101 protein-coding genes (2 of these 101 cut by a window edge) are annotated in these 115343 nt (G+C 62.9%); 26 read left to right on the forward strand and 75 right to left on the reverse strand.

The window, feature by feature from the left end; genetic code table 11:
* The 5 genes in view from ABSY17_RS03130 to ABSY17_RS03150 are tightly spaced (at most 43 nt apart) and all read left to right on the forward strand, a layout consistent with a single transcriptional unit that may run on beyond the window.
* Positions 1–545, forward strand: the final stretch of a protein-coding gene (locus ABSY17_RS03130) for a pyruvate kinase (protein WP_378942246.1). It extends 1636 nt beyond the left edge of the window; 545 of the gene's 2181 nt are visible here — the last part of the coding sequence; the start codon falls outside the window, past its left edge; its stop codon occupies positions 543–545.
* A 19-nt stretch (positions 546–564) separates the two neighbouring features.
* Complete coding sequence (locus tag ABSY17_RS03135; RefSeq protein ID WP_378942248.1) at positions 565–1158, forward strand: adenylyl-sulfate kinase; 594 nt, start codon at positions 565–567, stop codon at positions 1156–1158.
* A 43-nt stretch (positions 1159–1201) separates the two neighbouring features.
* Positions 1202–2527, forward strand: a complete 1326-nt coding sequence (locus ABSY17_RS03140; protein ID WP_378942250.1) for a cation:proton antiporter — start codon at positions 1202–1204, stop codon at positions 2525–2527.
* Entirely contained in the window at positions 2505–3659 is a 1155-nt protein-coding gene (locus ABSY17_RS03145) for a PqqD family peptide modification chaperone (protein WP_378942252.1), read from the forward strand. The genes ABSY17_RS03140 and ABSY17_RS03145 overlap by 23 nt, the downstream gene beginning before the upstream one ends.
* A complete protein-coding gene (locus ABSY17_RS03150; RefSeq protein ID WP_378942255.1) occupies positions 3656–4669 on the forward strand; it encodes a nucleotidyltransferase family protein in 1014 nt (337 codons plus the stop codon). Before ABSY17_RS03145 ends, ABSY17_RS03150 begins: the two co-directional genes overlap by 4 nt.
* Positions 4670–5549: 880 nt before the next feature.
* On the opposite strand, the gene ABSY17_RS03155 is transcribed toward ABSY17_RS03150, so the two are convergent.
* From ABSY17_RS03155 to ABSY17_RS03210, 12 genes are all read right to left on the reverse strand, one after another.
* Positions 5550–10205, reverse strand: coding sequence for a metallophosphoesterase (locus ABSY17_RS03155; RefSeq protein ID WP_378942257.1), 4656 nt, complete (start codon positions 10203–10205; stop codon positions 5550–5552).
* 230 nt (positions 10206–10435) lie between these two features.
* On the reverse strand, positions 10436–12961 hold the full coding sequence (locus ABSY17_RS03160) for an RTX toxin (protein ID WP_378942260.1): 2526 nt from the start codon (positions 12959–12961) through the stop codon (positions 10436–10438).
* A gap of 95 nt (positions 12962–13056) precedes the next feature.
* Positions 13057–14577, reverse strand: a complete 1521-nt coding sequence (locus ABSY17_RS03165; protein ID WP_378942262.1) for a lipopolysaccharide biosynthesis protein — start codon at positions 14575–14577, stop codon at positions 13057–13059.
* A 126-nt stretch (positions 14578–14703) separates the two neighbouring features.
* Positions 14704–15582: a sulfotransferase family protein gene (locus ABSY17_RS03170; RefSeq protein WP_378942265.1), complete on the reverse strand. Its 879-nt coding sequence runs from the start codon at positions 15580–15582 to the stop codon at positions 14704–14706.
* Positions 15583–15621: 39 nt separating this feature from the next.
* On the reverse strand, positions 15622–16944 hold the full coding sequence (locus ABSY17_RS03175) for an HlyD family type I secretion periplasmic adaptor subunit (protein ID WP_378942267.1): 1323 nt from the start codon (positions 16942–16944) through the stop codon (positions 15622–15624).
* Positions 16945–16962: 18 nt separating this feature from the next.
* A complete protein-coding gene (locus tag ABSY17_RS03180; RefSeq protein ID WP_378942524.1) occupies positions 16963–18750 on the reverse strand; it encodes a type I secretion system permease/ATPase in 1788 nt (595 codons plus the stop codon).
* Positions 18751–19487: 737 nt separating this feature from the next.
* Positions 19488–20384: a UTP--glucose-1-phosphate uridylyltransferase gene (locus tag ABSY17_RS03185; RefSeq protein ID WP_378942269.1), complete on the reverse strand. Its 897-nt coding sequence runs from the start codon at positions 20382–20384 to the stop codon at positions 19488–19490.
* A 90-nt stretch (positions 20385–20474) separates the two neighbouring features.
* Positions 20475–21860 (reverse strand): polysaccharide biosynthesis/export family protein, encoded by a 1386-nt coding sequence (locus ABSY17_RS03190; RefSeq protein ID WP_378942272.1) that lies wholly within the window; start codon positions 21858–21860, stop codon positions 20475–20477.
* Positions 21861–22002: 142 nt separating this feature from the next.
* Positions 22003–23202, reverse strand: a complete 1200-nt coding sequence (locus tag ABSY17_RS03195; RefSeq protein WP_378942274.1) for a glycosyltransferase — start codon at positions 23200–23202, stop codon at positions 22003–22005.
* A gap of 121 nt (positions 23203–23323) precedes the next feature.
* Entirely contained in the window at positions 23324–25135 is a 1812-nt protein-coding gene (locus ABSY17_RS03200) for a transposase (protein ID WP_378942276.1), read from the reverse strand.
* A 212-nt stretch (positions 25136–25347) separates the two neighbouring features.
* Positions 25348–25905, reverse strand: a complete 558-nt coding sequence (locus ABSY17_RS03205) for a transcription termination/antitermination protein NusG (protein WP_378942278.1) — start codon at positions 25903–25905, stop codon at positions 25348–25350.
* A gap of 37 nt (positions 25906–25942) precedes the next feature.
* Entirely contained in the window at positions 25943–28021 is a 2079-nt protein-coding gene (locus tag ABSY17_RS03210) for a GumC family protein (protein WP_378942281.1), read from the reverse strand.
* Between the two features lie 583 nt (positions 28022–28604).
* On the opposite strand from ABSY17_RS03210, the gene ABSY17_RS03215 reads away from it, so the two are divergent.
* A complete protein-coding gene (locus tag ABSY17_RS03215; RefSeq protein ID WP_378942283.1) occupies positions 28605–28961 on the forward strand; it encodes a hypothetical protein in 357 nt (118 codons plus the stop codon).
* 297 nt (positions 28962–29258) lie between these two features.
* Positions 29259–29489, forward strand: a complete 231-nt coding sequence (locus tag ABSY17_RS03220) for a hypothetical protein (RefSeq protein ID WP_378942286.1) — start codon at positions 29259–29261, stop codon at positions 29487–29489.
* Positions 29490–29505: 16 nt separating this feature from the next.
* On the opposite strand, the gene ABSY17_RS03225 is transcribed toward ABSY17_RS03220, so the two are convergent.
* Positions 29506–30045, reverse strand: a complete 540-nt coding sequence (locus ABSY17_RS03225) for a sugar transferase (protein WP_378942527.1) — start codon at positions 30043–30045, stop codon at positions 29506–29508.
* Here ABSY17_RS03225 and ABSY17_RS03230 point away from each other — a divergent pair.
* A complete protein-coding gene (locus tag ABSY17_RS03230; RefSeq protein ID WP_378942582.1) occupies positions 29984–30373 on the forward strand; it encodes a hypothetical protein in 390 nt (129 codons plus the stop codon). The genes ABSY17_RS03225 and ABSY17_RS03230 overlap by 62 nt on opposite strands.
* A 378-nt stretch (positions 30374–30751) precedes the next feature.
* Here the strand turns inward: ABSY17_RS03230 and ABSY17_RS03235 are convergent, their stop codons facing one another.
* The 9 genes from ABSY17_RS03235 to ABSY17_RS03275 all read right to left on the reverse strand — a co-directional run bounded on the left by ABSY17_RS03235 (position 30752) and on the right by ABSY17_RS03275 (position 39237).
* Positions 30752–31093, reverse strand: coding sequence for a hypothetical protein (locus ABSY17_RS03235; protein WP_195432395.1), 342 nt, complete (start codon positions 31091–31093; stop codon positions 30752–30754).
* Positions 31094–31365: 272 nt separating this feature from the next.
* Positions 31366–32802: an aldehyde dehydrogenase family protein gene (locus ABSY17_RS03240; protein WP_378942287.1), complete on the reverse strand. Its 1437-nt coding sequence runs from the start codon at positions 32800–32802 to the stop codon at positions 31366–31368.
* Positions 32799–33140 carry a ferredoxin gene (gene fdxA, locus ABSY17_RS03245; RefSeq protein ID WP_378942289.1) on the reverse strand — a complete coding sequence of 114 codons (342 nt, stop codon included), beginning with the start codon at positions 33138–33140 and terminating at the stop codon, positions 32799–32801. Before fdxA ends, ABSY17_RS03240 begins: the two co-directional genes overlap by 4 nt.
* Positions 33141–33145: 5 nt before the next feature.
* Positions 33146–33922, reverse strand: a complete 777-nt coding sequence (locus ABSY17_RS03250) for an enoyl-CoA hydratase-related protein (protein ID WP_378942291.1) — start codon at positions 33920–33922, stop codon at positions 33146–33148.
* Complete coding sequence (locus ABSY17_RS03255) at positions 33919–35133, reverse strand: CaiB/BaiF CoA transferase family protein (RefSeq protein ID WP_378942293.1); 1215 nt, start codon at positions 35131–35133, stop codon at positions 33919–33921. The genes ABSY17_RS03250 and ABSY17_RS03255 overlap by 4 nt, the downstream gene beginning before the upstream one ends.
* A gap of 14 nt (positions 35134–35147) precedes the next feature.
* On the reverse strand, positions 35148–36500 hold the full coding sequence (locus ABSY17_RS03260) for an FAD-dependent oxidoreductase (RefSeq protein WP_378942295.1): 1353 nt from the start codon (positions 36498–36500) through the stop codon (positions 35148–35150).
* A 32-nt stretch (positions 36501–36532) separates the two neighbouring features.
* Positions 36533–37366 carry an ABC transporter permease gene (locus ABSY17_RS03265; RefSeq protein WP_378942297.1) on the reverse strand — a complete coding sequence of 278 codons (834 nt, stop codon included), beginning with the start codon at positions 37364–37366 and terminating at the stop codon, positions 36533–36535.
* A 1-nt stretch (position 37367) separates the two neighbouring features.
* The gene (locus tag ABSY17_RS03270; RefSeq protein ID WP_378942299.1) at positions 37368–38189 is read right to left on the reverse strand and encodes an ABC transporter ATP-binding protein; all 822 of its coding nucleotides are present in this window, start codon (positions 38187–38189) and stop codon (positions 37368–37370) included.
* Between the two features lie 13 nt (positions 38190–38202).
* Positions 38203–39237 carry an ABC transporter substrate-binding protein gene (locus ABSY17_RS03275; RefSeq protein WP_378942301.1) on the reverse strand — a complete coding sequence of 345 codons (1035 nt, stop codon included), beginning with the start codon at positions 39235–39237 and terminating at the stop codon, positions 38203–38205.
* Between the two features lie 199 nt (positions 39238–39436).
* Between ABSY17_RS03275 and ABSY17_RS03280 the strand changes: the two genes are divergently transcribed.
* On the forward strand, positions 39437–40372 hold the full coding sequence (locus ABSY17_RS03280; RefSeq protein WP_378942304.1) for a LysR family transcriptional regulator: 936 nt from the start codon (positions 39437–39439) through the stop codon (positions 40370–40372).
* A gap of 194 nt (positions 40373–40566) precedes the next feature.
* On the opposite strand, the gene ABSY17_RS03285 is transcribed toward ABSY17_RS03280, so the two are convergent.
* From ABSY17_RS03285 to ABSY17_RS03315, 7 genes are read right to left on the reverse strand one after another with little or no spacing between them, the layout of a single operon-like run.
* Entirely contained in the window at positions 40567–42234 is a 1668-nt protein-coding gene (locus ABSY17_RS03285) for a N,N-dimethylformamidase beta subunit family domain-containing protein (RefSeq protein ID WP_378942306.1), read from the reverse strand.
* 9 nt (positions 42235–42243) lie between these two features.
* Complete coding sequence (locus ABSY17_RS03290; protein WP_378942308.1) at positions 42244–43089, reverse strand: SMP-30/gluconolactonase/LRE family protein; 846 nt, start codon at positions 43087–43089, stop codon at positions 42244–42246.
* A gap of 20 nt (positions 43090–43109) precedes the next feature.
* Positions 43110–44168, reverse strand: coding sequence for an ABC transporter ATP-binding protein (locus ABSY17_RS03295; RefSeq protein ID WP_378942311.1), 1059 nt, complete (start codon positions 44166–44168; stop codon positions 43110–43112).
* Positions 44129–45118 (reverse strand): ABC transporter ATP-binding protein, encoded by a 990-nt coding sequence (locus ABSY17_RS03300; protein WP_378942529.1) that lies wholly within the window; start codon positions 45116–45118, stop codon positions 44129–44131. Before ABSY17_RS03300 ends, ABSY17_RS03295 begins: the two co-directional genes overlap by 40 nt.
* Complete coding sequence (locus tag ABSY17_RS03305) at positions 45118–45954, reverse strand: ABC transporter permease (RefSeq protein WP_378942313.1); 837 nt, start codon at positions 45952–45954, stop codon at positions 45118–45120. The genes ABSY17_RS03300 and ABSY17_RS03305 overlap by 1 nt, the downstream gene beginning before the upstream one ends.
* A complete protein-coding gene (locus ABSY17_RS03310) occupies positions 45951–46964 on the reverse strand; it encodes an ABC transporter permease (RefSeq protein ID WP_378942316.1) in 1014 nt (337 codons plus the stop codon). Before ABSY17_RS03310 ends, ABSY17_RS03305 begins: the two co-directional genes overlap by 4 nt.
* A gap of 25 nt (positions 46965–46989) precedes the next feature.
* Positions 46990–48534, reverse strand: coding sequence for an ABC transporter substrate-binding protein (locus tag ABSY17_RS03315; RefSeq protein ID WP_378942318.1), 1545 nt, complete (start codon positions 48532–48534; stop codon positions 46990–46992).
* A 418-nt stretch (positions 48535–48952) separates the two neighbouring features.
* Between ABSY17_RS03315 and ABSY17_RS03320 the strand changes: the two genes are divergently transcribed.
* A complete protein-coding gene (locus tag ABSY17_RS03320; RefSeq protein WP_378942320.1) occupies positions 48953–49621 on the forward strand; it encodes a GntR family transcriptional regulator in 669 nt (222 codons plus the stop codon).
* Between the two features lie 116 nt (positions 49622–49737).
* Here the strand turns inward: ABSY17_RS03320 and ABSY17_RS03325 are convergent, their stop codons facing one another.
* The 10 genes from ABSY17_RS03325 to otnK all read right to left on the reverse strand — a co-directional run bounded on the left by ABSY17_RS03325 (position 49738) and on the right by otnK (position 59992).
* Positions 49738–52005 (reverse strand): N,N-dimethylformamidase beta subunit family domain-containing protein, encoded by a 2268-nt coding sequence (locus tag ABSY17_RS03325; RefSeq protein ID WP_378942322.1) that lies wholly within the window; start codon positions 52003–52005, stop codon positions 49738–49740.
* A complete protein-coding gene (locus ABSY17_RS03330; RefSeq protein WP_378942324.1) occupies positions 52002–52346 on the reverse strand; it encodes a hypothetical protein in 345 nt (114 codons plus the stop codon). The genes ABSY17_RS03325 and ABSY17_RS03330 overlap by 4 nt, the downstream gene beginning before the upstream one ends.
* Complete coding sequence (locus tag ABSY17_RS03335) at positions 52346–53077, reverse strand: GntR family transcriptional regulator (RefSeq protein ID WP_378942326.1); 732 nt, start codon at positions 53075–53077, stop codon at positions 52346–52348. The genes ABSY17_RS03330 and ABSY17_RS03335 overlap by 1 nt, the downstream gene beginning before the upstream one ends.
* Positions 53078–53153: 76 nt before the next feature.
* Complete coding sequence (locus ABSY17_RS03340) at positions 53154–54221, reverse strand: ABC transporter substrate-binding protein (RefSeq protein ID WP_378942328.1); 1068 nt, start codon at positions 54219–54221, stop codon at positions 53154–53156.
* 15 nt (positions 54222–54236) lie between these two features.
* Positions 54237–55052, reverse strand: a complete 816-nt coding sequence (locus tag ABSY17_RS03345; protein WP_378942331.1) for an ABC transporter permease — start codon at positions 55050–55052, stop codon at positions 54237–54239.
* Positions 55049–55867, reverse strand: a complete 819-nt coding sequence (locus ABSY17_RS03350) for an ABC transporter permease (RefSeq protein ID WP_378942532.1) — start codon at positions 55865–55867, stop codon at positions 55049–55051. Before ABSY17_RS03350 ends, ABSY17_RS03345 begins: the two co-directional genes overlap by 4 nt.
* Positions 55868–55923: 56 nt before the next feature.
* Positions 55924–57039, reverse strand: coding sequence for an ABC transporter ATP-binding protein (locus ABSY17_RS03355; protein WP_378942535.1), 1116 nt, complete (start codon positions 57037–57039; stop codon positions 55924–55926).
* 177 nt (positions 57040–57216) lie between these two features.
* Entirely contained in the window at positions 57217–57978 is a 762-nt protein-coding gene (locus ABSY17_RS03360) for a shikimate dehydrogenase family protein (protein ID WP_378942333.1), read from the reverse strand.
* Positions 57979–58052: 74 nt separating this feature from the next.
* Positions 58053–58703 (reverse strand): class II aldolase/adducin family protein, encoded by a 651-nt coding sequence (locus ABSY17_RS03365; RefSeq protein ID WP_378942335.1) that lies wholly within the window; start codon positions 58701–58703, stop codon positions 58053–58055.
* Between the two features lie 11 nt (positions 58704–58714).
* Complete coding sequence (gene otnK / locus ABSY17_RS03370) at positions 58715–59992, reverse strand: 3-oxo-tetronate kinase (RefSeq protein WP_378942337.1); 1278 nt, start codon at positions 59990–59992, stop codon at positions 58715–58717.
* 148 nt (positions 59993–60140) lie between these two features.
* Here otnK and ABSY17_RS03375 point away from each other — a divergent pair, with 148 nt between their 5' ends.
* On the forward strand, positions 60141–61367 hold the full coding sequence (locus ABSY17_RS03375) for an aminotransferase class III-fold pyridoxal phosphate-dependent enzyme (protein WP_378942339.1): 1227 nt from the start codon (positions 60141–60143) through the stop codon (positions 61365–61367).
* Between the two features lie 103 nt (positions 61368–61470).
* On the opposite strand, the gene ABSY17_RS03380 is transcribed toward ABSY17_RS03375, so the two are convergent.
* Complete coding sequence (locus ABSY17_RS03380) at positions 61471–62337, reverse strand: LysR family transcriptional regulator (RefSeq protein ID WP_378942341.1); 867 nt, start codon at positions 62335–62337, stop codon at positions 61471–61473.
* Positions 62338–62464: 127 nt separating this feature from the next.
* Between ABSY17_RS03380 and ABSY17_RS03385 the strand changes: the two genes are divergently transcribed.
* Complete coding sequence (locus ABSY17_RS03385; protein ID WP_378942343.1) at positions 62465–63679, forward strand: pyridoxal phosphate-dependent aminotransferase; 1215 nt, start codon at positions 62465–62467, stop codon at positions 63677–63679.
* The gene (locus ABSY17_RS03390; RefSeq protein ID WP_378942346.1) at positions 63676–64113 is read left to right on the forward strand and encodes a RidA family protein; all 438 of its coding nucleotides are present in this window, start codon (positions 63676–63678) and stop codon (positions 64111–64113) included. Before ABSY17_RS03385 ends, ABSY17_RS03390 begins: the two co-directional genes overlap by 4 nt.
* A gap of 15 nt (positions 64114–64128) precedes the next feature.
* On the opposite strand, the gene ABSY17_RS03395 is transcribed toward ABSY17_RS03390, so the two are convergent.
* Genes ABSY17_RS03395 through pxpB form a run of 8 tightly spaced genes read right to left on the reverse strand, consistent with a single transcriptional unit; the run spans position 64129 to position 71334 of the window.
* Complete coding sequence (locus tag ABSY17_RS03395) at positions 64129–64815, reverse strand: fumarylacetoacetate hydrolase family protein (RefSeq protein ID WP_378942348.1); 687 nt, start codon at positions 64813–64815, stop codon at positions 64129–64131.
* Positions 64816–64839: 24 nt separating this feature from the next.
* On the reverse strand, positions 64840–66042 hold the full coding sequence (locus ABSY17_RS03400; protein WP_378942350.1) for a M24 family metallopeptidase: 1203 nt from the start codon (positions 66040–66042) through the stop codon (positions 64840–64842).
* Positions 66043–66065: 23 nt separating this feature from the next.
* Positions 66066–66698, reverse strand: coding sequence for a GntR family transcriptional regulator (locus tag ABSY17_RS03405; protein ID WP_378942537.1), 633 nt, complete (start codon positions 66696–66698; stop codon positions 66066–66068).
* A complete protein-coding gene (locus ABSY17_RS03410) occupies positions 66698–67966 on the reverse strand; it encodes a hydantoinase/carbamoylase family amidase (RefSeq protein ID WP_378942353.1) in 1269 nt (422 codons plus the stop codon). The genes ABSY17_RS03405 and ABSY17_RS03410 overlap by 1 nt, the downstream gene beginning before the upstream one ends.
* A complete protein-coding gene (locus tag ABSY17_RS03415; protein ID WP_378942355.1) occupies positions 67963–68913 on the reverse strand; it encodes a hydroxyacid dehydrogenase in 951 nt (316 codons plus the stop codon). The genes ABSY17_RS03410 and ABSY17_RS03415 overlap by 4 nt, the downstream gene beginning before the upstream one ends.
* Positions 68910–69572 carry a GntR family transcriptional regulator gene (locus ABSY17_RS03420; RefSeq protein ID WP_378942356.1) on the reverse strand — a complete coding sequence of 221 codons (663 nt, stop codon included), beginning with the start codon at positions 69570–69572 and terminating at the stop codon, positions 68910–68912. The genes ABSY17_RS03415 and ABSY17_RS03420 overlap by 4 nt, the downstream gene beginning before the upstream one ends.
* Complete coding sequence (locus tag ABSY17_RS03425) at positions 69569–70618, reverse strand: biotin-dependent carboxyltransferase family protein (protein ID WP_378942359.1); 1050 nt, start codon at positions 70616–70618, stop codon at positions 69569–69571. The genes ABSY17_RS03420 and ABSY17_RS03425 overlap by 4 nt, the downstream gene beginning before the upstream one ends.
* On the reverse strand, positions 70615–71334 hold the full coding sequence (gene pxpB, locus ABSY17_RS03430) for a 5-oxoprolinase subunit PxpB (RefSeq protein WP_378942539.1): 720 nt from the start codon (positions 71332–71334) through the stop codon (positions 70615–70617). Before pxpB ends, ABSY17_RS03425 begins: the two co-directional genes overlap by 4 nt.
* A gap of 244 nt (positions 71335–71578) precedes the next feature.
* Between pxpB and ABSY17_RS03435 the strand changes: the two genes are divergently transcribed.
* From ABSY17_RS03435 to ABSY17_RS03470, 8 genes are all read left to right on the forward strand, one after another.
* Positions 71579–72349, forward strand: coding sequence for a LamB/YcsF family protein (locus tag ABSY17_RS03435; protein ID WP_378942361.1), 771 nt, complete (start codon positions 71579–71581; stop codon positions 72347–72349).
* 11 nt (positions 72350–72360) lie between these two features.
* Positions 72361–73218 carry a D-amino-acid transaminase gene (locus ABSY17_RS03440; protein WP_378942363.1) on the forward strand — a complete coding sequence of 286 codons (858 nt, stop codon included), beginning with the start codon at positions 72361–72363 and terminating at the stop codon, positions 73216–73218.
* Between the two features lie 264 nt (positions 73219–73482).
* Positions 73483–74088, forward strand: a complete 606-nt coding sequence (locus ABSY17_RS03445; RefSeq protein ID WP_378942542.1) for a DUF1989 domain-containing protein — start codon at positions 73483–73485, stop codon at positions 74086–74088.
* A gap of 16 nt (positions 74089–74104) precedes the next feature.
* Entirely contained in the window at positions 74105–74929 is an 825-nt protein-coding gene (locus ABSY17_RS03450; protein ID WP_378942365.1) for an amino acid ABC transporter ATP-binding protein, read from the forward strand.
* Complete coding sequence (locus ABSY17_RS03455) at positions 74926–75579, forward strand: amino acid ABC transporter permease (RefSeq protein WP_378942367.1); 654 nt, start codon at positions 74926–74928, stop codon at positions 75577–75579. The genes ABSY17_RS03450 and ABSY17_RS03455 overlap by 4 nt, the downstream gene beginning before the upstream one ends.
* Before the next feature lie 129 nt (positions 75580–75708).
* Complete coding sequence (locus ABSY17_RS03460; RefSeq protein WP_378942370.1) at positions 75709–76503, forward strand: transporter substrate-binding domain-containing protein; 795 nt, start codon at positions 75709–75711, stop codon at positions 76501–76503.
* A gap of 191 nt (positions 76504–76694) precedes the next feature.
* Positions 76695–77870 carry a M24 family metallopeptidase gene (locus ABSY17_RS03465; protein ID WP_378942372.1) on the forward strand — a complete coding sequence of 392 codons (1176 nt, stop codon included), beginning with the start codon at positions 76695–76697 and terminating at the stop codon, positions 77868–77870.
* 203 nt (positions 77871–78073) lie between these two features.
* Positions 78074–78931: an EamA family transporter gene (locus ABSY17_RS03470; RefSeq protein WP_378942375.1), complete on the forward strand. Its 858-nt coding sequence runs from the start codon at positions 78074–78076 to the stop codon at positions 78929–78931.
* Between the two features lie 13 nt (positions 78932–78944).
* Here the strand turns inward: ABSY17_RS03470 and ABSY17_RS03475 are convergent, their stop codons facing one another.
* The gene (locus ABSY17_RS03475; protein ID WP_378942377.1) at positions 78945–79883 is read right to left on the reverse strand and encodes a LysR substrate-binding domain-containing protein; all 939 of its coding nucleotides are present in this window, start codon (positions 79881–79883) and stop codon (positions 78945–78947) included.
* Between the two features lie 90 nt (positions 79884–79973).
* Here ABSY17_RS03475 and ABSY17_RS03480 point away from each other — a divergent pair, with 90 nt between their 5' ends.
* From ABSY17_RS03480 to ABSY17_RS03495, 4 genes are all read left to right on the forward strand, one after another.
* Positions 79974–80120: a hypothetical protein gene (locus ABSY17_RS03480; protein ID WP_378942380.1), complete on the forward strand. Its 147-nt coding sequence runs from the start codon at positions 79974–79976 to the stop codon at positions 80118–80120.
* Between the two features lie 62 nt (positions 80121–80182).
* Positions 80183–82375 carry a catalase/peroxidase HPI gene (gene katG / locus ABSY17_RS03485; protein ID WP_378942383.1) on the forward strand — a complete coding sequence of 731 codons (2193 nt, stop codon included), beginning with the start codon at positions 80183–80185 and terminating at the stop codon, positions 82373–82375.
* Positions 82376–82676: 301 nt separating this feature from the next.
* On the forward strand, positions 82677–83186 hold the full coding sequence (locus ABSY17_RS03490) for a biotin transporter BioY (protein ID WP_378942544.1): 510 nt from the start codon (positions 82677–82679) through the stop codon (positions 83184–83186).
* A 25-nt stretch (positions 83187–83211) separates the two neighbouring features.
* Positions 83212–83880: an energy-coupling factor ABC transporter ATP-binding protein gene (locus ABSY17_RS03495; RefSeq protein WP_378942385.1), complete on the forward strand. Its 669-nt coding sequence runs from the start codon at positions 83212–83214 to the stop codon at positions 83878–83880.
* A gap of 15 nt (positions 83881–83895) precedes the next feature.
* On the opposite strand, the gene ABSY17_RS03500 is transcribed toward ABSY17_RS03495, so the two are convergent.
* The 19 genes from ABSY17_RS03500 to ABSY17_RS03590 all read right to left on the reverse strand — a co-directional run bounded on the left by ABSY17_RS03500 (position 83896) and on the right by ABSY17_RS03590 (position 106629).
* Positions 83896–84495 (reverse strand): energy-coupling factor transporter transmembrane component T family protein, encoded by a 600-nt coding sequence (locus tag ABSY17_RS03500; protein WP_378942387.1) that lies wholly within the window; start codon positions 84493–84495, stop codon positions 83896–83898.
* A 141-nt stretch (positions 84496–84636) separates the two neighbouring features.
* The gene (locus tag ABSY17_RS03505; RefSeq protein ID WP_378942390.1) at positions 84637–86607 is read right to left on the reverse strand and encodes a 3-hydroxyacyl-CoA dehydrogenase NAD-binding domain-containing protein; all 1971 of its coding nucleotides are present in this window, start codon (positions 86605–86607) and stop codon (positions 84637–84639) included.
* A 1-nt stretch (position 86608) separates the two neighbouring features.
* Positions 86609–87814: a 3-oxoadipyl-CoA thiolase gene (gene pcaF, locus ABSY17_RS03510; RefSeq protein ID WP_378942393.1), complete on the reverse strand. Its 1206-nt coding sequence runs from the start codon at positions 87812–87814 to the stop codon at positions 86609–86611.
* A 145-nt stretch (positions 87815–87959) separates the two neighbouring features.
* On the reverse strand, positions 87960–88562 hold the full coding sequence (locus tag ABSY17_RS03515; RefSeq protein ID WP_378942395.1) for a TetR/AcrR family transcriptional regulator: 603 nt from the start codon (positions 88560–88562) through the stop codon (positions 87960–87962).
* A 115-nt stretch (positions 88563–88677) separates the two neighbouring features.
* Positions 88678–89853, reverse strand: coding sequence for an ABC transporter substrate-binding protein (locus ABSY17_RS03520; protein WP_378942398.1), 1176 nt, complete (start codon positions 89851–89853; stop codon positions 88678–88680).
* Positions 89854–89878: 25 nt separating this feature from the next.
* On the reverse strand, positions 89879–90925 hold the full coding sequence (locus ABSY17_RS03525; protein WP_378942400.1) for a branched-chain amino acid ABC transporter permease: 1047 nt from the start codon (positions 90923–90925) through the stop codon (positions 89879–89881).
* Positions 90925–91797: a branched-chain amino acid ABC transporter permease gene (locus ABSY17_RS03530; protein ID WP_378942403.1), complete on the reverse strand. Its 873-nt coding sequence runs from the start codon at positions 91795–91797 to the stop codon at positions 90925–90927. The genes ABSY17_RS03525 and ABSY17_RS03530 overlap by 1 nt, the downstream gene beginning before the upstream one ends.
* Positions 91794–93641, reverse strand: a complete 1848-nt coding sequence (locus tag ABSY17_RS03535) for an AMP-dependent synthetase/ligase (RefSeq protein ID WP_378942405.1) — start codon at positions 93639–93641, stop codon at positions 91794–91796. Before ABSY17_RS03535 ends, ABSY17_RS03530 begins: the two co-directional genes overlap by 4 nt.
* Positions 93638–94417 carry an ABC transporter ATP-binding protein gene (locus tag ABSY17_RS03540; protein WP_378942407.1) on the reverse strand — a complete coding sequence of 260 codons (780 nt, stop codon included), beginning with the start codon at positions 94415–94417 and terminating at the stop codon, positions 93638–93640. The genes ABSY17_RS03535 and ABSY17_RS03540 overlap by 4 nt, the downstream gene beginning before the upstream one ends.
* Positions 94414–95205 carry an ABC transporter ATP-binding protein gene (locus ABSY17_RS03545; protein WP_378942410.1) on the reverse strand — a complete coding sequence of 264 codons (792 nt, stop codon included), beginning with the start codon at positions 95203–95205 and terminating at the stop codon, positions 94414–94416. The genes ABSY17_RS03540 and ABSY17_RS03545 overlap by 4 nt, the downstream gene beginning before the upstream one ends.
* 281 nt (positions 95206–95486) lie before the next feature.
* Positions 95487–96269: a 2-ketocyclohexanecarboxyl-CoA hydrolase gene (gene badI, locus ABSY17_RS03550; protein WP_378942412.1), complete on the reverse strand. Its 783-nt coding sequence runs from the start codon at positions 96267–96269 to the stop codon at positions 95487–95489.
* 14 nt (positions 96270–96283) lie between these two features.
* Positions 96284–97240, reverse strand: coding sequence for a hydroxymethylglutaryl-CoA lyase (locus ABSY17_RS03555; protein WP_378942414.1), 957 nt, complete (start codon positions 97238–97240; stop codon positions 96284–96286).
* The gene (locus tag ABSY17_RS03560) at positions 97237–99243 is read right to left on the reverse strand and encodes a biotin carboxylase N-terminal domain-containing protein (protein WP_378942416.1); all 2007 of its coding nucleotides are present in this window, start codon (positions 99241–99243) and stop codon (positions 97237–97239) included. The genes ABSY17_RS03555 and ABSY17_RS03560 overlap by 4 nt, the downstream gene beginning before the upstream one ends.
* Positions 99244–99261: 18 nt before the next feature.
* Positions 99262–100887, reverse strand: a complete 1626-nt coding sequence (locus ABSY17_RS03565) for an acyl-CoA carboxylase subunit beta (RefSeq protein WP_378942419.1) — start codon at positions 100885–100887, stop codon at positions 99262–99264.
* Between the two features lies 1 nt (position 100888).
* The gene (locus ABSY17_RS03570; RefSeq protein ID WP_378942421.1) at positions 100889–102271 is read right to left on the reverse strand and encodes a phenylacetate--CoA ligase family protein; all 1383 of its coding nucleotides are present in this window, start codon (positions 102269–102271) and stop codon (positions 100889–100891) included.
* A 23-nt stretch (positions 102272–102294) separates the two neighbouring features.
* Positions 102295–103455, reverse strand: coding sequence for an acyl-CoA dehydrogenase family protein (locus ABSY17_RS03575; protein ID WP_378942423.1), 1161 nt, complete (start codon positions 103453–103455; stop codon positions 102295–102297).
* 129 nt (positions 103456–103584) lie between these two features.
* Positions 103585–104733, reverse strand: coding sequence for an acyl-CoA dehydrogenase family protein (locus tag ABSY17_RS03580; RefSeq protein ID WP_378942426.1), 1149 nt, complete (start codon positions 104731–104733; stop codon positions 103585–103587).
* 2 nt (positions 104734–104735) lie between these two features.
* A complete protein-coding gene (locus ABSY17_RS03585; RefSeq protein ID WP_378942428.1) occupies positions 104736–105773 on the reverse strand; it encodes an enoyl-CoA hydratase/isomerase family protein in 1038 nt (345 codons plus the stop codon).
* Positions 105774–105816: 43 nt separating this feature from the next.
* On the reverse strand, positions 105817–106629 hold the full coding sequence (locus ABSY17_RS03590; RefSeq protein WP_378942431.1) for an enoyl-CoA hydratase/isomerase family protein: 813 nt from the start codon (positions 106627–106629) through the stop codon (positions 105817–105819).
* A gap of 200 nt (positions 106630–106829) precedes the next feature.
* Here ABSY17_RS03590 and ABSY17_RS03595 point away from each other — a divergent pair, with 200 nt between their 5' ends.
* Positions 106830–107522, forward strand: coding sequence for an enoyl-CoA hydratase-related protein (locus ABSY17_RS03595; RefSeq protein ID WP_378942433.1), 693 nt, complete (start codon positions 106830–106832; stop codon positions 107520–107522).
* A gap of 143 nt (positions 107523–107665) precedes the next feature.
* Here ABSY17_RS03595 and ABSY17_RS03600 read toward each other — a convergent pair whose 3' ends face one another.
* From ABSY17_RS03600 to ABSY17_RS03630, 7 genes are all read right to left on the reverse strand, one after another.
* A complete protein-coding gene (locus ABSY17_RS03600) occupies positions 107666–108238 on the reverse strand; it encodes a PaaI family thioesterase (RefSeq protein WP_378942436.1) in 573 nt (190 codons plus the stop codon).
* A gap of 285 nt (positions 108239–108523) precedes the next feature.
* The gene (locus ABSY17_RS03605) at positions 108524–108793 is read right to left on the reverse strand and encodes a hypothetical protein (RefSeq protein ID WP_378942438.1); all 270 of its coding nucleotides are present in this window, start codon (positions 108791–108793) and stop codon (positions 108524–108526) included.
* A gap of 98 nt (positions 108794–108891) precedes the next feature.
* Positions 108892–109320 carry a TetR/AcrR family transcriptional regulator gene (locus ABSY17_RS03610; protein ID WP_378942441.1) on the reverse strand — a complete coding sequence of 143 codons (429 nt, stop codon included), beginning with the start codon at positions 109318–109320 and terminating at the stop codon, positions 108892–108894.
* Entirely contained in the window at positions 109317–112463 is a 3147-nt protein-coding gene (locus ABSY17_RS03615) for a multidrug efflux RND transporter permease subunit (protein WP_378942443.1), read from the reverse strand. Before ABSY17_RS03615 ends, ABSY17_RS03610 begins: the two co-directional genes overlap by 4 nt.
* Positions 112464–112474: 11 nt before the next feature.
* On the reverse strand, positions 112475–113692 hold the full coding sequence (locus tag ABSY17_RS03620; RefSeq protein ID WP_378942445.1) for an efflux RND transporter periplasmic adaptor subunit: 1218 nt from the start codon (positions 113690–113692) through the stop codon (positions 112475–112477).
* An 85-nt stretch (positions 113693–113777) separates the two neighbouring features.
* Positions 113778–114356, reverse strand: a complete 579-nt coding sequence (locus ABSY17_RS03625) for a helix-turn-helix domain-containing protein (protein ID WP_378942546.1) — start codon at positions 114354–114356, stop codon at positions 113778–113780.
* Positions 114357–114737: 381 nt separating this feature from the next.
* A protein-coding gene (locus ABSY17_RS03630) for an IS6 family transposase (protein ID WP_378942448.1) crosses the window boundary here: on the reverse strand, positions 114738–115343 show its 3' portion. 75 nt of this gene lie beyond the right edge of the window; the window shows 606 of its 681 coding nt (coding positions 76–681); the start codon falls outside the window, past its right edge — the gene reads right to left on this strand; it ends in the stop codon at positions 114738–114740.

Here is a 115343-nt window from a genome sequence, read left to right on the forward strand (position 1 = left end):
TCGCCGCCCTGGACCGCACCTATGCCGACGGCCTGCTGATCAACCCGGTGATTGGCAACGCCAAGAGCGGAGACTTCGCGCCCCATCTCATTCTCGACGGCTACCAGGCCATGCTGGACTACGGCATCTATCCACAAGGCAAGGTGGTGCTTGCTAGCTTCATCACCTACCCGCGATTTGCCGGTCCCCGCGAGGCGGTCTTCACTGCCCTGTGCCGCAAGAACATGGGCTGCAGCCATATCATCATCGGGCGGGACCACACCGGCGTCGGGGGATTCTATGGCGCCAACGCCAACAGGGAACTGTTCGATGAACTCGGCGACATCGGCATCGAGCCGATCTTCTTCGACGCCGTCGGCTACGACACCCAGTCGGAGCGCTATGTCGACGTCAATGCCTGCGAGACAGCCAGGTCGATCAGCGGCACGGAGATCCGGCGCGCCTTGAAGGCCGGAGAGGCGTTGCCGAACTGGATGATGCGCTCCGAGGTGCAGGACGTGGTGCGCGCCGAGTTGATGATGAAACACACCGTATTCCAGGAATAGGCGCCGGAGGGAATGAAAGATGGCGACTGAAGCGAAGCATTCCGGAAATGGAGGTCGACATGACCTCGGGCATCCGCAGGCGGGTTCGGTACTCTGGCTGCTCGGACCAACCTCGGCCGGAAAGACGACGCTGGCAACGCGCGTTGTTGCCGACCTGCGACGGGACGGGGTTGCGGCCATACTCTTTGACGGGGACGAGATCCGCGATTTCTTTGGAGCCGATTTCGGATTTGGTGCCGACAGCCGGTTGCGGGTGGTCTCGGTCCTGGTGCATCTCGCCAACAAGGCGGCCGACGCTGGCCTGCATGTCGTGGTCGCGGCCCTTACCGCCGGGCAGGATGCGCGCGAGCATGTTCGCGCCAACGTCAGGAACCTGACAATCGGCTACGTCGCCTGCTCCACGCAGACCTGTGCGCAACGGGACCCGAAGGGGCTCTATGGCAAGGCGATGCGCGGCGAGATCGACACCCTCATCGGCTACAACAGCGAATACCGGCCGCCTGATAATCCGGACCTCGTCCTCGACACCGAAACGCATTCCCTGGACGAACTGGCAGCGCGGATCGTCGCCTCGTATGGCCAGCATCTGCCGACAATGCCACACTCGGATTAACCACCCCGACCTTCAAAACGCGTCAGCATTTTGAGGCAGCGCCATGAACGATTCCGAACTCGCGCGCTTCTTCCTGTCCCTGGTTCTGCTGCTCGCCGGCGCATTGGCCGGGGGTCATGTGTTCGAACGATTGAAGATGCCCAGGGTGATCGGCGAGATCATGGGCGGGATCGCGCTCGGGCCATCGATGCTGGGCTTGATCTCGCCTGAAGCACACAAATGGCTGTTTGCCGGCTTTCCGGCGCAGGCAGCCTTGCTTTCAGCCTTCTACTGGTTCGGCCTCGTGCTGTTGATGTTCACCGCCGGCTTCAAGATGCAATCCGAAGGCGCGGAGGGATCTGGCCGCGTCGTGGCGGCGCAGGTGGTCGGCGGGCTGATGGTGCCCTTCACGCTCGGCTATTTCGGCGCGTCGCTGTTTGCGGACACGCGGCTCGGCGATCCCCTCGCGTTCCAGTTGGTGATGGGCATTGCAGTGGCCGTCACGTCGATCCCGGTCATCTCGCGCATTTTTCTCGACCTTGGCCTGATGAATACCCCTTTCGCGCGCAACGTCATTGGCGCCGCAACGATCCAGGATCTCATTCTCTGGACCGTGCTTGCCATCGCCACCGCCGTTCAGCACGGGGACGCCGCCGATGCGGCAGGCATTGGGCGCGTGATCGCCATCACGCTCACCTTCGTGCTCGCCTCGCTCTTTGTTGCGCCGGCCGTGCTGCGCGTTCTCCGTCGAAAATTCTTCGGGAAGTTCAGCGAAGCGTCCCTCACCGGATACACCATGCTGCTGTGCCTGGTGTTTGTCGCTGCCGCGAGCCTCTTGAAGGTGAACATCGTTTTTGCCGCGCTCTTGGCGGGGCTTGTCATGGCGCGGTTTCGCTCACGGCATCTCGCTGCCGTACGCCAACACATCGCCGACATTGCTATCTGGTTTTTCGTGCCGATCTACTTCGCGCTCGTCGGCTTGCGGCTCGATCTGGCGCAGCAGTTCGATGTATCGCTGACGCTGTTCTTCATCGGCGCGAGCACGGCCGTCAAGCTGACGAGCTGCACCATTGCCGCCAGGGTCGCCGGTGTCACCTGGATCCGCGCCTTTGACTACGGCGTCGCCATGAACACGCGCGGCGGACCCGGGATCGTGCTGGCAAGCGTGGCGTATGCCGCTGGTATCATCGACGACCGCATGTTCACCGCTCTGGTGCTCGCCTCGATCCTGACCTCCTTTGCGACAGGAATCTGGCTGCGCTGGCGGCTCGCGCGCAATCCGAATGTGTTCGAACTCGCCGGCAACGTTGGCACGACGAGCTTCGGGCGACCGTCTCACGCACCAACCAACGCAAGGACGACAATCAATGAAGCTGCAGCCGGTGACTGAACTGGTGCTATATCCTGCCGAAGACGGACCCGAACCGTTCGCGATCCAGGGCCGGCTTGCGCGCATCAAAGGGCAGAACATTCTGTTCAGCGCATCCCGGCGCGCAATCTTCACCCTCAGCGACAATGCCGCGGACATCTGGCGCTCGCTCGAAGACGGCTTGCCGCTCGAGGCCATCGCACTCAGGCTTGCGCGCCACGGCGTCGATGTGCAGGAAGCGCGCGGGCATGTCGAGCTCGCGCTCGCGGACTTGGAAAGGTTGGGCCTGATCCGGCCGCGTGCCCCCTCCTCCATGTCATCGCACGGGCATGTGAGCCAGATGGTGTCGGTGCGGGGGCTTTGTGTACGCATCGTGTATCCCGCTGCCCTCGCCTCACCTGCAATGACGGTGTTTCGGCACCTTGAGGTTCGACTAGCACGGACGGCCGACATCGAGCTCGAAATCGTCGAACGCGGTGGCCGGGTCCATCTGTTCCGGAACAGCGACTGGATCCAGTCCTGCTCCCCCGACGAACTGGCCACCACGTTGAAAGGGCAATTGCTGACCGAAGCGCTCGAGCATGGCGCCTATGAGCTTGCGCTCCATGCGGCATCGTTGCTCAGGAACGAGCGCATGCTGCTCCTGTGCGGCAGTCCGGGCGCGGGCAAGACGACGCTGACCCTGGCCCTGGTCCATGCGGGGTTCGGCCTTGCCGCCGACGACGTGACGCTGCTCGATTCGAATGGGCAAGGCGTCGGTCTGCCGTTTGCACCGGCCGTCAAGGCGGGCGCATGGCCGCTTCTGGCCGAATTCTGGCCCGATCTCGATGCGGCTCCGGTCTTTCGCCGCCCGGACCGAAAACGTGTACGCTACATTGTACCGAATGCGTTCGCAGTCGCGTCGTCATCGCCCCGGCCCGTCGGCTGGGTGGTCCTGCTCCGGCGAGGCCGCGACCAGGAAGCGTCCCTCGAGCCGATAGACGCAGCCGGCGCATTGCACGGGCTTCTCAATGGCGCATTTGCGCCAGGCGGCGAACTGGGCGGCAGCGCCTTTGACGCCCTGGCTCAGGCCATCGGATCGGCAAAGGCCTTTTGCTTGACCTATTCGAGGCTTGATGACGCGGTCGGTCTGCTCAGGAAGACGTGCCGATGATACGCGCGGGCGACGCATTCGAGGCCTTGGTCGCCGGACTGCGCGGCGGCCCAATTGGCGGGGCAGACGTGCAGGCGGTAATTGCGCTCGCCAACCACACCCTGCTGACGCCGGCATTGTTCTCAGCCCTCGCGCGGAGCGGCGCGATCGAGCTGCTGCCGCAGGACGCGCGCGAGTACCTTGGATTCATTCATGACTGCAATCGGCAGCGAAACTTGCGCTTGCGTGCCCAGTTGGATGAAGCGGTGGCTGCCCTCAACCGTTGGGGCATCGCTCCGCTGCTGATCAAGGGCGCCATTCCCCTGTTCCTGTCGCCGGTCAACCGCCTGCCGAGCAGGATGACGAGTGACCTCGACATTTGTGTCGAGGCGGCCGAGGAGGCGCGTGCCCGAACCAGCCTCGAAGAACTTGGCTATGCCGAGATGCCCGGCATTCACGGCATGGTGCGCCCGCAGGATGCGGCAATCCTCGAACTCCGGCCAAGCCGCCCGACTGGTGCTTCCAGCGGCTTTCTGGCGCCAGAGCTGATCCAGCGAGACGGCTTTCTGGTAAAAGTCCCGCCTGTGCAATCCCGCGCCCTGAACTGGATCCTGCATGACCTGCTCAAGGAGGGGGATTACTGGCGCGGCAGGATCGACCTGAGGCACCTTCACGATCTGGCGCAACTGGCGGAAACCGAAGGCGTGGACTGGAATACGCTGCGCGTATCGCTGCCGGATCAGACTGTCCGGAATGCGATCGATACCCAGTTGCTGGCCCTGCACGCGTTCTTTGCGATCAAGATTTCGGCCGAAAGCGCACATAGCCCGGTGGTTCGCTTTCAGCACTGGAGGCGCGTTTTCACGGCAAAGCACCCCATCATCGGCGCGCCGTTGCGCCTGGCCGGCAATCTGGCGTGGGGCGCAAGGCGGCTGTTGCGTGACGATGGTTTGGTACGGGATAGCCCAGTCGGTCTAGTACGTCGCATCATGCGTATTCTTTTTGATATAGATCAAAAATCCAAGATATGAGGTACAATTGCGATAATTTTGTAGAAATTATGTCGATTGATTCCGACAATGATAAAGTATAAATTGATAATGCATCCGAAATGGAGGTTTCAATGTCAAGCGAACATGGGAACAAGCCAAGCGAAGACTTGGTTCCGGAATCCGAAGCGCGCCGTGACTTCCTTGTGAAGACGGGGCGTTTTGCTGCAGTGACACCGCCTGCCATAACGCTGCTCCTCGGCACGAGCCTTAGCTCGAAGGCCATCGCCAAGTCGGGTGGCGGTTCACATCCCGGACCGGGCCCGAAGCCCCACCACCCCAAGCCGAAGCCCCACCACCCCAAGCCGAAGCCCCATCACCCCATGCCGAAGCCTAAGACCCCCCCTCACAAGGGCGGTCCGAGATAGCGGTTTCGGGGGAAACGGGCGCTACCCGATCCAGAGCCAGTGAGACCAAAGACCGGTTTTGAGTATGGGCTCAGTCTGGACTGTTTCGCTGTACGCCCCGGTTTGCGAGGAAATGGAATCACGCTGCCCTTGGGTGGGCGCGTGATTGCAGCCATTGAAGATGGCTTGTCGACGCGGGAGCCCTCGCGTCGCTGCCGCCAGTCGCGCGGCCGGCGCGATGATCGCGGGCAGAGCCGACCGCCTTCGCGCCGATGCCGGCGCACATTCGAGCCTGCCGGCTCCAGCAATTTTGGATCAGCTGCCCCGTGGAACCATCTGGCGGTTCGACGCGGCAGCTCGCTGGCGTTTCGACGTTTGGCCCTGCGCTCCAGCCGCCGAAAACCAGTCTTCAGACAATCGAAAATCAACGATATGTCCCGTGTATATCCACGATGCGACGGCGGCGTGCGCTTCCGCGCATGCGCCGCCGCGAAAACATTTGACGACGATCAACTCTAGACTAGAAGATCGGTGCGGAAGTCATTGTCGTGGAACTGCTGCAGTTGAACGCCGAGCAGCGTGAGCCGGTCCCCGCCACCCAACTCCGCCACGACATTGCCCCCCTGGTTCGTGGCGATCTGTGCGAACTTGGCCGCGCTGTCGATGCCGAACGCCCTGAGGTCGAGGACATCGCCGATGCCTGGCCCGGCTACGAAATTGGCGATGGTGTCCTGACCGTCGCCGGCATGGAACACGAACAGATTCCGGCCGTTGCCGCCAACCAGCATGTCGTTTCCGCGTCCACCATTCAGCGTGGCGTTGCCGCCGAGCCCCCACAGATAGTCAGCACCCGCGGTGCCATTCAGGGCGTACCCGCCGTCGACGATGGTCGGCGTGCGGCCCGCCGGCGTCGGTACGAAATAGGAATCCTTGAGGACGCTGGTTACCGTGCTGCCGTTGACGCTGCTGACGGTGTAGAACTCGATCAGCATGCCCGCGTCGGTGATCGTCACCAGGTTCGCCCCGACGTTGGGAACGCTGCGGCCGGCCCCGCCAAGGCCCGTGGTGGTGTAAGGGAGAAAGACGCCGTCGCCGTTGTCGTCCCTATTCTCCCGATAGTAATTGTGCTGGTGGCCGGCGAATACCGCGTCCACACCCCATTGCTCGAAAGGCCATGCCATGGTGCCGGTGCCGCCGCTCGGGTTGAACGCCGTGTGGTGGTAATAGGCGATGTTGAAGCTGGCGTCGGAATTCGCCAGCACCGATTGCATCCACTTGCCCTGCACTGACGTCGAAGCGCGGCCGTCCGGGTCCTCCTTGTTGCTGTTGAGAGCGAACAGGTGGACCGGTCCAACCTGGAAGTCGTAGTACCTCTCGTTGTCGGGCAGGCTGAAATAGTCCAGGTAGGTCGAAACGAAGTTTTCGTTGTATTCGTGATTGCCCAGCGTCGGGAAGAAGCGGTTGATGGCACTGCCGCTGCCATAGGCGCCGTGATAATTGCCGATGTAGTCGTGGTACTGCTGGCCGACGGCGGCATCGAGGGACTGCGGTGCATAGACATTGTCGCCGACGGTGAGGACGAAATCGACATTCCAGCTATGGACGAGCGCCGAGACAGCCTTTTCGCCGGCGAGATCGGTATCGCCAAAATCACCGAAGACCGCAAAGCGGAACAAGGTCTGCGGTCCCGCCGGCGGAGCGACACTGACGGTGTAGGCGTGGGCGGCAGTGCTTCCGTCGGACGAGGTTGCGGTGACGTTGAGGGTGACGGTCGGCTCGGTCTGGGCGTTGAGCGTGCCGGTGGCCGAGCGGGTGATGACGCCGGTGCTGGCGTTGATGGCAAAGCGTGGATCATTGAGGCTGTAGGTGACGGTGGAGCCGGCGTCGGGGTCCCTGGCCGCAGCGGTGATGCCAACGGCCGTTCCGGCCGTAGCGTTCTGGGCGATCTTGTTGGTAGCGGCGTCGGCATCCGGCTGGGCGTTGAAGGTCACCGGCTCGGGGCTGTCGAGGACCGCGAGGGTGAAGGTCTGGTTGGCCACACTGCCGTCCGACGAGGTCGCCGTCACCGTCAGGTTGATCGATGTCTGGGTTTCGAAGTCGAGCGTGCCGGTGCCCGAGCGGGTGATGACGCCGGTTGCGGCGTCGATGAGAAAGCGGGTGTCATTGAGGCTGTAGGTGACGGTGGAGCCGGCGTCCGGGTCGCTGGCCGAAGCGGTGATGCCGACCGCCGTGCCCGCAGCGGCGAGTTCGGCGATCTGGTTGGCGGCGGCGTTGGCGTCGGGCGGCACATTGAAGGCCACCGGCAAGGGGTTGTCGAAGACGGCAAGGCTGAAGGTCTGGTTGGCCCGGCTTCCATCGGACGAGGTAGCGGTGACGTTGAGGGTGACCGACGGCTCGGTCTGGGCGTTGAGCGTGCCGGTTCCCGAGCGGGTGATGACGCCGGTCGCGGCGTCGATGGCAAAGCGCGGATCATTGAGGCTGTAGGTGACGCTCGAGCCGGCGTCCGGGTCTTTGGCCGCGGCGGTGATGCCGACCGCCGTGCCGGCAGCGGCGTTCTGGGCGACCTTGTTGATGGCGGCGTCGGCGTCCGGCTGGGCGTTGAAGGCGACCGGCTCCGGGCTGTCGAGGATGGCGAGGGTATAGGTCTGGTTGGCCACGCTGCCGTCCGAGGAGGTGGCCGTCACCGTCAGGTTGATCGACGCCTGGGTTTCGAAGTCGAGCGTGCCGATCCCCGAGCGCGTGATGACGCCGGTGGCGGCGTCGATAACAAAGCGCTGGTCGTTGAGGCTATAGGTGACCGTTGAACCGGCGTCGGGATCGCTGGCCGAGGCGATGATGCCCACCGCGGTGCCGGCGGCGGCGAGTTCGGCGATCTGGTTGGCGCTCGCGTCGGCATCGGGCGGCACATTGAAGGCCACCGGCGAGCCCAAAGGACCGGGAATCTGGTACTCGATATGCAGCAGCGGCGCCCCAATGGCGAGCTTTTCATAAGACGTGGCGGTGCGCGTCCCGGTACCGGTGACGAGGAAGGCCATGTCGTTGAGCGCCGCCCAGCCCGAGCGGTTGACGATCTCCTGCACGATCGCCGTCAAGTCCGGCGTGCGCTGGGCGAGGCCGGCATCGCCCACCTTGACCCACGGATCCGGCACCCAGGCTGCCGACGCATCGGTGCGCAGCCGCGCCGAGACATTGAAGCTTGCAGAAGTGAAGGGATTGGCTTCGTCGGCCTTCTCGCCCTGGATCAGCAGCGAAGCCGTGCCGGTCTGCATCTCGTCGGTGCGGAACTGGATATAAGCCTTGGTGATAATGGCACCCTGAGGAATGTCGATGCCGGTAAAGCGGAGCCCGACCGTCTGGCCGGTGGTGCCGTCATAGCCCAGTTCCAGATCGTTGATGTTGTTTGACATCGAGCCCGATGTTGTCCGCTGCTCGACGTCGTCGCCGGCGGCCGCCACCCGCCGCTCGACGATTGTCGGGGTGGCGCTGGGTGGGCTGCTGATGCTGACCGTATAGGCATGCTTGTCGGTGCTTCCGTCGGACGAGGTTGCGGTTACGTTGAGAGTGACGGTCGGTTCGGTCTGAGCGTTCAGCGTGCCGGTGGCCGAGCGGGTGATGACGCCAGTGCTGGCATTGATGGCAAAGCGCGGGTCATCGATTGCGTAGGTGACCGTTGAACCAGCGTCCGGGTCTTTGGCCGACGCGGTGATGCCGACGGCTGTGCCGGCGGCGGCGTTCTGGGCGACCTTGTTGGCGGCGGCGTCGGCGTCCGGCTGGGCGTTGAAGGCGACCGGCTCGGGGCTGTCGAGGACCGCGAGGGTGTAGGTCTGGTTGGCCACACTGCCGTCCGACGAGGTGGCCGTTACTGTCAGGTTGATCGACGTCTGGGTTTCGAAGTCGAGCACGCCGATGCCCGAGCGCGTGATGACGCCGGTATTGGCATTGATGAGGAAGCGCGCGTCGTCGATTGCGTAGGTGACAATTGAGCCGGCGTCGGGATCGCTGGCCGAGGCGATGATGCCCACCGCGGTGCCGGCGGTGGCGAGTTCGGCGATCTGGTTGGCGCTCGTGTCGGCATCGGGCGGCACGTTGAAGGCCACCGGCGAGCCTGCAGGACCTGGCATCTGGTACTCGATGTGGAGCAGCGGTGCCCCAGCGGCGAGTTTTTCGTACGACGTGGCGGTGCGCGTCCCGGTGCCGGTGACGAGGAAGGCCATGTCGCTGAGGGCCGCCCAGCCCGAGCGGCTGACGATCTCCTGCACGATCGCCGTCAGGTCCGGCGTGCGCTGGGCGAGGCCGGCATCGCCCACCTTGACCCACGGGTCCGGCGCCCAGGCCGCGGAAGCGTCGGTGCGCAGGCGCGCGGAAACGTCGAACTTGGCCGAAGTGAAGGGATTGGCGTCGTCGGCCTTCTCGCCCTGGATCAGCAACGACGCAGTGCCGGTCTGCACCTCATCGGTGCGAAACTGGATGTAGGCCTTGGTGATGACGGCGCCCTTGGGGATGTCGATGCCGGTGAAGCGGAGCCCGACCGTCTGGGCCGTGGTGCCGTCATAGCCCAGTTCCAGATCGTTGACGTTGCTTGACATCGAGCCCGATGTCGTCCGCTGCTCGACGTCGTCGCCGGCGGTCGCCACCCTGCTCTCGAAGACGAGTGCGGCCGCACTGGCGCTGGCGGCAAGCAACCCGCTCGTGGCGACGGTGGCGTCCATCTGGGCCTTTGCGGCAATGCCGCCGGCCGGCTGGGATGGAGCGGCGGCGGTCCTGACGACGAAGGTGCTGGAGTCCGCTCCCCGAAAGCCATGGGCATTCGCCGTGATCGTAGCGGACAGCGTTTCGTCGCGCTGGAATTTGGTCCCGGGTTCCCCATCGGTGAGGCCGATGGGGTTCAGCCTGCTGTCGACCGCCGTGGCCAGCGAGGTCACGGCGGAAACGAGGCTGGCGGCATTGCCCGCGACCGCCTCCAGGCCGAGCGTGTGACTGCCATTGCCGGTTTCAGCGCCTGAGTTATCGCCAGGGTCGGAAGGCGCGACGGACTTGGGGCTGACCGTTGCGTTCGGTGGGGTCCAACCGTGTCTGGCCGACCAACTTTCGAGGATATCCAAGTCGAGGCTAGACCCCGCCATGAGGTGCTTCGCGCTGCGCTCGGTAGGGGGCCAAGGCAGTCTGGTCATCTCGGATCTCCTTTTCGCAAGTTCAAGTTACTGGGCTTAGAATCTCCATAGTCCTGAAGATGAGGTCACAACCTGTGCCGACCCGTCGAGATCGGGTCGGAAAGCGTTTCACTGCCGCGGTGTCTGCCGCAGCGCTTGTCGATGCGGCGCGGGCCGCAAGCCTGCGAGAACTGTCCGCAAACGCCGAGTGCAGGCCGCGTGGTGGGGCCTCTCAGTCGGACAGTGCCTGATCAGGCAAGCAGCCAATTGTCGACTGAGAACTCATAAATCCTGCCATCATTCTCGTTCGGGTTGTCGTCGTTGTCGACGCCGCGATCAACGATGTAGAGGCTGGAATGGTTGGGATCGGCACTGCTCGGTGCCAGCGCCAATCCCGCCGGCTTGCGGGCATTGGCCGCGGAGATATCGAGCGTTCCCACCAAGGACCCGGTAGGTGTCAACATCGCCACCGTGGTGCGTGACGTGATGAGATAGAGGAGATCGTTGACAGGATCATACGCGACGCTCTGGTCGGAAGGCGATCCCAGCGAACGCACCGAAAAGCTCGTCACGATGTCATCGCCGCCGGTGCTCGCGATCCCGTCGAATCTTCCGTTCGCACCCGGAGCGATCGTGTAAATCGACCGGGTTCCGCTGTCCGCGAGATACAAGACCCCGCGATTGGTATCATACGCGATGCCCTCCGGGTCCTGGCTGCCGAATGCAGACGTCTTGAATGAGGTCACGACGTCGTCGGACGTGTTGTAAAGTCCGTCCTGGCCGGGGTTGAGCTCGTATACGCTCTTGGTGCCGGTATCGTCGGCGAAGAAGAGGTGCCGATTGACGGGGTTGTAAGCGATCCCGGCCGGCTCATCGGAAAAGTTGACGGTGGTGAGCGTTCCCACCAAGGTTCCATTTGGAGACATCTGGTACAGGTTCTTGCCGCTAAACAGTCTGGGCATCTCGTCGACTTCACTGTCGGAGACCAGCAGCGTGCCGAGGTGGGAGATATAGACGATGTCAGAAGGGTCGGGGCTCGCCGGCGACCACTGCGATGTCAGGATGGTATCCACCAAGGTCAATGAGGTCGGCCGCTGGCTGCCACTGACGCCGACGGTGTACACGTGTGTGGCTGCGCTGCCATCGGACGAAGTTGCGGTGACGTTGAGGGTGACCGACGGCTCGGTCTGGGCGTTGAGCGTGCCGGTTCCCGAGCGGGTGATGACGCCGGTCGCGGCGTCGATGACAAAGCGCGGGTCATTGAGGCTGTAGGTGACGCTTGAGCCTGCATCAGGATCCCTGGCCGCAGCGGTGATGCCGACCACGGTGCCGGCGGCGGCGTTCTGGGCGACCTTGTTGGTGGCGGCATCGGCGTCCGGCTGGGCGTTGAAGGCGACCGGCTCCGGGCTGTCGAGGACCGCGAGGGTGAAGGTCTGATTGGCCACGCTCCCGTCCGAGGAGGTGGCCGTCACCGTCAGGTTGATCGACGCCTGGGTTTCGAAGTCGAGCACGCCAATGCCCGAGCGCGTGATGACGCCGGTGGCGGCGTCGATGACAAAGCGCTGATCGTTGAGGCTGTAGGTCACCGTTGAACCGGCGTCGGGGTCGCTGGCCGCGGCGATGATCCCGACCGCCGTGCCCGCAGTGGCGAGTTCAGCGATCTGGTTGGCGGTCGCGTCGGCATCGGGCGGCACATTGAAAGCGACCGGCGCGCTGGTCTGGGGCATCTGGTACTCGATGTGGAGCAGCGGCGCCCCAGTGGCAAGTTTCTCGTAGGACGTGGCGGTGCGCGTCCCGGTGCCGGTGACGAGGAAGGCCATGTCGTTGAGCGCCGCCCAGCCCGAGCGGCTGACGATCTCCTGCACGATCGCCGTCAGATCGGGGGTGCGCTGGGCGAGACCGGCATCGCCCACCTTGGCCCACGGATCCGGCGCCCAAGCCACCGACGAATCCGTCTTCGTGCGCGCCGACACGTCAAATTTGGTCGCGGTGAACGGATTGGCGTCGTCGGCCTTCTCGCCCTGGATCAGCAGCGACGCTGCACCGGTCTGCACCTCATCGGTGCGGAACTGGATGTAGGCATTGGTGATGACGGCGCCCTGGGGGATGTCGATGCCGGTGAAGCGCAGCCCGACCGTCTGGGAGGTCGTGCCGTCATAACCCAGCTCCAGATCGTTGACGTTGCTTGACATCCCACCCGATGTCGTCCGCTGCTCTACGTCGTCGCCGTCGGCCGCCACTCTGCGCTCGAACACGAGTGCGGCCGCACTGGCGCTGGCAGCGAGCAACTCGCTCGTGACGACCGCGGCATTCATCTGGGCCGTCGCGGCAACGCCTCCGGCTGGCTGCGGTGGAGCGGCGGCGGTCCTGGCGGCGAAGGCGCTTAAGTCCGTTCCCCGGAAACCCGGGGCATTCGCCGTCATCGTATTGACCAAGGTTTCGACGCGCTGGAAATCAAGGCTCGCTGCTCCATCGGCGGTGCCGATGGGGTTCAGCCTGCTGTCGACCGCCGTGGCCAGCGAGGTCACGGCGGAAACGAGGCTGTCGGCAGTGCTCTCGACCGACTCCAGGCCTTGCGTGTGACTGCTATTGCCGACTTCAGCGCCCAGACCGTCGGCAGCATCGGCGGGCGCGGGCTTGGGGCTGGCCGTTGCGTTCGGTGGAGTCCAACCGTGACTGGGCGACCAACTGTCGAGGATATCCAAGTCGAGGCTAGACCCCGCCATGAGGTGCTTCGCGATGCTCCCGCTAGCGAGAGGCCAAGGCAGTTTGGTCATCCTGGATCTCCTTTCCGCAAATCTCTGGGCTTGAATTTTTCATTTCACCGCAGGCGATGTGGCAACAGGTGCCGCCGCGTCGGATCGAGCGAGCGCTAGTCAGGCCGCTCGCCCAGACGCGGACGGCGCAACTGGAAACTGGCAGGCACCAGGTCCACAACTATGCGCAGCAGCGACCGCCCGTCCCGCCCGAGAAACAGCGCCGGCATCAGCCAGCACAGCAGCAGGCCTCCGGCAGCCGCGACCAATGCCACGTAGAGGAGCAGGGCGAGCGGCGGGACCTGAAGTTCGCGCAGCTGATCCGTCACTGCCCAGACAGCAGTTCCAATCACGCCTGCGAGCGCGAGTCCGGGCAGGTGCGCCCCGGCGAATTCCGACCAGCGCATCCCGGTGACGCGAAGGCTCAGTTGCGCCATGAGCAGGAAATTGCCGGTGAAGGCCGCGACGACGCCGAGCGCCACGCCTCCCACGCCCCAGTTCTGCCCGATGATTGCCCCGACGGCGACGCCGCCGGTGAAGACCGCCTGCCGCCAGGCCCTGGCATAGACGGTGCCGGTTGCACGCGAAACGGAATCGCTGAGCTTGTAGCTCGTCCGAAACAGCATCCCGAATGCCAGCACCTGGAGCGGGACGACTGCCGCTAGCCAGGCAGGACCGAGCAGGACGAGCACGATTTCGGGCGCGACGATTGCCACGACCACGCTGGCCGGCAGGACGAGCAGCGCACAGCCTGCCACCGCACTTCGGTAGGCACGGGCGAGGCGTACGGGCTCCTCCTGGACCAGCGCCATCGTCGGGAACAGCACGCGGTCGAGAACCTGCCCGACAATGACGGCCGGCGTCGTCATCAGCTGCGAGGAAAGGGAGTATATGCCGAGCGCCTCGGCGCCGAGCCAGCGGCCCACGACGAGCCTGTCGACTTGACTGGCGAGGTAGTTGCAAATCCGGGCAAGCGTGAAGCCGCCTCCGAAATAGAGCAGTTCGCCGATCGCGCGCCGCTCCAGCAAAGGGCGCTTGGGGTGCGGCTGGCCGACAAGCAGTACAACCGTGCGCAGAAAGTTCTGGGTCAGGAGCGCGCCGACGAGCGCCCAGATTCCGAAGCCAAGCCAGGCCAGCGCCGTCCCGGCCATGACGAAACCGACCGCAAAGGCGACTGCGTCGATGGCCGCCAGCCATCGGAAGCGCAGCTCACGCTGAGCCGTGGCCAGCGCCACCGTGGAAAGACCTTGGCAAAGCAGCACGACACTGGCGGCGCGCACTACCGGCGCCAGATCGGCAAGCCGCATTGCATGCGCAATGGCGGGCGCCAATGCCCAGACCAGGGCAGCGGCGGCAAGGCTGAGCAGAAGCGACAAGGTGAACCCGACCCGAAGATGGCGCTCCTCGAGCACCGGCCGCTGCACAATTGCCGGGGCGACGCCAAGGCCCTCGAAGATGGCCGCGAGCTTGATGACGATCAGGGCCGCAGCGTAAAGGCCGAGTTCCTTGGACGACAGGAGCCGGGCCAGCACCAGCAGCGCGATGAGCTCCGCCACAGCGAGGGCGCCCATGGACAGGGCCGTCCAGAACATGCCCACGATACTGCGTTTGGCCAGGTTGCGCCGAATGTCGGTCATGCCTCGTTCCTTTCGCGCGGGCGATCCGGGTAGGCCGCCACACCAACTTGCCACAATCCACTCGAGCCAGATGATCGATGTCGCGAATGGCGGACCGCCGACCGAGGTGGGCGGGCGCGCCATGCGTCATCGAAGGGTGGAAGGGACCTCATAGCCGTAGAACTCCATCTCTTCCTGGATCTCCGGCAGGATCGCATTCAGTTCGTCCCGGTCCAGGCGGAGCCACTTCTCCTGACGACCGGGATCGACCATCTCCTTGGCCGCGCGAACGATGTCTTCGTCGCAGCTCAGCCCGCAATGATCATAGATGCGGCGCAGCACGGCCTCGGGATCCTCGATCAGATCCTCGTATCGCAAGGAGAGCACACGGCCTTTGCCAAGCCTGGCGAGGTCTTCCCGGGCCTTTCGATTGCCTCGCGCCCATTGGCGCGCGATCACCCGCAGCTGGCCGTGCTCTTTCAGGTCCTGATCGATACCGACATATCGCGGCCCATAAATCGGCGTATATTTTCGCTTCAGTATCTTCTTGAAGACTATTTGCTTGATGAAGGTTCCAGCATAGTGATGCAGCTGCGTTACCGGAGTGACTGCCAGTGACCGCCGAAGTCCGGCCCAGGTCTTCGTTTTCTGCCACTTTATCTCTATTGAGCTTATGCAAGAGAACGGATTCCGCGTGATATACAGGTACGTCGCCTCGGGAAATATCTCGTAGACGAATGGGACGCGCAGGACATTGGAAGGGGTATTTTCCATGATCTGCCGGCCGTCGTGCCGCCTCTGGTAGTTGAGGAACTGGCCGCGAATGTAACGAATGACCTTCTCGGTGGCGTCAGTTGCATCAAATTCGTCATGGCGCCGGGCCGGATCGGCATATAGCCACAGCGTCCTTGGTTCGTACCAGGTCACGATATCAGGGTGCAGCCCAATCAATTTCTGGGTAATCGTGGTACCGGACCGATAGTTCCCTATCAGGAAAATCGGCGGCCTGAGCTTTGTTGCCGTCATTGCGAATATCCGTGCCAAGCGGGTGAATTGCACGAAGAACTACTGGTCGCGGAATGCACGCATCATCTGGTCGGTCAGCGGCTTCGTCAGGTAGGAGATCACCTTGCGATCGCCGGTCTTGATGAAGGCCTCTACCGGCATGCCGGGAATGAGCGTGACGGCGCCGAGGCTCGCCACATCCTTCGTGCTGAGCTTGATGCGCACCACATAGTAGATCTCGTTGGTGCGCTGGTCGCGCGTAACATCGGCCCCGATCATGGACACCACCCCCGTGACCTCGGGCGTGCTGCGCTGGTTGAAGGCGGTGAAGCGCAGCAGCGCGCTCTGGCCGATCAGAAGCTGGTCGATGTCCTGCGGGGCCACCTTCACCTCGACCGTGAGGGTGTCGGCGTCGGGCACGATCAGCATGATCGGCTCGCCTGCGCCAATCACGCCGTTCACCGTGTGGACCGTCGACTGATGAACGGTTCCGCTGGAAGGCGCGCGAATGTTGATGCGTGACAGCTGGTCTTCCGCAGTGATCCTGCGCTCCTCGAACTCGGCGATCTTGCCTTCGACTTCGCGCAACTCACTGCCCGTATCGCTGGCGAATTCCTTGTCCAGCTGCAGGATCTGGAGTTCGACTTCGGCAATGGCGCCCTTTGCCTGCGCGATGCTCGAACCAAGCTGTGCCCACTCGCCCTCGATGCGGGTCGCCTCGCGTTCATTGGCCGTCACCTTTGAAATAGGGGTGAGCTTCTTTTCAAAAAGGGTGCGGATGCCGTCGAGCTCGCTGTTGATCAGCTGGATCTCCTTGGCCTTGGCAAGCTCTTGAGCCGAATAGCCTTCGATCTGCTTCTGGAGTTGCTCGGTGCGCTCGCGAAGCCGGGCCTTGTTGCCGGACAACGCGATCCGGCGAAGCTTGAACAGCCGTTCCTCGCTGGCAACCATTGACGCAACCTCGGGCTCGTCGATCCGGGCGACGAGCATGGGAGGTATCGTCATCTGTTCAATCCCGTCGCGCTCGGCCTGGAGACGGGATTTGCGGGCATAGAGCTCGTCCAGGCTCTTTGTCACGAAGGCAAGGTTGGCACGCGGAATGGTGTCGCTGAGCTGGACCAGGAGATCTCCGGCCTCGACGCGATCGCCATCGCGCACAAAGATCCTGCCGATGGTGCCGCCGGTCGGATGCTGCACCTTCTTCTCGCTGGTCTCGACGACCACCTGGCCATGCGCGATCGTCGCCCCCGAAATGTCCACCGTCCCGGCCCAGACTCCGATCACGCCGACGAGTAATGCGATGACGCTCATCCCGCCCAGCAAATTGCGGCGAATGGACAGCCGGTTGGGAGGCGTCGCATTCATGATGATGCCTGCTGGCATTTCTCGACGTCCCATGTCTCAACCGTTTTCAATTCGGTAGCTGGGGCGGGCCTGAAACCGGACCTCGGACTCTCCGTATTGGGCCTGAGGCTTCGGAAAGACCTTTGACAGCACCCGCTCGCTCGGGCCGAACATGTTCATCTGGCCGTCCTTCATCACCAGCACGAAGTCCGTGGTGGTGAGTATGTGCGGGCGGTGCGCCACGATCGCCACGATGCCGCCGCGCGCCTTGACGCCGCGAATGGCCGCGCCAAGCGCGATTTCGCCGTCGATGTCGAGATTGGCGTTTGGCTCGTCGAGGACGACCAGGAACGGGTCGCCATAGAGAGCGCGCGCCAGCGCGATACGCTGACGCTGTCCTGCAGAAAGTGCTGTTCCGCCCTCGCCGATCTGTGTCTCATAGCCGTTGCCGAGGCTGACGATCAGGTCATGCACGCCCGCCGCACGAGCGGCGGTGACAATGGCGTTTGCATCCGACTCCGGTTCGAAACGTGCAATGTTGTCGGCAATGGTGCCGGCAAACAATTCGACATCTTGCGGCAGGTAGCCGACATGGCGGCCGAGACGTTCCGACGACCATTGATCGAGCGCAGCACCATCGAGCTTGATGCGGCCCGCCAGCGGTCGCCATGCGCCGACCAGCCCGCGAACGAGGCTCGATTTGCCGGAACCGCTGGGTCCGATGATGCCGAGCACCGAGCCCGCCTCCAGAGCGAACTCGATGCCTTGCACGATGACCCGCGGTGCGCCCGGCGCGCCGAGCGCGACACGTTCGACTGTCAGGGTTGACCTTGGCACCGGAAGGGCCATCGGCTGGGCCTCCTGGGGCAGACGGGCAAGCAACTGGCTCAACCTGCGCCAGCTCTGGCGAGCACCCACGAAGTTTCGCCAATGGGCAATGGCAAGGTCGACAGGCGCAAGCGCGCGGCCAGACAGGATCGAGCCGGCAATGATGATCCCAGCCGTCGCTTCGCCGTGGATCACCAGCCAGGCGCCCACGCCCAGCATGGCCGACTGGAGCATCAGCCGCAGGGCCCGGGCAATGCTGCCGAAGCCGCCCGCGATATCGCTGACGCGCTGTTGCTGGGCAAGATACTCCCGACTTGCACCCTGCCACCGGTCGTGCAGGCGCCTGCCCATGCCCATCGCCGCAACGACCTCCGCGTTGCGGCGGCTCGCCTCCGCGAAGCTGTTGCGCTGGACGCCGCTCAAGACCGCGCCCCCCATCGGCTTGCGCGTAAAGGCCTCGGTTGCGGCCGTAAGTGTCACCAGCACGATGGTCCCACAAATGGCGGTCACCCCGAGCGTCGGATGAAAGCTCCAGATGATCGCCAGGTAGAAGGGCAACCACGGCAGATCGAAAAGCGCTGTGGGTCCAGGGCTCGACAGAAATGTCCTGATGCTGTCGAGGTCACGCTGCGGCTGCAGCCCATCGCCTTGCAGGCCGGCGAACAATGGCAGCCTGGTCATGGCGGTGAACACGCGTCCGCCGACCACCTCGTCCATTTCTGCGCCGATCCGCGTCATGATGCGGCCGCGCAGGAGGTCGATCACTGCCTGCCCAATGAACAGGACGGCTGCGAGCAGCGCTATGCCGACCAGGGTCGGAACGCTGCGGCTCGGCAGCACGCGGTCATAGACTTCCAGCATGAACACCGCGCCCGTCAGCATGAGGATGTTGCTCACGCCGCTGAAAAGCGCGACGCCCGCAAGCGCTCCCTTGCAGGAATTCAATGCGCTGGCCAATTCCGCACCGGGCACTGGCCTGATGGCCGCGACAAGGGTTCCGGCGTGCAGGTTCGGCATTGCGATCGCGGAGTAGCCTCCGCCCGGCCGCCTTGCCCGGCGATCGGCCGCCACAAGGAGCAGCCCAAGCGCCCCGACCGACAGCCAGACCGGGAGCGTGTCCAGCGAGGCCAGCGGGGTGCCATCGCGCAGGTTGAGCCAACCCGCCTGAAGATCGGCCCAAGGCCCCGCCAACGAAGCTGGTCTCCCGAAATCGACGAAGCGCGGCAAGAACTCGCCCCCCGCCCGCAACACTGCGAGGAGGATCAGGATTGCACCGGGCAGGCTCAGTCGGCCGAAGGTGCTACGGCGGCGCGGGTAGCTGCGAGCCGTCTTCCGGGGCGTCCCAGCGCGTAGAAGCTCCAGCCTCCTCTCCCCGGTTTCGGTTTGGAAACGCGGCCGGCGCAGCCGGCTCCCCATGACCAGCAAGGCAACGCCGAATGTTGCAGTCACAACCCCGGGCATGAAATCGCGCCCGCCAGGATCGGCTGCACCCGCTTGCTGGGCAGCAATCTGACCAGCAAGCGAAGCGGTCGAGGGTCCCAATCCTCCCGAGGCGAAAAGGTCGGTCAAGCACGAATGCAGCAACTGGAATCCGACCAGGAGCATAGCGAACCCCAGGCCCTTGCAGGCCATGGGCAACGGGCGTCGGCGAGCCCGATGGTCCGCCTTGGCCGCCATGAACGCCTGATATTCCCTACCCATCGAATTCAGGTCCTGCGTCCGATATCGGTGGCATTGCGGTCTCCCCCCTCCGCTCATTCGGCGGCGACACGCTGCTCCAGCGATGACATCATCGCAGCAATCGGATCGAAAACGTGGTCACGAACGTCATTGCGGGCAAGCGCAAAGGCGACATTGGCCTGGACAAAGCCTTCCTTTGAGCCGCAGTCGTACATGCGCCCCTCGAACGGGACGGCAAAGAACGGCTGCTCCGCCAACAGTCGCAGCATCGCGTCTGTCAGTTGGATCTCGCTCCCCGCACCCGGCTCCTGCCGCCCTAGGATGGCGAACACTTCCGGCTGCAGGAGGTAACGGCCGTTGATGTAATAGTTGGAAGGTGCCTCGGTCGGAGCCGGCTTCTCGACCATCGCGTCGATGGCAAAGCCCGCCCCGAATTCCTTTCCCTTTCCGACGATGCCGTACCTGTTCGTCTCGGCCGGGTGGCATTGCTCGACGGCGATGACATTGCCGCCGGTCCGCTCATAAAAATCCATGATGCCGGCGAGGCAGCCCTTTTCGCCGAACGAGACCATGTCAGGCAGCAGAAGCGCGAACGGCTCGTCGCCAATCATGTCGCGCGCACACCACACCGCGTGGCCGAGTCCAAGCGGACTTTGCTGCCGCGTAAAGCTGATCGAGCCTGCGGGCAGTTGCAGTTCCTGCAGGCAATTCAATTGTTCCAGCTTCCCCGATCGGGCCAGAAAGCCATTCAGCTCGGGCTGAAGGTCGAAGTAGTCCTCGATCGCGCTCTTGTTCCTCCCGGTGACGAAGACGATGTGCTCGATACCGGCTTCCAGTGCTTCATCCACCGCATATTGGACGACAGGCCGATCAACGATGGTCAGCATCTCCTTCGGCATGGATTTCGTCGCCGGCAAGAACCGGGTCCCCAGGCCGGCCACCGGTATGACCGCCTTCCTCACTCTTTTCATGGAATTCTCCTATCTACCAAGGCGACCGGTCAAAGATGAGACCGTAGCGCCTCATGAAACTTGAAAATCCGAGCTCTCATTTCTTTGTGGCTACTGGCCAATATCGACGCCAAGTCGCACTGCCGCGGCCTCCCCAGTCGGGGCAGCTACGGTGGCAGAGCCAAGCGTGTCCGGGTTGTAGAATGCCTTGTTCGCTACGACGGAGACCTCGATTACATCGCCTGCCTTTACTTCCGTATTTTCGTTGGCCACGAGGTCTTGAGCCGATTTCTGGTCGCGCCTGAAGATCGAGATCCGCACGGAACCTTGCAGGTCTTCGAAGGTTCGCTGCTCGCCATAGGAGAAGAGGAACAACAGCTTGTCGGCCGTGTACCTGATCTGGCTCTGGACCTTTCCAAGTTCCACCTGCGTGTCCTGGATCTGCCCGATCAGTTCGATGTCATGGGTCTGGCGCTTGCGTCGCAGTTCGCTCTCCAGATTCATCATGTCCTGCTGCTTTTGCGTCTGCTGAAGCTCGGTCTGCGCAAGGTCGGCGCGATAATTGGTGTGCACCCTTTCCATCGCCATGACGTTCGAATTCGTGATCAGGCCCTGTTTCCTGAGGTTGCGGACAGTCTCCAGTTCATCGAGCTGAATGTTCGCGGTCTTTTCCCGCTCCTCCCGGGCGACCGCGATCATGCCTGCCTCTTTCTTCGCCCGGTCCAGCGACGCTTCGAGATAGGCGACGTCGCCCTGGAACGCGGTCAGCCGCGCCTCCAGTTGCGCCTGTTCGGACGCGACGATGTCGCCAATCAGGCGTGAACCGAGTTCGATCGGCGGGTCCGCTGGGGCAACAAAGGACTTGTCCTGCCGGCTTTCGGCAGTGAGACGGGTGAGCCGGACCTTCAGCCGGTATTCTTCGATCGTCAGGTTGGAGCGCGCACTGCGCAGATCAGCGATTTCCAGGGCCGGCACCCCTCCCCTCGCCGCGGTCGGCCGAAACCCCCCGGCGATGGCAAGGGCATGACGAACGGTTATTCCCGGTTGGAACGGATAGGATCCGGGGTTCGCCACAGCTCCGGAAATAAAGAATGGCCGGTGCTGGCCAATCTCCACTTTCACGAAGGGCTCCAGGATCAGCTTCTGCTGCTGAAATGCGAGCTGAATGGACTGCGAAAGAGCAACTGGGGTGAGGCCACGCGCCGGAATCTCGCCCAGCAGGGGAAGCGATATCGAGCCCGCATCGTCGATGACGACTTCCAGCGGATAGGATGGCTCGCCGAGCACGGACACGCGAAGGACATCGCCGGCGTCAAGAGTGTACCCATCCGCATGAGCAATATCGGCGGTGAGCAGAACGAGGACAACGGCGAGGCCACCACACATTGTGTGCACGCAACCGGCCGCATCCTCAAGCCTGGCAAAAAACCATCGGCACCGTTTCTTCCATGGCAACTGCGTGGATGGAAAATGTAGATCTGCGCACCAGTTCATCATTTGCACTCCGACTGCCTGCTCGCTTGGTAGTTTTGCTCGAAGGAGAACCCTTCAGAAGGAATTGCCATCAACGAGAGCGCACAAAGCCAAAAGACGGCATGTTCAGACGCAGCTCTCGGTCGTCCCGTCGGAAGATCTGCCGTCACCGCGAATGTGTCGTGAAAGGGTTTGCCATGCCGGCTGAGACGGATCGCTCCGGCTGCGCCCCGAGCACCGACCGGTAGACCGTCTCGACCCGTTCGCACATCGCATCCAGCCCCCAGGACGAAAGGTCGGTGCGCCTCGCGCCGTCGGCCAGCCGCGCGCGATATGGCTCGTTCCCTAGGAGATCGGCGACCGCCGCCGCCGCCGCACCGACGTCGTCTGCTGGCGTTACAATTCCATTGACACCGTGCCGCACGACCTCCTCGATGCCGGGCAAGTGCGATGCAACGCAGGGGCGGCTGCCCGCCAGATACTGCATCACAACGCGAGGCAATCCTTCGCGCATCGATGTCAGCACGCACACGTCCGCCAGACTGATCAGCCGTTCGGGCTCGGAATGGTAGCCAATCAGGCGAATGCTGTTTGCCACCGGCGACCGTCCGATCGCCGCCTCCACCGCGGATCGCGCCGGGCCCTCACCTGCCAGGAGCAGCCGCACGTTTGGAATTCGCTCGACCACCCGCTCGAATGCTTCGATAAACTCGACATGGCGTTTTCTCGGCTCGAGTGCCGCCAGCATCAGGACCACGGGCGGCTTTGACGCACCGGGAGCCGTCCCCAGCAGCACATGCGGCTCCTCCGGCCATCGGGCATGCGAGAAGCGTTTCAGATCGAAACCGGAGTAGACGATATGGTGCTGCTTGGGGCTGCCAATATGATGAGCCACGCAGATGTCGCGCATTGCCTGGCTGACGTCGATGAAAGCTTGCGTGGGTCTCGCCGCCAGACGTTCGGCGGCCAGGAATATCTGCCTCTGCACATTGCCGACATGCACGAACGGCAGGATGTGCACGCCATGTATGATACCTGGGATGCGGGCTTGCCTGGCGGCGAGGCGGCCGATGATGCCGGCCTTGCTTTGATGGGTATGCACGATGTCCGGCCGCCATTCGCGCAAGCGGCGCTTCAGTTGCCCCAAGGCCGAAATGTCATGGGACGGCGACAAAGGGGGAATGAGCGCGTCAAGGGTCACCACCCGAAGGGCTCCGGCAACGGACGCCTGCAGAACCGGGTCGTATTCCTTGCCATGAACCAAGGTCACCTCGTGGCCGTTCCGCGCCTGAGCGAGACAACATGCCAGCGTGTTCTCTTCGGAGCCTGCCCGGAGCAGGCGGGTCAGCACATGGACGATCTTCATCGGATTGCGCCTCACGATCCCGGTAGGTCGTAAACTCGGAACGAGTGCGGGAAGGGCAAATGCGTCGCTCGCATATCATGCGAGGGAAGATCGGGCGGCTGTACCGCCCCTGCCCACTCCCCTACAACGACATCCAGATCCGCTTGAACAGCTCGCGGTTGACGGCCTCGACGCTGGAGCTTGCATCAACGGTTCGGATGTCCTTGTCCTGGGCCCGCAGCTCCGCCATCAACGACATCCGCGCATCAAATGCCGCCTTGCTGATCTCTCCCGGCTTTCGCCTGTCGGAGACGGCATGATCGGACACGAGGTGCAATGTCAGATCTGGCCGGAGTTCTTCCATCTTGCGATAGAGTTTCTGCTCGAACCGGGCGAGTACTGACAAACCGCGGACTGCCAACAGCTTCGGCGGGATCATCGGGCCGTCCAGATAGCCGCTGCGCTGCGCTTGTGGCCACCGGTCGCAAATGACGATCAGGCCGCGCGTTGCCCATCGATGGGCGCGCCTCACCACGGTGTATCTCTCGATCGCAATCAGAACGCCCCAGAACGCCAGCCCGGCCGCGAGAATCCCCTCTCTTGCCCGACTGCGCCGGGACGCCTCCGCGTCGTCGCGCTGGATCGCGGCCTTGAACTGGCGCCGATGGGGGAAAACAAGATGCTGCAGCCCCTTGCGCAGCCACCATCCGCCACCATCCCCGGTTCCGAGATAGGCCTTCGCGCAGCCGAACTTCCAGCGGAACAGCTGCGTCAGCCGATCGACCTGCGTGCTCTTTCCCAACCCATCAGGCCCCACCACGGCGACCACGATGCCGCCCACCACAGGTCGTCTTTTGGCCGGAACGCTACCGGGCATCAGGCGCCCCAGAAGCCTTAGGGCAAGATATGAGGTCTTGCGGACGAGATGGACCGCCGGATCGGCGATCCCGCCAGCCTTCGTGAACCCGGACCTTTCGCGAAGCGAATGCCGCAGCCTGGCCAGATCTCCGCGGTGCACGCAAAGACCGCTCTTCCCTTGCCGGATTCTGCACTGCACGATTTCGCCGCGGCCAAACTTGTATTCCGCGACGTACAAGCCTTGTTCGCCGGGCACGGAAGGCAGGTTCGCAACTTGGTCCGTCCAGTCGCCTGATATGGCCACCCACTGCTTCCACGGCAGCGCCCAAACGCGAAATGCAAAACGGGCAATCGCAATCCGGATCTCGTCTCCGGGAGAAGCGACAGGGACGGACACTCCATCCACGCAAGCCTGCTCCCATCGTGTGATGGCCGAATGATCGAATGCCAGATAGCGCTTGCGAAACTCCCAGCCGACGCGGAAGCCGATATGCGTGTCGAGATGAAGATATCCGCTTTGCGCGAAGTCGGGCACGAACCAGTCCTCGCGGCCGGCACAGACATTGTCATAGCAAGACAGGCTCACGCCGCGGAGACCATGGAACTGGCTCACGATCGCGCAGAATGCCGGGTAGTCCTGCTTGTCAACGAGCAGATCCACATCGTCGCGGCCGGCGAATGCATCCTCGAGCGTTGCGACGTCCTGGACTATGCCATACCTCACGCCAGCCTCATCCAGTGCCTGAAACAGCGCAGCCGCAATAGGCAGCGTAGAGACCGTCGCCGAGGTGCCGTGAGGCGCGCTTGTTTCTGCTTGAAGGGCCCCCGCAGCTCGCTGGCCGTCTGGGATCGCTGGGATCGTGCCATCATTTGCAGCCTTGCGTCGCCAAGCGAAGACCTGCTGCGGACATATGCCATGTGCACGGGCGACCGCTGAGACATTTGCGCCCGGCTCGAGCGCTTCCGCCACGATTTCCGCCTTGGCCTCAGCAGACCAGCGGCGATACTGCCGCCGGCGCGAGCCGGCCTGAAACCGGTGCCCTACAGGGTTTGCTGCACGGGACTTTTCAGGTCTGGATTGGAGTTCCAATGTCATCCCTTACTTGCTCACAATGGGGCCCGTTCACGCGGAAACAGGATCGGATCGGGGCAGAGCGCAGCCCGTGCGACGACCTGGCTAGCGCAAGTATTGCGCCTCTTCTCCGCAAGCTACCGCACTGAGGGTGAATTGCTTCATCCCCCTACGTTGCCATCGCGGCCGTTCACTCCACCGCAAACTATACGATAAACAAATAACTAGTCGCAATATTATAGTATTATTACTTTATCTCGATCAATATACACAGGCACTGAACGATTCATTATATCAAGAAGAACTCGAACGGCACCAACGCGCCCAACATAATCAAGCGTGCCAAGTTGATCTGCAAACGGCCCCTGCGCAACGCGAACCGTCTGTCCGGACTGCAGCAAGTTTTCCGAATGAAGTATTCCGTCTTCGTCAGTGGACGACAGCAATGCTTCGACGACGCCATTCGGCACCGGGATGGGCGCGCTATCACTCATCAGAAGTCTCCGCACGCCAACGGTCGAATTGATTGCAGGCCATCTCTGTTTTTGAATGTCCAACGAGACAAAGAGATAGCAATCAAAATACGCGCCGCAGACGGTTCTGACACTGCGCGCATGCCGAACTGTTCGCTTGCGCTTGGGCAGATAGGTCTGGAAGTTCTGCGTCAGCAGGTGCCTCTCAGCCAGGCTCTCGGAATGCTGATGTGTCTGGACCGCGTACCAACGCGCATTCCTTCCATCGTGAAGTCCTTCAAGCGGTCCCGAAACCGAATTGCATGGGTTAGCCTGTAGCATCGTCCCCCCCATGGCGCGCAGCCGCCTCTGCCTTCCCCTAGTTGCGATAATAGCTGTCGGAGACGCTGCCCTCGAGCGAGGCGTAGCGGCCGTATTTCGGCAGCTTCGGTTCGTCGACCATGGTCAGTGCTATGCCGGCAATTTTGGTCCGCCCGCCAAGGTGCCGAATTCCCTCGGCAACAACCTCACGTGAGGTTTCACGCCACTTCACCACAAAGACCACTCTGTCGACATACGGCGCCAGGATCGAGGCGTCGGCTGCGGGCCCCACGGGCGGGGCGTCGATAATCACCGTGTCGAACGCCCTGCGAAGCTCATCGAGTGTCGAGCGCATTCGCCTGGAGGCAAGCAGGGCCGGCGGGTTCACCGTCTTTGCGCCTGCAGGCAGCACGTAGATTCCGGAGCCTTCATCTAGGTGAATTGCGTCCTTGGCTCGCATCGGCAAAGTGAGAAGATCGACCAATCCGGTTGCCTCCGCCATGCCGAAGAAGGCCGTGGCAGACGACAGCCGCAGGTCTGCATCGATCACCAGGACCCGTTCGCCGTCGGCGGCGGCGGAACGGGCCAGGCTCAGCACCAGCGTGGTCTTTCCTTCACCGGGCATCGCCGATGTTACCAACATGACGCGGAGCGGACGCCCGGATTCCGGTATCCTCTCGATGCCCAGGCGAAGCCGCCGCACGGCTTCGCTATATCTGGATAAAGGCTTGCGCTCGAGATAGGCCACGGGCTGGGCCTGCGACTTGGTGGCTCCCGACCAGCCCGTCATTCTCGGCATGGAGGCAAGAACCGGAACGGCCAGCGTCTCTTCCACCTGGCGCGTCGCCATAAAGCCAGAAGCGAAAAGCTCACGAAGAAGCGCGCCGCCGCCGCCAAGGAAGACACCGAAGACCAAACCCAGCGCCGCAAAGAGTGGCCGGTTCGGGAAGCTCGGGGCATCCGGAATATTGGCATGCGCGATCACGCGCACGCCGCTGCTAAGCAGGGTGGACTTTTCCTCGGCGATCTTGGCGCGCGACAGGAACGTCTGGAAGAGCTCCTGGTTCGCAGCAGCAATCCTGCCGAGGTCGCGCAGCTGCACGCCAACCCGATCTTCAACTTCCGACTGGCCGGTCACCGACGCCAGGGCCTGCTTCAGGGCTGCTTCGCGGGCTTCGGCCGCTTCGACTTCATTCTTCAGGTTCCCGATGAGGCGCTGGATTTCAGCGGTAATTTGCGCCTCTACGTCGCGACGCTCCGCCTGGGCGGCCATGACCTCCGGATGTCGTTCGCCATATTTCAGCGAAAGATCGGTTTCCCGCCGCATCACCGCAGCCTGCTGAGTTCGCAGCGCACTGACGACGGGGGATTGCAGGACATCAGGTATCGACTGAACGTCTCCCCCTCTGCGGATCAGGTTCTCAGCCTGCTGATATTTTGCGCGCTTGGCCGCGAGTTCGGCGCTTGCATTGATCAAGGCAATATTGAGCTCAGACAGCTGCTGCTCCGTAACGCTTCCTGACTTCGTCGCAAATAGATTGTGCTGGGCGCGAAAACTCTCGACGGCGTCTTCCGAACGGCTCAGTTGCTGCCTGAGAACCTCTGCTCGCTCGCTGAGCCACGTAGCGGCTTTCTTGGCACTGTCGTAGCGGGACTCTATCCGATCGTTGACGTAAGCTTGGGCAATTGCATTTGCGAGCGCGGTAGCTTGTTCGGGGTCGTGGGATGTCACGGAGAGCTCAATCACGTCCGAGAGCCCAACGCGCTGGACGTCCACGGCCCCCTTGAGCCATTCCAAGGCCCCATCCCCCAGCTGCTCGCTGTCAACGACCTTCTGAAGAAGCATGGAGGAGCCTAGAACCGCAAGTTGGCTTTCAACGAAAGTCGAGTTTTCTCCACTTTCGGAATTGAGATAGTCCTGAGAAACAGTGTAATCTTTTGGCTTATCAAGCAATATTTGCGCAGACGACGTATATAGTGGATTTATTGCGAAAGATATTAAAACAAATGCAACAAGAGTGACCAATGCAATCACTGAAATTATCCGCCACCTGCGGATAATGAAATCAAATACATCTCGGACATCCAACGGCGTAGGTCCTGATGTCATCGTCGCATTGTCAGATGCGCTGTGCATTTCAGAATCCTTGCGACTAGCGCATCGACCCGACCCGAAGGTCCGCAAAGCGAAAATCGGAAATGATTTTCGACAACCACGACGCGCAGTTTCAAAGTGCTAGAGCGCACTATGCGCGTCCATTCGGACGCGCGGCGCTCCAGCAACACCCAACATGCCGGCCAGCTCCACAACCTGGCACGTTTCTCTTTCGCCCGTTGGCAAGCCGCGCCGGCAGTCGAGTTGAACTATACCAAGTTGGCTGGCATCCCGCGCATAAGCCTTATTGGGTAGCAAATCGGCCAAAGGGTCGAGGCGACCTACGATGGCCATGGAGGCCCAAGCCACGCGCCTTCCCTGCGTCATCAAGAAGGATTACAACAACGAATTCCATTCGGTGCTTGAATATCCAGGCCTGCGGCAGCCGAAGATCGGCGCATCCGACAGGCTGGCAAGACAACGGTATATTCAGCGTCCTCGCAGGGACGCATTCCAATGCGGGGCTCCCGGCCCAGGCCGATCAACGTTCCCCAGAACTCGACGTCCAAGTTTCATTTGAACCAGCGAACTCGAGGTTGAAATGGACACTTTCAGTATATTTACCTTGGAGGGTGCCGACTGGGTGGCGAACAAGGCTGATGGCGTTCTGATCCTGGCAGCTGGCTTGCCGTCAGTATTCTTTCTGAAGGGAGGCAGATTGCTGAGGTACGGGGCCCTTGCCGTATTGGTCGGGGCACTGGCGATGATCCTGCTCGGCAGCGAGGGCCTCGCAGGGGCGGTCATTGTCACGGTTGCGAATACTCTTCTGGTTTCAGCTGCCGCGTTTACCACCCGCAAGCAGTTGACGCAGACTGAGGATCGCCTCAAGGCGATTGGATCGGCAGTCCGAGACCTGGAGATTGCCGAGGAAAGGCGACAGGCTTTCAGCGCGAAAAACGCGCGGGCGCCACGGCTCAAGTGAAGGTTCTGCCGCAATTGCCCGATGACTGAGGCTTGGCCCTTCGCCTGGGGAGGCCCCAGGACGGTCAAAGACGTCCTGCCGGACGTGATCGAAGGCTCTTCCGCAATGGCGCAAGCTGACATGGCACCGGACACGTGCAGCCGGAGCCAAAGAGCCGTTCATCGTCAAATGGGAAAGGCTCCAAGCTGATCCACTGTGGGAAAACAGGAAAAGCCTGTTCAGCCGGAGCGGTGAAATGCTTCATTGTAGGGCTGTGCCATGCAATGATTCGCCAAGCTTCGGAGGAGATAGCGAAACGTGCTCTGGAGCGTCGTAACGGTTGTTGTGGTTGGCATCGTACTGGGGTTCAGTTTTCGCGTCCCCACCCTACTTGTCGCGACGGCCGTCACCATTTTGGCGACCGGTTTCCTGCTCGACGGTCCGCTGCTCCCAAGGGTTTTGGTTCCCGTGCTCGGCCTGCAGTGCGCCTACCTCGCAGGGCTTGCGCTTGCGGGCTTGTGGAGGCGCATCGCCGCCAAAGGCTCCTGATGCGGCCCGCGCTGCCCTATGACGCGTCGTCAAATCGCATGACCGCAAAGATCGTGCGGAAAAGTATGACGAGGTCGGCCCGCAGCGACCAATTGCGGACATAGTGGCTGTCAAGCGCAACGCGGCTCATATAGTCGGTGCTGCTTCTGCCGGTGACCTGCCACAGCCCGGTGATGCCCGGCTTTGCAGCTAGATAGTCCACGACAAAACCTCCGTAGCGGCTGAGTTCGTCGGCAACGATGGGACGTGGCCCGACGCAACTCATTTCGCCCCTGAGGACATTGAACAACTGGGGAAGCTCGTCGAGGCTCGACTTCCTCAGGATCATGCCAAGGAAGGTGATGCGGGGATCGTTCTTGAGCTTTCTATTCTCTGCCCACTGCCGGGCCGCCTCCGGGTCGCGCGCAAGAAGCTCGCGCAGCACCTCGTCCGAGTTTGCGACCATCGTCCGGAACTTGCAGCAGTTGAACGGTTTTCCGTGGAACCCGACCCGAATGTGCGAATATACCGCCGGACCTCCGATCGTCGCCCTTATCAGCAAGAAGACGACAAGCATGATGGGAGAGAGCAAGATCAGGGCGCAAGTGGCGATCACCACATCCGCAAGCCTCTTTGTCCGACCACCGAGCGGCGCTGGCCGCGCCTCGCCTGCTTGCCTCGCCGAACTGTGCGAGCCGCTTGCGGCGCCGTGGAGACCTGTGCCTGCCTTGTCGAAAGACGCGGCCGGCGATGTCCGCCCCCAGTCAAACGGAACGACCGTATCGTACCGGGCGCTGACATTCGTCGGCGCGCTTTTTGACGATTTCCGGGTGTGGCCGAAGTTGCGGCGAGGAGTTCGCTTGCCGAAGACATTGGAAGTCATGGGGGTGTCCGCCAATCGCTGACTTTCCCCTAGCTTCCCAGTACCGGCCACCGGCGCGCAAGAAATGCAAAGGTCGTAAAGATATTAGCCCGGCCCTACTCCCTTAGCCGGATGCATTGGGGTGCCGCGTCAGAATGGAGGCATAAAGGACGCTCGCATTGATGAAACTATGCATCACGCATTCCGAGAATAGACTTCGATATTCGCTTCGCCGACCTTCGGTTCGGGCCAGTGCGCCGGGCGCCTGCGCCCTTGCCATGTCTCCAAACCGCCTTGGCCCTGGCCGCAGGCAATGCGTGTCGATCGCATGCGCGCGGTGACCCAAGATGTCCAGGTGGAATGATGACTCAACTTCGCTGCGGCAGCTCGCCGTGTTCGCCTTCGGCCCGGTCGCACTGCGTCAGAGCCGGTCCCTTGCCCCCAGCAACAAAGCGACCCGCTGCTTGGTTGCCTCGATGAAGTCGGCCTCATGCTTCAATGAACGAAGACGCTGGGAATAGCGGGTGACCGACGCTGTCAGCGCATCGATTTTTCTCGACGTCCATTCCGGGCCCTCGCCGTTTTCCATCGCCTCGAAAGCGAACGCGGCGTTTGTGGTAGCATTCTCGTATTGGTCGCCCAGCGTGTCCTTTTCGGTGCTGATTTCGGTGCCGATCTCATCGAGGAGACGCTGCAAGCGCTCTAGGCGTCGTGCATCCTGGCCGCCGCTCCATGGCAAGATCCTGAAGTTGAATACCTGCATATCCTAGCCGCCCCGCATAGCCCTTCGGACAGGATGTGAGCCCCAAGTTCGCGCACTTCAATGAAGAGGCGAGATGCAGTTCGCATCATATGCGGATTTGCCGGCATATCGACGCATCCTTTTGGCGGATGCGCGCATTGACTAGAAGTGTGTGGGTCAGCATTCGGATGAGCGGGCCAACGCGCGACCATCCGACCGGCGGCACGCTGGTGCTCCCCAATCCGGCAGACCTCGATACAGCCCTCCGCCTCGAAGCGGAGGGCCGCGTCGCGTCAAGGCTGTGTGTAGGCCGTCTTCACGGTCGTGTAGAACTCGGCAGCGTATCGGCCCTGTTCGCGCGGGCCATAGGAAGACCCTTTGCGACCACCGAAAGGTACGTGATAGTCGACGCCGGCCGTCGGCAGATTGACCATCACCATACCGGCTTCGACGTTTCGCCGGAAATGCGACGCATGTTTCAGGCTGGTCGTGCAGATGCCCGCCGACAGACCAAAGATGGTATCGTTTGCGACAGCAAGGGCCTCATCATAGTCCTTGACCCGCATGACACTTGCTACCGGGCCGAAGATCTCCTCGCGGTTGATGCGCATGTCCGCGCTTGTCTCCGTGAAGAGCGCCGGCTGCAGGTAGAAGCCCGGCTGATCGCGTTTGAGCCGCTCGCCGCCCCAGGCAAGTCTGGCGCCTTCCTTCTGGCCGATGTCGATGTAGGACAGATCCTGGTCGAGCTGGTTCTGGTCGACCACGGGACCGATATGGGTCCCGCTCTTCACCGCATCGTCAACGACGAGCCCCTTCAACCGCTCGGTCAGAGCAGACACAAAGCGGTCGTGGATGCCTTCGGTCACCACAAGGCGCGATGAGGCCGTGCAGCGCTGACCGGTCGAGAAGAACGCGCCGTTCGCGCAAGCCTCCACCGCGACGCCGAGCTCGGCGTCGTCGAGCACGACCATCGGGTTCTTGCCGCCCATCTCCAGCTGGAACTTGCGCATGTTTTCGACACAGGCCGAAGCGACCTTCTTGCCGGTGGCAACGGAGCCGGTGAACGTGATGGCGTCGATCCGGGGATCGTTCAGCATTGCCTCGCCGACGACCGAGCCGCGCCCCATCACGAGATTGAACACGCCTTCCGGCAAACCAGCGCGGATGATGATGTCGGACAGCGCCCAGGCCGAACCGGGAACGAGATCGGCGGGCTTGAAGACCACGCAATTGCCATAGGCAAGTGCCGGCGCAATCTTCCATGCGGGAATTGCGATCGGGAAATTCCACGGCGTGATGATGCCGACGACACCCACCGGCTCGCGCGTGATTTCGACCTCGATGCCGGGGCGCGTGGAGGCGAGCTTCTCACCGGCCAGCCGGAGCACTTCGCCAGAGAAGAAGTCGAAGATCTGCGCTGCGCGCGTGACCTCGCCCACCGCCTCGGGAAGGGTCTTGCCCTCCTCGCGTGCAAGCAGGAGACCGAGTTCGTCCTTCCGGGCAAGGATCTCGTCGCCGACCTTCTTCAAAATGTCATGGCGCTGCTGGATGCCTGAGCGCGACCAGGCCGGCAACGCAGCACGCGCCGCCGCGATCGCATCGTCCACATCCTTGCGCGAGGCCCGCGCGTAAGTTCCGATGACTTCGTTCGTGTTGGATGGGTTGTAGTTTTCCGCTGCTTCAGCACCGTCCGTCCAGCGGCCGGCGATGAAGTTCTGGTGCACTGTCATGATACTGCGGCTTCCTTCCTGGGCGCACCGGCAACCTCGGCATGATCGAGGTCGGTGCGAAATTTGTCTGATGCGCCTCCGGGCTCGCCCCAGCCCGTAACCCCTTCGCCGAAGAACTCGGCATTGATCGCGAGGAACCGCCCCTCATGCGAAGGCAGTTCATCGTCGGCGAAGATTGCGTCGACAGGGCATATGGAGAGGCAGAGACCGCAACTGATGCATTCGGTCGGATGAATGTACATCATCCGACCTCCTTCGTAGATGCATTCGACGGGGCAGACGTCCTGGCAATCGCCATCCTTCACATCGATGCAGGCAGAGGCGATCACATAGGGCATGGCCGCTACCTGCCGGACCAGTTCGGGGCGCGCTTTTCGACGAAGGCTGCGACGCCCTCGTTCTGGTCCTCCGACTGTAGCGCCTCGATCAATTGCGGCAGGCGCAGCATCTGCGCTTCCTTCGCGCTCAGGCCTTCCCCGGCCCGCACCATCGCCTTCACCGCCCGCACCGAAAGCGGCGCACAGGCAAGGACGTCGGCGACCCAGCGATCGACCGCCTCATCGAGCGCATCGGGCGCCACCACCTCGTTGACGAGGCCGAACTCGTGCGCCTTGGCCGCGTCGATGCGCCGGCCGGTCAGCAGCATGCCCATGGCGTGAACATGCGGCACTCGCCGCGCCAGAAGTGCTATGCCGCCATCGAGCGCCAACCTGCCGACACGTGGCTCCGGCAAGCCGAACGTCGCCTTTTCGGATGCGATGACGATGTCGCAGCCGAGGACCATTTCCATGCCGCCGCCAAGCGCATGGCCGTTGACGCGGGCGATGACCGGCACGTCGAGCGTATCCCTCAACGCGATGCCGCCGAAACCGCCCTTGCGCTCCGCGGCCCAGTATTCGAGGCCGGACAGGCCGCCCGTACCCTTCATGTCGGCGCCGGTGCAGAAGGCGCGATCGCCTGCACCCGTCAGCACGACGACGCGCACGCTGCGATCCTTTTCGATGGCCTCCCAGATGCGGACGAGTTCCGCCTCGGTCGCCAGGTCGACCGCGTTCATGCGCTCCGGCCGATCGAGCGTGACCCGTGCGACGTGGTTTTCGACGGTGAATGCGACGCTCATGCCGCCTCTCCGCGACGCTCGCCAGTGAGAATGCCCGCCGCGAGCAGCGCATCGATCTTCTCTGGCGAGTAGCCGGCCTCCCGCAGGACATCGGCTCCATCCGCACCGAGATCCGGCGGCGCACGGCGTACCTGGAACGCGTCGCCGCTCATCGTCAGCGGCGTACCCATCAGCTGCATCGGCGCGCGGGCACCTTCGATCTCGATGACCGAACCGTTTTCAGCCGTCTGCCCATGGTCAAGCGCGTCTGCCAGGCTGAGAACCGGCGAGCACAGGATGTCCTGCTCCTCGAGTTTCGCCAGCCAGTGCTCGGTGGTTCCCGAGGAGAACTTCTCGCGGAACATGCGATGGAGCTCTGCCTTGTTTTCCATTTGCCGCGCAAAGGTCGAGAAACGCTCCTCCTGCGACAGATCAGGCATGCCAAGTGCAGCCGAAATGTCCTTGAGCGGGTTCACCTTGAATGCGCCGACCATGACGAGTGCGCCGTCAGTCGTTTCGAAGGCGCCGGTGAGCGGGAAGGCTCCCCAGTTGAGCTCCTTCTTCCGCTGCAGCCACATCGCGGCTTCCTGCATCTGCATCGCAAGCATGGATTCGAACAGCGAGACCGATACGGCCTGGCCCCGTCCCGTCTTGCCGCGCTGAAGCAGCGCGAGCAGAATTGCCTGCACCAGATGCATCCCCGCCGAGTAGTCGGCGAGCGCGGTAGGATAGATCGTCATCGGCGTCGACGCATCCGCGCGTCGTGCCATCACGCCCGACAAAGCCTGGGCAAGGATATCCTGCCCACCCTTGTGGGAGAGCGGACCGGACGGGCCAAAGCCCGAGCCGAAGGCACAGATGATGCGGGGATTGATCTCGGACAGCTTGTCGTAGCCGAAGCCCATGCGCTCCATCACGCCTGCGCGGAAATTGTTCACGACCACGTCTGCGTTGCGGACCAGGTCGTAGATGACTTCCTTCGCTTCATCCTTGCGCAGGTCGAGCGCGATCGAGCGCTTGTTGCGGTTGAGACTGCGGAACACGGGATTGTTCATGCCATCCGGATCGTCGGCGATCGAGGTGCGGGAGAGATCGCCCGCGCCCGGCCGCTCGATCTTGATGACATCAGCGCCGTAGTCGGCCAGCACCTGCGTGCAGCAGGGGCCAAGCATGACCTGCGTGAAGTCGATGACCTTGACGCCGGAAAGCGGCTGGGTGTCGGTGGTGTTCATCTGCTTGTCTCCCCTTATTCCGCCGCCGCCTGGAACGTGGCGTTCGGCGCCGGCTGATCGCCCGGATCAGCGCCCTGCTCACGCAGCAGGCGCTGCACCTTGGCGATCTCCACCTTGTCGACCGTCACGCCCTGGTCGAGCGCAACGGAGGCTGCGACGCCAACCGCTTCGCCCATCGCCATGCAGGGCGGGATCTCGCGCGAGATGCGCTGTGCTGCGGCGGTCGAAGAATAGTGGCGGCCGGCGACGAGGAGCTGCTTCACATCCTTCGGCAGCAGCGTGCGGTAAGGATAGTAATAGTCCCGGCCGCGCGCGACGGAGTCGGCGAAGTGGCGGCGGGACGACACGTCCTCCTTGGTCAGCACATATTCGCCTTCGAGCAGACGCGACGTGCGCACGCCAACCTGAGGCGCAACATCGACCACGAACGCATTCTGGAAGCCCGGAACGCTTGCACGCACATACTCGACCAGGGCTGCGATCTTCTCGCGCCCCTTGAAGTCAGCGCGGGTCAGGTCCTCGACCGAGGTTCCGTCGAAGCCTGCCATATGCGGGCAATTGCACCAGACGATACCCGGCAGCGGCGTCTTCAGCCACCAGCGCTCCCAGGAGCCGCCCATGATGCGCTTTGCCTCGCGGTCGACCTGCGCGAAAGCTTCCGGCTCTGCATATTCGAAACGCTCGGCCTCTTCGGTGTCGATGCCGCCGAGGCGGAACACCGTGGTGACGATGAACGAGCCGTGGCTGTGCGCGGCTCCGGCGGAGGCCGCGACATCGAGGTCGCCGGTCGTGTCGACCACGACCTTGCCCAGGATCGCCTGGCGACCCGACTTGGAGTCGCAGATGACGCCCTTGACGACCCCATCCTCGACGATCGTCTTCGAGAACCAGGAATGCAGTCTGAGATTGATGCCGGCTTCGGCCACCATGTCGTTCGACGCGCGTTTGAACCCGTCGGGATCAAAGGCCGAGGCATAGCAGACCGGCTGTGGCTTGCTGTGGCTGTGGAAGTTGTAGGTGCCCCAGCGCGCCCACTGCCGGAACTTGGTCTCGTCGACGATCCAGTCCTTCTCGGGCGGCGTCACACAGAGCCCCATCGTCGTCATGCGGTCGATGAGCTCGGCGCACAGGCCCTTCACGGTCACCTCATTGCCGTTGCACATGTCGTCGAGCACCAGCACCATGCCGCCCGAAGCGAGGCCGCCGAGATAGGCGTAGCGCTCCAGCAGCACGACCGAGAGCCCGTTGCGTGCGCCTGCCACCGCGGCGGCAATTCCGGCGGGGCCACCGCCCACCACGACAAGATCCGCCTCCGCGACGACCGGGACCTTGCCGCCCGGCTCGTCGATCATCTGTTGAGAAGTCATGTCGGTCTCCCAAGTTATGTGCGGGCAGCGGCTCAGCGCGTGCCCGATGCGTTCCAGGTAAGGAAGTAGCGTTCCATCCACGAAATCACGCCGAAGAAGCTGGCCGAGAAGACCGATCCGACGACGATGGTTGCATAGAGAAGCGGCGAGTCGAAGTTGTAGGTGGCCTGAATGATCAGGGCGCCGATGCCCACTGTCGATCCGATCCATTCGCCCACGATGGCGCCGATCACGGCGGTCGAAGCGGCGATCTTCAGGGCCGAAAACAGGTAGGGCAGCGAGTTCTTGAGCCGGACCTTGATGAAGACTTCGCGTGGCGAGGCAGACAGAACGTGCATCAGCTCGAGTTGCTGCGCATTCACGTCGCGCAGACCGCGCGTCATGTTGACGAGTGTCGGGAAGAAGCAGATCAGCGCCGCGATCGCGATCTTCGGCTCCATGCCGTTGCCGAGCAGCAGGACAAGGATCGGGGCCTTCGCCACGACGGGGATGGTGTTGACCATCACGGCGATCGGGAAGAATGCCTCCTCCAGGCTCTGCTTGTAGGCAAAGGCGGTGGCGATGCTGATCGCCGCCAGATTGCCGATGATGAAGCCAGAAATGGCCTCGATGGCCGTCGGCAGCAGGTTCTGCATCAGCATCGGGAATTTTTGGATCAGCACCTGCATCACCGCGCTCGGCGCGGGTGCGATGAAGGGTTTTACCTCGAACACCCTGACACCGACTTCCCAAAGCACTAGCAACGTCAAAAACGTCACGACCGGCAGGAGCCGCCTGCGCCAGAGAAGCCGCCGTTTGGCCGCGAGGTAGATTTCCTGGGCCTCGTTGTCGTCGACAAACGCGCCCATTGTTGCAGTGTTGGCCATGTCAGCAGGTCTCCAGCACTTTGCGCAGACGGGTCACGAGCGAGACGAATTGCGGGGTCTCGCGCATGGCGACACGCCGAGGAGATGGCAGATCGACTGGCACCATTTCGCGCACCCGGCCCGGACGGGCTGCAAGAAGCAGCACCTGCTGGCCGAGGAACGCCGCCTCGTAGATCGAGTGGGTGACGAAGAGGATCGTCGTTCCGGTACGCTCCCAGACCGCGAGAAGCTCCTCGTTGAGGCGGTCGCGCGTGATCTCGTCGAGCGCACCGAATGGCTCGTCCATGAGCAGCAGCTTGGGGCTGGAGACGAGCGCACGAGCGATCGACACACGCTGCCGCATGCCGCCTGAGAGTTCGTGCGGGAATGCCTTCTCCCAGCCCGAAAGCCCGACGAGTTCAAGCAGTTCGCGCGGATCCCGCGCACGCCCCGCCGGGGCGCCGCCGCCCACTTCGAGCGGCAACGTCACATTGTCCAGCACCGTTCGCCAGGGCAGCAGCGCTGCATCCTGGAAGACGAAGCCGATGTCGCGACGGGAGCGGGCAAGCGATGGCGCTCCGCCAAGCACGTTCGCCGAGCCACTGGACGGCTTGATGATGTCGGCCACGACCCGCAGGAGTGTGGACTTGCCACAACCCGAGGGTCCAAGCAGCGTCAGGAAGCCGCCCGTCGGCACGGCAAGATCGATGCTGTCCAGCGCGGTGATCGTGCCGCGCTCGGTCGTGAAGCGGACCGAAACCTGTTTCAGGTCGACGGCAATTCCATCGGCCGTCGGCGCAGTCACCGGTTCGGGCCGGTCGAGGTCGAGCGCGGCAAGAGCCATCTCAGGTCTCCCTTCAGCCAATCTTGGGGCGGTCAGCTGCGGTCGCTTCCAGCGGCGCCATCGAGATGACGTTTTCCAGTTTCGGCGCGCCGGCCGAGAACTGCTGGAGTTCGTCATAGAGAGAGATCTGGCCCTGCCACACGGCCGGGTCCATCGTGCCCCAGCCACCAGCAGCGGTTGCCGGCGTGAAGATGTGCTTGAGCAACACCTTGGAAGCGGCGATCTCGTCGTCGCGGATGAGGTTCGGGAATTCTTTCAGGAGCAGATCAACGGCCGCTTCCGGATTGGAATTGGCATATTCCCAACCCTTGCCCGCTGCCTTGAGGAAGCCGGTCAGCATCTCCTGGTCTTTCTCGAGCGTATCGGCGGTGGCGTAGTAGGGGTTGCCGTAGAGCTGCACACCCTGGTCCCACAGCTTCATGGCAACGTGTTCCTGGCCGATCGCAGAGATCGCGGTGGTGTTCGTCAACCATCCGGTGGCCGCGTGAACCTGACCAGTCAGCAGCGGTGTCATGTCGGCGCCGATCACCACGACCTCGACGTCGCTTTCAGGGATACCGGCCTTCTTGAGCAGGGCATTGAGCAGCACCTTGCCCGTCGCCTGAATGCCGATCTTCTTGCCGATCATGTCCTTAGGGGTTTTGATCGGGTTCGATGCCAGGGAGATGTAGGCGTAGGGATGTTCCTGCGCGCTGACGGCGAAGGCCTTCACCGGAATACCTTGCGAGGCAGCGAGCATGAGCGAAGGGCTGGACGAGACCTGCCCGATTTCGTAACGGCCGGATGCGACGATTGCCACGCCGTCGATCGACGGGCCGCCGACCTGAATGGCGAAGTCGAGACCTTGTTCCTCGAAATAACCGAGATGCTTGGCAGCCACTTCGCCAAGCTGGTTGCCGCCGCCCAACCAGCCAAGCTGCATGTTGATAGTGCGGGTGCCCTTCTGGGCGAAAACGCTGCTGGTGACGATCGCCGGCATGGCGAGCGCACCAGCCAGGCCGGCACCGGTCTTCAAAAGCGAACGGCGCGAGAATGCTGTCTTGATCATCGAAGTTCCCCCTTTTCGACGGGCTGTTCCTGAAGCCCTGCAATGATTTTCGTCCAAGCGCCGCGCCGGTCTTGAGTGCCGGGTCGACGGTCAGTCCGACCATCTCAAAGATGATTAGAGTATAGCAAAGCGATCTCCGGAAGCATAAAGATTCGAGACAGGCGATGCCAAAAAGGCAGCACCTTCGGGGAGTGGATTTATGCATTCGTCAGTTCTGCGCTATATTGACCAGGTGGCGCGCCTGGGTTCGATCCGTCGTGCCGCAAGCGTGCTCAACGTAGCCTCGTCGGCGGTCAACCGGCAGATTCTCAAGCTTGAAGCGGATATGGGGACCCCCCTGTTCGAGCGGGTGGGCAACGGTGTTCGCCCGACCGTGGCAGGCGACTATGTCATCCGGCATGCACGCGAGACCCTTGCGCGCTGGCAGACGGTCCAGACCGAGATCACCGGACTTTCGGGCGACATCCATGGCGAGGTCCGCATCGTATCGATTCCAGCCCCCATCGTGCGCATCCTGCCGCGCGCGATCGAAGCAACGTCGCGGCGCCACCCGCACATCACCTTCCGCGTCATCGATGCCGCGCCAGCCGACCATGCCGAGGAGATGCGGGCGCGCCGGCCGGATATTGCGATTCTGTTCGTCGACCGGCGGCACAGCGGCTACGACGTTGCCGCCAAGATCAAGCTGCGGCTAGGCGCGATCATGCATCCCGACCATCCCCTGGCCCGTCACAAAGAGCTGACACTCACCGAATGCGCGGCCCATCCCGTCGCCATGCTGAGCGATCCCTGGATCCTGAATGCGGCGGCCGAGGCCGAATTCATCCACAGTGGTGCGCAGTTCCGATCGGTGCTCCTGACGAATTCGCTGCCGATGACGAAGGAGGTCATGCGCGCGGGCATCGGCCTCGGCTTCTTCACCCCGGCCGGCTTCGTGGAGGAGCTGAAGGCGGGCGAACTTGTCCACGTGCCGCTCGTCGAGCAGGAACTCCAGCACAGCGAGATCGGACTTCTGATCCACCGCGAGCGGCAGAGCTGGCCTGCGGTGCGAGCCGTAGCATCCTGCCTGATCGAGGAATTCGCCTCGCTCGACAGGGACGTGAATGCGCTGGAGATGGCAAAGCGCCGTACCTGACATCTACAGGAGGCGTTTCGGGCTCGTGCCAAATGCGCCGAAAGCCGTGCTCAAACAGCCCGCCGGGGCCACCGCGGGATGGAAACTCACAGCAAAAGACAAAAAGGGCAGCGGAACCCGGCCGGGCGGTCGTCTTCATCGAACCGCATCCGGCTTCACAAGTGCGAAAGTTCCGATGCCCTCGGCAACGTTGCTCAGTCGGCGATGAACCGATCCAGCACGTTGCGCGTGATCTTCTGCGTGAACGGATCGCCGCGCTTCAGGCCCATCACCCACTCGCAAGTCGCAGCCGTCAGGACCTCGCCCTTGCCGCGCGTCATGTGCACCATCATTCCCGAGCCATAACGATAGCGGGCGAGCCCCTCTGGCGTGACTTCGCCGGTTGCAGACTTGACCAGCCCCTCATGGTCGCTGCCGCGGATGTAGTAGCGGAAACCCTCGCCCGGAGGCTCGTCCTCCGCCAGCACGGCGGGCGCCATGGCAAGGATCTCGATGCTCTCGGGGATGCCATCCCCAGCCACGGGGAACGGCAGGCCATTGCGGAACGTGTAGTCGAGGCCATCGACCTCATAAGCGAAGATGCGGGCTTCCGCGCCAAAGATGTCGGCATAGTGCAGGCCGGTGCCGTCAAAAGCCCAATGTCCCGGGCGATAGACGGTGAACCCCTTCTGGCCGTGCGGCGCAAAGCCGCCCCACGAAGCGTAGAGCCCGTGCAGGCCGTTGACGCCGACCGTCGACGCGCCTGGCCAGCGCACATCCTTGTCCTCCCAGGCAGTGGTCAGAAGATGCGCATCTTTGGTTCCATGCACCGGATCCTCTTCGGCGGCCTTGAACTTGTAGCAATGCTGGGTCTTGCCGTCGTCCTCCAGCCTGATCTGCCACAGGAAGTTGGCGCCGAAGCGGGCCAACCTGCCGCCCTTCTCGACATAGGCCTCGATCGACAGTCGCATCTCGCGTGTCCAATATTCGTCGTGACCGACGATCGTCACGCATGGATAGTCGTCGAGCAATTCTGGCCGACAGTGCAGATCCGTCTGCGTAATCATGTCGAGCGCATAGCCCTGGCTTTCTGCCCAGACGACGAAATGGCGGTCGAATTGCGCCCAGCCGGATGCGGCGTAATATTGGCCGAAGCCGTTGGCGAATGCCCATTCCTTCATGGGATAGCGCGGCGCGTCACCCATTTCGGGCAGAGGGTCGGCGCAGATGCGAGGAGCGCCGGCCGGCAGCCACACCAGCCCACGCGTCCACGGGCGCTCCAGGCTCAGGACCGGCGAAGCCGCGTTGCCGTCGGGCCCTGCTACACCGAAGTAATGGTTGGCGCCGCCCCAATCATTATAGGCCGTCCACGTGGCGGTCGGCAGGACCATCAGGATGCGCGCGCGGCGCGTTTTCGCCGTCGGGCGCACGACGAAGAAGTGGTGCTGCACGAAGCGGCCGCCGCCACCACGATCGCAGGTGGAGACGACGCGATAGAAACCTGACGGCATGTCGTCGGGCAGGCGCCAGCGATGGCTGACAGGCCAGCCGCAGCCATTGCGGTAGGCATCCTTCGGCGTGGCGGTGAACACCCCCTCGATCTTCTCGGCCTTGTGAACCGTCTGCGGATCGAGGCCATCACGATAGACTTCGAGCGACCAGCCGGCCGCCGTTGTGCTGGAGTGGAACACCACCTCGTCGCCGGGATCGTAGGACATGGCGTCGGTGTAGGTGTAGACCTCCGGCACGGAGAGGTCTTCGCGCGGCGCCTCGTACCATGGCGTGCTTTGCCAGTGATCGTCGGCATGCATCGCCCTTGCCTGACGCGGCGCGATGTTGATCGGGCCCAGTTCAGGCGCAACGAAGGGCTGTTTCTTGGACATAGGCATTTCCTAAAGGCGATATGAAATGAGTTGGCCGGGCAGACCGAGCGTCACCCACAACCGGCCGCCATGAACGCACAGGTTGGTCGGGTCGCTGCCGGGGCCGGTGTCGATCATCTCGATAAGCCGTCCGCTCGTGTCGAGAATCGCGATCCGATCGCCGCCGCTGCCGGTCACGAACAACTTGTCCTCGTGAAAGACCATGCCGTCCGGATTGAAACGGTCATCCAGCCGGCACCACTCTTCCATCGCCCCGACGTTGCCGTCGTTCCAGGCAAAACGGACCAGCCTGTGCTCCATGGTGATGCCGACGATGAGCGAACCGTCGGGATGGAAGGCAAGGCCGTTGGGGAAGCCAGTCATCCTGGCCAAATGGCGCACGCTGCCGTCAGCGGCGGCGACCAGAAGCTGACCGCCGCGATAGGCTGCGGGATCGGCGCCCAAGACCTCCCAGTTCTGCGGGTCGGTGAAGACGATCTCGCCTTGCGGCGTGAACACCAGATCGTTGGGGCGCGAGGGTCCTGCGCCCGGCAGTTCGGTCGCAAAATAGTCCCAGCGGCCATCTGCTCCCAGCCGCTGGAGACAGCCTGGTATCTGCGGCTCGGCAAATTTCAGCTCTTCGAGTGACAGCGGTGCGATACCGCCATTGTTGGCGATATAAAGCGATCCGTCAGGCCCGAGCCGCATTCCATTGGGCGCGCCCGGCAAGCTGCACAATTCGCGCACCTGACCATCGCGAAACGCGCGCACCTTGGCGTGCAGCAGATCGACGAAAGCAATCGACCCGTCCGCCAGTGCGACCGGTCCCTCGGGAAAGCCGAGACCGGTCACATGAACTTCCGCCTGCCATGCCATTATCCTATCGCCCTCGTTCCCTACGATGCCAGTTTGCCACGTCGGCCCAGCCCGATCTCAGTGCCAGTCGCCGCCGTTTCCTCCGGCGCCAGATGACAGGCGACGAAGCGCGTGGCATCGAGTACCGGCCGCAGCGGCGGTTCGACCTGCCGGCAGACATCGCGGGCCAGATGGCAGCGCGGATGAAACCGGCAGCCTGTCGGCACGTCGGCCGGATTGGGCGGATCGCCGGCCAGCACCACGCGCTTCCAATCGCTTTTGCGTCGAGCGGCCAGGGTGGGAGCCGCCGAAAGCAGCGCTTGCGTGTAAGGGTGCAGCGGACCCGACATGATGCTGGACGCCGGCCCCTGCTCGATGATCGTACCGAGATACATGACGGCGATCCGATCGGCGACATGGCCGATCACATCAAGATCGTGCGAAATGATGAGGTAGGAAATCTGACGCTTGCGCTGGATGAACAGAAGCAAGTTGACGATCTGCGCCTGGATCGACGGATCGAGCGCCGAGGTCGGCTCGTCGGCCACGATGATCTCGGGTTCGAGCGCCAGCGCGCGGGCGATCGCAATGCGCTGCAACTGGCCGCCCGAAAACTGCGGCGGAAGCTTCTGCAGGTCAATGCTGCCCAGTCCGACGAAAGACAGCAGTTCGCGTATCCGCTCATCCAGTTCCGCGCCAAGCCGGATGCCATGCGTGTCGAACGGCTCGCGCATGATTTCGGCAATCGTCATGCGCGCGTTGAGCGATGCCAGCGGATCCTGGAATACCGCCTGGAGCTTGCGACGGACCGGCAGTAGCTGGCGGCCGCTCAGGTGTGTGATGTCGGCTCCGTCGAAGCTGATGCTCCCGCTGGTCGGATCAATGAGTTTCAGCGCCAGGCGGGCGAGAGTGGATTTGCCGCAACCGCTCTCGCCGACGAGGCCGAGCGTCTCGCCGCGCCCGACGGATAGCGAGACGCCCGCAACCGCCTGGACGTCGCGCCGGCCGCCGCGCTTCTGGACGAAGGTCTTGACGACCGATTTGAGATTCAGAAGTTCGCTCACGCCGTGATCCCCAGCGGCCGCGCCGCTCCAGTCCATGCGATCGGATGGTGGCAGGCCAATTGCACCGCGCCATGGGCACCCATCTTGGGTTCGACGACGTTACAGTCGGCCTGTGCACCGGGACACCGCGGATGGAACCGGCACCCCTGCGGAAAGGCGCCAAGCGCGGGCGCGCCACCGATGATCGCGTTGAGATCGTGCTTGGGCGTGGCTTCGGAGATCATCGCACTGGTCATCAACGCAGCCGTGTAAGGGTGCGAGGGATTGCGCATGACGGTATCCGCCTCGCCGATTTCGGCGATCCTGCCGGCATACATGACGAGAATCCGATCGGCGACCTCGGCCACGACGCCCATGTCATGCGTGATCAGGATGATGGTCAGAGAAAGCTCCCGGCGCAGTTCGGCCAGCAGTTCCAGCATCTGCGCCTTGATCGTCACGTCGAGCGCCGTCGTCGGTTCGTCGGCGATGAGCAGGCTCGGGCCGGCTGCGAGCGCCATGGCGATCATCGCGCGCTGGCGCATGCCGCCGCTGATCTCGTGCGGATAGGCATTGGCGACACGCGCGGGATCGGGAATGCGTACCCTTTCCAGGAGCGCCACCGCCCGCATCGCGGCCTGTTTGCCACTGGCGAGGCCATGCGCACTCAGCGCCTCCGCGATCTGGTCGCCGATCGGCCAGACCGGATTGAGCGAGCCAAGCGGGTCCTGGTAGATAAGCCCGATCTCCCTGCCCCGTATCCGGCGAAGCTCGGCGTCGGGACGGTTGAGAAGTTCCCTGTCCTTGAAACGGATCGAACCGGAGGCGAACGATGTCTGCGGCTGCAGGCCGGCAATCGACATGCCGGTCAGCGACTTGCCGGATCCCGACTCGCCGATGATGACGAATGACTCGCCCTGCTCCACGTCGAAGGAGATGCGGTCGACGGCGACCAGTTCCCTGCCCGGCAGGCGAAAGCCAACCGATAGATCGCGAACCGAGAGGATCATGCGCCTCGCCTCGCTGCCAGCGCGTCGCCAATCAGCGAGAAGGCCGTAGCCGTCAGCATGATCATCACTCCGGGAAACACCAGATACCACCAGGCCGAACCGAAATAGGGCCGTGAATCGCGGATCAGCAAGCCCCACTCGGGCGTCGGCGAGTTGGCACCAAGACCAAGGAAAGAAAGCGCGGTGACCGCGACCAGCGCGTAGCCGATGTCAGTGGTGACACGCACGTTCACCTCCTGCGTGACGAAGGGAATGATGTGGCGCCGCAGGATCATGATGGTGGACACGCCGAGCGCACGCGCTGCCTCGACATGCGGGCGCTCGCGCAACCTCAGCACCTCGCCGCGCACGAGACGGGCGTAGCCGGGCCACCAGATGATCGCCAGCGACAGGGCGACACTGTCGAGCCCGCGACCGATGGAGGCTGCGACGGCGAGCGCCAGCACAAGTGCTGGAAAGCCAAAGAAGAGGTCGACGATACGCATCATCAAATTGTCGACCCAACCGCGCGCCATACCCGAAACGGCTCCGTAGACGACGCCGAAGGCCGCCGAGACGAAGACGATCATGAAGGCGACGCCGAGCGAATAGCGGGTGCCGTGGACGACACGCGAAAAGATGTCCCGGCCGGCCTCGTCCGTGCCAAATGGATTGGCAAGGCTCGGAGCCTTCAAACGATTGGCGATGTCGAGAACCATCGGATCGTGGGGCGCTACCAATCCGGGCAAGAGCGCAAAGGCGGCAAGCGCAACCACCACGGCAACGGCCATTGGCGTAAGGACGCCCTTTGGGCGCGCCGGACGCCAGCGCCTGATTACAGTCGCGACGTTCATGAACCGACCCTCTGCACGCGTGGATCGATGATCGGATAGAGGATATCCATCAGAAGGTTGATGAAGACGAAGCCAGCTGTCGAGACGATGGCCAGCGCGATCACCGGCGAGTAGTCGAATACCTGGAACGACTGGTAGGCATAGAGCCCGATCCCCGGCCAGTCGAAGATCACTTCGACCAGAATGACCCAACTGATCATGTAGCCGAATTGCATCGTGGTCGCGGTCAAGATCGGGCTCAAGGCATTGCGCAGCATGTGCTTGTAGAGGATGGGGCGGGGCCCGAGCCCCTTGCCGCGCGCGGTGCGCACGTAAAGCCGACCCTGCTCCTGGATCAGTGCCGCGCGCGACATCCGGGTGCCGACCGCAAGCAGATTGACCACGATGGTCAGCGCCGGCAACGCCATATGCTTCAGGCTGCCGACGAAGGCCGAGAGGCTGCCCGCGAGCAGCGAATCGACCAGCATCAGACCGGTCACCACCGGTGGAGCAGTGTCGCGGATTGGAAAGCGCGCGCCCAACGGCAACCATTGGAGCTTGTAGAAAAAGACGAACTGCAAGGTCATGCCGAGCCAGAAAACCGGAATGCCGGTGCCGATCATGGTCAGCAGACGGATCGAACCGTCGAGCCAGCCACCTGGCCGCTTCGCCGCCGTGACGGCCAATGAGAAGCTCGCCGCCAGATAGACGACGAAGCTGACCAGCAGCAATTCAAGGGTCGCGGGCAGGTACTGCGCCAGGTCGGCCCCCACGCTGCGGCGCGTGCGGATGGAGTCGCCGAAATCGCCTTTTGCCAGCCCGCCCATGTAGGCCACGAACTGGTCGGCCAGAGGCCGATCGAGGCCATGCTCAGCCCTGATCCGCTGTACCGTTGCTTCCGAGGCGTTCTGACCGGCCAGAAACGCGGCCGGATCAGCCGGGACGACACGACTGAGGAAGAAGGTGATTACAGCCACCAGCAGGAGCACAAGCGCGCCCCAGGCCAGCCTCTTTGCAAGAAAAGTCAGCACGTCGCGTCGTCCCGTTCAATCGCCACTACTGCTTGCTGTGGAGTTCCCAGAAACGAACGTTGATGTAATCAGCCGGATCAATGCGGTAGCCGCCTATCCGGTCAGGCTGCGGAACCACCGTGGTCGGACGCGCCGCCCAGATGATGTAGTGCGAATCGACGACGATCTCGGCCGCCTGCTTGAGCATTCCCGCGCGCTCCGTGGCGTCCTCGACCTGCGGCAGCTTTGCGACGAGATCCTCGAGGTTCTGGTCGAAGAACTTGCCGGAATTGAAGAAGCCACCCTTGAGGTAGTGCGCCGAGAAGAACTTGGTCGCATCGGCAGGGCTGAGGTTTGCGTTGCCGAGCACGAAGCAATTGCTCTTGTCCGTCTTGATGGCGGTGATCGCCTCGACGAAGGGCTGTTCCTCGACTTCGACCGTCACGCCGATCTGGGACGCGGACGCCTGGAGAACGGTGGCTGCGAAGCGGAATTCGGGGAAGCCGGCCGGGACGGTGCACTTGAACGTGCCGTTGGCGATGCCTGATGCGGCAAGTGCCGCCTTTGCGGCTTCGAGATCGGTCTTGATCTCTGGCGCGTTCTTTTCCGGGCTACCGGGGAACCAGGCAGGGATCGGACCGCGGCCGATTTCCGCACGTCCCTGGAAATACTGGACCATGGCATTGTAGTCGAACGACTTGACCAGCGCGTCGCGGAAATCCTTGTTGTTGGTCGGCGCGACATCCATGTTGAAGTAGATCGCCGGCCACGCCCAGAGATTGTTGCCCTCGACCATGTTGAAGCCGGTCGACGTGCCGATACGCAGCGCGTCGTCACGCGGCACGAAATTGGCCAGATCGAACTCGCCGCCCTCAAGCCCACGCGAACGGTTGGCGCCATCGGTCACGAAGCGATCAAGAATGCGATCGAAGGGCTTTTCGGGAAACTTGCCCCACCACTTCTCGTTGCGCTTCAGCTCGATCTGCGTTCCGCGCGTCCAGGCCACAAAGGAGTAGGGGCCGGTGCCGTTGGCGTTTTCGCCGAACCAGGCTTCGCCCTGATCGGCTTCGGCGGCATGCCTGGCAACGTCCTCGTCGGCGACGATCTCAATACGGCTGAGGTTGGACGCCAGGAAGACGGTCGGGGCCTTGGTCGCGATCTTCACGGTTCGGGCATCGACGACTGTCACGTTCTCGATGTCGTCGACCAGATAACTCTGCCCCTGCCCGATCCTGAGCAGCCGGTCGAGCGTCGCCTTGACGTCATCCGCGGTGAACGGGCTTCCATCATGGAAGCTAACACCTTCGCGCAGCGTGAAGGTCCAGGTCTTGCCGTCCCTGGTCCAATCGGTTGCCAGCGCGGGCAGAAGCTTTGCCGGGTCGTCCAGATCGAAGTCGACCAGGCGATCGTAAACGTTGCGCGTGACCGTGAACTCCCAGTTCACATTGGCCTTCGCCGGATCGATCGTGCTCGGCTCGCCCGCGTCCGCATAGACAAAAGTTGCCGGTTCCTGCGCAGCCGCAGGCGTCAACGCAACGCCAGCCGCCAGCACGCTCAAGGCAGTTCCCGTTGCTCCAAGAAACAATTTCATCGGCTCCCCCTCCTGACCAAATTTGCTACATACGAGCTTGGTTCAAATCAACATATATCATATACGATGAACGTGCAAACGATCTAGTTGCAGATTCTGGGCGCTCCAGATCGATGTCGTAGGGGAGCAGCAATGCCGACGCCAAGCTTGCCGGGCAGTCTGCCGGAGGCCAAATGCATTCATCTCAAGGAACGTGCGAAAGGTGCGCGGCATTGACTGTAGCTCCGGCTCGATCGTCCACGCCCAGTCTGCCGTCATCGGGGTGGCGCTCGGCGGCGTGCCCACGCCTCGTGCGCCACGGCATCATGAACGAGTACGGCCTCATCGCAGCGCCGACGCATCTCTATGCGCACCACAAGCTAGATGCTAACGGTATGGAATCGCACGCGATCGAGGCGTTGGAAAACTGGGGCGTTCCGTGAAGATCAAGCCGCTCGCCACCGACAACCTGTCGACGCAAGCCTATGGCGCCTTGCGCGGCGCCCTGATCGACGGCGACTTCGCGCCCGGCGACAGGCTCGTCCTGCACGATATCGCCCAGAAGCTCGGAACGAGCGTGACGCCGGTTCGCGAAGCGTGCCTGCGTCTTGTCAGCGAACAAGGCCTGGAAATCCGCTCGGGCCGGTTCCTTACAGTTCCCGAACTCAACCTTGGGCGCTATCTCGAGATCCGCAAGATGCGCATCGCGCTCGAGGGTCTCGCGACGGCGGAAGGTGCTGCCAAAGCCACGTCAAAAGACGTCGACCGCCTTGCCGAGTGCCAAGCCCGATTCGTCAAGGCGAGCCTTGCGCAGGACAATTTCACGGCCATCCGTCTGAACCGCGAGTTCCATTTCGGCGTCTACCGCCTGTGCGGCATGAAAATGCTGCTCGGCCAGATCGAGAACCTGTGGGTGTCGATGGGGCCAATCCTCAAGGTCTACTACGAGGAAGCCGACGACCACTATCTCGAGGCCGAGGAGCACGTCAGCATCATGGCTGCGCTAAGGGATCACGACGCGGATGCTGCACGCGACGCGCTGGTGCGCGACATCGTGCGCGGCGGCGAGGGCCTGCTCGCCTATCTGGGCGGCCGCGCGACCAACTGATCGCGGCCGGGCGCCAGAGCGCCGCGCGTCCATTCGGACGCGCAAAGGACGCTCTAACACTTTGAATCTGCGCATCGTGCTTACCGAAAAGCGATTCCGATTTTCGGACCGATGCGCTAGCCCGGCATCACGAATGGCGCGTCGTCGAGGAAGCGTGAGACCACGTTTCCGGTCAGGCGGCTGACATTGTTGTCGTAACCGTTCTCACTCAGAGACAGCACAAACGAGATCGAGCCGGTCACGAAGACCGCACCGCCATTGGACGTCTCGAAGAACACCATGTCGGCGCGCACAAGTGCGTTCTGCTCGCCGTCCAGGCCGTGGACCATCGTGCGGAACTCCTCAGGCGTCGGCAGGGCGCCCGGCCCGAGCCCATGCGAGGTCGCCACGATGACGCCGTGCGGCGGGCTCCCGAGATCGGTGTCATAGCGATCGATCTCGATGCCCACGGAACCGCCGATACGGACGCCGAAATCTCCGATGCGTTCGTCACGCCCGATGCCGTCCACGATGAAGGCCACGCGCGGATCGTCGCTGCCCGGTTCGCGCACATAGTAGCCCGGCTTGTCGTAGAGCATGGCGGCAAATCCGACGCCGACCAGCTTCTGCGGGGCGAACCCGCTGTGGCGCCACAGTGCCGCCGGCTCGCCGGTTCCGGCAAGATGGACCTCGCCGGGCTGCGACTCCCAAGTTCGGGTGCCGGCCATGCCACGGCGCACTTCGAGCGCGGCTGGGGCCGCCGGGTGAAACGCGCAGCGCCAGTAGAACGAGTTGGCGCCCATGCAGATGTGCCGCCCGCCCCCGTTCTGGTAGGCGACCAGCGCATTCATCATGTTGAGCGTGTAGTATTCAGGATGGCTCAGCGTGCACACGACCCGGTAGGGCTGAACGGACCGCGCGCCTTCCCGGTCAAGTTCGATGTCGGTGATCAGGTCGTAGTCGATCCCCTTTTCTTCCAGCCAATCGATGAAATGCGTGTCGATGCCCAGATTGAACGGATTGGCGCGCGGCCGCATGTTGAGGATCGGACGAAGCCAGGAACTGTAGCAACGACCGCTGCCGTCGACATGCGTGTCATAGGTGGACTGCGCGAGTTCCGGATGTTCCTGGAGATGGAGATCGTCGAAGGTGAGCTGCAGGATGTGCTCTGTCAGACCTTGGAAATGCACGTGGTAAAGTCGAAGCGCATTGTTGGCATAGGCAAGGTATGTCGCCACCGAAGCAACGACCACGAGCTTGGCGCGCGGCCGATCCTTGGCCGGCGTGATGAAGAAGGGAATGAAGCTCTCGACGGCAATGGCGTCGTCGGCCTTGCCCCGATCCGACGGCAGCCGCAAGCGAAGGGCGTAGACGCCGGAGCGCCAGTCGGCCGGGACGTCCAGCGTCATCGTCGGGGACCATCCGCAATCGTAGAGATCGTCGGAATGAAAATGGATCGCACCATACTCACCCGGGGCCAGGCGCCAGTCATGGTAGGCGCCGCTCCACGCGACGCCAGTCACCGCACGGCGCGGCAGCTGGTGCAGCTTTCCATGCAGGCAATTGGCTGAGAGGTCCCGCACCTCCACGGTGTCGATGCCGATGGAAAAATCCCAGAAGGCGATCACGCCGGCATCGGGCGAACCCGTGCGCGCCGAGGGCCGCGCGGCATGAAGTGCGGCCGCATCGAGCACGCCTTCCACGATGCGCGGGGCCTCGATCTTGCCGTCGAAATGGCCACCGAGCCGTGTGGCATCGGCATCGACGTGATGCGCGGCGATCAGCAGCGGGCCAGCGGAATCGAGCGACCAGTCCGCCCTACGTTCGAAGCTGCGTTCGATCCGCTGTTCGGGGATCGTGCCGTCGGCCAGTTTCCACTGTTCCAGACTGATCGTACCGGTGTCCGGATCGAAGGATGCTGAAACCCAATGCCAGTTGCGCTCGGCCAGACCGGCGCCGGTGGACACGACGACGGGATCGCCCGATGACGTGCCAAGACAAAGTTCCAGGCCGCCCTGCCTGCTCACGCCAAGCCGGAAGCCTGTCCGGCTCTCGTCACACCAGCGGGCAATCAACGTCTGGGATCCGTCCGTCAGCCGCGTCGGCCAGACATAGCAGCCGATCGACCAGCCGCCGCGCAACGCCAGCGCGCCGCCGTCATCGACGACCACGGCCGAACCCGAAAGGATCGGCTGATCGACGCAAGCATGGACACCATCCAGCGCCGAGGGAACGACCGTATGTTTGAGTCCCGGTCCCGTCGCATCGGCGTCGGCGCAGCGGATACGAATGATGGCAACTTCGGCTTGTGCCTCGGCCGAACTCAGGTGAAACGTAACACGCTCACCTGCGGGCACGCTGATGCGATCAGGGTAACCCAGAAAACGGTTGGTCTCGACAATCATTTACTTGCACCAATCGACAGCGGAGCGCCGGCAAGCGCCTCCCAACGAAGCTTAAAAACGTGCCATTCGGCATCTGCGAGGGAGGTGAACTCTACATCGTCGAACAGTTCGACCTTTTGCCCTCGCTTGGGCGGAAGACGGCCCAGCCGCCAGCGCTTTCCGGGCTCCAGAACCAGCAGGACATAGCGCCCCTCGACCGGCCCCCAGCGCATGCGGACCAACAGTTGCTGGAGATCGCGGCTGTGCGGTCCGTTTATGTTGTCGCGAAATTCGCGCGCCAGATCGAGGCGCTCCGGATCGAATATGTACCGGACGGCAAAAGGGTCGCTCGTATGATCCATCAGGGGGCTCGTCGTGATTTGCGCGCCTTCGGGCTTTTTTCCGGCTCGGCTGGCGCGATCTCCTTGCCTTCGATTTCGGCGAGGTAATCGAGAAAATTGCGGCCACCCTCGATCAAGTCCTGCTCGAAGGCCCTGCGCACCGCCGCCTCGTCGCGCTCGGCGAGCGCCTTGAGAATGTAGACGTGCTGGTGGGGGCCTTCGTAGGTCGGGTGGCCGTGCGGATAGAGAAAGGTCAGCAAGGGACCGACCTGGATCCAGAGACGTTCGAGAATCTCGATCAGGTGCGGCATGCCCGATCTGCGGTAGACCGAGAAATGGAAATCGTAATTGTGCTGGAGCGCTGCAGGATAATCCTGGCGCTGTTCCGCATCGACCAGCTTGTCATGAATGACGGCAAGTTTCTTCAGGAACGCCGCATCGAGATGCGGCAGCGCCTGGAGTGCCGCATAGGGCTCAAGTACCAGCCTGATATCGCGCAACTCGACGTATTCCCTAAGATTCACGCGCCGGACCCGGATGTAGTAGCCGGGCTTCATCTCAAGCGCGCCATCCTTGACCAGTTGGAACAGGGCCTCCCGCACGGGCGTTTCGCTGGTGCCGAGCCGCTGGGCAAGTTCGCGTATCTTGAGACGCTCGCCTGGCTGGAAGCGCGCAGACATCAATTGCTGGCGAAGCTGCAGATAGATCTGCGACGAAAGGCTCGTCGTCTGGATTTCGCTGAGGTTCGACATCTTTGTCCACGCACTTTCGGCTGATTGCAAAACGGCAGACAACCCGTGGTGGGCCGCCTGCCGTCGTTTCAGTTTATCACCTTGTCAGCCAAGCGATCCAGCGCGCGCGCAACATTTCGCGATTTTCCCCAATCCACGCGAAGTCGGGCTTGATCAACTTCGAGTAGTTTTCGGGGGCCGTTGCGTAGAGGTTGCGTTCCTCCGGCTTCATGAGTTCGATCGCCGACTTGCTCGCGGTCGCATAGTTGACCGTGCGCATGAATTCCGGGTGAGCCTCGGAATTGGCATAGAAGAAGTCGAGATAAGCCAGCGCCGCGTTGATATCAGGCGCGCCCTTCAGGATGGACATGTAGCCGGTGTCGCGGATCGCCTGGTTCCAGGACATGGCGAAGGGCAGTCCCTCCTTGACCACCTGAAGCGAGCGACCGGAATAGCTCATAGTCATGACCACTTCGCCGCTGCGCATGATCTGCTGGACCTGGTCGCCGGTCTTCCACCACACGGCAATATGCGGGCGGATTTCGTCCAGCTTCTTGTAGGCGCGGTCGATATCCAGCGGGAACAGTTCGTCCGGCTTGACCCCATCGGCAAGCAGGGCAGCGACAGGCACCCACCAATCCCGGTCACCCGTATCGGGCAGGCCGCGCGGCCCGGGGAACTGCTTGACGTCCCAGAAATCGGCCCATGTCGTGGGCGCCTTGTCCTTGAAGACGTCGGTATTGTAGGTGATCAGCATGCCGCCGGTGGTGCGCGCCACGCCGTAGGGCGTGCAGGCATCCTCGACGCCGAACTCCATGATGCTCTTGAGCTTCGAACAGTCGATCTCGTGCAGGATGTCCTTGCGCGCCACAAGGTCGGGCGCAGTCGCCGTGACGATGTCGAACTCGATGTTACCGCTGCGCGCCATCGCCTCGGCGCGCGCCCACTGGTCCGGCACCTCGATGGCGAAAGGAACAACCTCGACGTTGTTGGCCTTGCCGAACGGCTCGTAGAAGTACTTTTCGAGCGTGTTGCCCATCGCACCGCCGGTGGTGGCGATGACGAGTTGCTCCTCGAGTTGCTGAGCGTGCGACGGCATCGAGGCCGCCACTGCCAGCGACATGGCAAGCGTCGCGGTCGTCCATTTCAACATTCTGTGCTGCATTCCAGTTCTCCCTCTTCAGTTATTGTTGGTAGCCAGGTTGCTGGAGCGCACACGCGAACGCAGCGCGTAGCTTCCCAGAAGAATTGCTATCGAAAGCAGGATGAGCAGGACGGCGATCGCCGGGATGATCGGCGTCAGGTTCTGCTCGATATCGTCGAACATTCGCCTCGGAAGCGTCTTGTCGCGGATGCCCGACAAGAAGAACGAGACGACGGGTTCGTCGAACGAAATGATGAACGCAAACAGCGCACCGCTCAGCACGTTGGGCAGTATCAGAGGCAGCGTCACCAGCCGGAAGGCAGTGAAACGCGATGCGCCGCAACTCATGGCAGCCGCCTCCAGATCCGCGTCGACCCGGCCGAGAGCTGCCGCGACGGTGAACACGACGAACGGCAGCGCCAGCACCATATGCGCCAGCACGAAACCGACCGTCGTTCCGGCAAGACCCACCTTCTGGAACAGGAGATACAGGCCGACCGCCAGCGCGATGTGCGGAACAATGATCGGGCCGATCAGCAGTATCTGGAACAGCGTCGCGAACCGGCCGGTGCCGCGCACCATGGCGTAGGTGGCAGCCGTCCCGACGATGCAGGTGCAGATCGCGGTCAGCACGGCAATCTTCAGGCTGAGCAGCGTCGCCGCCTGCCAGCGCCGGTCACCGAAATACTCGAAGTACCAGTGCAGGGTGAAACCCGTCGGCGGAAATTCCAGAAAATCGTTCTGGCCGAACGACATCGGAACAATGATGACGAGCGGCAGCATGATGAATGCCAGCACGGCGTAGACATAGGCGCTGAGCGCCAGGGATCCGGTTTGCCTGCGTCCGCTCATGCGCTCGACCCCATCAACCGCTCGAAGCGGATAGCCTTGCTGAAGATCATCGCGATCAAGGTGACGAACAGGGTCAACACGCCGACCAGGGCCGCGGCGAAGGGCCAATCGAGCACTTCACGCACCTGCTGCGAAACCAGCGTTGCGATCATCATTTCCTGTGGCGAGCCGAGCAGCGCCGGCGTCACGAAGAAGCCGAGCGCGGTCAGGAAGACAAGGATCGAGCCGCTCCACACGCCGGGCAGGCTGAGCGGTAGCATCACCTCGGCAAAGGCGCGAAACCGGCCCGCACCCAGAACGGAGGCGGCACGCATGTAGTCGTCGGGAATGTTGCGCAGCGCGCCGTAGATCGGAAGGATCATGAATGGGAGAAGCACATGCGTCATGGCGATCACCACAGCACCTTGCGTGTAGAGCAGGCGCAGCGGTTCGCTGGTCACGCCGAGCCAGAGAAGGATCGTGTTGATGACCCCTTCCCGTTGCAGCAGCACTGCCCATGCCGCCGTTCGAACAAGCACGCTCGACCAGAATGGCAGGAGCACGCAGGCAGCCACGAGCGCGGCGACGGCACCGTTCACGCGAGTCATGAAATAGGCAACCGGAAAGCCCAGAACGACAGCCAATACGGTCACGAGCAGGCTGATCCAGGCGGTACGCGCCAATACCAGCGCGTAGATCGGGTTGGTGACCACGCGGGCATAGTTGTCGAGCGTCGGCGATGGCTCGAGAAAGCTGATCGATAGTAGGTTGCCGATCGGATAGATGAACGCGAACAATATGATCGCGAAGAACGGCGCCAAGAGCACCATGGTCATGGCGCCGCTCAGCCTGCGTCCGTCCGAGCGCCATATGCCGCGGGTAGCGACCTCGGTCATCGCGGCCCCTCCGCATATAGCAGCACCGCCTCGGGCGGACAGTGGAGGTCGGCGACATCGCCTACCTTCAGGCCGCGCAAGTCCGAAGCACCAGGAACCCGCGCGCGGATTTCGCTACCATCCGGCAATCTTGCGATGATCAGAAGTGCCGCGCCTGCATAGACGATGTCCTTGATCTCAGCGCGCACGGTATTTTCGTCGCCGCTGGAAGCTGCAAGCGCGATGCGTTCGGGGCGGATCGCCAGAAGCCCCGGCTGGCCAGGCTGAAGATCGTCGACCGCCGCTTCCAGCGGCAACTGCCAGGCCGGTCCCGACGCACCTTCGACAACGATTGTGTCGGCACGCGAAACCATCCTGAAGGGCAGAAAGTTCATTTCGCCGATGAAGCCGGCGGTAAACAGGTTCGCCGGGCGCTCATAAAGCTCCTTTGCCGGACCGATCTGACGGAGGCGGCCATCCTTCAGGACAGCGACGCGATCGGCCATGGTCAGCGCTTCGCTCTGGTCGTGGGTGACGAAGACGACGGTGATGCCGAGCTCGGAGTGCAGGCGCTTGATCTCGAGCTGCATCTCCTCGCGCAGGTTCTTGTCCAGTGCGCTCAGCGGCTCGTCCATCAACAGGACGCGCGGCTGGTATACGATGGCGCGGGCAAGCGCGACGCGCTGCTGCTGGCCGCCCGACAGCTGGCTTGGCATCCGCGCGCCATAGCCGGCGAGACGAACGGTGGCTAACGCCGCTTCGGCGCGGGCATGGCGTTCCGCCTTCGCAATACCGCGCATCTTGAGCGGAAACGCCACATTGTCGGCCACGGACATGTGCGGAAACAGCGTGTACTTCTGGAAGACCATGCCCAGATTACGCCGGTTGACCGGCGTGTTGGTGACATCGTCGCCGTCGACCAGGATACGCCCCCGCGACGGGTATTCGAAGCCGGCAACGCTCATCAGAACCGTCGTCTTGCCGGATCCGCTCGGCCCGAGAAGGGCCAGGAACTCACCCGATGCGATCTCGATGTTCACGTCGTCGACAGCAGTGACGCTGCCATATTGCTTGGCCAATCCCGCGATGCGGATCGATGCACCGCTGACTGAACGCGCCTCGCTCCCCCTCATCATAGGTGGCCGACCCGCTGCTTGGCGAATGGACGAATTGTGGATGCCGCCATGCGTCTCCCTTTCAGACAAGGCAAAGGCCAACGAGGCTGCGGCTAACGGGCAAAGCACTCGTCAGACCGCAGAATTCGGGCGTTCGCGCTTAGTTATGACGTATATGATATATCTCTATGCCGTTCAGGCAAGCACAAATTTCTCGACCAGCTTCATCTGCTCGTCGAGCATGATCTTGCCACCGATCGACTTGCAGCCCATGGCTGCGGCCCGCGCTATAAGCGGCGTGACGGGCGGCGTCATGATGACATCGGCGACCACCGTATCCGGCCCGATACCATCGATTTCCACCGGCAGCGGGTCCGTCTCCTTCATGCCGACGGACGTCGTGTTCACGATGATGTCTAACCGCCTGACGTCAAACGGCCCGGATACCGTCGTGCAACCTGGATGCGCCTTCGAGACCGCTTCGGCGAGCGCCTGCGCCTTTGCGGAATCGCGATTTGCTATATGCAGTTCGCGCGCGCCAGCGGCGGCCAGCGCAAAGGCAACGGCGCGACCAGCCCCGCCCGCGCCGATCTGCAGGATGCTTTTGCCGGCCGGACTGACGCCGTTGCGCGCCAGGCCTGCAACGAAGCCAGCCCCGTCGATGTTGTCGCCGACCAGCCGGCCGCTTTCCTCGCGCCGAACGAAATTGGCAGCGCCGACATCGCGCGCGGTCGCCGTCACCTCGTCGAGATGCTTGATCACCTCGATCTTGTGGGGAATGGTGACCCCGAAACCGATGACATTGCGCATCTTGCGGATCGCACCAAGCACTGCGCCAAGATCTTCCGGCGCGACGTGGAGCGGGGAGACGGCGACATTCTTGCCGATGGACTCGAAATGCGCGTTCATGACCGCCGAGGCTCGGACATGGCCCACCGGGTGAGCAAGAACGAACATGATTTTGGTTTGGCCTGTGATCAGCAAGGTCACGTCTCCAACCTGCGTGTTTCCGGATCTGCGTTGCGCCGGCATCAGCCGGGCAAGAGCCCGACACCGTAATTGCCATAGCGCTGACCGACCCGCTCCATCTCCTCGGGAGGCAGCAGCACCGGCTCGCCTGCCTGCAGCGCCAGCAGGTACTGGCGCGCCAGCGTCTCAAGCTTGACGGTCATGTTGAAGGCCGCTTCCAGCGTCTTGCCCATGGCAATCATGCCGTGGTTGGCGAGCAGGCATGCGGTGCGGTCCTGCAGCGCGTCGACGGCCGATGCAGCGAGGTCGGCGGTTCCGAATGTCGCGTAGCGTGCGCAGCGAATGTCGTTGCCGCCAAATCCGGCAACCATATAGTGGAAAGCCGGAATGGACTTCCGCAGGCACGACAGCGCGACACACGCGTCCGCATGCGTATGCACAACCGCGTTCGCGGCCGGAAAAGCACGCAGGATCGAGGTATGCATGTGCCATTCGCTGGACGGAACACCCGGCCCATCGACCCTGCCGTCAAGATCCATCCGCACGACGCGCGCAGGTGTCAGGTTATCGCTGTTGCCGCCGGTCGGCGTGATCAGGACCGCCTCGGAGTCCCGGCAACTGACATTGCCGGTGCTGACATGGTTGAAGCCTTTTTCCTCCAGCCGGCGAACGACCGAGAGAATTTCGAGGCGCAATTCTTCATTGTTCGGCATCGTGACTCCGTTCAGATTTCCGCCTGGGTCATGGATTCGAGCGTGGGAAGGAACATGTCGACAGGGCCGAGCTTGCCCGACTTGAGGCAAAGCGCCACCGGATCGTCGGTCTCTGTCGTGGCACGCGCAATACCTGGCCCCTGATATGCGCCGATCCGCAGGCGGCCGATGCCCAGGCGCTCGACGACGGTTCCCGACGTTTCGCCACCCGCGACCACGAACCGGCGAACGCCGATCCCATGCAGGGCAATGGCAAGATCGCCGAGGATATCCTCGGCCAGCCTGGCCGCACCCTCGCGGCCGAATTTTTCCTGCGCGCGCACCACCTGATCGGGCGAGGCGGATGTGGCAATCGCAACCGGACCATCCTGCAGATTCGCCTGCGCCCAGGAAACGGCGCCCGCGACCGCGGCCTCCACGCTTTCGACTTCCGTCAGCTGGATGCGGTGCACCGGTCGCGACCGTTCGAAGGCCGCCAGTTGCTCGATCGTACGCTCGGCGCAACTTCCCGACAGGACCGCAGCACCACCGCCCACCGCCGGAAGCGGACGCTTGGCCGAGCCTTCGGGCAGCCATCCGCGCTCGCGCCACAGCGACGGATAGTGCTGAACGATAGGCGAATTGCCGGTCATCACCTTCCAGTCGACGGTCAAGGCCGCGATGGCATCGAGATCTTCCGGATAGATCGCATCCGCGATCATGTGGCGCACACCTTGGCGCATGAGATCGTCGGCATGTGCGCGCAGCGCCTTCGCCGCGCCGCGCACCAGATGGTGCGGCAGAAGACCAACGCGGGACGCCGTCTGACGCTGCAGCACGCGGACCAGGTCGGGATCGGTCATCGGCGTCAGCGGATCGAAACGTTTTGGCGAATCCGAAACGAGCTGGGTGCCGACGAACAGATGACCGTTGAACACCGCCCTGCCAACCTCCGGCGCGGACGGGCAGAAAGCGGTTCTGGCTTCACCTGCAAGTTCGAGCAACCGGTCGGCCACGGGGCCGATGTTGCCCTCGTCCGTCGAGTCGAAGGTTGCGCAGTATTTGAAGAACAACTGGCGCACTCCGGCGTCAAGCAGCGCGCGCGCCGCCTCGTCCGATTTCCTGACGGCGGCCGAGGCAGCGATGACCCGCGTCTTTTGCGCGACGACGAGGACGGGCGCGCCCCTGATTTCGCTGACGAGCGCGGGTTGCGTGACAAAACCGCAATCGACGCCAAGCGCCACGAGCATGGACGCCGTCTCCATCCCGCCAGTCAGGTCATCGGCCACCACGCCCATAATCGGCTGCATCGTAAACGCTCCTCCCAACGTGAACATCATGCTTCAACAAAATGGCGGGCTTGTCAATGTACGATACATGATATATCAGATACGCATGTTTTTGGCTGTCGCCGGTTCGGCATATGAACCGACGCCGGCAGATTTAGAGGAACGGCTGATGGACCAGCAGGTCACCAATCTCGATCGTGAGCTTCGCGCCCGCGCCCTGCGGGTCATCCCCGGCGCCATGTGGGGACACCAGAACGCGCTCCGCCTGCCCGAGGGCTATCCGCAATATTTCACCCGCACCGAGGGCTGCAGGACTTGGGATTCGAACGGCCGCGAGTACATCGATTTCATCTGCGGTTGGGGACCGATGATCCTGGGCTACAATGATCCCGACGTCGAGGCTGCCGCCGTCAGGCAGCGCAGCAACGGCGACTGCATGAATGGCCCAAGCGAACGGCTGGTCGAACTTGCCGAACTGGTGGTCGAAACGGTTCCCCACGCCGATTGGGCGATGTTCTCCAAGAACGGCACCGATGCCACGACCGCATGCATCACCATCGCACGCGCCGGCACCGGCCGACGCAAGGTGCTTTTGGCGCGCGGCGCCTACCACGGTGCGATTCCGTGGTGCACGCCCTCGGTCGCGGGCGTGACGGAAGAGGATCGCGCGCACCTCGCCTATTTCGAATACAACGACGCGGCCAGCCTCGAAGCGCTGGTCGAAGCCAACAAGGGCGATATCGCAGCCATCGTCGTTTCCGCCTTCCGGCATGACCTCGGCAAGGACCATGAACTACCGACACCGGAATTTGCCCGACGAGCTCGCGAACTGGCGGACGAGGCCAACGCAGCGCTTATCGTCGACGACGTGCGCGCCGGCTTCCGTCTAGATATGGGCGGCAGCTGGGAAGTGGTCGGCGTGCGCCCGGACCTTGCCGCCTGGAGCAAGGCAATCGCAAACGGCCATGCGCTCGCCGCCGTTACCGGCAACGACCGCTTCCGCGATGCCGCAACCAGGATCTACACGACGGGATCGTTCTGGACCGCTTCGGTTTCCATGGCCGCGGCCATTGCAACCATCAAGAAGCTGCGCGACACCGACGGCATCGGCAAGATGCGCACGGCGGGCCAGCGACTGCGCGATGGTCTCGAAGCTCAGGCCCTGCGCCATGGGCTGAAGATCCGTCAAACCGGCCCGGTTCAGATGCCTGTCATCCTGTTCGATGATGATGCCGATCGCCGCCTCGGCAATGCATTTTGCCTAGAAGCGCTGGCGCGCGGTGTCTACCTGCACCCGACGCACACGATGTTCCTGTCGGCGGCGCACACGAACGCCGACATCGACGCCGCGTTGCAGGCAACCGATGAGGCATTCGCCGCGGTCGCGCGGCTGTAAGTGAATTGCAGCACATTGGCAGGCTCTGGCGCAAAGTTCAGGGCCTGCCCTTGATATTCGCTGTGTTTTGATCGCGAGGCGGTCGCGGCTGAGGGAAAAACACCTACCGACGGGTTTCGCTGCAAGTCTCGACGAACGCGCGAATGGCCGCGATCCGGGGGCCGGAGCGGCTCCACAGGACACCCACCTTCCGACTCTCGCCATCGGCGAGTGGGATCTTGCGCAGCCGCAGCCCCTCGGGCCAGGGCGGCGACCAGTCCGGCACGATGGCAACCCCCAGCCCTCGACTGACCAGTGCGGCAATGGAGTCCAGCGCATCAAGCTCCAGCCACTCGCGCACCTTCAGCCGATGTTGCCGCAGGTAGCTGTCCACGATCTGTCCGCCCCACTGGTTCCGGTCGTAGCGGATGAAGGGCGCGGTACTGATGGCCGTCTCGGGGCGGCTATCCTCCATCGCCTCGGGCACGATCAGGACAAGCGGCTCCTCGCGCAGGGTCATCCACCCGATCGATTTCGGGATCTGGAATGGCGGCTGCACGATCACCGCAGCATCGATCTCCTCCGACAGCACACTGTGGTAAAGGTCAACCGAGGCGCCCGGCCGTACGAAGAACTCGATCAGGGGATAGCGCTGGCTCAGCGAGGCGATGACCTCGGGTAGAATGCCGGTCAGCCCTGTTGCCGTCGAGCCGAGCCGCAATTCCCCGGCGGGAAGATCGTTGGCGGCGATGGCACGCAGGTCGCGCGCGCCTGCGATCAACTGCCGAGCTTTCTCCAGCACGGCAAGACCTGAGGCCGTCGGGCGCACCGTGCGGCCTGCCCGGCCGATCAATGAATGCCCCAGTTCCTGCTCGAGCGCCTTCAGCCGCTGCGACACCGCCGCCGGGGTCAGGTTCAGCCGCCGTGCGGCCTCGGCAATCGAGCCGCACTCGGCAACCTCCACGAGGCTTTCCAGAAAGCGTATGTCCATAAGCTACATTTTCTATCTTCTGACGCTAGCAGAACAGAGATTTTACTGCTTGTCGTAGCGTTCTACAACAGTCGCCAGGCGGGCCGTTCGGCCCATGTCCCCCGCTCCACGATCCAAGGAATTTTCGATGTCAGTCCAGGACAAGTTCAGCAAGCTCGGCACCGACAACGCTCCCGGCCAAGAGGGGCGCCAGAAGACGGGCGACCTGCACAGCCTGCTGCGCGGAGAAACCCTCGCGGGCGTGCCGGTCGATTTCTCGCACGGCGATGTCGATGCCTTCACGCCCACGCCCGGCGCATTCGAGGTTTTCGCCGATGGTGTCCGCAGCGGCGGCCGCCAAGCCTACACCGAATATCGCGGAGCCAGCCAGATTCGTGAGGAACTGTCCGGCAAGCTCGCCGCCTTCACCGGCGCCCCGGTCGATGCGGCAGATGGCATGATCCTGACACCCGGCACGCAAGGGGCCCTGTTCCTTGCTGTCGCCAGCACGGTCACGCGCGGCGACAAGGTCGCCATCGTCCAGCCCGACTATTTCGCCAACCGCAAGCTGGTCGAGTTCTTCGAAGGCGAGATCGTTCCCGTGCGGCTCGACTACATGAAATCGGATGCCGAAGCGGGCCTCGACCTCGGCCAGTTGGAAGATGCCTTCCGCCAGGGCGCGAAGGTCTTCGTCTTCTCCAACCCGAACAACCCGGCAGGCGTGGTCTATTCCGAAGCCGAGATTCGCCAGATCGCCGCGCTGGCTGGCAAGTATGGCGCGACCGTGATCGCAGACCAGCTCTACTCGCGCCTGCGCTATCAGGGCGTCTCCTACACCCACCTGCGCGCAAGCGGTATCGACCCGACGAATGTGATCACCATCATGGGGCCGTCCAAGACGGAATCGCTCAGCGGCTACCGGCTTGGCGTGGCCTTTGGGGCGCCGCACCTCATCGAGCGCATGGAAAAGCTCCAGGCCGTCGTCTCCCTGCGCGCTGCCGGCTACAATCAGGCCGTGCTGCACACCTGGTTCTCGGAGCCCGAGGGCTGGATGGACGAGCGCATCCGCCTGCATCAGGCCATCCGCGACGATCTGCTGAAGGCCCTGCGCGCCGTCGACGGCATCGAAGCCCGCACCCCGCAGGCCGGCAGCTACCTGTTCCCGCGCTTGCCGGAGCTCTCGGTGGCCCCCGCAGACTTCGTCCGTATTCTGCGGCATCAGGCCGGCGTCATCGTGACACCGGGCACCGAGTTCGGACCGCATTCGGCAAACAGCGTGCGTCTGAACTTCTCGCAGGATCATGCGGCGGCGGTGAAGGCGGTCGAGCGGATGATCGAACTCGCCGGGCGATACCGCGCATGAGCGGCACGCTTCCTTCCAATTCGCCCGTACCGCAAGGGCGGTATGTGTCCGCCTCGCGGGTCGGCGATTTGATCTACACCTCCGGCATGACGCCGCGGCAGGACGGAGCCCTGATGTTTACAGGGCCCGTAGGCGCCGGCGATCCGGTGGAAAACTGGCGGGAGGCGGTGGTTCTCGCCGCCCGCAACGCGCTCGCAGCCGCGCGGAGCCGGCTTGCGGAGGGAGAGCGGATCGCGGCTGTGCCGAGCCTTACAGTCTTCATCGCTGCGGAGGCGGGCTTTGTGCTTCATTCCCGGCTGGCCGATTTTGCATCGGACTTTCTGCACGAGGAACTCGGCGAAGCCGGTATAGGCAGCCGCGCTGCCGTGGGCGTGGCCACCCTGCCCGGAAACGCCCCGATCGAAATCCAGCTGATCGCGGCAGCTTACCGATAAGAATCTGTGCCCCCGTCAGATGACGGGGGTTACCAGGCTGCCGAGGCCCAAAATGTCGACCCGCACGGTCTGGCCCCGTTCCACCGCGCCCACTCCGGCAGGAGTGCCCGTGTAGATCAGATCGCCGGGCTTCAGTTCGACCGAGGCAGACAGTGCCGCGATGATCTCGGCCACCGACCAGATCATCTCGGAAAGGTCGCCCTCCTGGCGTTGCACACCGTCGACCGAAAGGGCGATCCGGCCCTGGGCGAGATGGCCGCTTGCGGCCACCGGCGAAAGTGCACCGCAGGCCGCTGAAAAGTCGAAGCCCTTGGCAAGATCCCAAGGCCGACCGAGCTTTTTCGCCACAGCCTGAAGGTCGCGCCGGGTGAAGTCGTTGCCTGCCGCGTAGCCCCAGACATGGTCCAGCGCCGCCTCATGGGAAATATCCTTGCCTCCGGTCCCCAGCGCTACCACCAGTTCCGCCTCGAAATGCAGGTCGCCTGTCTGCGGCGGATAGGGCAGGCTCTTCCCGTCAGCCAGCAGCGCGTCCGCCGGCTTCGAGAAGAAAAAGGGGGGCTCGCGCTCCGGATCATGGCCGAGTTCGCGGGCATGTTCGGCATAGTTGCGGCCAACGCACCAGATGCGCCGTACTGGGAAACGCGCTGTTGTGCCCGTCACCGGGAGCGAAGATGGTGCAGGCGGTGGAATTACGAAATCCATTTCAATCCTCATGCGCTCATTGGTTCAGCGAATAGTCATGGTCCGGGGTAGATCAGACAATGGCTCGACCCCGGTCTCGGTGACAATCACGGTTTCCGACGCGCCGACGGTAAAGACGCCATAGCTGCGCAGCGTAGCCGGCAAATGGAAGACCATTCCCGGCTCCAACGGCCGTGACACGTCGGAAAAGAGCGACAGGACCGCCCCCTCCCCCCAGTCCGGAGCGAATGCCGCGCCCATGGAATAGCCGATGCGCTTGCGGAAAGCGGCCGTATATCCGGCCGCGTCGATCACTGCCTGCGCCGCATCGTGCGCGGCTGCACAAGGCTCGCCCGGGCGCATGGCCGCCAGCGCGGCATCGAGCGCCCGCAATGCGGTATCCATCATCGCCTGCGCCTCAACAGGAGGCGAACCTATCCAGACACTGCGCATCAGCGCGGCATGGTAGCGGTCATGGCTGGCGGCGAGCTCTAGAAAAACCCCGTCGCCTGCGCCCATTTTGCGTCGTCGCCAGGTGGCATGGGGAATGCCCGAGCGCGGGCCGGATGAAACAAGCGGCTCCATGGCCATTGCTTCGGATCCCGCAGAGATGGCGGCAGCCATCATCGCTGCCGTCACGTCATTCTCGCTCGCGCCGTCATGGCAGGCCTCGATCGCGGCAACCATGCCGGCCTGCGCGTAGGCCGCCGCATGTCGGATCGCCGCCAGCTCGGCAGGCGATTTGACCACGCGCAGCCCCTCGACCAGGCCCGAGCCATCGGAAAGCCGCAAAGGCGCCAGAGCAGCGGCGATGCGCTCGCCAAGCGCCTGGCTGACGAACCAGCCATTCCGCTCGACTGCGAGATGATGGAAACCCAACTCCGCTATCAGCGCGCCAAGTGCCTGCGCCGGATCCTCGCCATCCTGCCAGGCCCTGAGGTCCGACAGCCAGGTCGAAGCGCGCGCGCCCGTCATCTCCAACTGGCGGACCAGAAGGATGGGCTCGCCCGAAAGCGGCACCACCAGGGCTTGAAACGCGAAGTAGCCGGCGGTCTGCCGACCCGTCGCCCAGAAGATGTTCTCGGGGCCGGTCAAAAGCAGGGCGTCGGCCCCGGTGGGCCGCAGCGCCTTCTGGATCAGTGCGATGCGCTGCCGAAATTCGGCGGCAGGAAAGACCGCCTGACTGCCCATCAGGCCGTCGGGCAGAATGTCGAACGGAGGCGCGTCACGAAGCGGGGCTTGTGGCATTTCATCTCTCTTGAATGGCAATGTCAGCGCGAGAGCCAGCCCAGGAAACGGGACCGGACATTCTCGAAGTGCAAACTCATCGCAGCGCGGGCGGCTGCGCCGTCACCGGCAGCAATCGCGTCGATAACGGCGATATGCTCGCGCGCCTGATCTGCGAAACGGTCATGGGTGCGGGTAATCGTGCAGCGCCGTGCAATTGCACGCTGTTCGGCGAGTATGGCGGGCAGCAGCTCCAGCCGCGCGGCGCGTGCAACAGCAAGATGGAACTTGTCGTCCTCGGCCCAGAAATCGTCAAAGGCGACATTGCGCCCATTGGCATAGGCCGCCATGATCTCGCGTATCTCCGCCAGTTCGGCCGTCAGGCCGAAATCGGCGGCGCGGGCCGCGGCCGCGCTCTCAATCATCTGGCGCAGCTGAACGATCTCGATCAACTGCTCGACGGAGACGGACCTCACCAGCAGAACGCCGTTATCGAGCCGGCTAATGACGCGCTCCCTCTCCAATCGCGACAGAGCCGAGCGCAGAGGCGTGCGCGAAATTCCCTGCTGCTCGGCAAGCTCGCGCTCGGACAGGACGGTGTCGGGCTTGACACGACCTTGCAGGATATCCTGTTTGATCCGGCGGTAAGCCGCCTGCGCGAGCGTCTCAGAGCTCATCAACTCCCCTCCCAGCAAATGGCTTCATGCACGGATTCGACGGCGAGTGCGAGGTCTTCCAGATCCATGCCCTCCTCGGGACAGTGGCTGCCATTCCAGTTGCGGATGAAAACCATGACGCTTTCCCAACCCGCGGCGGCAAAAGCCGCAGCATCGTGGCCGCCGCCCGAAAGCATCCGGCGCGGCCTGGCGCCCCGGGCCTCCGCACCGCCGGCAACGAAATCCGCCATCGTCCCGGAAAGCCGCGCGGGCTGGCTGCGGCTCTGTTGGCCGAGGTCGAAGCGGATACCCGGACGGGCTGCCTCGATGCGGGCGATCTCGGCGCGCAACCGGCGGTCCGCCTCGTCGAGCGTGGAGTCGTCGGACGAGCGCATGTCGAGACAGAAGCCCAGCATTCCCGCGACCTTGGCCATGGCGTGGGCAGGCGTGGTTGCATCCACGCGGCCGAAGGTGACAGTCAGGTCGCCGCCTTCGGCGAGCATCTCCGCCCAAACCCGATCCATCGCCACAACAAGGTCCGAAAAGGCCACAACGGCGTCCGCTCGCCCCTCGCGCGGGGCAGCGCCGGAATGTGCCCACACACCGTTCACTCGGGCCGAACGGTAGCGCAACCCGCCACGGATCGCGGTAACGATGGCATAGGGTTCGCCCGCCATGTGCAGGACCGGCCCCTGCTCGATATGGAATTCAAGGAAGCGCGCAGGCTGTGGCGGCACGAGACTAGCCACGGCCTCGGGATCGTAGCCCTGATCGCGCATGTGATCGGCCAGACTGCGGAGCGTGTCGACCCGCTTGGCCTCCATCTCCTGGCGCGTGAGGCGTCCCAGTCCAGCGCGGGAACCGACATAGGAGACCGGAAACCACACGCTTTCCTCGGCCCGTGTAACCGTCACCACGAGGTCCGCATCGGGAGTGCGGCCCACTGCCCGCAACGCAGCCGCGAGTGCCAAGGCGCCTGCCACACCGGCTTGCCCGTCATAGGCGCCGCCTTCGGCGACGGTATCGAGGTGAGATCCTACATAGAGCGGCACGGCATCAGGGTTGCGGCCCTTCATGCGGGCGAAAAGGTTGCCCGCTGCATCGCGAGAGACGGCCAGCCCCAATGCGAGAGCCTCTTCCTCGATCATCGCATGGGCGGCACTTTCAAGGTCGCTGTAGGACGGGCGGGTCCAGCCCGGCCCTCCGGCCGAGAGCGTGTTCACCCGTGTGATGACGCGCTCGAGAGTGGCGCGGATCGTCTCGGCAGCAAGGGAGGAACGCGTGGTCATGCCGAAACCTTCCACACTTCGGGGTTAAGGGCGGTCGGCGGGAGAGCGCCAGAGAGGGCCGTTGCCACATGGCCGGCTGCGGCCTCGGCCACACGGCGAAGGGCATCCTCGGTCGTTGCGCCCAGATGGGGCGTGAAGATCACGTTTGGAAAGGCCGAAAGCGGCCCCGTCGGCGCACCCGCCGAATAGACATCCAGCGCCGCACCACCCAGGTGCCCCGTGCGCACAGCCTCATGCAGGGCATCCTCATCCACCAGGCCAGCCCGCGCGACATTCACCAGGATGGCTCCGGGCTTCATTGCCGCCAAGGCCTCGCGCCCGATCATGCGGGAGGTCTCGGCCCGCATCGGGGTATGAAGCGACACAAGATCTGCCTCTCCCAGCCCCTCAGCGAGAGTGGCTGCGCGAGCATAGCTCCCGACGTCCGAAGCGCGGGGAGAATGGACGATGATCCGCATTCCGAAGGCCTGATCCAGTATCCGGCCGGCGATACGGCCGATGGCGCCCCAGCCGACGATCAGGGCCGTCTTGCCCATGAGCTCCGTAAATCGTGCGGATTCCCGGAATCCGGCACGACCTTGACGCTCGCTGCGGTCGGCGGCAGGGATCCCACGGGCGGCGGCAATTGCGAGGCCGACCGCGAGTTCCGCCACCGATTGGGCATTCGCTCCAGGTGTGTTGGCCACCAGAACGCCTTTTTGCGCCGCCGCGATCTTGTCCACCGAATCGTGCCCGGTGCCATGGATCACCACGATGCGCAGACGGTCGGCCGCAGCGAAGGCCTGAGCCGTCAGTCCGGCGTCACGGGTAATCACCGCATCGCAGCCAGGTATATGGGCGGCAACGGTTTCCATATCAGCGGAAGGGCACAGCACAGGCTCGATCCCCTCCTTCCTGAGCAGGGTCAGGCCGGCCTCATGAATGGGCTGGACGATGAGACACTTCATGTTGAACCCTGCGGTTGGATTTGGATCTGGTGAAGGCGCGCGAGGATCGCGTCCCGGGCATGAATGAGGTGTCGGGCCATGGCGGCCTCGGCCGCTGCGCCGTCGCCGAGGCGGATGGCCTCGAGAATTTCGAGATGCTCCTCACAGCCCTTGAGGAAGCGCTCCGGCACTTGCGTATGATCAAAAATGCAGGTCCGGCGATGCAGCCCGGCGATCACGTCAGCGACGGTGCGATTGCCCGCCGCCCGAGCGATCATCTCGTGCAAGTCATTGTCGATTTGCCATTGCACATCGTCGGGCTCGGCTTCCGGGCCGTCATTCATCAGGGCACGGATGCGTGCCTCGATCTCGGCCGCACCAGCGGGAGGAGTCGCCGCAGCAGCGCGGGCGCATGCCGGTTCCAGTTCGAGGCGCAGGAAGAAGTTCTCTTCGATCTCGGCCGCGCCCAACCGCCGAACACGGGTGAACCTGCCTTCGGTCTCGGCCAACCCCTCGCTTTCGATGCGCTTGATCGCCTCGCGGACCGGGGTGCGGGACATGCCCAGCACCTCGCCCAGTGAGGCCTCCTGCAAGGCGTCCCCGGGTTTCAGCGCGCCTTCCAGGATCATGCCGATGATCCGGCGGTGTGCGTCACGCGCAAGGCTTGACGATATGGTCATTCAGCTCCCCTACCCACAAACGACGCGACCGGTACGATTTTCTCTGGCCCGACGACACCGCCAATCAGATTGCATGAAAGTAGATATTCCGACTGGAGCAAGCCCTCGGGTTTCGCTTGCAGATCAGCCAGCGCGGCACGCAGAGCCTTTGCATGTGCCAGCCAAACTATCTCGCCCTCGTCGCGAGAGACGACGGCGAAGCGGAAACGCGTGCCGACGGGCAATTGCGCCAATCGGGGCAGGTCTGCCGAAATGACGGTGGCGATCTTCGGATAGCCCCCGGTCGTCTGGCTTTCAGCCATGAGGACGATGGGCTGTCGCGAACCCGGCACCTGGATCGAGCCGGGGACGGTCGCGTCGGACACGATGTCATGTCCGCGCGCGGCCGGCAGCTCCGCCCCGCCGAGCACCATGGCCATACGGTCGCGTTGCGGCGTGACGGTGAACTCCGTTTCGGTCAGCCGAGCGATGACCTCGGCGTCGAAATAGTCGTCCTGGGGCCCAAGGACGATGCGGATCGGACTGCCCACGGCAGACGGCAGCGGGCTTGCAGGTCGCAGACAACGGTCGGCGGCCTCGTCTTTGCCGAGCGGCAGGATATCGCCCGCGCGCAGGGCGCGGCCGTCGAGCCCGCCCAGTCCGCTGCGCAAATGAGTTGCGCGGGACCCCAGAGCAAGGGGCACGGAGATACCGCCGGCAAAAGCGATGTAGCCCCACACGGCATCCTTCATCGCCCCGACTTTCAGCGTTTCGCCAGGATTCAGCCGATGGCTCTCGCCCGGCAGGATGCGCCGCTCGGCAATGCGTATGTCACAATCTCCGCCCGTCACGGCAAATCGAACGGGGCAGCTTGCGCTGAAACTGCCACCCATGCCCGCAAACTCCAGCGCCGCCGCTTCCGGTGCGTTGCCGCACAGGGCATTTGCCAGCGCCATGGCCGGACCGTCCATCGGCCCGGCAGTCGAGACGCCGAAACGCCTGAGCCCTTTCCTGCCTCCGTCCTGCACGGTGAGCATCGGGCCTGCTGTGAGAACTTCCAGGCTCATGCTGCTTCCTCAGGTTCGATTACGGCCTCACCAGCGGCAGCGCGCGCAGCGAGCCGCTCGCCGGTTGCCGAATCGATCGGCGTAAAGCGCACCCGGTCGCCGGCCTGCAAAAGAAAGGGAACTGCACGCGCCGGGTCGAACATCCTGATCGGCGTCCAACCGATGAAGCGCCAGCCCGAGGGTCCCCCAACTGAATTCACACTGCCTTGCTGACCACCGATGCCGATGCTCCCGGCCGGGACGTACTGGCGCGGCTTTGGCAGGCGCGGCGTATGAAGGATCTCCGGCAACCCGCCCAGATAGGCAAAGCCCGGCGCAAATCCGATCATGAACACGCGGTATTCGCCGCCTGCATGCAACGACACCAGTTCCTCCGGCGAGAGACCCTTCATGGCCGCGACTTCTTCCAGGTCCTGGCCGACTTCCCCGCCATAGACCACGGGGATGGTCCAGCTGCGGCCCTGCGCACCTGTTACCTCGCAGTCCCGGGAAAGCTCCGCCAGGCGCCCCTCCAGTTCCCTTCCCCTGATGATTTCGGGGTCGTAGCGAACCAGGATCGAGCGGTAGCTCGGTACGATCTCGACCACACCGGGGATCGCCGCCGCCTCCAGCGCCGCAGCCAGAGAAAGGACGCGGGCATTCACCTCGCTATCGATACGGTCACCCAACTGGAGCACCAGCGCGCTGTCGGCGCAGGGAAGAATGACGGGAACCATGCCGTCACGCACACTGCGCATCGGTCACATCAGCACCCTGGTAGGGCAGAGGCGAAGATGACTCCGTATCCATCGGCTTTCCTGTTGCTTTCGAGCGTTCATCAAAAGGGCTTGTGATTTCGGTATACCACATGTATCCATTGTGAACAGACGGAGGCATCCTGTCAATCAGGGCTGTCACCGCCCCCCGCTTTCAACAGACCCGCATCGGGCGCTCAACGTGCCCGGCCCGAAGGAAACCGGAATGACCAGAAAGCTCGATCTCAACTGCGACATGGGCGAAAGCTTCGGCGCCTACACGATCGGCGACGATGCCGCGATGCTTGAGCTGGTCACCACGGCCAACATCGCCTGCGGCTTCCATGCCGGCGACCCCGTAGTGATGCGGCGCACGATTCGCATGGCGCGCGAAAACGGCGTCTCGGTCGGGGCGCATCCTTCCTTCGCCGATCTCTACGGCTTCGGCCGCCGGCGCATCTCCGGCGAACGGCCCGAGGATCTGGAGACCCAGCTGATCTATCAGATCGTCGCCATGCAAGGCATGTGCGCGCTGGAAGGCCATCCGATGACCCATGTGAAGACCCACGGCGCGCTGGGGAACATGGCAGCGGTGGATCCCGACCTCGCGGCGCTGTGCGTGCGTGCGGTAAAGGCCGTGGACCCTGCTTTGGTCTATGTCTCGCTGCCCTATTCCGAGACCTACACGGCTGCCGAAAAGGCGGGTCTCCGCGTCGCCTGCGAAATCTACGCCGACCGCAGCTACACCGATGCGGGCGAGCTCACGCCCCGCAGCCAGCCCGGCGCGGTCATCCACGATCCGCAGCACAGCCTCGACCAGGTTCTCGAGATGGTGGTCGGCGGCCATATCCCCACTACGGGCGGCAAGCGGCTTCCGGTCGAGCCGGCAACGCTTTGCGTCCATGGCGATACGCCGGGCGCGGTTGAAATTGTCCGCACCCTGCGCGCGGCCCTCGTCAAGAACGGCGTCGAAATCGCGCCGTTCGCAAAATCCTGAAGGATTCCGAGATGAGTAGAATTGTGTACCTCAACGGCGCCTGGCTGCCCGAGGAGGAAGCCAAGGTTTCCGTGTTCGACCGCGGCTTCCTCATGGCGGACGCCATCTATGAGGTGACCTGCGTTCTGGACGGCAAGCTGGTCGAATACCCCGGCCACGCCGCGAGGCTTCAGCGTTCCGCCCGCGAACTCGGCATGATTGTGCCGCTGGACGACGAGGAATTGCTGGCCGTGCATCGCGAGATCGTTGCCCGCAATTCGCTGGATCAGGGGATGATCTACCTGCAGCTGACCCGTGGCGTGGCCGATCGCGATTTCGCCTATCCGCCCGCCGATACGCCGGCCACGCTGGTTCTGTTCACACAGGCGAAGAACGTGCTGGAAAACCGCGCCGCCGAAACCGGCATTGCGGTCTCGCTGCTTCCGGACCTGCGCTGGGGACGCCGCGACATCAAGACGATCCAGCTGCTCTACCCCTCGATGGCCAAGATGGAAGCCAAGGCCCGCGGCGCCGACGACGCGTGGCTGGTGCAGGACGGACAGGTGACCGAAGCCACCGCCGCCAGCGCTCACATCGTCAACGACCAAGGCGTGCTGGTCACCCGCGATCTCTCGCATGCGCTGCTGCCCGGAATCACCCGCGCCTCGGTGCTGGAACTGGCAGCGCAGCATGGCGTCCGCGTAGAGGAACGGGCCTTCACCCCGGAGGAAGCCAAGGCCGCGCGCGAAGCCTTCATCACCTCGGCCACCAATTTCGTCGTACCAGTCACCCGGATCGACGAGGCGGCCGTTGGTACGGGGGCGCCTGGCCCGCTGACGCGCGACCTGCGTCGGCTCTACGTCGACACCCGGCGCGCGGCGGCGATCTGAGGTCGAGTTCCCGGACCGGTGACCGCAGCAAGCATCCCCGGCCGGGCTTCCGCCCATTCCTTCAGCGAAAGCAGCCAGTAGCAGGGCATGACCCCGAAAATTGACAATCCTTTTGTTTGCGACTCGGGTACTCCAGTGGTATACTGAAATAGATATCCCGGATTTCCGGGGCGCAGCAAAAGGGTCCGAAAGAGGCTCGAAACCAACCGTCGCAACCGACGGTCAGTGGCCAAGAAAACCGAAGGCCGATGGGGGAAGCAGCACATGGACCGTCGAGGTCAAATCCTTCCAGCGACGCGAGGGCTCGCTGTCACACTGCTGAGAGGACAGGCGATCAGGATTGAAAACATCCACGGATCGCAGGTCGTCGACACCTGGGCGCTTTCGGCGGAGGACCCGCTGGAATATGCCTCGATGGAACATACCCGCTCATGGAACAGCAGCGTCTTTGTCGAAACAGGTATGGCAATGGTCAGCATCCGGCGCAGGCCGATGCTGACGATGGTGGCTGACAGTTCACCGGGCAGGCACGATACCCAACTGTGCCCTTGCAGCGCCGAACTTTACCAACAATTGAACTGCCATGGCCGCCACCGCAGTTGCACCGACAACTTCCATGAGGCGCTGGAGCCGCTCGGTGTGAAGTTGCCGTTCACGCCCGCCTCGCTGAACCTGTTCATGAACGTCCCCATCGCCGGGGACGGCAGCGTCACCCGTGTGCCGCCGGCCAGCAAGGCGGGCGACAGCGTGACGCTGCGCGCCGAGATGGACGTGACTGTGGTTCTCTCAGCCTGCCCCCAGGACATAACTCCCATCAACGGCGCGGACCATACGCCCCGCGACATCGCCTTCGCCGTGATCGACGGCTGACAATCAGGATACAGCGATGACTGAAACTGAAGACAAACCCTTGCTGCGGCTTCGAAATATCCGAAAGAACTTCGGTTCGCTCGAAGTCATCAAGGGCATCGATCTTGACGTGAAAGCGGGCGAGGTCGTCTCGATCATCGGCGCAAGCGGCTCGGGCAAAAGCACCTTCCTGCGCTCGATAAACGCCATCGAAATGGCCAATGCCGGACAGATGGAGTTCGAGAACTTCCGTTTCGACTTCGATGCCGGCTCCGCCAACTACCCAACCGGCCGCCAGATGCAGGATTTGCGCTCGCGCATCGGCATGGTTTTCCAGAGCTACAACCTCTGGCCGCATCTGACCGTGCTGCAGAACGTAACCCATGCGCCGATGAAGGTGCTGGGGCGTTCCAAAGCCGAGGCCATTGAGACCGCCGAAGCGCTGCTGAACCGCATCGGCCTCTACGAGAAACGCAACAGCTATCCCGCACGGCTCTCCGGCGGCCAGCAGCAGCGTGTCGCGATCGCCCGCGCGCTGGCGATGAAGCCCAAGCTGATGCTTTTCGATGAGGTGACCTCGGCCCTCGATCCCGAACTGGTGCATGAGGTGCTGACTCTGATGGCTTCGCTCGCGGCCGACGGGATGACCATGCTTCTGGTGACGCATGAAATCTCGTTTGCCCGTGATGTGTCATCGCGGGTGCTGTTCTTCGAGAACGGCGTCATCGCCGAGGACGGCCCCCCGAAGGACGTCTTGCAAAACCCGCAAAGCCCGCGGCTGCGGCAATTCCTGCACCGCATCCTGCACGACAACGTGAAATCTGGCGACGTTGCCGCCGACATGGAGACCGTGGTGAAATGACGTTCTGGTCCGATGTATCCACCTACGGCCCCGGTTTCATGGCCGCCGCCTGGACGGTGCTGTGGGTGACGATCCTGACCATCCTGCTCAGCTTGGTCTGCGGCCTTGCCGCCGCGCTGGGGCAACGGTCGAATATCAAGGCAGTCCGGGCAGCCACTGCGTTCTACATCTGGTTCATTCGCGGCACGCCCGCCCTGATCCAGATCTTCATCGTCTATTTCGGCTTGCCGCAGCTGGGCATCCGGCTTTCGCCCTTCACCGCCGGCGTGCTGGCGCTGGGCGTCAACAGCGGCGCCTATGTGGCGGAGATCATCCGGTCGGGCCTGTCGGCAATTCCGCGCGGCCAGACGGAATCCTCGCTGGCCCTGGGCTTCAGCCCGGCGCAGACCATGCGCACCATCATCCTGCCGCAGGTCTTCCGCATCATCCTGCCCTCCCTAACCAACGAGGCGATCTCGATCCTGAAAAACACCTCGCTGCTTTCCACCATCACCGTGATCGAGCTGACGCTTTACGCGCAAACGTTGATTTCGGCGACGTTCCGTCCCTTCGATTTCTACATCGCGGTAGCAGTGATCTATCTCGTACTCACCTCCGTGCTGACCCAATTGGCCAGCTGGCTCGAGCGCCGCTACGGCCGGCTGAGCTGATGACGCAGCCGTCGCGGACCGACCGTTCGCGACGGCCAACAAATGGCGTGGCGCTGCTCGGCCGACAGCACCCCGCCGGATAACCGCCGACAAAATAACTGCCAACAACTTCAAAAGGGGAATGTCGAAATGAAACTCAAAACGCTCTTCGTGGCGCTTGCCGCTGCGGCGCTCTTGCCGTTCGCCAACTCTGCCCAGGCAGACGACAAGCTGGAACTGCTGGTCTCCGGCGAAATCAGCGTCGCTACCGAAGGCACCTATCCGCCGTTTTCGATGCGCGCGCCGAACGGCGAACTCGACGGGCTGGAAATTCGGGTGGTGAAGGAAATCGCCAACCGGCTCGGCCTGCAGTACAAGCCGGTTCTGGTGAAGTGGGAATCCGTATTGATCGGGCTTGAAGCCGATCAATACGACATCATCAGCGACGCCATGGACATCACCGCCGAGCGGCAGAAGAAAGTCACCTTCGCCAATGGCTGGCTGGAGTCGGGTGGACGCATCGTCGTGCGCAAGGATTCAGAGATCGCCAAACCTGCTGACGTTAAGGGCCATGCCGTCGGAGCACTCGTTGCCTCCAACTGGGCCTCGATAGCAGAGGGATTGGGCGCTGAGGTCAAGTTCTACAAGGCAGAATCCGATGCCATGCAGGATCTCGCCAACGGCAATGTGGACGCGATCATCACGGACGCCATCGCTGCCGCCTACGTGATCAAGGTCTCCAACCTGCCGCTGAAACTGGTGGATGAGCCGGTAAGCTCGATCCAGAAGGGCTTTGCCATCAAGAAGGGCAAGCCGCAGCTGACGGCGGCAATCAACAAGACCCTCGGAGAAATGATCGCTGACGGCACCTATGCGAAGCTGACCAGCGATCTGATCGGCTTCGATCCGGCTCCGAAAGAGCCGATCCTCACCCTGACAGAGTAACCCGACCCGACGGGGCAGCGCTTCCCTGCCCCGTCCAATTTCTCAAATGGTGCCTGGCGCTGCGCTTGCAGCCGGGCCTGGTGCATGACTCCGAACCGAAGGTCCGCGTAGCGAAAATCAGAAACGATTTTCGGAAAGGATCATGCACAAATTCAAAGTGTTACAGCGCCCCGCCAATCAGGACACGGATCATGCTGCGTTACTTTCCGGTTGAAGAATATCAGGACCGCTGGTCGAGAACCCTTGCCATCATGGAAGCGCAAGGCTTCGAAACCGCGGTCGTTTTTGGCCGCGGCGGCGGCACGACCGACAATTGCGGCGATATCCTCTATCTGACCAATCACTACTCGGTCAGCGGCGGGACGGATTCCCTGATCTGGTCGGCGCGCTCGTTCTCCGGCGTCATCCTGCGCAAGGGGCACGAGCCCGAACTGCATATGGATGAGCCCGAGCCACGCGCGGACCTGTTGTCGCTGACCAATGTTCACTGCGACAACCATCCGTTCCTCAGCATCGCGAAGGCGCTCAGGGACAAGGACATCACCGGGCGCGTCGCCTTCTGCGGCAGCCAGTTCTTGCCGGTGAAGTACTATCAGCAGCTGGTGGAGAACACGCCAGACATCGAATGGGTGGTCTGCGACGATCTCGTTCGCCGGGCTCGCGCAATCAAGAGTCCGCGCGAACTCGATTGCTATCGCATGGCGGGCGAAAGCGCGACCGAGGCCATGACCGTGCTGATGCAGGAACTGGTTGCCGGGCGGTCCGAGCGCGAGGCGGCAGGCGAGGCCGCCCGCATCGTCGTTCGCCGCGGCGGGCGTATCCAGGCCATCGGCGCCAATCACGGCGCCACCATGGACTATGACTACCGTTTTCCCCTGACCGGCTCCAGCGCGGACACTCCGGCCTTGGGTGACCTGGTGCGCGGCACGGTCCACGCCGCCTTCTGGCAGGGCTACTACCTGGACCCGGGCCGCACCGCCGTGCGCGGACCAGCCAGCCCCGAGCAGACCCGCCTGATGGAAGCCACCGTCGATATCGTGCAGCGCCTCACCGACATGATGCGACCCGGCACCAGGCTGCTTGACGTCGCCGCCGAGGGCGATCGCCTGACGTCCGAATTCGGCGGCGAAGTCTCGCCCATCATGAAGAACTTCCCGTTTTTTGGCCACGGAATCGGCCTTTCCTTCGAACAGCCGCGCATATCGACCGTCATGTCGCTGCCCGACGACATCGTGCGCGAGAACATGGTCTTCGGCGTCGAAGCTTTCCTGTCCACAGCGGGTATTGGCTCGGCCTTCGTCGAGGACATCATCATCATTGGCCAGGATCAAAACGAGGTGCTGACCAAGTCGCCCTATTTCTACTGAGCCGTCCGCATATGGAACGGTCTTCGCTTCGGCAGACGCGGGAAACGACGAAACATCCGTCGTTCCCGCCAACGCAACATTAAGGCGAAGACCGGAGGGCGCGGAGCGGCCAACTGCTCGCAAATGACCTGACCAAAGGACGCGTTCGGGAGCTACTCGGCTTGCGAGCGGCTTCAAATCCGCCTCACATGTGAAGGCTCCAAATGTCCACACTTGTTCCCATTTCAGCGCTCCTGGCTGCGATGCTTTCCTTCCAGGTCGGTGCCACGCTCGCCAAGACGCTGTTCGCGATATTTGGCGCCGAGGGAACGGCCGCCCTGCGGCTTTGCCTGGGTGCCTTGATCCTGATCGTCACGCTGAAAGCCTGGAAAGCGCGGCTCAACCCGAACAACTGGCAGGCCCTGCTTGGCTACGGCATCACGCTCGCGGGCATGAACGTCATGTACTATCTGGCTGTGAGCCGCCTGCCACTCGGCATCGCCTCTGCCATCGGCTTCCTAGGGCCGCTTGCGGTTGCGGTAACCTTCTCGCGCAGGCCGTTGGATTTCATCTCGGTGAGCATCGCGGCCATCGGCCTGTTGCTGCTTACGCCGCTGGCGGGAGCGACCCACCATCTCGACCCGATCGGCATCCTGTGGGCATTGGGCAACGCGCTCTGCTGGGCTATGTACATCATCCTGGGCAAGAAGGCCGGCCAGCAGCACGGCGCGCGGACAACGGCACTGGGCATGACGATCGCAGCCTTCATAGCCCTTCCGATAGGTCTTCATCAGACGGAAACATTCGTGCTGGATATCGGCCTTGTGCCGCTGGTGCTCGGCATGACGATCTTGTCGAGCGCGCTTCCCTTCACATTGGAAATGTTTGCTCTGCGCAAACTGCCGGCGCGCTCGCTGGGAACATTGATGAGCCTTGAACCCGCGATCGCCGCCCTGGTCGGCCTGACCATCCTAAGCGAGCAGTTGACCGGCCTGCAGGCACTGGCAATCGGCCTGATCGTCGTCGCATCTATCGGCACGGCAATCTCGGCCCAATCCCGCGAGATCGAAGCCGTCGGTTAAGAGGCAAACGCCCTCAGTTCCCGGATCCGAGCAACGACGACGTCGGATTGTTCTGCTCACGCAGGGCGTCGGCCGATTGACGAACGACTTCAGAAATCTGCAGGAGCTGTTCGGCGAGCGGGCTCGCCTTGCGCCAAATCATTCCGATCGTTCGCGACGGCTGGGGGCTCCTGAAGCGAGCGAGTGAAACCGATGCCGAGCGCGTTTCCACCGCAACGGCCATTTCCGGAATCAAGGTGACGCCGATCCCGGCGCCAACCATCTGGACCAGCGTCGACAGGGAACTGCCATCAAGCAATTCGCGCGGACGTGCCGAATGCATGTTGCAGAACGACAGCGCCTGCTCGCGGAAGCAATGCCCCTCCTCCAGCAGAAGCAGCCTCATTTCGCGCAGCTTTTCGCGACTGGGCACCGGCTTTCCTTCGTCATCGCCCGGCCGGACAAGCACGAAATTCTCCTCAAACAGCGCCACCTCGGTCAGCGATGGTTCGGACACCGGCAAGGCGACGATGGCCGTGTCGAGACGGCCGTCCGCCAGTTCCTGGATAAGCTTCTGCGTCTGCGTCTCGCGCACATGAATGTCGAGACCACCATGCAGGCGGGTCAGGTTGCCGATGATCGTGGGCAATAGGTAAGGCGCCACCGTCGGGATCACGCCAATCCTGAACCGCCCGACTAGCCGCTCCAGCGAGGCGCGTGCCAGATCCTCCAGTTCATCCACCGAGCGCAGGATGTCGCGGACACGCTGGGCGAACTCCTCGCCGAAGCTGGTCAGCCGGACCTGCCGGGCGCTTCTTTCGAAGAGCTCGGTGCCCAGCGTTTCCTCCAGTTCCTTGATCTGGACCGACATCGCAGGCTGGGAGATCGCACAGGCATCCGCTGCGCGTCCGAAGTGGCTGTGCCGCGCCAGCGCCTCGAAATAGCGAAGCTGCTTGAGGGTCAGGTTTTTCATAATGCAATCTTATCGCTGCGATCAGGAAATCCAACTTTGATTAATGACCGGCCTTTGCTACAAAACTTGGGCGGAGGCAAGGAGGAGCCGATGTACCGATCGCGCGGCATCAAGACTGGTGACGGTGAGATCGCCGATGCCCTGACCACCAGGGCGGCGGGCGACGGCGGCATCGTTTCGCTTCCGCTCAGGGGAGCCCGCGGCAGGGACATTCCACGTAGCCACGTGCGGCCATGAGGCCGTGCCCGGACGTCTTTCGTCCGGCAGTTCAACCAACGCAGCCACGACCGGAGATTGAAATGGATACGAAGACAGAAACCAGCGGCGGCAAATGCCCGGTCGCGCACACGACTGCCGGCAGGACAAACCGGGACTGGTGGCCGAACCAGCTCGACCTCAAGGTACTGCACCAGCACTCCTCCCTCTCCGATCCGATGGGCGAAGCGTTCGACTACGCCAAGGAATTCGACAGCCTCGACCTGAATGCGGTGATCGCCGACCTCAAGGCCCTGATGACGGACTCGCAGGACTGGTGGCCGGCCGATTTCGGCCATTATGGACCGCTGTTCATCCGCATGGCATGGCACAGCGCCGGCACCTACCGCATCGGCGACGGCCGCGGCGGTGCAGGAGCCGGCCAGCAGCGCTTCGCGCCTCTCAACAGCTGGCCGGACAACGTCAACCTCGACAAGGCGCGCCGGCTCTTGTGGCCGATCAAGCAGAAATATGGCCGCAAGATTTCCTGGGCCGACCTTATGATCCTGACCGGCAACGTCGCGCTGGAATCGATGGGCTTCAAGACCTTCGGTTTCGCCGGCGGACGCGCTGACGTCTGGGAACCGGAAGAGGACATCTACTGGGGCTCGGAAGGCAAATGGCTGGCCGACGAGCGCTACAGCGGTGATCGCGATCTCGACAACCCGCTCGCCGCCGTCCAGATGGGCCTGATCTACGTCAATCCCGAGGGGCCGAACGGCAACCCGGATCCGCTCGCAGCGGCCCGCGACATCCGCGAAACCTTCGCCCGCATGGCCATGAACGACGAAGAGACCGTAGCGCTCATCGCCGGCGGCCACACCTTCGGCAAGACCCATGGCGCAGGCGATGCGGCACTGGTCGGGCCGGAGCCCGAAGCCGCCGATATCGAGATGCAGGGCCTAGGCTGGAAAAACAGCTTCGGCACCGGCAAGGGCGGCGACACCATCGGCAGCGGGCTGGAGGTCACCTGGACCACGACGCCGACGAAATGGAGCAACAACTTCCTCTGGAACCTGTTCGGCTACGAGTGGGAACTGACCAAGAGCCCGGCCGGCGCGCATCAGTGGACTCCGAAGCATGGCATGGGTGCCGACACGGTGCCGGACGCGCATGACCCCTCGAAGCGTCACGCGCCGACCATGCTGACCACCGATCTGTCCCTGCGCTTTGATCCGGAATACGGGAAGATCTCCCGCCGCTTCCTGGAGAACCCCGACCAGTTCGCCGACGCCTTCGCCCGTGCCTGGTTCAAGCTGACGCATCGCGACATGGGTCCGCTCGCCCGCTACCGCGGCCCGCTCGTCCCGAAGGAGCAGCTGATCTGGCAGGATCCGATCCCCGCAGTCGATCATGTGCTGGTCGATGACCAGGACATCGCAGCGCTCAAGGCCAAGATCCTCGCTGCCGTGCCATCGGTGTCGCAGCTGGTCTCGACGGCCTGGGCTTCGGCCTCGACGTTCCGCGGATCCGACAAGCGCGGCGGTGCCAACGGTGCGCGCATTCGTCTGGCGCCGCAAAAGGACTGGGCCGTCAACCAGCCCGCCCAGCTCGCGTCGGTTCTCGAGAAGCTCGAAGCGATCCAGAAGGAGTTCAACGCTGCGCAGTCCGGCAACAAGAAGATCTCGCTTGCCGACCTGATCGTTCTCGGCGGCGCCGCTGCGGTCGAAAAGGCCGCGAAGGATGCCGGGCAGGACGTGAAGGTGCCCTTCGCGCCCGGCCGCATGGACGCCTCGCAGGAACAGACCGACGTCGACTCCTTCGCGCCGCTCGAACCGGTCGCCGACGGTTTCCGCAACTATCTTCGCGGCGGGCTGCGCCAGTCGCCTGAGGAGGCGCTGGTAGACCGGGCGCAGTTGCTGACGCTGACGGCACCCGAAATGACGGTGCTGGTCGGTGGCCTGCGCGTGCTCGGCGCGAATGCCGGGGACTCCGCTCACGGCGTGTTCACCGCGCGGCCATCCACGCTGACCAACGACTTCTTCGTCAACCTGCTCGACATGGGCACGGAGTGGAAGGCCGTCTCGGAGGTCAAGGACGTGTTCGAAGGGCGCGACAGGAACACGAACGAGGTGAAGTGGACCGCCACTCGCGCCGATCTGATCTTCGGCTCGCACTCCCAGCTTCGCGCTCTCGCGGAGGTCTACGGCTCCGCGGATGCGCAGCAGAAGTTCGCTAGGGACTTCGTGGCGGCGTGGACCAAGGTGATGAACGCCGATCGCTTCGACCTCGCCTGATCCAGCATGAAAAGTTCTGGCGCGGCCAATCATGGCCGCGCCAAAACGCCGAGGCCGATTTCATCCCAGCATGCCGTTCCCCAATCGTTTTGGCGGCACAGGCCTGCTGACGTCAGCGCCAGTGAGATCGCATCGAGCCGTTCAAAATTCTAGCCGCGTGATCAACCCGGCATTCAGCCCACTCCGCTTCAATTCAACCGTTGCAACAGAACCGTTTTACGTGCATCCGAACACGCGTTCCGTTTCAACGAGAGAACCCGAAGTGCGCGACGTCGTCCTCATTTCACTGTTTGCCGCAATCATGGCTGCTCTGGCCGTATTTCCGCCTATCGTCCTGCCGGTTGTCGGCGTGCCGGTGACGGCGCAATCGCTCGGCGTGATGCTGGCCGGCGGCGTTCTCGGCGCTCGCCGCGGCGCGCTCTCGATCGTGCTATTCCTTGCCCTCGTCGCCATGGGCCTGCCGCTCCTGTCGGGTGGGCGCGGCGGTATCGCGGTCTTCCTCGGGCCGACTGCAGGCTATATGGCCGGCTGGGTATTTGCCGCACTTGTCATCGGATTTCTCGTCGAACGCTTCTGGGGTGGCCTCAATACGCTCAAGGCCTTTGTGATCTGCGCGGTCGGCGGGATCGTGGTTCTCTATGCCATCGGCATTCCCTGGAGCGCGGCGGTCTCGGAGATTTCAATGTCGGCAGCCTTCATTGGCTCGCTGCCCTTTTTGATCGGCGACCTCATCAAGTGCTACATCGCTGCCGTGGTGATCGTGACCGTAAAGCGCTCCTATCCGATCATCGTGCCGGCGGCCCACGTTTGACGTCGTCGGAGCACCGCCGAGCCGCATGATTACCTTCTCAGATGTATCCGTTCAGAAGTCCGGTCGATGCGTGCTCGGAGATATCAACCTTGGCGTCACCGAACGGCGGGTAGGAATCATTGGCCGCAACGGCTCCGGCAAGAGCACGTTCGCGCGCCTCTTCAATGGCCTGGAAAAGCCGACCACCGGTACGGTCACATGGGACAGCGATCCGGAAGGCGGAAAGTTACGGCGGCACGTCGGCTTCGTCTTCCAGAATCCGGAGAACCAGATCGTCTACCCGATCGTTCAGGAAGACCTGGAGTTCGGCCTGAAAAACTTGAAACTTCCGGCGCCGCTTATCCGAGAACGCCTCGACGAGGTCCTGGCCCGGTTTGACATCGCCCATCTGCGCGATCGCTTCACGCACCAGTTGAGCGGTGGCGAACGTCAGCTGATCGCGCTGGCGGGCGTTTTGGTCATGAAACCACAGCTGATCGTCTTTGACGAACCGACGACGCTGCTCGACCTTCGCAACAAGAACCTGTTCATGAAGACCATCGCAGAGCTCGACGAGCATGTGGTCATGGTATCGCACGATCTCGACCTGATCGCGGATTTCGACCGCGTCCTGCACTTCGAGGACGGCACCCTCGTCGGCGACGGCTCGCCGGCCGCAGTGATAGCGGACTACGTCGCACGTTCGCAGATGTAGAACAGGCCCTGTGTCTCAGAGTTTGCCGGGCGAGCGTGCTTCCAAAGCCTCGGACACCTGATCCGCGGTCTTCAGTGTTCGCACGACCAGCGGCACGAGGGTCGCTGTGAGGTTCCGCTCCAGGCCTCGGGCCTTCTGCGCCATCCGAACCTCGGCGAGCGTCGTGCGCACAGACGGAATGAAGCGGATCGTGAGCGCGATCGCCAGCGCAATGCGGTCAGTCGGGACCCATGACGGTGCGTATTTCAGCATCGCCCGAATGCCGTCGACGAACTCGCTGGTGCGGGTGGTGAGCGTCACGACCGAGGCCGCAAGGATCATCACCATGAAGCGGGCAACCACGAATGCCGCCTGCGTGAGGTCGGTCGTGAGCACATGGATCGCGAAGATGAATGCCAGAACCCAAAGCACGGGCCGGAGAGCGGCCACGGCGTGGCGCAGCCGCAGACCGGCGACCATGTAGGCGGCGAGAACCAGGACGGTCGCGGCAGCAAGTACGCCCCATTCGCTGAAGAAAAACAGCAGCGTGCAGAACACGACTAGTCCGAAGATCATATATTGAGGCGGTGTCCGGTGAAGCGGACTATTGCCCGGCACATAGAGTTCAGCCAGCATTCGATCGTGGTCCTGTCGCGGCGCGGTCACAGATGGCCGTGTCCCGGCGATGCGCGTTCGGGAGACGCTCTTCGGCGCCGCACCTCGCACGCTATTTTCCGCTCGGTGTAGCCTTGGATCGCCTGATTGTCAGCACACCCGTTACAAATTGAGTACTCGCCCCTTGCGGGCAGCAAGGAACATGGGACCGCCCTTGGTCCGGGGGAAACCGTAACCGTGGACCTCGACCAGATCGATCGCGTCTGGGTCGGTGGCAATCCCCTGACTGAGGATTTTGCGACCCTCATCCGCCATCGCTCCCACCAGCCGCTGCACGATCTGTTCGGACGACAAGGCCTTCGCCGGGCCGGAGATGGGTGCAATCAGCGCAACCGTTGCCTCGGAATGCCGCGGTTTGTGGTCTCCGGGTGCGTAATCATACCAGCCACCGCCTGATTTCTGACCCAGGCGGCCCGCTCGGACAAGAATGTCGCCTGGGTTTTCGGGCACGTCCTCTCCACGCGCACGCGCAGCCTCGCGATTCATGAATGCGATGTCGAGACCCGCCAGATCCTGCATCTCGAACGGCCCCATCCCATAGCCAAAGCCGCGCATCGCAGCGTCGATATCGCTGAATGCGACGCCTTCGCGAAGCATGGCTTCAGCTTCGGCACGATAGTGCTTGAGGATGCGGTTGCCGATGAACCCATCGCATATGCCGGCAAGCACCGGCACCTTCGCCAGAAGCGAGGCAAGCCTGAAGGCTGCAGCCAACACCTCGGGTACCGTCTCCGGCAGCGGAATGACCTCCAGAAGCTTCATGATCTGGGCCGGGCTGAAGAAATGCAGCCCTATGAACCGGGTGAGATCGGGCAGTCCTTCGGCAATCTGGCGCGGGTCGATATAGGAGGTATTGGTCGCCAGAATGGCGTCGGGGCGGCAGATCCGTCCGAGATCGGCGAATACAGCGCGCTTGACTGCCAGATCCTCGAAGACAGCCTCGATGACCAGATCGCAATCGGCCAGACCTTCCAGCCCTATATGGGCCGTCACGCCGACAAGACGGCTTTCGGCCTCGGCCTGCGAATGCTGGCCGCGCCTGACCTGAGCCTCGAAGATCGCTTTCAGTTTCGACATGCCGCGTTCAAGGCTTTCCCCATCGCGTTCCGAAAGGCAGACCTCAAGCCCGGCATTGCGCATGGCCGCCGCGATACCGACCCCCATCGTACCGCCGCCGACGACGCCCACGCGCGCGACATGGCGCGGCGTGACACCGCGTAGGGCGGCGGGGCGCGGAGCGGCGCGTTCGGCAAAGAACAGATGCCGCAAGGCAGCTGCCTCTTCCGAGGCCCGAAGTCGAAGGAAGCTCTCCCGCTCGGCTGCAAGACCCGCGGCGAAGCCTGACAAAGCGCCTGTGCGTACTGCCGCAAACGCGGCAAGCGGGGCCGCAGCGCCGCGGGCGGATTTGCGGGTCCGGGCTTCGGCAGCGATCCAGAAATCGTCGCCCGGATCGGCAAGCGGGCGGGTGGATGCGGGCGAAGGCAGCTCCGACTGCGCGGCATCGACGGCAAAGGCAAGCGCGCCCTGGATCAGGGATCCGTCAATGATCTGCTCCACCAGCCCCAGTTCCAGCGCACGTGTGGCTGAAAGCTGCTCCTGCTCGACAATGACCGATAGAGCTGCCGCGATCCCGACCAGCCGGGGCAGCCTTTGCGTGCCGCCCGCACCGGGAATGACGCCAAGCCGCACCTCGGGCAGGGCGAAGGTCGTGGCGGGTGCGGCCAGCCGATGGTGACATGCTAGCGCCAGCTCAAGCCCGCCGCCAAGCGCGGCGCCATTCACGGCGGCGATCCAGGGCTTGGCCGAGCCTTCGATACGGGCAAGCACATCGGGCAAATGCGGCGGCGCAGGGGGCAGGTCGAATTCCGCGATATCAGCGCCGCCGACAAACAACCTGCCGCATCCGGTCACGACGACAGCACGGATCGCGCTGTCGGCCTCGATTTCCGCTGTCAAATCCCAGAGGCGTTGCCGCACGGCCCGGCCGAGCGCGTTAACCGGCGGGTTGTCGATCGTGACCAGCGCAACTGGACCGTGACGTTCCAGTCTGACCGTTTCTTCCCGAGAGGGCATATCACACCCTTTCCAGGATCAACGCGATGCCCTGGCCGACGCCGATGCACATCGTGCACAGTGCGTAGCGGCCTGAGCGGCGCTCGAGTTCAAGCGCAGCGGTCAGCGCAAGCCGCGCACCCGAGGCGCCAAGCGGATGGCCGATGGCGATGGCACCACCATTCGGGTTCACATGCTCGGCATCATCAGGCAGACCAAGCCCACGCAGGACCGCCAGCCCCTGGGCCGCGAAGGCCTCGTTCAGTTCGACCACATCCATCTGTTCGATGCCGAGCCCGGTCTGCGCCAGCAGCTTCTTCACCGCAGGCACTGGACCATATCCCATGATGCGCGGTTCGATCCCGGCAACAGCCATTCCGACTACCCTTGCACGCGGCGACAGCCCCTGTGCCTTGACAGTCGCATCCGAGGCAATCAGCAGCGCAGCTGCCCCGTCATTCACCCCCGAGGCATTGCCTGCGGTGACGCTTTTGCCGGCGCCGTTGATCGGCCGCAGCTTGGCGAGCTGCTCGGCCGAGGTGTCGCGACGAGGATGCTCGTCCGTATCGAACACTAGAGATGCGTCCTTGCGGCGGGGAATTTGGACCGGCGCGATTTCGTCGGCAAATCGCCCGGCGGCATGTGCAGCATCCCAACGCTGCTGGCTGCGCAGCGCAAAAGCATCCTGATCCTCCCGCGAGATTCCGAAGGTCTCGGCGACATTGTCGGCCGTCTCGGGCATCGAGTCTACGCCGAATGCCGCCTGCATCTTCGGATTGACGAAGCGCCAGCCGATCGTCGTGTCATGAATTTCGCCACTTCGGGAAAATGCGGCCTCGGCCTTGGGCATGACGAAGGGCGAGCGTGTCATGTGTTCGACCCCGCCGGCGATGATCAGACCTGCCTCGCCGCAGCGGATCGCGCGCGCAGCAGCCCCCACGGCATCGAGCCCCGAGCCGCAAAGACGGTTGAGCGTCACGCCCGGCACACTGACCGGAAGTCCCGCAAGAAGAGCCGCCATGCGAGCGACATTGCGATTATCCTCGCCGGCTTGATTGACGCAACCCAGGATGACGTCGTCGATCAGCGCCGGATCCAGTCCGGGATGGCGCGCCATCAGTGCGGCAATGGGCATGGCTGCAAGGTCATCGGCCCGGACCGATGCAAGGGTGCCGCCGTAACGGCCGAAAGGCGTGCGCAGGCCATCGACAAGCCAGGCTGAGGTCATTCTGTTTCTCCTTGACCTTGCAATGTCGGGTGGCATCGCGTGCCGCAGGCACGGCACACCACCCCGCACAAGGCAGGTTGTCTGGACGGTAATCATTGAAGGATCGGCGAACGGTGGGCGGCTGCCCTCTGCCGATATCCCGAGCCTAGTCGGCGTCTTTCAGGCCGACCGCGCGCAATACGATCTGCGTATAGATCTCGAGTATTTCATTGCCACCAAGACGGCCGCGCGGCTTGTACCATGTGCAGACCCCGGTCAATGCAGCAATCAGAGCAAAGGTCGTGAGCTGCGGATCAGGCACGGACCAGATTCCCCGCGCATCTCCCTCGATCAGAATGTCGCGCAGCCGGTTCTCATATTTCCGTCGCAGGGCCACGACCTCGGCATAGTGCGGCTTTGTAAGACTGCGAAGCTCCATGTTCCCGATGAACACTTCTTCCTTCCGCGCCGTGTGCCAGCGAAGATGGAAGCGGGTGAAGCGCTTCAGCGCCTCAAGCGGATCATCGACGCCTTCAAGCTCCTGGTCGAGTTCTTCATGCAACTCCTCCATGATGGACTTGAGAAGGAGGTACAGGAACTCCTGCTTGTGGCGGATGTAATTATAGAGGGATCCTGCCTGAATACCGACATCACTGGCCAGGCTGCGAAGTTTCATCCCTTCGAAACCTTCGCGGTAGATCCGCTTGATTCCAGCTTTCCGAATAGCCTCCATGGTTTTGGCGCCATCCGAGCCAGCTGTTCTAGCCATTGCACTTACCCCAGGTCATCATCGACAGTTTCAGACTCCTTTGGATATTCGAGATCGTGGCGAAAACCAAGCTTGAGAGGGCAGCAATCGCCCAATCGATTGCTGCCCGCCCCGTTTAGTCCTTGGTTACGCGGGTGAAACCGCCATTCGCCGGATCACTCTTCAGCACGCGCGGCATCGAATTCGAGAAATGCCGATCAGGCGTAAAGGTCAGCGGCTCGATGATCGTGCCCACGTCATAGGGTTCGCCGCTTTCCAGCTTTCCGATCACGCATTCGCGCGTCAGATCAGCTTCGCATTTGCGCATTGCCTGAACCAGAACCGTCGCCCCTGTGTAGGAGGTCATCGAATAGCGGTTGACCTTCTTCAACTCTTCTTCGGACAGATATTTCTTCGCCAGTTCCATGAACGGAGCAGCTTCCGGCTCATTGACCGCCGCGACGTAGTCAGCCGTGAGGTAACCGTTGCCGGCATCCCCAGCCAGTTGCTGAACGATGGGAAGATGCGCGGTCCAGACCGTCCCGATGGTCATATCGTCGAGGCCAAGCTTGCGCGACTCCTTCATCACCGCAACGTTTTCGGAAACGATCCCGCCGGACACGAGGAAATCGATATCCTCGCTGGCCACGCGCAGCATTTCGGCCGAGAAATCCTTCTGGCCGCGCTTGAAGGGGATTTCGATCGCATTCGTCAGGCCGAAATCCTTGACGGCGCGTTCATAGCCGGCCTTCACGTTCGCCCCGAAATCGTCCTCTTGATAGATGATCCCGAAGCGGCCGCCCTTCTTGCCCAGATCCTCGATGGCATGACGCATCATGCGATAGACCACGTGGTTGTAGCTGGTACCGACTGCAAAGATGTTGCGCTTGACCGGATCATAGGCGGCTTCGGACGTGTTGATCGAAACCATGGTCAACACGTTCTTTTCGATCAGCAGCGGCATCATCCCCAGAAGATGGCTGGTTCCAGACGTCCCGGTGATTGCAAAGACGTTGTCGACATTCAGGAGCTTCTGCGCTGCCTGGAATGCCCGGGCGGGCACATAGCCGTCATCCTCGGTGATCGAGACCACCTTGCGGCCGGCGACGCCACCCGCTTCGTTGGCCTGAGCCAGGGCGATCTTCGTGCCAAGGTAATGCGCCTCGCCTGCAAAGCTGCCGGGACCGGACAGCGGCAGGATCTCACCGATCAGGATCTCGGTATCCGAGATGCCCGGCTCGGCGGCGTTGCCTGCGCCTGCAATTAGCGACAGGGCAGCAGCCAATGAAAGTGCAAGTCGTGATGTCTTCATGGTTTCCTCCATTTTACTGCCGTTCTCAGTACCGGAACGGCCAGTTTCCCCAGATGCGTCTGCATTCGCGCCAGATCTTGATCAGCCCCTCGGGCTGGAAGCGCAGAATGAGAATGATGATGGCGCCGTAGATCAGCCCCCGGAGTTCCAGGGCGCGGGTCGCGAAAAGACCGTTCAGCTGCGTTGCAAAAAGCTCGAAGAACATGCGCACCGCTTCCGGCAGCAGCGTCATGAAGATGGCGCCGATGATCGCTCCGGCAATCGACCCGAGGCCGCCGACGATGATCATGCCCAGGGCCTCGATGCTGAGCGTCAGGCCGAAGGTGTCCACGTTGATGTAACGGATGTGATAGGCGAAGAGCGCCCCGGATACGCCCGTGTAGAAGGCGGAAATCGCGAAGGCCAGCAGCTTGTAGCGCCTCAGATTGATGCCCATCATCTCGGCGGCGATGTCTTGTTCGCGAATGGCGATGAAGGCGCGCCCCACGCGTGAGCGCATGATGTTCAGCGTCGCCAGAACGAACAGGACGCAGGTCGCCAGGCAGAACAGGTAGTATTTCTGCGGCGTGTTCAGTTCATAACCGAAGAAATTCGGCTCGGGCAGGAAGAGGCCGGTCGATCCGCGGGTGATCTCGGGCGTATTCAGGATGACATGCGTCGAGATGACCGTGAAGGCCAGCGTGGTGATGGCAAGGTAGAGCCCCTTCAGGCGCAGCGACGGAATACCCACCAACAGTGAAGATGCCGCCGCGATCAGTCCGCCAATCAGCATGGACGGCAGGATCGATAGGCCGTAATCGGCCGCCGCGATACCTGCGCCATACGCGCCGACCGCCATGAAGCCGGCATGACCAAGCGAGATAAGTCCGCAAACCCCGGTCAGCAGGTTCAGTCCAAGCACGCCGACGATCATCACCAGCGACAGGGTAGCGAAGCTGAGCGAGTAGCTGCCCACCACCCATGGCAGAGCGAGACAACCGGCAATCAGGATCCCGGTCCACACCCTTTCGGGCACGGAATCGGTCAAGCTAAGCAGCTCGGAATAGGTTTCCTTGAAATGTCTAGCTTGCATCAGACGCGTTCCACTTCGCGAGTTCCAAACAACCCATAGGGCCGAACCATCAGGACGATCAGGATGACGATGAAGCCGGCGACTTCCTTGATGCCCTTGCCGATGTATCCTTCGCCCAGGTTCTCGAGGATGCCGACGATCACGCCCGAAACGGCGGAGCCGATTGCCGAATCCAGACCTCCGAGGATCACGGCCGGGAAGGCACGCAGACCGAAGGCATACATATCGGGGCCAAGCTCGTAGATGGTCGAGATCAGCAGTCCAGCCAGCCCGCCGGTGACAGCGGCAAGCACCCAGGCCAGCGCATAGATACGTCGGACGTCGATCCCCATCAGCAGGGCGACCGTCTCGTTGCTCGAGGCTGCCCGCATGGCGAGGCCGGCACGGGTGTGGCGGTAGAAGATGAAGAAGCCGATCACCACCAGTGCAAGGCAGGCAATGGCGATCAGCTGCGTCGAGTAGAAGCGCAATCCGCCAAGCTTGATGACCGCGTCTCCCGGCGAGACCGGCAGGACAAGCGGCTCGGAGCCCCAGATCAGGACGACCAGCGAACGCAGGCAGACCGCAAGACCAACGGTCATCATGACGATGGAGATCGGGGATTCACCGATCATCGGCCGGATCAGCAGGAATTCGATCACGAGACCGACCAGAATCGAGGTCATGATCACGAGCGGAACCAGCGCCCAGAAGCCGACGCCGCTGTGCACGGCGATGGTGTATGCGAGGTAGGAGTTCAGCATCATCATCTCGCCCTGGGCAAAGTTGATGACGCGCGTGGCCTTGAAGACGATGGCGAAGCCGATGGCGACCAGACCATAAATGGCTCCGGTGGCCAGCCCCGCAGCTGTCAGGGCGAACAGATAAGTCATGCCGAGGCTCCGTATATCGACTGAATTTCCGTCACATATTTGGCTTCGATGGCCTTGCGGCGGACCTTCATGGTGGCGGTCAGTTCGCCGTCGTCGTGGTCGAGCTCTTTGTCGAGCAGCACGAACTTGCGCACATGCGAGACGCGGGCGAAGCGTTCATTCGCCTGCTTGACCTCGGCATCGATCAATGCCCGCACTTCCGCCAGGTTGTTCAGGCTCTTGAAGGTCGTGAAGGACAGCTCCTTCTCCTGCGCCCATTTCGCAACCGTATCGTGGTCGATCTGGATCAGGGCCGAAACGAAGTTGCGCCCGTCGCCCACGACAATGGCCTCGCGGATATAGGTGCTGTCTTTCAGCGCGTTCTCGACTTCGGATGGCGAGATGTTCTTGCCGCCCGAGGTCACGATCAGATCCTTCTTGCGGTCGACGATCTGCACCTCTCCGTTGACCATCCGCGCGATGTCGCCCGACATCAGCCAGCCGTCGTTGAAGGCCGCTGCCGTGGCTTCGGGCGCGTCGAGATAGCCCTGGAAGACGCTGCCGCCACGCATGAGCAGCTCGCCATCTTCGGCAACCTGGATTTCGACCCCCTCGATCGGGACGCCGACGCAGCCGAAGGTCTCGCGGCCCGGAACCTGCTGGATCGCGACAGCGGCGGTCTCGGTCATGCCATAGACCTGGTAGATCGGTAGCCCAATTGCCCGGAAGAACAACAGCACCTCGGGCGAGACAGAGGCCGCGCCGCAGAAGCACGACTGGCAGCGGTGAAGTCCGGTATAGCGCCGCAAGTTGCGGAAGATGGTCAAGCGCATCAGGCCAAGCAGGGCCTTTTCGCCCGCGCTAGGCTTTTCGCCAGGCGTGATTTCCTTGCGCGCAACCGCCGTCGCGAAGGCGAAGGCGCGGTCCAGGATCTTGCGGTTGATCGAATAGGATTCCCGCAGCTTGATCATGATCGTCTGCTGCATCTTTTCCCAGATCCGCGGCACACCCAGGAAAAGCGTGGGTGCGATCTCGCGCAGATCGGAGGTGACGGTATCCACGGATTCCGCGAAGTTGATGACCGATCCCTGACATAGCTGCATCACCGTCGAGTAGGATCGCTCGGCGACATGGCAAAGCGGCAGATAGCAGACGACCTCGTGATCCGAGCCCGAATAGCCATGGCCTCTCAGCACCCCAGATGCCGAGACCACCATGTTGCGATGCGAGATCAGCGCGCCTTTGGGCTTGCCCGTCGTTCCCGAGGTATAGACGATGATCGCCCTGTCATCCGGACGCAGCGCCTTCACCTTGTCCGAGAAGGCCTTGGCTGCAGCCGGACTATCCGCCTTGGCGCCCCTTGCCAGCAGTTCGTCGAACATGACCAGCTTTTCATGCGTATAATTCCGCATGCCGCGCGGATCGACGCAGACGATCCACTCAAGATCGGGCAACGAGTCGTAGGTCAGCGCGTCAAATATCTTGTCCGTCTGCTCCTGATCTGCGCAGACGACCACCTTGGCTTTCGAATGCTGCAGGATATAGGTCAGTTCCTGCCAGGGACTGGTCGGATAAAGCCCCACGCAGCAGCCGCCCAGCGCCTGGGTGGCAAGGTCGGCATAGAGCCATTCGGGATTGCCTTCGCCCGCGATCGCGAGCCGGTCCCCGGACTTGAAGCCCAGGCTTTCCAGCGCAGCGGCGAAATGGCGGACATTGTCGGCATATTTGCGCCAGGTGACGCGCTGCCAGATACCCAGATCTTTCTCGCGCAGTGCAAGCCTGTCTGGCTGGACCTCGGCCCAATGCAACAGAAGCTGGGGAAGAGTCGCCTCACCCTTTTTGAGATCGAACGGCAATGTGCTCATGCCGCATCCTCCCGGGCGCCGCCCATGTAGGCAGCAATCACTGCCGCATTCTGGAAAACTTCGTCAGGCGAGCCCTCGGCGATCTTGCGCCCGAAATCGAGGACCACCACCTTGTCCGAGATGTCGGTCACGATGCCGAGGTCGTGCTCGACCATGATGACTGTCGTTCCCAGCTCGTCACGGATATCGAGGATGAACCGGGCGACATCCTCGGTCTCTTCCTGGTTCATGCCCGAGACCATTTCGTCCAGCAAAAGCAGGCGCGGATTGGTTGCCAGCGCCCGGCCAAGTTCGACCCGCTTCTGCATGCCGTAGGAAAGGACACCGACCGGCATGTCGCGAACATGCTGGATGCCAAGGAAATCAATGATATCCTCGACCCGCTTGCGTGCCGCGATCTCTTCGGAGCGGGTCTTTCCCCAAAACAGTGCCGCAGCGACGGGACCGCTTTTCAGCTGCGTGTGCATGCCGACAAGGATGTTGTCCACGACGGTTGCATGCTTGAACACCGCCAGGTTCTGGAACGTGCGGCCGACCCCCAATCGCGACATGTCATAGACATGCTTGCGCGTCAGTTCCTGGCCTTCAAGCAGGACCGAACCCAAGGTGGGCTTCACGATGCCGCTGATCATGTTGAAGACCGTGGTCTTGCCCGCGCCGTTGGGGCCGATGACGCTGCAGATGCTTCCACGTTCGACGGTGAAGGACACGTCCTTGACCGCCTGCACGCCGCCAAAACTCTTGGCGAGATTCTTTACTTCGAGAAATGTCGTCATGAGAGCCACCGCTTGCGACGCCGATAGTGTTTGACCTCGCGCATGCTGCGGCGATCTCCGCGCTCGCCCACCCCAAGGTAGAACTCGCGAACGTCCTCGTTCTGGGAAAGCGCCTCGGGGGTGCCGTCCAGAACGACCCGGCCGTTCTCCATCACATAGGCGTATTGAGCCGCCTTCAGCGCCAGCGAGGCATCCTGTTCGACCAGCAGGACCGTCAGGCCAAGCTTTGAGTTCAGCTCGCGGATGCCCTGGTAGATATCGGCAACAATGATCGGCGCGATGCCCAAGGACGGTTCGTCCAGCATGAGTAGCCTTGGCCGCTTCATCAGCGCGCGGCCGATGGCGACCATCTGCTGCTCGCCGCCGGACAAATAGCCTGAAACCGCCGAGCGCTTTTCCTTCAGCCGCGGAAAAAGGGTATAGATCTCCTCGATCGTCGCGGCGTTTTCAGCGCGGGACCGGGTGTACCCGCCGACAATAAGGTTTTCCTCAACGGTCAGTTCGATGAACAACCGCCGGCCTTCGGGGACATGGGCAATCCCGAGGCGGACGATTTCGTTTGGCATGAGGTTGGTCAGATCCAGACCTTCAAAGCTGAGCCCGCCACTTCTGATCTTGCCATCCTCGGGATAGAGCACCCCCGATATCGACTTCAGGATCGTACTTTTCCCGGCGCCATTGGACCCCAGAAGCGCGGTGATTGATCCCTTTCCAACCTGGAAGGAAGCATTTCGCAGAGCTTCGATAGAGTTCCCGTAGACAACCTGGAGATTCTCGACCTCCAACATCCCTCCCCCTTTCAGGCGTCGGCGATACGCGGCGCCACAATGCCACTCTCCTCGGAGTGACTATAAGATTCGCTTCAAAAACCTGTCAATACAAACGGAGGTCCGTTTTTAAACTTCTTCGTTCCAGACGCTTTAGACTGCATCTGGGTCCCAGAATGCCGCCTGGAAAAACGACGACGCTTCCGGGCAGCCATCGGCTGCCCGCAACGGACCATTCTGAACCGCAAGCTGCACAGATCGCAGTGTGCCGGCCTCAAGCCTTCGGCACGTCGAATGCAGGATCAGCGGCTGAATTTCCTGAAATCCGGCTTCCGCTTTTCCTTGAAGGCGCGCCCGCCTTCCTTGCTCTCTTCGGTGTCGTAGTAAAGGCTCACCGCATACATCCCGAGCCCCCCAATGCCCCGCTGATGTTCGGTGTCGACGTTGAAGCTGCGCTTGGCGATGGCAATCGCGGTGGGCGATTTTTCCATGATCTCGGCGCACCAGCGATCCACCTCTGCGTCAAGCTCGTCATCGGGGACGACGGCATTGACAAGGCCCATGGCGAGGGCGTCCCTCGCCTTGTAGCGGCGGCACAGATACCAGATTTCGCGCGCCTTCTTCTCGCCCACGACACGGGCGAGATAGGCCGTGCCGAAGCCGGGATCGACCGAGCCGACCTTCGGGCCGACCTGACCAAACTGGGCGCTTTCGGCCGCGATGGTGAAATCGCAAACCGTGCACAGGACGTTGCCGCCGCCCACGGCGAAGCCACGCACCTTGGCGATGACGGGCTTCGGCACGTCGCGGATGATCGTCTGCAGATCCTCGACCGGAACCCCCACGGTGCCACGGCCGCCATATTGCCCGTCATGAACGGACTGGTCGCCGCCTGTGCAGAAGGCCTTGTCGCCTGCGCCGGTCAGGACGATGACGCCGATCTTCTTGTCCCAGCCCGCCCTGTTGAAGGCATGAATCAGCTCTTCGCAGGTCTGCGGGCGAAACGCATTGTATTTGTCGGGCCGGTTGATCGTGATGGTCGCGACGCCATCCTTCTCGGCATAGAGAATATCCTCGTATTGCATCCTGTTCCTCCTCGTCAGTTGGTCACACGGCGGGGCAGACCGGCGTGCATCAGGCGTCCGGCCAGCGTGCGACCGATCATCCGCTCGGCCATGCGTGCGGCTTCGATCAGCAGTTCGAGATTGATCCCGGTCTCGATCCCCATCTCATGCGCCATGTAAACCATGTCCTCGGTGCAGACATTGCCAGCGGCAGCGCCGTGCGAATGTCCGGCAAACGGACAGCCGCCCAGCCCCGCGACCGAGGAATCGTAAAGGTCGACGCCCATGCGCAGCGCCGCCAGGAAGTTGGCTATGCCGACGCCTCGCGTATCGTGAAGGTGCAGCCCGATCCGGGCGTCGGGAAAACGTTCACGCACGCGGCCGATGCGGCTTTCGATCATGGTCGGCACGGCCCAGCCAACGGTATCGGCCAGATAGATCGCCGGCAGGGTTCGACCTTTGTCGCTGAACTGACGGGCAATCCAGTCCAGGTTTTCGTCCAGCGCCGAGAGCGGAACCTCGCCCTGCAACGCGCAGCCGAAGACGGTCATGATGTAAACCGCTTCGATCTCGATCCCCAGCGCGTCATATCTGTCGATCCAGCTTTCTTGACGCTGCCGCATCTCGGCGGCGGTGCAGCCATTGTTTCGCTGGCTGAACGCATCCGTCGTGTAGAGGTAGAGGGAGCCGACCAGATCGATGCCGCTGCATTGTCTCGCCCTGCCGAACCCCGCCTCGTTGAGCCAGAGACCGGTGTGGCGGACGCCCGGCTTCTTGCGGACCGCCGCAAAGAAAGCTTCCGCATCGGCCATTTGCGGAACGGCCTTCGGACTGACAAAGGAAGCGACCTGGATCTGCTGCAGGCCGGTTTCGGTCAGGGCATCGACAAAGGCGACCCGGTCGGCAAGCGGGAAGATTTCCCGCTCGAACTGGAACCCCTCGCGCGGGCCTTCCTCGTGGATCTCGATACGCTTGGGAAGATCCGCGCTCATGCTGCTGCTGCTTCTTCTGCGGTGATGATCACAACAGGCTGGTCACGCTCGACCATGTCACCTGCCGCGCAATGGACGGAAGCCACCGTGCCTGATGTCTGGGCGCGCAGGACCAGCTCCATTTTCATGGATTCCATCAGCACCAGCCGATCTCCGGCAACGACGCGCTGTCCGGGCTGGACATCGACGGCAACGATCTGGCCCATCATCGGAGCCTTCACCTCGGCATCGCCGGCGGATGCACCAGACAAGATCATGCCCGAAAGATAAGGCTCGGCCTTCAGGGAGACGTCGCGCGTGCCGTAGACGAAGGAGAGCTTGCTTGCCTCGCAAGAGAAATCCAGCACAAGCGAACGGCCCTCGACCTCGACCAGAAGCGACGTTGACCCTTCGTGGGAATTGATGCGCACCTCATGGCGAAGACCGTCCACGAAAACCGGCACGCAATCATCCGATGTTACGGCACCGAACGAGACGAGATGCTTGGCCTCGCCATCGATCAACCGCAGAACCGGCGCGGTTTGTCCGTCCTCATCAACGGCGCCAAGGCGCCAGCCCGCCAGCCCGTTCCAGCCAGACCAGGCCCCGACCTTACCCGAGCGCTGTTCGCGCAACCAAAGAGCGGCGCCGATTGCGACCTCTGCAGGCTCTGCGGCGGGTGTGATGGCAAGATCGGCGACAACAGGGGCGATCGAGCCGGTATGGACGTCGTTGGCAAGGACGTCATCGTCAGCGCAAAGCGTACGAAGCAGCGAAAGATTGGTGCGGACGCCGGCCACAGCGGTTTCGCCCAGCGCCGCCGCAAGCCGGTCATAGGCCTCGCGCCGATTGCTGCCCCAGGCGATGAGCTTCGCGATCATCGGATCGTAGAACTGCGTGACGACCATGCCCGGCATGATCCCGGAATCGACCCGGATCCCCGAGGGCAACCGCAATTGCTCGATGCGGCCGGTCGAGGGCAGGAAATCGGTCTCGGGATCTTCGGCATAGAGCCGGGCCTCGACCGCGACACCTCGTGACGAGACATCGGACTGGCTCAGCGGCAGACAACCCTCGGCGACTGCGCGGATCTGCAACTCGACCAGGTCCAGCCCGGTGATCTCTTCAGTGACCGGGTGCTCGACCTGAATGCGCGGATTGACCTCGAGGAAATAGGCTTCGTTGTCGCGCGCGATGAATTCCACCGTGCCAAGACCTCGGTAGCGGACCGCCTCGCACAGGCGCACGGCCTGATCCAGGATGGACTGGCGCAGAGCCTCGGGCAGGCTGGTGACGGGGGCTTCCTCGATCACCTTCTGATGGCGGCGCTGCAGGCTGCATTCGCGGTCGAACAGATGGATCACCCTGCCCTGCCCGTCACCCAGAACCTGCACCTCGATATGACGCGCCTCGGGCAGATATTGCTCGACGATCAGGTTCGGGTTGCCGAACGAGCTTTGGCCTTCGCGGGTTGCGGCCTCGATGTCGGCCACCAGCGTCTCGGGCGACGAGACGACGCGCATGCCCTTACCGCCACCGCCAGCTGCAGCCTTCAGGAGAACAGGCAGCCGCATGCCTTCGACGGCGGCGACAAGTTCGGGCACAGAGGCCGAGGGCTCGGTCGTGCCGGCGATCACCGGCACACCTGCAGCGACAGCCTCGGCCTTTGCTGCGGCCTTGTCCCCGAAACGGGCAAGGACATCGGCAGAGGGGCCTATGAAGGCAATTCCGGCCGCCTCGAGAGCCGCGGCGAACTCCGCATTCTCGGCCAGAAAGCCATAGCCGGGATGGACTGCATCCGCGCCGACCTGACGGGCGGCTTCGATGATGCGGTCGATCCGCAAGTAGCTGGAAGTGGCAGATGCCTTGCCGATCAGGACGGATTCGCCGATTTCGCGCACATGCTGCGCGTCCCGGTCCGCCTCGGAGTGAACGGTCGCCACTTCAATGCCAAGACGACGGCAGGTCCGCGCGATCCGGCAGGCGATCTCGCCACGGTTTGCAATCAGGATCTTTCTGAACACGTCAGTTCCTTTCCAAAATCACACGCGGAACACGCCAAAGCGGGTTTCCGGCGCTGGAACAGATGCGGAGAGCTCCAGCAGCAGGGTCAGAACGTCGCGCGTTTCCTCGGGCTCGATCACCCCATCGACCCAGAGGTTGCGCGCGAAGTTCTTGGCACTCGCGAAGGTTTCGTATTCCTGCCGGATCGGGTCCTTGAAGGCTTTTTCGGCTTCCGCGGTCCAGGTCTCTCCGGCGCGCTCCAGCGCCTGCCGCTTGACCAGGGACAGCGTCGTGGCGGCCTGCTCCGGCCCCATGATCGCGGCCCGGCCGTTCGGCCACATGAACATCGCCGTAGGCTTGAACGCGCGGCCGCACATCGCCAGGTTGCCGGCGCCATAGGAGCCGCCGATGATGATCGAATATTTCGGCACGGTGGCCGAACTCATCGCGGTGACGAACTTAGCACCGGCCTTGGCGATACCTGCCGTTTCAGCCTCGCGACCGACCATGAAGCCTGAAACGTCCGCCAGGAACACCAGCGGGATGTTTCGCTGGCAGCAGAGGTTGATGAAATGCGTCGCCTTGTTGGCCGACTCCGTGAACAGCACGCCGTTGCTGGCCAGGACCCCCACCTGATAGCCCCCGATCCGGGCGAACCCGGTGATCAGCGTGGTGCCATACTCGGCCTTGAACTCCTGCAGGGCGCCATCGTCCAGGAGACCGCGCAAAATGGCGCGGGTATCGTTCGGACGCCGCGGATCGCAATTGACGAGCTCGCGGATTCTGGACGTCTCCATGGCCGGGGCACGCGGGATGGCGCGGGGCCGAAGCGGTGCGGCACGCTCGGGCAGTTCCGCCACGATGCTGCGGGTGATGGCCAGCGCATGCGCATCGTTCTCGGCCAGGTGGTCGGTCACGCCGCTGACGCTGCTGTGCATGACGGCACCGCCAAGGGATTCCGCGTCGACCTGTTCGCCGGTCGCGGCCTGCACAAGCTGCGGCCCGCCAAGATACATGTAGCCCTGCCCCTTGACGATGACGACCTCATCGCAAAGCGCCGGAATATACGCACCGCCAGCCGTGCAAGGGCCCATCACCACGGCAATCTGCGCGATGCCATCGGCCGACATGCCGACCTGATTGTAGAAGATCGAGCCGAACAGCCCGTCATCGGGGAAGATGTTGGCCTGATCGGGCAGAAAAGCCCCACCTGAATCGACAAGCGTCACACAGGGAAGACGGTTCTCCCACGCAAATTTCTGTGCCCTGACATGCTTGCGGCAGGTCATGCCGAAATAGGTCCCGCCTTTGACGGTCGCGTCATTGGCGATGATCATGCAGGCCCGGCCCGAGATCATGCCGACGCCTGTCACGATCCCCGCCCCTGGGGGAACGTCCTTGCCATAGAACCCTTCCCCGGCCAGCTCGGCCAGCTCCAGGAAGGGAGAACCCGGATCAAGCAGCGCGCCGATCCGCTGGCGAACCAGCATCTTGCCCTTGTCCAGGTGCCGGGCGCGGGCAATGTCAGAGCCGCCCTTGCGGGCAAGGGCGCGACGGGCGCGCAGATCTTCCGTCAAAGCGTCATAGGCTGCGCGGTTCAGCTCTGCGTCTTGGGCCTCGGCGGCCTTGTGTGAAAGCACTTCGATGTCTCCTTGATGGCCCATGTCACGCCTCGGCCAGATCGGGCATGGCCCGAAGGGTCAGCGACACTTTCTGGACACCGGGCTTGGCAAAGAAGTCGGTTCGGACGACGCGCACCTCTGCCTTGACGGCCAGTGTGTTGCGGATCCGCGCCTCGACCAGTTGCTTCAGGCTATCGTCTTCCGCCGGATCGCGATCCTGTGCCCGTTCGACCAGGACCTTGAGGTTCCCCTGCGTGCTGTGACCCTCGAAATCGGCCACGATCCGCATGACGCCGTTGGTTTCCGCCAGCGCCGCGACAACCTCCTGCACCGATGAGGGGAACAGGTTGACGCCGCGCACGATCAGCATGTCATCGGTCCGACCGACGCAGCGGATGGTCGGTCCGGGACGGCCGTCCGCCATCGAGGTCGATGTGACGACGACCTGGTCCCCGCTGCGGAAACGCACGACCGGCGAGGCCTCGCGGGCAAGCGCGGTGTAGACCAGCTCGCCCTTCGCCCCTTCGACGAAGTCGATCGGCTCGCCCGTTTCCGGATTGATGAGTTCGACAAGGATATGGTCGGGCGCGACCATGTGCATACCGGCCTGGCTGTCGGATTCGGCCCAATAGGTGCAGCCAAGATCGGTCCCGCCCAGGAGCTCGCAGCATTTGGCGTTCCAGCGCGACTCCAGCGCCTCGCGTATGGCCGGTATGCCACCCCCCGGCTCACCGCCGACGATCAGGCGCTCGACACCCAGTTCAGTGGCTTCAACGCCCGTAACCGTGCGCGCGATCTCGGCCAGATACAGCAGGAAGTTCGGCGTTCCGATGATGCAGCGCGGGCGCAGGTCGCGGGCCGCGACAAGCAATCGGTCCGCACCGCCATCCGCGCCGATCGGAATGTCGATCGCCCCCAGATACTGAACGGCCTGGAACATCGGGATGCCGCCGACAAACCCCTTCCCCATCGAGAAGGTGTGCAGGACCAGGTCTCCCGGGCGGATGCCGCAGGCGAAAAGCGCGCGGGCGGTCATCTCTTGCCAGGCGACCGCATCACGCTCGGTCAGGCCGACATAAGAGGGGCTGCCGGTCGTTCCCGATGACGCCTGGATCTGGACGATATCGTCGAGCCTTGCGGCGACGTGCTCGCCCAAGGGGCGCACCTTGGCAAGACTGTCGCGCAATTCCTGTTTGGTGGTGAACGGAACGCGTGCAAGATCCGCAACCGTCCGGATGTCTTCGAACTTCAGGCCCGCCTCGGCAAAGCGCCGACGGTAGAAATCCGAGTTCTTGGCAAGATAGGCCATCTGGCGCCGCAGGGCGGCCTCCTGATAGGCCCGCATGGCCTGCGGGTCCGCCAGTTCCACGCTGTTGAAAACTGCGGCCGCTTCAAGCGAAGAAGTCTCTGGTTTCCTGAAACGCATCTGATCCCCTCCCTCCTCTCAGTTCAGCGGCGCGCAACTGCGGCTTCGCGCAGCAGGTGGCGAGCAATGACAAGCTGCTGAATCTGGCTGGTGCCTTCGTAAATCCGGAAAAGCCGGACATCGCGGTAGAAACGTTCGACCGGGAAATCGGCCATGTAGCCCGAGCCGCCGTGAATCTGGACAGCCCGATCCGCGACGCGCCCCACCATTTCCGAGGCGAAATACTTGCAGCAGGCGGCATCAGCAGTGACCACCTCGCCGGCATCGCGCCGCCGGGCCGCGTTTTCGACCATGGCACGCGCGGCAAAGATCTCGGTCCGGCAATCGGCCAGCATGGCCTGAACAAGCTGGAAGCTGGAGATCGGCTTTCCGAATTGCTGCCGCTCGGTCGCATAGGCCACAGCCTCTTCCAGCAGACGTTGCGCAGCACCTGTGCAGGCAGCGGCGATGTGCAGGCGACCCTTATCCAGCACCTTCATCGCGGTGCGGAATCCGCGACCGGGAATGCCGCCGATGATATTGGCAACCGGGACGCGGCAGTCCTGGAATATGACATCGGCCGTATGCGCGCCGCGCTGGCCCATCTTGCGATCAGGCTTGCCAACCGTCAGGCCGGGGGTGCCGGCCTCGACCAGGAAGGCAGTCACGCCGGCCTCGCCCTCTTCCGCGGTTCCGGTTCGCGCCATGACGGTAAACAGGCCTGCCTCGGGCGCGTTGGTGATGAAGCGCTTGGTTCCGTTAAGGACGTAGAAATCCCCGTCCAGGCGCGCCGTCGTCTTGACTGAGGCAGCGTCCGAGCCGACGTCCGGCTCGGTCAGGGCAAAGGAACCGATCATCTCGCCTGTTGCCAGCTTTGGCAGATAGCGCTGCTTCTGCTCATCGCTGCCGTCGATCACGATGGCCTGACTGCCGATGCCGACATTCGTCGCGAAGATCGAGCGGAAGGCCGGCGAGGCACGGCCCACCTCGAAGATGACCCGCATCTCTTCTTCCGCCGAAAGCCCGAGGCCGCCGTATTCGGTTGGGATCGAAAGGCCGAACAGGCCCATCTCGCTCATCGCAGCCAGCAAGTGATCGGGTATCGCGTCGGTCTGAGCGACGATCTCTTCGTTGGGGACGAGCTGCTCATCCACGAAACGCCGGATCGTCGTAACGAACTGCGCAATCAAGTCGGCATCAAGCATTTCTATATCGCTCCATCGTCATGGTATCTGGCTACTCCATTCGAATAATGCGGTCAACCGTTTGTTTAATTGCCGCGAAAAGGTCGATCTCCCGCACTCGGCAGATGACCTCGCCGCATGAAGAATTTGTCAGACGCCCAGGATTTCCCGGCCGATCAGCATTCGGCGGACTTCATTCGTGCCTGCGCCGATCTCGTAGAGCTTGGCATCCCGAAGGATGCGCCCAACCGGATAGTCGTTGATATAGCCGTTGCCCCCCAGCACCTGGATTGCCTCAAGCGCGACCTTGGTGGCGCTTTCCGAAGCGAACATGATGGCGCTGGCTGCTTCCTTGCGAATAGGTCGCCCGGTGCCGGCCATGGTGGCGACCGTATATACATAGGCCCGCGCGGCATTCAGCAGCGTGGTCATCTCGGCGATCTTGCCCTGGATAAGCTGGAACGAGCCGATAGGACGGCCAAATTGCTGGCGATCGCGTGCATAGGGGATGGCGACGTCAAGGGCGGCCTGCATCAGCCCCAGCGAGGCTGACGAAGCGACGATCCGCTCATAGTCGAGGCCGCTCATCAGGACGCGCACGCCCTCGTTCAGCCCGCCAAGCATGTTCTCCAGCGGGATTTCGCAATCCTCGAAAACCAGTTCGCAGGTGCCCGATCCACGCATTCCCAGCTTGTCGAGAATCTGGGCGGGCCGGAATCCGGGGGTGCCGCGTTCAACGATGAAAGCAGAGATGCCGCGCTTTCCGGCTTCCGGCGCGGTCTTGGCATAGACGACAAAGGTATCGGCAAAGGCCCCGTTGGTGATCCAGAGCTTGTTTCCGTTCAGCACCACCCTGTCGCCCTTGATGTCGGCACGCAGCTTCATGCTGACGACATCCGACCCGGCATTCGGCTCGCTCATGGCCAGGGCGCCGACATGTTCACCCGAGGCCAGGCGCGGAAGGTAGCGGGCCCGCTGCGCGTCGTTTCCGTTGATCTGGATCTGGTTCATGCACAGGTTGGAATGTGCGATATAGGAAATGCCGATCGAGCCCGAGGCCCGCGAGATCTGTTCCGACACCAGAACATGATGCAGATAGCCAAGGCCCGTACCGCCAAACTCCTCGGACACGGTCATGCCGTGGAAACCCATGTCGCCGAAGGCCGGCCAGAGTTCGCGCGGAAAACGCTCGGTACGGTCGACTTCCGCTGCAAGCGGTGCGACCTTGTCCTGCGCGAAGGCCTCGGCGGCCTCATGGATCTGGACGGCTGTGTCGTCCAGAGGATAGAGCAAATCCAACTTCATTCTCCCTTGTAGACAGGTGTGCGGTTCTCGTTGAAAGCCGCCATCCCCTCGGAAGCGTCTCTCGTCGTGAGAATCCGGCGAAAGGCGGCACGCTCCATATCAAGGCTTTCGCCCTGCAGAACCCCGCGCGAATTGCGGATCAGGCTGAGGGTCTGAGCAACGGCAAGCGGGGCGTTGGATGCGATGCGCGTCGCCAACTCCAATGCCCCCTGCATCAGGCTGCCATGATCGGAAAAAAGGCGGCTGACCAGGCCATGGAGCCGCGCCGATTCCGCGTCGATCGGCAGACCCGCAAGAAGCATCTCGGCGGCTACGGCGGCGGGGAGCAGACGCGGCAGGCGGGTCGCACCGCCGGCGCCCGCGATGATCCCCCACCGGACCTCGGGCAGCGCAAAGCTGGCGTTGGCGCTGGCGAGGCGAATGTCGCAAGCCAAGGCAAGCTCAAGCCCGCCGCCCCATGCGACGCCATTGATCGCGGCAATAATCGGCTTTTCGGTCGGATATTGACGGGCCAGCCCGCCGAAATTCCCCTCATCCTCGCCCGCTTCGACCCTGCGCTGCAGTTCGGGCAGAAACTCTCCGATGTCGGCGCCGGCGCAGAAGGCCTTGTCGCCTGCTCCGGTCAGAACGATGCAGCGGATGCTGGCGTCCCGATCAGCCCAGTCCCAGGCCTCCCTCAGGGCGTTTTCGGATGCGGCGTCCAGGCTGTTTCTCTTGGAGGGGCGGTTGATCGTGATCAACCCCACGTTTTCGGCTGGCTTGGTGCATATGACACTCAATGGCGTGCGCCTTCTGCCCGCATGCGGCAGATCGAGGGTGCTGCCGACACGCGTCTCGGGAGGAATGCTCCGCAACGGCGTGGCAAATTCTGTGACCCGCCCCCTGATGCGCCTTGCCCCGCGCGCCCTTTGCATGCTGTGATCACTCGCCCTCCCCTTCGAACGATTCAGTTCACAGATTTCAGATTCATTGCATTGCAGCAAGGCAGGCAATCCCGCGATTGCATTCTCCTGGTCGTTGAGCAGCAGGTTCATGCGCACCCCGGATCCGACCAAAGCTGAAGCCTGGAAGGATTGCTCATTCCGCAGACGCTCTCGAGAAGTTGGGAGGGCGGCGCTCCGCGAAGGCGCGTACCCCCTCGCGGAAATCCGGGCCCTCGGCGAGCCCGCAAAAGACTTCCAACTCGCCTGCTAGCTGCTCGCCCAGACTTGCCCGCGACGCGCCATAGATGAGTTTCTTGACGCCGGCGTTGGCAGGCCCGGAATTCGCGGCAAGCGTCTCGCACAGGGACGCAACCTCATGCTCCAGCCGGTCGGCCGGGACGACGCGGTTCACCAGCCCCAGAGCAAGAGCGTCGTTGGCCGTCAGGACATTGCCGGTCAGCATCAGCTCAAGGGCTTTTCGCTGGCCAACGGCGTCCGAGAGCAGTTTGCACAGTCCACCGTCGCTGGTCGCACCTAGCTTTCGATAGGCCGGCGCGAATTTCGATTTCTCCTCGGCAATGACGAAGTCACAGGCTAGCGCAAGCGACATGCCGCCGCCCGCAGCTGGACCTTCAACGACGGCAACGACCGGCACGGACAGATCGTGGATCGCCTGGACGGCCGCATGGAAGTCGCCGATGACGCCGCGCAGGTGGCTGCCAAGCTCATCGGCGAATTCCACGAACATGCCCATGTCGCCGCCGGCGCAGAATTTTCCGCCACGCCCGCGCAGGATGACCACGCGAATGTCCTGCCGCGCGGCGATCAAGGCAAACGTCTGGCGCAGTTCCGCCGCAAGCCCGAGGTTTATCGAGTTCGCCGCGTCGGGCCGATTCAGCCAGACGGCTGCGATGCCGCCAACAGCTTCAAATTGAACGGAAACCTCGCTCGCTTGCTGTGAAGTCATCGCTTCCCGCGCCTCCCCGACTCGCTGGACATCGCACTTGCAGCATCATTGGTGCTATGCATAAATAAAAACAACAGACCGTTTTATATAGCAACCGAAAAATGCAAGGCAGAGCCATGGAAGACATAGTTGTCGACATCCGCGCGTCAGGCGTCCTGACGATCACGCTCAACCGGCCAGCGCAGAAAAACGCCTTCACCATGTCCACGGTGGATGCGATGTCTGAAGCGCTGCTGCAGGCTGCGGGTGATCCCGGGCTGCGCGCGGTCGTCATCGCCGCAGCCGGTGATACGTTCAGTGCCGGTGGCGACCTTGGCTGGATGCAGGCGGCGCTGAACGACCCCGAGGGCCTGGGCCGCCGGGATGTTTCGCGCTTGGGGAGGCTGCTTGAAACGATCACGACCTTCCCGGTTCCGGTGATCGCCCGGGTGAATGGCGCGGCCTATGGCGGTGGCTTCGGCCTGGTATGCTCGTCCGACATTGCCATTGCGAGCAGCAATGCGACCTTTGGCCTGACGGAGGTGCGCCTGGGCGTTGTGGCAGGCACGATTTCTCCATGCGTCCTGCGGCGTATCGGTGCCCCCGCAATGCGCGTAGCCGCCCTGACCGGGGGCATTATCGATTGCGATGCGGCGATGCGCATGGGCCTTGTGCAGCAGGTCGTTCCGCCCGAGCAGCTGGACGCCGCCGTCGAGGCGACACTTTCGAACATCCTGCGCGCCTCCCCGGAAGCGGTGCGCGCGTCCAAGCAACTGGTTCACAGGCTTTGCACATCCGACGAAAGCGAATGGTCCAATATCGGCGTCGACGCGATTGTTGCGGCTTGGCAGACGAGCGACGCGAAAGAAGGCATCGCCGCGTTTCTGGAGAAGCGCCGGCCGCAATGGGGATAATCGCCGTTCAAGAAGCGCTCGCTGGCAAATTCAGCTATCGGCCAAGCGGCCAAACAGGTCGGGGCATTGCGGCCCTGACCTGTCGTCGCATCATTTGATGTGACGCAGGCAGGCAGCCGCCGCTTATCGCATCCGCTGAAACATCAGCTCCCGGAATGCGCCAGAGCATGGAAATTCCCTGCGGTGTTTTCATGGTCACTGCGTGCAACCGCACGGGGCCATAGCCTTCTGAGCTGGCGGTAGAACGGAGATTCGGCAATCTCGCGCGAACTGGAGAGCTTGAAGATCCCCCGTGACGAAAGAGCCGGCTTGCCATCCACCCAGGCGACCATCTGCGTATGGCACATTTTGCCGGACTTGTTGGTGACCTCGACCCGCGCCTCGACCCAGTCACCCAAGAGTACGCCCTGAAGAAAATCTACTGTCAGAGTCACAGTAGGAACCACCGAGCGGTCAAAACCAAGTTGGTATTGGGCGCCGATGGCCGCATAGTCGGCAAAGCCCGCTAGTGCCCCTCCATGGCAGAAGCCTGCGGGGTTCATGTGACGCTGGGTGCAGCGGAATCCCAGCAACAGGTGCTCGTCGGCCGTCTCGCGAAAGAAAACCGGGCCGAAGGAAGAATGAAACCCGAATTCGACATCGAGAAGCCGCCAGGCGCCAGATGGGGCAAGATGAGAGTGATCTTCAGTCGCGGCGTCGCTTCTCTTCGTATGCATCCTATGAGTCTCCGTTTTCACTCGATGGTGCGCGCCCAAGGCTCGGACCACTCGTCATGCAGTTGCTCGATCAGCAAATGATCGCAGGGGCTTCCGGCGGCTATGGCCTGCAACCGCACTTTCATTTCGCAGCTTGTCACCGCCTTCGAGCAGTGACTCACTTGACGTCGCACGTTCAATTTAAAAACAGTTTACTGTCCGTTTCAAGCGGCGAAGCAGCCTCTGGCGAATGTCTCGGCACTCAATGTCCCGCGGCTGCCGCGGGAAGCCTGTGGCGAGTTCGGCTCACTTGCCTGCAACTACGGAACACGCTCGATGATCGTGGCGGTTCCGAGCCCTCCGGCACAGCACATTGTCTGCAGCCGGTAGCGCGCGCCCTGCCGCGCCATCAGATATCTGCAATGAATTGCCCGCCGTCGCACGGCCATCGTCGCGGAAGCTGGGCCTCAGGCCGGCAAGAGCCTCGCGGGTAGTCCCGAAGCGAATGGTCTGGTTGGCTCGAACCGTCTCGTCATCGCCCCTGTGGCGACGCCAGCGCGCATGGGGAATCTCCACGATTTCGCGCGAAAGTACCGGCTTACGCTGACCCGCCTGCCCTTGGAGCGCCGCGCATCGTGCTCACCGAAAACGATGCCGATTTTCGGGCCGATGCTCTAGAGATCGCGCAGGCTAAGCCGGCTGGCAAAGCTGCTCGCCAACGCCAACTGCGCCGCCCGCTGCCCCGCGCCGGATTTTTGAATGTCGACCTTGGTGCTGATCGTCTCGAGCAGCAACGTGTCCTCCGCCGCCGCGACAAGTGCGGCGACGGCAAGGGGATCGACCTCGATGCCCTGGAGATGCCGATCACTTGCGGCATCGGCATAATGCACCAGCATCGCACGGATCAGATGCTTCTTGGTCGCGAAGTGATGCAGCAGCCCGCCCTTGCTGATGCCGGCCTGTCGGGCGACGGCATCCAGGGTGACTTTGCCGAAGCCATTTTCCAGCGCAACGCAAATGGCTGCGTCGAACAGGCGCTCCTTCGGTTCAAGGCGTCGCGCGGAAACATTCCGCGCGATCGCCGGCCGGCTGGGATCAATCATTCCGCCGGTGCCTGAACTGTCTCGGACGTATCCGCGCTTGCCTGGGTTTCCGCCTTTCCGCGCCCGAACAGCTTCGCGATGAAGACGAAGAAGACCGGCACGAAGAAGACGGCAAGAATGGTCGCCGAGATCATCCCGCCCAGCACGCCGGTGCCGATAGCGTTCTGGCTGGCGGCACTGGCACCTGTGGCGATGGCCAACGGCACAACGCCCAGGCTGAAGGCCAGCGACGTCATGATGATGGGCCGGAAGCGGAGCTTGGCCGCCTCGATCGTCGCGTCGATGAGCGACATCCCTTCCTTGCGCAGGTCCTTGGCGAACTCGATGATCAGGATCGCATTCTTGGCGGAAAGCCCGATGATGGCGATCAGCCCGACCTTGAAGTAGACGTCGTTCGGCATTCCCATGAACATCATGGCGAGCACCGAGCCCAGCACGCCCAGCGGCACGACGAGGATCACCGACACCGGAATCGACCAGCTCTCGTAGAGTGCCGCCAGAAGCAGGAAGACGAACAGGATGCTGAGCACGATCAGGGCAGGCGCCTGCGAGCCGGACTGGATTTCCTGAAGCGACTGACCCGTCCATTCATAGCCAAAGCCGGCCGGCAACTGATCCGCCAGGCGCTGCATCTCCTCGATCGCTGCTCCCGATGAATAGCCGGGCGCCGACTGGCCGCTGATGCGTACAGAGGGATAGCCGTTGTAGCCGACGACCTGTGCGGCACCCTTTTGCCACTCGACGGAGGCGAAGGAGGACAGCGGAACCATGCCGCCATGGGCGTTTCGCACATTGAGGTTCAACAGGTCGTCGGTCTGCATGCGTCGCATGGCATCGGATTGCACCGTCACGCGCTGCATCCTGCCGGCATTCGGGAAGTCGTTGACATAGGCCGAGCCCAGATTGGCCGAGATCGTCGAATTGATGTCGGCGAAGGTAACACCGAACGTGTCCGCCTTTTCGCGGTCGATCACGAGATTGACCTGGGCAGCGTCGGGCATGCCTTCGACACGCACGCCGGCGAGGACCGGGCTCTTTGCGGCAGCCGCGACGAGTTCGTCGCGCGCGGCAGCAAGGGCTACCTGCCCACGGCCAGACCTGTCCTGGAGACGGAAGGAAAAACCGTTGGACGTGCCAAGGCCCTGGATCGGCGGTGGCGACAGCGCGAAGGAAATCGCGTCCTTCATCTGGAACAGTGCACCGTTGGCCCGCTTGGCGATGGCCGCGGCCGAGTTCTGCTCGTCGCGTTCACTCCAATCTTTAAGGGTGACGAAAGCCAGGCCGGCATTCTGGCCCGCGCCCGAGAAGCTGAACCCATTGATCACGATCATGCGGTCGACCGCATCTTCGCCCATGAAGATATTCTCGACATTCTCGGCGATGGCCCGCGTGCGGTTGCTGCTCGATTCCGGTGGCCCCTGAATGTCGACGATCAGGAAGCCCTGGTCTTCATTGGGCAGGAAGGAGGTGGGAAGTTGCATGAAGGACCAACCCAGCCCGACCAGCAGAGCCAGGTAGATCACCATGAAGCGGCCTGTCCGCTTGACGATCCAGCCGACGCTCGACGTATAGCGTTGCGTCGTCCGGTCGAAGCCGCGGTTGAACCAGCCGAAGAAACCCTTCTTTTCGTGGTGACCCTTGCCGATCGGCTTCAGGAAGCTGGCGCAGAGCGCCGGCGTCAGCGACAGTGCGAGGAAGCCGGAGAATAGGATCGAAACGACCATGGTCAGGCTGAACTGCTTGTAGATGACGCCGACGGCCCCCGGGAAGAACGCCATGGGCACAAAGACCGCCGTCAGAACCAGCGTGATGCCGATGATCGCGCCGGAGATCTGCTTCATGGCCTTGCGCGTCGCCTCCCTCGGCGACAAGCCTTCTTCCGCCATGATGCGCTCGACATTTTCGACCACGACGATGGCATCGTCGACCAGGATGCCGATCGCCAGCACCATCGCGAACATCGTGAGCACGTTGATCGAGAAGCCCGTGGCCATCATGACGGCGCAGGTACCGAGAAGTGCTACCGGAACGACCAATGTCGGGATGATCGTGTAGCGGAAGTTCTGCAGGAACAGGAACATCACCGCGAAAACGAGCACCATTGCTTCAAGAAGCGTATGGATGACCTTTTCGATCGACACCTTCACGAATGGCGAGGTGTCGTAGGGGATGGCGTATTCCAGGCCTTCGGGGAAAAAGCGCGACAGTTCCTCCATCTGCGCGCGAACGGCTTCGGATGTCGCCAAAGCATTGCCCGTGGGCGACAGCTGCACCGCAATCGCGGCACTGGGCTTGCCGTTGAGCCTGGTGGAGAAGTTGTAGTTTTCCGCGCCGACCTCGATGCGCGCCACGTCCGACAAGCGAACCGAGGAGCCGTCGGGATTGGCGCGCAGCACGATCGAGCCGAATTCTTCGGCGGATGTAAGCTGCCCCTTCACCAATACGGTGGCCGAGATCTGCTGGGTGATCGGGTTGGGATCCGCCCCGATGCGGCCGGCGGCAACCTGCGCGTTCTGGGAGCGGATAGCATTGGTGATATCGTCCGACGTCAGGTTCAGGCCGACCATCTTGTCGGGGTCGATCCAGATGCGCATGGCGCGAGGCGTCGCGAACAGCTGTGCGCGGCCGACACCGTCGATACGCCGGATTTCGCTGAGCACGTTGCGGTTCAGATAATCGCCAAGGCCGACGACATCGAGCGAGCCATCGGTCGAGGTAAGGGCCACCATCATCAGGAAGCCGGTTCCGGCCTCCTCAACCCGAATGCCGACCTGCTTGACGACCTGCGGCAAGCGCGGCTCGACGCGGCGGACCGCGTTCTGCACGTCGATGGAGGCCTGGCCGCTGTCGGTCCCGGGGGCAAAGGTCGCCGTGATGGTGGCCATGCCGGAGGAATCGGATGTCGATTCGAAATAGAGCAGCCCGGCGACGCCGTTCAGCTCTTCTTCGATCGGCCGGGTGACACTTTGATAGATGTCTTCAGGTGCAGCACCGGCATAGACCGCGTTGATGGAGACCTGCGGTGGCGCCACGTTCGGATATTGCGCAACCGGCAGCAACGGGATGGCGATGACGCCGCCAAGCATGATGAAGATCGCGACGACCCATGCGAAAATGGGCCGATCGATGAAAAACTGGGGCATATCGATAATCCTTAGCCGGCCGTGGGCTTGCTTCCAGGCGCCACTGAGCCGGTGCTGCCAGCCGCTGGCTGGGTCTCCTTTGGCTTCCACGGCTGGGCGGCTACCGCAGCACCCGGCCTGACCTTCTGGAAGCCTTCAACGACGACCTTGTCGCCTGCCTTGAGGCCTTCTTCCACGACCCAACGGTCGCCCGCCACGCGTCCGACCTGAACCGTGCGGAGTTCGGCCAGGTTCTTGTCGTTGACCACGTAGACTTGCGAGTGTCCGCCAGCATCACGCTGGATCGCCTGCTGCGGGATCGCGACGGCATTTTGCTGGATGCCCTGCTGGATAAGCACGCGGACATACATTCCCGGCAGCAGGTCTCCTTCGGGATTGGGGAACTCACCTCGAAGGGTCACCTGTCCGGTAGTGGCGTCCACCGCCGCCTCCAGGAACAGGAGCCTGCCGGGGTGCGCATACTCGCTGCCGTCATCCAGGCGCAGCATCACGCGAGCCGAGCTCGCCCCGGCATCAGTCAACGCGCCGTTTTCCAGTGCGCGCCGAAGCTGGAGAATCTCGTTCGCCGACTGCGTGAAATCGGCATAGACCGGATCGATCTGCTGGATGGTGGCAAGGCTTTCCGGGCCATTGGCGCTGACGAGCGCGCCCTCCGTGACATTGGCGCGGCCGATGCGCCCGGAGATGGGCGCCTTGATCTCGGCGTAATCCAGATTGAGTTGCGCCGTCGCAAGGCCCGCGGTGGCAATCGCCACATCGGCGTCCGCCTGCGCGAGCCCCGCAACCGCGTTGTCCAGTTGCTGGCCGGAAGAAACATTTCGTTCGCGCAGTTCCTTCTGGCGCTCGGCCTGCTGGCGCGCCTGAAGCTGCACGGCTTGCGCCCGCTGCAACGTCGCCTCAGCGCTCGCCACCTGCGCCTGAAACAGCGCCGGGTCGATGCGGTAGAGCACGTCGCCTTCCTTCACCATGCTTCCCTGTTCGAACACGCGCTCCAGCACGATGCCCGAGACGCGCGACCGCACCTCGGCGATGCGGGTCGGGGCAATGCGGCCCGGCAACTCGTTCAGGATCGGAAGGGCTTCCGGGAGCACCTCGATCACGCTCACAGCCGATGGCGGGGGAGCGGGTGGCGGTGCCTCCGCCGAACCTTTGGCGTCGCTGCAACCGGAGACAAGGGCGAGAAGGCCGACGGCCGCAGTGAGTTTCAGCGGCAAATTAGGTATACGCATGGGAAATTCCAGGAAAAGTTGATGATTGCCGGAACGGCAAGCGATTGCCGCGGCGATGAAAGGATCTGACGGTGGCTGTGGTTGATCAGTGGCCAGCCGAAGCGCCGTGAGCTTGGGAGCGCATATGCTCGGCGTCGACCAGCCAGCGGATGTCGCGCAGAATGTCGGCACGTTCGGCATCCGACCACGGATGCAGGTCATGCAGTTCAAGTCTCTTGAGCGCCAGAAATGCGAGAATGGCACCGCCAGGATTTTCCGCCGTATCCGTGACCGAGACAATCATTCGCGCATGGACCTCTTCGATGAGGCCACGCGCTTCGCCATCCTGGGCGAGAGCAGCAACAAGATCGACCGCGACGGCGCGGACATCGTCGCGATGCCGTTCGGCCGCCGCCGCAATAAGTCCGTTGATCGCGGCACTCGGAGCCGAGCGAAGCGGTACCGTCATCGCCCGGATACGCTCTTCTTCGATTTCCACACGCCGCCTTATGACGGCATCGATGAGTTGCTGCTTGGATTTGAACTCGTAGATGACGCTCGCCTTGCTGATCCCGGCCTCGGTCGCGACTGCATCAAGTGTCAGATGCACGGCGCCATCGCGGAAGACCACGCGCTCCGCCGTATCCAAAATGTCGCTCTGCTCGAATACCCTTGGGCGAGCCATACGTTCACGCACTACCTATAATTTCCGACTGGTGGCCGTTGTAGGTGCAGGGCAGCAGAGGTTTCAAATCACCAAAGTTCACCAAATCGTGTCCGGTGTCCCGATCCGGCGTTCGGCGCTGGCCTCGAACAGGCTTTCGTTCGAGAAAAATCGGCTCGAAGTTCACCCAGCCGGGTTTGGCTCAAGGTGTTCGATTCCCAACCCTATGTTGCCGGGATCGTCGGCCGCGCTCGCCGACAGCAAATGGCGCGACCAGATGAAGGCGAGCGGGCAATCGCCAACGCTAGCGGCCGCATGTCGGCTCGTCGCCGGCGGTTTTCCTGGCCGGTGCTGTCGCAAAGTTTTGCGCTGGACGGCCCTTCGGCTTTGCCTGCCTTGGTTTCAGGCGACGAGTTGGACGAACTGCTGAAACGGACGGAGTCCGGGCGCGAACTGGTCCTTTCTAATCATGTTCGCCAGCTCGATACCCGCGAGGGTCGCTTCCGCAGAAGCGAAGGATTTGAAGTCGAGCATCGGCCTGATCCGGCGCTTGATGAAGCGATGGTCCTGCTCGACCATGTTGTTGAGGTATTTCATCCGCAGAACCTCGATCGGGATCGGACAGCCGAAGCGTTTCAGCATTTTCCCGATCTCGTTTAGCCCTGCGGTATTGGCCCCACTCTTGTCGATGACGATTTTCCGCGGCAGGCCATTCACCTCGAGCGCCCGGGCAAAGAACCTGGTGGCTGCAGCCTTGTTTCGGCGCTTCGACAGCATGAAGTCCAGCGTCTTTCCGAACTTGTCGACCGCTCGATACAGGTAGACCCACTCACCTCGAACCCGAACGTAGGTCTCGTCCATCCTCCGGGATGCGTCGGTTGGCCGCTTGCGGCGGCGGGCCTCTTCGGCGATCAGCCCCGCATAACGGCTGACCCAGCGGTTCAAAGTGGCATGGTCCACCTCGACCCCACGCTCCGCAAGGATTTCCTCGAGATCTCGGTATGACAC

The sequence above is a fragment of the Mesorhizobium sp. ANAO-SY3R2 genome (assembly GCF_042466635.1).
In the GTDB taxonomy this organism is placed as follows: domain Bacteria; phylum Pseudomonadota; class Alphaproteobacteria; order Rhizobiales; family Rhizobiaceae; genus Aminobacter.

Excerpts from the sequence above, each read along its gene's own strand:
- ABSY17_RS03205 (WP_378942278.1), bottom strand. The coding sequence starts at position 25,905 with ATGCTACAGGCTAACCCATGCAATTCGGTTTCGGGACCGCTTGAAGGA.
- ABSY17_RS03240 (WP_378942287.1), bottom strand. The coding sequence starts at position 32,802 with ATGACAGTGCACCAGAACTTCATCGCCGGCCGCTGGACGGACGGTGCT.
- fdxA (WP_378942289.1), bottom strand. The coding sequence starts at position 33,140 with ATGCCCTATGTGATCGCCTCTGCCTGCATCGATGTGAAGGATGGCGAT.
- ABSY17_RS03490 (WP_378942544.1), top strand. The coding sequence starts at position 82,677 with ATGGCTGCTCTGGCCGTATTTCCGCCTATCGTCCTGCCGGTTGTCGGC.
- pxpB (WP_378942539.1), bottom strand. The coding sequence starts at position 71,334 with ATGGTTCCCGTCATTCTTCCCTGCGCCGACAGCGCGCTGGTGCTCCAG.
- ABSY17_RS03160 (WP_378942260.1), bottom strand. The coding sequence starts at position 12,961 with ATGACCAAACTGCCTTGGCCTCTCGCTAGCGGGAGCATCGCGAAGCAC.
- ABSY17_RS03450 (WP_378942365.1), top strand. The coding sequence starts at position 74,105 with ATGACTGAAACTGAAGACAAACCCTTGCTGCGGCTTCGAAATATCCGA.
- ABSY17_RS03275 (WP_378942301.1), bottom strand. The coding sequence starts at position 39,237 with ATGATCAAGACAGCATTCTCGCGCCGTTCGCTTTTGAAGACCGGTGCC.
- ABSY17_RS03410 (WP_378942353.1), bottom strand. The coding sequence starts at position 67,966 with ATGACCACGCGTTCCTCCCTTGCTGCCGAGACGATCCGCGCCACTCTC.
- ABSY17_RS03615 (WP_378942443.1), bottom strand. The coding sequence starts at position 112,463 with ATGCCCCAGTTTTTCATCGATCGGCCCATTTTCGCATGGGTCGTCGCG.
- ABSY17_RS03155 (WP_378942257.1), bottom strand. The coding sequence starts at position 10,205 with ATGACCAGACTGCCTTGGCCCCCTACCGAGCGCAGCGCGAAGCACCTC.
- ABSY17_RS03235 (WP_195432395.1), bottom strand. The coding sequence starts at position 31,093 with ATGCAGGTATTCAACTTCAGGATCTTGCCATGGAGCGGCGGCCAGGAT.
- badI (WP_378942412.1), bottom strand. The coding sequence starts at position 96,269 with ATGCAATACGAGGATATTCTCTATGCCGAGAAGGATGGCGTCGCGACC.
- ABSY17_RS03195 (WP_378942274.1), bottom strand. The coding sequence starts at position 23,202 with ATGAAGATCGTCCATGTGCTGACCCGCCTGCTCCGGGCAGGCTCCGAA.
- ABSY17_RS03250 (WP_378942291.1), bottom strand. The coding sequence starts at position 33,922 with ATGAGCGTCGCATTCACCGTCGAAAACCACGTCGCACGGGTCACGCTC.
- ABSY17_RS03520 (WP_378942398.1), bottom strand. The coding sequence starts at position 89,853 with ATGAAGACATCACGACTTGCACTTTCATTGGCTGCTGCCCTGTCGCTA.
- ABSY17_RS03170 (WP_378942265.1), bottom strand. The coding sequence starts at position 15,582 with ATGACGGCAACAAAGCTCAGGCCGCCGATTTTCCTGATAGGGAACTAT.
- ABSY17_RS03180 (WP_378942524.1), bottom strand. The coding sequence starts at position 18,750 with ATGCCGAACCTGCACGCCGGAACCCTTGTCGCGGCCATCAGGCCAGTG.
- ABSY17_RS03480 (WP_378942380.1), top strand. The coding sequence starts at position 79,974 with ATGTACCGATCGCGCGGCATCAAGACTGGTGACGGTGAGATCGCCGAT.
- ABSY17_RS03515 (WP_378942395.1), bottom strand. The coding sequence starts at position 88,562 with ATGGCTAGAACAGCTGGCTCGGATGGCGCCAAAACCATGGAGGCTATT.
- ABSY17_RS03425 (WP_378942359.1), bottom strand. The coding sequence starts at position 70,618 with ATGAGCCTGGAAGTTCTCACAGCAGGCCCGATGCTCACCGTGCAGGAC.
- ABSY17_RS03265 (WP_378942297.1), bottom strand. The coding sequence starts at position 37,366 with ATGGCCAACACTGCAACAATGGGCGCGTTTGTCGACGACAACGAGGCC.
- ABSY17_RS03505 (WP_378942390.1), bottom strand. The coding sequence starts at position 86,607 with ATGCCCTCTCGGGAAGAAACGGTCAGACTGGAACGTCACGGTCCAGTT.
- ABSY17_RS03500 (WP_378942387.1), bottom strand. The coding sequence starts at position 84,495 with ATGCTGGCTGAACTCTATGTGCCGGGCAATAGTCCGCTTCACCGGACA.
- ABSY17_RS03625 (WP_378942546.1), bottom strand. The coding sequence starts at position 114,356 with ATGGCTCGCCCAAGGGTATTCGAGCAGAGCGACATTTTGGATACGGCG.
- ABSY17_RS03555 (WP_378942414.1), bottom strand. The coding sequence starts at position 97,240 with ATGAGCGCGGATCTTCCCAAGCGTATCGAGATCCACGAGGAAGGCCCG.
- otnK (WP_378942337.1), bottom strand. The coding sequence starts at position 59,992 with ATGCAGCCGATTATGGGCGTGGTGGCCGATGACCTGACTGGCGGGATG.
- ABSY17_RS03585 (WP_378942428.1), bottom strand. The coding sequence starts at position 105,773 with ATGAACCTGCTGCTCAACGACCAGGAGAATGCAATCGCGGGATTGCCT.
- ABSY17_RS03315 (WP_378942318.1), bottom strand. The coding sequence starts at position 48,534 with ATGAAATTGTTTCTTGGAGCAACGGGAACTGCCTTGAGCGTGCTGGCG.
- ABSY17_RS03255 (WP_378942293.1), bottom strand. The coding sequence starts at position 35,133 with ATGAACACCACCGACACCCAGCCGCTTTCCGGCGTCAAGGTCATCGAC.
- ABSY17_RS03295 (WP_378942311.1), bottom strand. The coding sequence starts at position 44,168 with ATGGACTGGAGCGGCGCGGCCGCTGGGGATCACGGCGTGAGCGAACTT.
- ABSY17_RS03495 (WP_378942385.1), top strand. The coding sequence starts at position 83,212 with ATGATTACCTTCTCAGATGTATCCGTTCAGAAGTCCGGTCGATGCGTG.
- katG (WP_378942383.1), top strand. The coding sequence starts at position 80,183 with ATGGATACGAAGACAGAAACCAGCGGCGGCAAATGCCCGGTCGCGCAC.
- ABSY17_RS03470 (WP_378942375.1), top strand. The coding sequence starts at position 78,074 with ATGTCCACACTTGTTCCCATTTCAGCGCTCCTGGCTGCGATGCTTTCC.
- ABSY17_RS03400 (WP_378942350.1), bottom strand. The coding sequence starts at position 66,042 with ATGCCACAAGCCCCGCTTCGTGACGCGCCTCCGTTCGACATTCTGCCC.
- ABSY17_RS03350 (WP_378942532.1), bottom strand. The coding sequence starts at position 55,867 with ATGACCATGGTGCTCTTGGCGCCGTTCTTCGCGATCATATTGTTCGCG.
- ABSY17_RS03225 (WP_378942527.1), bottom strand. The coding sequence starts at position 30,045 with ATGCTTGTCGTCTTCTTGCTGATAAGGGCGACGATCGGAGGTCCGGCG.
- ABSY17_RS03525 (WP_378942400.1), bottom strand. The coding sequence starts at position 90,925 with ATGCAAGCTAGACATTTCAAGGAAACCTATTCCGAGCTGCTTAGCTTG.
- ABSY17_RS03445 (WP_378942542.1), top strand. The coding sequence starts at position 73,483 with ATGGACCGTCGAGGTCAAATCCTTCCAGCGACGCGAGGGCTCGCTGTC.
- ABSY17_RS03260 (WP_378942295.1), bottom strand. The coding sequence starts at position 36,500 with ATGACTTCTCAACAGATGATCGACGAGCCGGGCGGCAAGGTCCCGGTC.
- ABSY17_RS03335 (WP_378942326.1), bottom strand. The coding sequence starts at position 53,077 with ATGTCGAACCTCAGCGAAATCCAGACGACGAGCCTTTCGTCGCAGATC.
- ABSY17_RS03415 (WP_378942355.1), bottom strand. The coding sequence starts at position 68,913 with ATGAAGTGTCTCATCGTCCAGCCCATTCATGAGGCCGGCCTGACCCTG.
- ABSY17_RS03465 (WP_378942372.1), top strand. The coding sequence starts at position 76,695 with ATGCTGCGTTACTTTCCGGTTGAAGAATATCAGGACCGCTGGTCGAGA.
- ABSY17_RS03150 (WP_378942255.1), top strand. The coding sequence starts at position 3,656 with ATGATACGCGCGGGCGACGCATTCGAGGCCTTGGTCGCCGGACTGCGC.
- ABSY17_RS03200 (WP_378942276.1), bottom strand. The coding sequence starts at position 25,135 with ATGACATTGGAACTCCAATCCAGACCTGAAAAGTCCCGTGCAGCAAAC.
- ABSY17_RS03395 (WP_378942348.1), bottom strand. The coding sequence starts at position 64,815 with ATGGATTTCGTAATTCCACCGCCTGCACCATCTTCGCTCCCGGTGACG.
- ABSY17_RS03365 (WP_378942335.1), bottom strand. The coding sequence starts at position 58,703 with ATGCCGAACAATGAAGAATTGCGCCTCGAAATTCTCTCGGTCGTTCGC.
- ABSY17_RS03565 (WP_378942419.1), bottom strand. The coding sequence starts at position 100,887 with ATGGGCCATCAAGGAGACATCGAAGTGCTTTCACACAAGGCCGCCGAG.
- ABSY17_RS03575 (WP_378942423.1), bottom strand. The coding sequence starts at position 103,455 with ATGCTTGATGCCGACTTGATTGCGCAGTTCGTTACGACGATCCGGCGT.
- ABSY17_RS03165 (WP_378942262.1), bottom strand. The coding sequence starts at position 14,577 with ATGACCGACATTCGGCGCAACCTGGCCAAACGCAGTATCGTGGGCATG.
- ABSY17_RS03140 (WP_378942250.1), top strand. The coding sequence starts at position 1,202 with ATGAACGATTCCGAACTCGCGCGCTTCTTCCTGTCCCTGGTTCTGCTG.
- ABSY17_RS03360 (WP_378942333.1), bottom strand. The coding sequence starts at position 57,978 with ATGTTCGTTCTTGCTCACCCGGTGGGCCATGTCCGAGCCTCGGCGGTC.
- ABSY17_RS03405 (WP_378942537.1), bottom strand. The coding sequence starts at position 66,698 with ATGAGCTCTGAGACGCTCGCGCAGGCGGCTTACCGCCGGATCAAACAG.
- ABSY17_RS03420 (WP_378942356.1), bottom strand. The coding sequence starts at position 69,572 with ATGACCATATCGTCAAGCCTTGCGCGTGACGCACACCGCCGGATCATC.
- ABSY17_RS03375 (WP_378942339.1), top strand. The coding sequence starts at position 60,141 with ATGGACCAGCAGGTCACCAATCTCGATCGTGAGCTTCGCGCCCGCGCC.
- ABSY17_RS03305 (WP_378942313.1), bottom strand. The coding sequence starts at position 45,954 with ATGAACGTCGCGACTGTAATCAGGCGCTGGCGTCCGGCGCGCCCAAAG.
- ABSY17_RS03210 (WP_378942281.1), bottom strand. The coding sequence starts at position 28,021 with ATGCACAGCGCATCTGACAATGCGACGATGACATCAGGACCTACGCCG.
- ABSY17_RS03380 (WP_378942341.1), bottom strand. The coding sequence starts at position 62,337 with ATGGACATACGCTTTCTGGAAAGCCTCGTGGAGGTTGCCGAGTGCGGC.
- ABSY17_RS03620 (WP_378942445.1), bottom strand. The coding sequence starts at position 113,692 with ATGCGTATACCTAATTTGCCGCTGAAACTCACTGCGGCCGTCGGCCTT.
- ABSY17_RS03535 (WP_378942405.1), bottom strand. The coding sequence starts at position 93,641 with ATGAGCACATTGCCGTTCGATCTCAAAAAGGGTGAGGCGACTCTTCCC.
- ABSY17_RS03460 (WP_378942370.1), top strand. The coding sequence starts at position 75,709 with ATGAAACTCAAAACGCTCTTCGTGGCGCTTGCCGCTGCGGCGCTCTTG.
- ABSY17_RS03440 (WP_378942363.1), top strand. The coding sequence starts at position 72,361 with ATGAGTAGAATTGTGTACCTCAACGGCGCCTGGCTGCCCGAGGAGGAA.
- pcaF (WP_378942393.1), bottom strand. The coding sequence starts at position 87,814 with ATGACCTCAGCCTGGCTTGTCGATGGCCTGCGCACGCCTTTCGGCCGT.
- ABSY17_RS03595 (WP_378942433.1), top strand. The coding sequence starts at position 106,830 with ATGTCCACGGTGGATGCGATGTCTGAAGCGCTGCTGCAGGCTGCGGGT.
- ABSY17_RS03285 (WP_378942306.1), bottom strand. The coding sequence starts at position 42,234 with ATGTCCAAGAAACAGCCCTTCGTTGCGCCTGAACTGGGCCCGATCAAC.
- ABSY17_RS03185 (WP_378942269.1), bottom strand. The coding sequence starts at position 20,384 with ATGAAAAGAGTGAGGAAGGCGGTCATACCGGTGGCCGGCCTGGGGACC.
- ABSY17_RS03570 (WP_378942421.1), bottom strand. The coding sequence starts at position 102,271 with ATGCGTTTCAGGAAACCAGAGACTTCTTCGCTTGAAGCGGCCGCAGTT.
- ABSY17_RS03590 (WP_378942431.1), bottom strand. The coding sequence starts at position 106,629 with ATGACTTCACAGCAAGCGAGCGAGGTTTCCGTTCAATTTGAAGCTGTT.
- ABSY17_RS03345 (WP_378942331.1), bottom strand. The coding sequence starts at position 55,052 with ATGAGCGGACGCAGGCAAACCGGATCCCTGGCGCTCAGCGCCTATGTC.
- ABSY17_RS03145 (WP_378942252.1), top strand. The coding sequence starts at position 2,505 with ATGAAGCTGCAGCCGGTGACTGAACTGGTGCTATATCCTGCCGAAGAC.
- ABSY17_RS03175 (WP_378942267.1), bottom strand. The coding sequence starts at position 16,944 with ATGCCAGCAGGCATCATCATGAATGCGACGCCTCCCAACCGGCTGTCC.
- ABSY17_RS03610 (WP_378942441.1), bottom strand. The coding sequence starts at position 109,320 with ATGATTGATCCCAGCCGGCCGGCGATCGCGCGGAATGTTTCCGCGCGA.
- ABSY17_RS03385 (WP_378942343.1), top strand. The coding sequence starts at position 62,465 with ATGTCAGTCCAGGACAAGTTCAGCAAGCTCGGCACCGACAACGCTCCC.
- ABSY17_RS03190 (WP_378942272.1), bottom strand. The coding sequence starts at position 21,860 with ATGATGAACTGGTGCGCAGATCTACATTTTCCATCCACGCAGTTGCCA.
- ABSY17_RS03530 (WP_378942403.1), bottom strand. The coding sequence starts at position 91,797 with ATGACTTATCTGTTCGCCCTGACAGCTGCGGGGCTGGCCACCGGAGCC.
- ABSY17_RS03545 (WP_378942410.1), bottom strand. The coding sequence starts at position 95,205 with ATGTTGGAGGTCGAGAATCTCCAGGTTGTCTACGGGAACTCTATCGAA.
- ABSY17_RS03475 (WP_378942377.1), bottom strand. The coding sequence starts at position 79,883 with ATGAAAAACCTGACCCTCAAGCAGCTTCGCTATTTCGAGGCGCTGGCG.
- ABSY17_RS03355 (WP_378942535.1), bottom strand. The coding sequence starts at position 57,039 with ATGAGGGGGAGCGAGGCGCGTTCAGTCAGCGGTGCATCGATCCGCATC.
- ABSY17_RS03435 (WP_378942361.1), top strand. The coding sequence starts at position 71,579 with ATGACCAGAAAGCTCGATCTCAACTGCGACATGGGCGAAAGCTTCGGC.
- ABSY17_RS03330 (WP_378942324.1), bottom strand. The coding sequence starts at position 52,346 with ATGGATCATACGAGCGACCCTTTTGCCGTCCGGTACATATTCGATCCG.
- ABSY17_RS03390 (WP_378942346.1), top strand. The coding sequence starts at position 63,676 with ATGAGCGGCACGCTTCCTTCCAATTCGCCCGTACCGCAAGGGCGGTAT.
- ABSY17_RS03455 (WP_378942367.1), top strand. The coding sequence starts at position 74,926 with ATGACGTTCTGGTCCGATGTATCCACCTACGGCCCCGGTTTCATGGCC.
- ABSY17_RS03290 (WP_378942308.1), bottom strand. The coding sequence starts at position 43,089 with ATGGCATGGCAGGCGGAAGTTCATGTGACCGGTCTCGGCTTTCCCGAG.
- ABSY17_RS03600 (WP_378942436.1), bottom strand. The coding sequence starts at position 108,238 with ATGCATACGAAGAGAAGCGACGCCGCGACTGAAGATCACTCTCATCTT.
- ABSY17_RS03230 (WP_378942582.1), top strand. The coding sequence starts at position 29,984 with ATGTGCGAATATACCGCCGGACCTCCGATCGTCGCCCTTATCAGCAAG.
- ABSY17_RS03340 (WP_378942328.1), bottom strand. The coding sequence starts at position 54,221 with ATGCAGCACAGAATGTTGAAATGGACGACCGCGACGCTTGCCATGTCG.
- ABSY17_RS03270 (WP_378942299.1), bottom strand. The coding sequence starts at position 38,189 with ATGGCTCTTGCCGCGCTCGACCTCGACCGGCCCGAACCGGTGACTGCG.
- ABSY17_RS03280 (WP_378942304.1), top strand. The coding sequence starts at position 39,437 with ATGCATTCGTCAGTTCTGCGCTATATTGACCAGGTGGCGCGCCTGGGT.
- ABSY17_RS03325 (WP_378942322.1), bottom strand. The coding sequence starts at position 52,005 with ATGATTGTCGAGACCAACCGTTTTCTGGGTTACCCTGATCGCATCAGC.
- ABSY17_RS03540 (WP_378942407.1), bottom strand. The coding sequence starts at position 94,417 with ATGACGACATTTCTCGAAGTAAAGAATCTCGCCAAGAGTTTTGGCGGC.
- ABSY17_RS03135 (WP_378942248.1), top strand. The coding sequence starts at position 565 with ATGGCGACTGAAGCGAAGCATTCCGGAAATGGAGGTCGACATGACCTC.